The organism is Streptomyces sp. NPDC058650, assembly GCF_042717315.1.
In the GTDB taxonomy this organism is placed as follows: domain Bacteria; phylum Actinomycetota; class Actinomycetes; order Streptomycetales; family Streptomycetaceae; genus Streptomyces.
Genome location: NZ_JBHXRL010000009.1, coordinates 1 through 111388, shown reverse-complemented (window position 1 = coordinate 111388; position 111388 = coordinate 1). Strand labels below are relative to the sequence as shown.

Here is a 111388-nt window from a genome sequence, read left to right as displayed (position 1 = left end):
CGAGCGCGCGGTGGTTGACGTCCCCGACCGCGTAGAGCCAGTCGCTGCCGGTGACCCGGAGGCTGTCGTCGACGTCGAGCCAGTTGCCCGGTTCGAGGCCGACCGTCTCCAGTCCGAGGTCCTCGGTGCGCGGGGCCCGGCCGGTCGCGAAGAGCACCTCGTCGCCCTCGACGTGGTCGCCGCCCTCCAGGACCACCGTCACCGGGCCTGTGCCTCCGTCGCGTACCACCGCGGCGACCCGGGCACCCGTGCGGACGTCCGCTCCGCGCGACGCGAGGGCCGAGGCGACGCGCTCGCCGACGAACGGCTCCATGCGGGGCAGCAGGCCCCCGCCCCGTACCAGCAGCGTGACCTTCGCGCCGAGGGCCTGCCAGGCGGTGGCCATCTCGACCCCGACCACTCCCCCGCCGACCACGGTCAGCCGGGCGGGCACCCGGCCGGCGCTGGTCGCCTCACGGCTGGTCCAGGGCCTGGCCCCGGGCAGGCCGGGCAGTTCGGGGAGGACGGCGCGGCTGCCGGTGCAGACGGCGACCGCGTGCCGGGCGGTGAGGACGTGCTCGTCGCCCTCGGGTCCGGCGACGGCGACCCGGCGGGGTCCGGCGAGGCGGCCGTGGCCGCGGAAGACCCGTACCCCGATCGAATCCAGCCAGTCGACCTGGCCGTCGTCCTTCCAGTGCCCGACGACGGTGTCCCGGTGGCGGAAGACCTCCAGGGCGTCGAGCGGGCCGTAGACCGACTCGCGCAGGCCGGCGACCTTACGGGCGTCGGAACGGGCGAGCGCGGGGCGCAGGAGGGCCTTGCTGGGCATGCACGCCCAGTACGAGCACTCGCCGCCGATCAGCTCGCTCTCGACGATCGCGGCCGTGAGCCCGGCCGCCCGCACCCGGTCGACGACGTTCTCGCCGACCGGTCCCGCCCCGAGGACCACCACGTCGTACGCGCTCTCTTCCACCGTTCGTGTCATGATCCCAGTCTGCTGGCAGGGCTCCGGAATAGCGCGGCTCGATACGCCGTTGTGCCGGTCGAGTCCCCAGGGGACCGTGAGGACACCGCCAGGAGACCCCGAAAGGTAGGCAGCATGAGCACCGTAGAGCTCACCAAGGACAACTTCGACGAGATCGTCAGCGGGAACGAGTTCGTCCTGATCGACTTCTGGGCTTCGTGGTGCGGTCCCTGCCGTCAGTTCGGTCCGGTCTACGAGGCCGCGTCGGAGCGGCACCAGGACCTGGTCTTCGCGAAGGTGGACACCGAGGCGCAGCAGGAGCTGGCCGCCGCGTTCGAGATCCGCTCGATCCCGACGCTGATGATCGTGCGGGACAACGTGGCCGTGTTCGCGCAGCCGGGTGCGCTGCCGGAGGCCGCGCTCGAGGACGTCATCGGGCAGGCCCGCCAGCTGGACATGGACGAGGTCCGCAAGTCGGTCGAGGCCTCGCAGAAGCAGTGACAACGTGATGCTGTGATGCTGTGATGCTGTGACGTCGTGACGTCGTGCCGAGAGGGGTACGGGAGAGCCTCCCGTACCCCTCTCGCGTACGCGTCCGTGCTCAGCGCTCCAGGACCAGTGCGAGGCCCTGGCCGACGCCGATGCAGAGCGCCGCGAGGCCCGTGCCCGAGCCGGCCGCGGCGAGCTGGTGGGCCACGGATCCGGCGAGACGGGCGCCCGAGGCGCCCAGCGGGTGGCCGATGGCGACCGCGCCGCCGCGCGGGTTCACGATCTCCGGGTCGAGTTCCGGCCATTCGGCGAGGCAGCCGAGCGCCTGTGCCGCGAAGGCCTCGTTGAGCTCGAAGGTCGTCAGGTCGGCGAAGGAGCGACCCGCCTTCTCCAGCGCCCGCCGGACCGCCGCCACCGGGCCGAGGCCGAAGAGCTGGGGCTCGATGCCGGTGACCGCCGACGTGACGATGCGGGCGAGCGGCTCGCGGCCCGTCGCGCGCAGCCCCTCCTCGTCCACGAGGAGCAGGGCCGCCGCGCCGTCGTTGAGCGGCGAGCAGTTGCCCGCCGTGACGGTGCCGCCCGTGGGGCGGAAGGAGGGCTTGAGCTTGGCGAGCGCCTCCAGGGACGTGGTGTCGCGGATGCACTCGTCCCGGGCGAGGTCCACTCCCGCGTACGGGACGACCTCGTCGTCGTACAGCCCCTTCGCCCACGCCTCGGCGGCCTTGCGGTGGCTGGTGAGCGCGAAGGCGTCCTGCCGGTCGCGGGTGAGGCCGTGCTTGTCGGCGACGAGCTCCGCGCCCTCGCCGAGGGAGACCGTCCACTCGGCCGGCATGCGGGGGTTGGTCATGCGCCAGCCGAGGGTCGTCGAGTGGAGCTGCTGGTGACCGGCGGGGAAGGCCCGCTCGGGCTTCTGCAGGACCCACGGGGCGCGGGACATGGACTCGACGCCGCCGGCGATGGCGACCGACGCGTCGCCCAGCGCGATCGCGCGGGCCGCCTGGATGACGGCCTCCATGCCGGAGCCGCAGAGGCGGTTGACGGTGACGCCGGGGACGGAGACGGGCAGTCCGGCGAGCAGGACGGCCATCCTGGCCACGTCGCGGTTGTCCTCGCCCGCGCCGTTGGCGTCGCCGAAGTAGACGTCGTCGACGCGGGCCGGGTCGAGCGCGGGCGTGCGGTCGACGAGGGCCCGCACCACATGGGCGGCGAGGTCGTCGGGGCGCACCCCGGCGAGCGCGCCTCCGAACTTCCCGATCGGTGTGCGGACGGCGTCGACGATGTAGACGTCGCGGATGCTCATCGGTTCTCTCCCACGTGACCTTCGGAACGACTCTGTTCGCCTGGTGAGGAGACGTGCGTCTCCGGGCGTGCGCCGCCGAGTCTGTGCCCGTCGCCGCGCGGTGTCAACGGGCCTCTTCAGGCCGGACCGGGGGCGGCCCGCAGGGGAGAGTGCCAGGTCAGCCGCGGGCAGAACACGGGTCGGCCGCAGGCGGTGCGCCACGCCCGGCCACGGGCAGAGCACGGGTCGGCCGCAGGCGGTGCGCCACGCGCGGCCACGGGGAGAGCACGGGTCGGCCGCATAGCGCCACGCCCGGCCGCGCGGAGACCGCCAGCCCGGCCGTGGGGAGAACACAGGTCGGCCGCAGGCAGTACGCCACGCCCGGCCACGGGGAGCGCGCCGGGTCAGCCGCGCGCCGCCGGGCGGACGAGGGCCGTGAGTCCGTAGTCGATTTCACGGCCGTCGACGAGCAGGGCCTCGACCGTCCGCGTCTCCGGGTCGACGTCGGCGACGATGCCGTGCCCCTCGTAGATCGGATAGCCGGAGGCGCCGTGCCGCCCGGTGGCCTCGACGACGGCCGAGCGGACGGCGCTGTCCTCCACGGACGCGCCGCCGCGGTCCTCGACGTGCTCGGGCACCAGCAGGATCTCGAAGCGCTTCGGAACTGTGCTCATGTCCCGACGCTAAGCGCTCAGCTGGACTCGCGCCGGACGACCCGCGACTCCAGCAGGCGGCGGGGCCGCGGCGGGACGTCCTCGTCCCGCACGGCGCGGTCGACCAGCTCGGCCAGCTCCCGGCCGAGGACCATGTCGATGTGGACGGTGCTCAGCCGCGGCCGCAGCAGCCGGCCGAGCAGCAGGTCGTCGGCGCCGACGACGGCCGTCTCGTCCGGGACGGAGATCCCGGCCTCCTGGAGCGCCCGCATCAGGAGCATCGCGTACTCGTCGTTGTAGGCGAACACGCCGTCGAGCCCGAGCTCGCGCCAGCGTCCGGCCAGCTCCTCGGCCGACTCCTCGTCGTACCGCAGGGGCAGGGGCACGACGGTGGCACCGGTGCCCTCGGCCGCGCGCCGCGCACCGTCGAGGCGGGGCTGCGAGAACATCCCGAGGCCCGGTTCCTCCGGGACGACGACGCCGATCCGGCGCCGGCCGCTCTCGACCAGGTGGGCGGTGGCGACCTCGCCGACCCGGCCCTGGTCCATGACCAGGGAGTGGGTGCCCTCGACCTGCTGGGTGCCGAGTGTGATCACCGCGCGGGCCCCGGAGCGCTTGAGGAGCTCGACCGCCTGCTCCGTGAGCTCGACCTCGCCGAGCGAGACCACGGCGACCGGCCGCAGCTCGGCCCAGGCCCGGGCCGCCTCGTCGGACTTCAGGCCGACGCTGCCGTACTGCACGACCGTGTAGTCGAGGCGCCGCAGCTCCCACTGGAGATCGCTGAAGAACTGGCTGTAGAGCGGGCCCACGGGGATGTGGGCGCTCGGCAGCAGCACCATCCGGCTGTGTCCGGCGCGCAGGCTGCGGGCCGCCGCGTGGGGTACGTACCCCAGCTCCTCGGCCGCCTCGCGCACCCGCTGTCGAGTGGGCTCGCTGATCCGGACGGCCGAGGTGTTGTTCAGCACGTACGAGACGGTTGCCCGGGAGACGCCCGCGAGGCGCGCGACGTCCGCACTGGTGGGGACCGCGCGCCCGGCGGGGCGTTCGGGGGACTGTTCGGTTGAGTGGCTCATCGCTCCGGCATCTTTCCAGAACGATCCGGCACAGGGTCTGGCGGATGGCCTGATTCGGGTGCTACACAGTGCCCACACGTGTCACTGACACGTGTAACTCCCTCGCGTTCCATCCGCTCCTCGCCCCCTCATCGGGCGATCTCTCCCAGGAGGGCAATGTGGCCCTTTCCTCCCCCGGAACCGGCTCCGGCACCGGAACCGGCTCCGGCCCCGACGCCGCCACGGCCGGCCCCGACTCCCCCGCGGCCGGCCGGCCGACGCGGGGCCTGCTGCCCCTGCTCCTCGCCGGCAACTCGGCGATGTACGCCTTGTACATCGGCGTCGGCGGCATGCTCCTCGCGCTCCAGGTCGAGTCCATCGACCCCGCGAACAAGGTGGCGAACTTCGGCCTCGTCGCCGGGATATCCGCGATCTTCGCCACCGTCTTCAACCCGGTCGCGGGCGCGCTCTCGGACCGGTCAGGACGGCGCAACCCGTGGATCCTCGGCGGCGGCCTGCTCGCCCTCCCGGTGATGCTGCTCCTCGGCAGCGTCCACACGATCCTGCTGGTCACGATCGCCTGGTGCCTCGGCCAGGCGGTCATGAACATCTACCAGGCGGCCATCACCTCCGTGGTGCCCGACCGGGTCCCGACGGCCGCGCGCGGGAAGGCCTCGGCGGCCGTCGGCCTCGGCCTGCCGATCGGCTCGACCGTCGGCGCCCTCATCGGCGCGGCCTACTCCGACGACTACCGGACCGGCTACCTCGTCTTCGGCGCGATCGTCGCCGGCACGGCCGTGCTGTTCAGCACCTGTGCCCGCGAGGAGCGCATGCCCCCGAAGGCGCCGCTGCCGGTCAAGCACCAGATCGCGGCCTTCGGCAGCGCCCTCAAGGACCATGACTTCCGCTGGGCGTTCATCGGCCGGGCCCTGCTGGTCCTCGGTTACTTCGCGGTGGCCGGATTCCAGCTGTACATCCTCAAGGACCACACCGAGCTGCCCGCCGGGCTGAAGCCCGAGGAGGCCGTGGCCGTCCTCATGCCGCTCAACGCGGTCGCCATGGTGGTCTCCACCGTGCTCGGCGGCTGGCTGTCCGACCGGTACGACCGCCGCAAGCTCTTCGTGGGCGCCTCGGCGGCACTGGCCGCCGTCGCGCTGGTCATCCCGGCCGTCTCGACGAGCTGGACCGCGATGCTCGCCTTCTCGGTCGTCAACGGCCTCGGCTTCGGCTGCTACATGGCCGTCGACACCGCGCTGGTGACCATGGTGCTGCCCAAGGCCGAGGACGCGGCCCGGGACATGGGCGTCCTCAACGTCGCCAACGCCGGCCCGCAGATCATCGCCCCTTTCGTGGCCTCGCTCATCGTCTCGCTGAGTGGCGGATACACGACCCTCTTCCTGGTCGCGGCCGTACTGTCGGTGCTCGGCGCGCTCGCCGTGCGCCCCATCCGCAGCGTGCGCTGACCGGCCGGTCGGCGCCCGCCCGGGGGTGTCCTGCGGATCAGGGCCCGCCGATGTCCTGGTCCGCGGGTCACCCCCGTACCCGTCGCACCGCTCAGAGAGGCAGAACCGTGCGCCTGCACACCACCGCGTGGGGATCCGGTGACCGGATCGCCCTGCTCGTCCACGGCCTCATGGCCGACCACCGCACCTGGCGGCGGGTCGGACCGGCCCTCGCCTCGCGGGGCTACCGGGTGATCGCCGTGGACCTGCGGGGGCACGGGGCGAGTGCCCGGGCGGCGGGACCCGAGGCGTACCGGCCGGAGGACTACGCCGACGACCTCGTCGAGAACCTCCCGGGCGGAGCCGAGCTGGCCGTCGGGCACTCGCTCGGCGGGCTCGCCCTCGTACGGGCCGTGGAACGCCTCGCACCCGCCCGCGCGGTGTACGCGGATCCTGCCTGGCACCTCAGGCGCGGTCCCGACGGGTACGTGCCGGAGCTCTTCGTCCGGGGCAAGTCCCTTTCCCGGGACCTGGTGAAGGGGTTCAACCCGCGCTGGTCGGACGACGACCTCGACACCGAGATGGAGTCGGTACGCGTCTGGGACGAGCGGTCGGCGTACGGTCTGGTCGGCGTCACCGGTACGGACATGTGGCCGGTCCGGCCCACGGTCCCCTCCCTCGTCACGCTCGCCGATCCGAGCCCGCTGATCTCCGCCGACGACGCCAGGATGCTGGAGGGGCGCGGCTTCACCCTGCGGACGGTCGCGGGCGCCGGGCACACGATCCACCGGGACGACTTCGACGGGTTCATGTCCGCGCTGGGCGACTGGATCTGACGTACCGTTCACCTATGGACGAAGCCTCGATGGACTCCTCGATGGTCGGACTGCCGGGCCGGGTGACCGGCACGGTCGGGCCCGGTCTCGTCGGCGAGGTGATCGTCCGGATCCGGGGCGGCGCCGAGCACTTCCTCGCCTATCCGGCCTCGCCGAAGGAACGGATCGAGACCGGGACGGTCGTGATGGTCATGGAACATCTCCCTCCACGCACCGTCTATGTCACAGCCGCGTACGACAGTTGACCGAACCGTTGAGTGGCGCGCATCACAGGCGCACACTCCCTTCACCGGGTCCGCACGGCTCCGGTGAAGGGGGAACTGCCCATGGGCATCGGCATTGTGGCGGGCGTCGTCGTCGGCGCCTTCGCTCTTCTGATCGTCGTGTTCAAGATGATGTGGCGCGTCGCGGAGCCCAACGAGGCGCTGATCATCTCCGGTTCCAACCACAAGAACGAGGGCCTCGGCGCGGGGATGGGGTTCCGGATCGTCACCGGTCGCGGCACCCTCGTGATGCCCGGCGTCCAGGCGGTGCGCAAACTCTCGCTCGATCTCAACGAGACGCAGCTGTCCGTCGAGTGCGTCACCCACCAGGGCATTCCGCTCAAGGTCCGCGGTGTGGTGATCTTCAAGGTCGGTGACGACTTCGTGTCGATCGCCAACGCCGCGCGCCGCTTCCTCGACCAGCAGAAGCTGATGTCGGAGCGGGTGCACATCGTCTTCGCCGGTCATCTCCGCGCCATCGTCGGCGGGTTGACCGTGGAGGACATGATCCGTGACCGGGAGAAGCTGACCGGGCAGGCCCGTTCGGCCTGTGGCACGGAGATGGAGAAGCTCGGCCTGATCGTCGACTCGCTGCAGATCCACGAGATCGAGGACCCGACCGGGTACATCAAGAACCTGGCCGCCCCGCACGCCGCCGCCGTCCAGCGGGACGCGCGGATCGCGCAGGCGGAGGCGAACCGGCGGGCGACCGAGGCCGAGCAGATGGCCGCGGCGCGCATGTCGGAGGCGACCCGCGACAGCGAGATCCTCCAGGCGGGCTACCAGGCCGAGCGGGACCAGGCCTCGGCCACGGCCCGACAGGCCGGCCCGCTCGCCGACGCGGCCTCGCGCCAGGAGGTCGTGGTCCAGGAGACCCGGGTGGCCGAGCTGGAGGGCCACCGCAAGGAGCAGCAGCTCCAGGCGGAGGTCCGCAAGCCGGCCGACGCCATGGCGTACGAGACCCGGACGCTGGCCATGGCCGAGCGTGACGCCCGGATCTCGGCGGCCGAGGCCGACGCGAAGGAGACCGAGCTGGCGAGTGCGGCCAAGGCGACGGCTACCCGGCTCACCGGTGAGGCGGAAGCGGCGGCGGCGCACGCGAAGGGGCTCGCGGTCGCCGAGGCGACCCGGGCGAAGGGCCTGGCGGAGGCCGAGTCGATCAAGGCGCGTGCGGCGGCGCTCGCCGAGAACCAGGAGGCCGTCGTCGCCCAGCAGCTGGCCGAAAGGTGGCCGGAGATCGTGTCCGCCGGCGCGTCGGCCTTCGGGAACGTCGACCAGATGGTGCTGCTGAACGGCGCCGACGGGATGGCGGATGTCTTCGCCAAGGCGCTGACCATGGGCGGGACCGGTCTCGGTCTGGCCCGGCAGCTGCTCGCCACGATGAACCCGGGGGCGCCGGAACGGCTGGGCGGGGTGCCGCCGGCTCCCCGATCGGAGGAGAGCGTGGAGATCACGGTCGGCGACGGGGAGTAACGAGAACCGCCCGACGCGACGGGCCCGGTGCCGTGATGGCGCCGGGCCCGTTCGTGCGATCCCCTGGCCTCTGTACCGGCCTGGCCTCAGTTGTGGCCGAACTTCCGTTCCTTGCGGTGGGACGCGTGCTCCACGAGGGGCATCTGTGGCTCTCTCGTGGGCGTCGCCACGGTCTTCTCCTTCGCGGCCGTCTCCGTGCGGTGCTCATGACCGCCGGTACGGGCACCTCGGTTCGTCCGGGTCTGTTTCTTGCCCACGATCGCGCCTCCCATGAAGAGGTCTCGGACTTGGTCCGTATCCCCTCAGCCTCGCATGGAGGCGCGAAAGCCGCATTTCAGCAGATCCGCACGTCAGACGGGCCTGTCGAAGACCCGGGCGGTGGTGGGCGTCGTGGCCGGGGGCGCGCAGCAGCGTGGAGGGGAGGCCCGGCAGAGGGATTTTCCGAGGTTTCCGCCTGGTCGGGAAGTTTCGGGCCAACAGGGGCACAGGGGGCGCGTGCGGCCCGCGCAGGGCGCTCTTGCACGCGGGTCGGCGGTGGCTTTAGGTGGAAGCAGCGGCTTCCGGGGCCGGCCTTACAGGGCCCGTCCCGTGGATCAGGAGGTGCACGGATGGCAGCGAGCGGCACACCGCGTGGCGGCCCCCCTCTCACCGAGGCGGAGGCGGAGAACCTGCTGCGCGGCATCTGTTTCAAGACAGGCCCACCCCGCACGGTGGGGGCCGAGCTGGAGTGGCTCGTCCATGATCTGCGCGACCCCCGGCTGCCGGTCCGGCCGCCGAGACTGGCCGCCGCGCTCGACACCGTACGATCCCTGCCGCTGGTCTCGGCGCTCACCTTCGAGCCGGGCGGTCAGCTGGAGCTCAGTTCGCGTCCGGCGGGCTCGCTGATGGAGTGTCTCGACTCGCTCGCCGCCGATCTGCGCGCGGTACGGGGAGCGCTCGGACCGCTCGGTCTCACCCTGAGCGGCTACGGGGTGGACCCCTGGCACGCGCCGCGCGGGCGGGTGCTGCACGAGCCGCGGTACGACGCCATGGAGATCGTGCTCGACCGTACGGGACCGGCAGGGCGGGCGATGATGTGCGACTCGGCCTCCGTGCAGGTCTGTCTCGACGCCGGGCTCGACGAGCCGGGTCCGCTCGGCTACCACCGGCGCTGGCGGCTCGCCCACCTCCTCGGCGCGGTGCTCGTGGCGGTCTTCGCCAACTCCCCGCAGCACGGCGGCCGTCGGACCGGCTGGCGCTCGACGCGCCAGGCACTGTGGACGGAGCTCGACCCGCGGCGGGCCCTCGCGCCCCGGGCGGACGGGAAGCCCCGCGACGAGTGGACCGCGCACGTCCTGGACACGCCGGTGATGTGCGTACGGGCCGCCGAGGGGCCGTGGGCGGTGCCGGAGGGGCTGACCTTCCGCGAGTGGCTGCGCACCGGCGCCCCCCGCCCCGCCGACCTCGACGATCTGCGCTACCACCTGACGACGCTCTTCCCGCCGGTCCGGCCGCGCGGCCATCTGGAACTGCGGATGATCGACGCGCAGCCCGGCCCGGACGGCTGGCTGGTGCCGGTGGCCGTGACGACGGCCGCCTTCGAGGACCCCGAGGCGGCGGAGACCGTGTACCGGGCGGTCGAACCCCTCGCGGAGCAGGCCGGTCCGGGTCCGGCGCCGCGCAATCCGCTGTGGCTCGCGGCGGCGCGCGACGGCCTCGCCGATCCCGGACTGCACGCCGCCGCCCGCGCCGTCTTTGAGGCCGCCGTCGAGGCGCTACCGCGGATCGGGGCGAGCGAGGAGGTGCTGCGGGCCGTCGTCGCCTTCCAGGAGCGGTACGTGATCCCCGGGAGCTGTCCGGCCGACGAGCTTCAGGTGGTGGCGTCATGACCGGGACCCGACAGAGCGCCGGGATCGATCCGGAGGTGCTGCGCGCACGGGCCCTGGACGCGCTGACCGTCGCGCGGGAGCGCACGGCCCTCCTCACCTCCTGCGTCGAGGACGGTGAACTCACCGCCCAGCACTCGCCTTTGATGTCACCACTGGTCTGGGACCTGGCGCACATCGGCAACCAGGAGGAGCAGTGGCTGTGGCGGGCCGTCGCGGGGCGGGACGCCCTGCGACCGGAGATCGACTCCCTCTACGACGCCTTCGAGCATCCGCGCGCCGCCCGCCCCTCACTGCCCCTGCTCGCACCCGGCGAGGCCCGCGCCTACGCGGCGGACGTCCGCCTGCGGATCCTCGGCGTGCTGGAGAGCGCCCCGCTGGAGGGACGGCCGCTGCTCGACGACGGTTTCGCGTTCGGCATGATCGCCCAGCACGAACAGCAGCACGACGAGACGATGCTGATCACCCATCAGTTGCGCAGGGGCGCCACGGCGCTGACCGCTCCCCCGCCACCGGCCGCCGGGTCCGGTCCGCTGCCCGCCGAAGTCCTCGTCCCCGGCGGCCCGTTCACCATGGGAACCTCGGACGAGCCATGGGCCCTCGACAACGAACGCCCGGCCCACGCCCGGGTCGTTCCGGCCTTCTTCGTCGACACCACCCCCGTCACGAACGGCGCCTATCTGGCCTTCATGGCGGACGGCGGGTACACGGACCGGCGCTGGTGGCGGCCCGAGGGCTGGGCGCAGATCCGGGCGCACGACATCGGGGCGCCACTGTTCTGGCGCCGGGACGGCGGGCAGTGGCTGCGCCGCCGCTTCGGGGTGACCGAACCCGTACCGGCGGACGAGCCGGTCCTGCACGTGAGCTGGTACGAGGCGGACGCGTACGCGCGCTGGGCCGGACGGAGGCTTCCCACCGAGGCCGAGTGGGAGAAGGCCGCCCGGTACGACCCGGTCTCGGGGCGCTCGCGCCGCTATCCGTGGGGCGACGCCGATCCCGGTCCCGAGCACGCGAACCTCGGGCAGCGGCACCTGCGGCCGGCCGCCGCCGGAAGCTACCCGGAGGGTGCTTCGCCGCACGGCGTACGGCAGTTGATCGGCGACGTGTGGGAGTGGACGGCGAGCGACTTCCTGCCGTACCCGGGCTTCACGGCCTTCCCGTACAAGGAGTACTCGGAGGTGTTCTTCGGACCGGAGCACAAGGTGCTGCGGGGCGGGTCGTTCGCGGTGGACCCGGTCGCCTGCCGGGGCACCTTCCGCAACTGGGACCTGCCGGTGCGGCGCCAGATCTTCTCCGGCTTCCGCACGGCGCGGACCGCGGAGCTCGACTGATGTGCCGTCATCTCGCGTACGTGGGCGAGCCGGTGGCACTGGGAGAGCTGCTGGTCCGGCCGGAGCACGCCCTGCTGCGCCAGTCCTGGGAACCGCGTACCCAGACGAGCGGTGTCGTGAACGCCGACGGATTCGGGGTGGGCTGGTACGCGGAGGGGGATCCGGCGCCCGCGCGGTACCGGCGCGCGGGGCCGATCTGGGGCGACCTCTCCTTCGCGGACCTCGCCCGGGTGATCCGCTCCGGGGCGCTGCTCGCGGCGGTTCGGGGCGCCACGCTGCCCGGCGCCGACGGGGAGGCCGCGGCGACTCCGTTCACCGCGGGGCCCTGGCTGTTCAGCCACAACGGCGCCGTCCAGGGCTGGCCCGGCTCCCTGGCCGAGACGGCCGGCACGCTCCCGGCCGACGCGCTGCTGCGCCTGGAGGCGCGCACCGACTCGGCGCTGTTGTGGGCGCTCGTGCTGCACCGGCTGCGGGCCGGGGACGCGCCGGGCACGGCCCTGGCCGACACCGTGCGGGAGGCCGCCGCCGCGGCCCCCGGTTCCTCGCTGAACCTGCTGCTCACCGACGGCACCACCATTGCCGCGACGACCTGGGGGAACAGCCTCTGGTACCTGACCGGCCCCGACCGCGTGGTCGTGGCCTCCGAACCGTACGACGACGATCCGCGGTGGCGCGAGGTCCCCGAGCACACGCTCGTGACCGCCGACCGCGGCGATGTCACCCTCACCCCGCTCAAGGAGCCGTCCGCGTGAGTCCGTTCCAGCTGACCCGTACCCTCGCCCCCGACGCCGCGGGCGCCGATCTGCGCGCCGACGTCATCCACGGGCTGTCCCGCTCCCCCAAGGCGCTGCCGCCGAAGTGGTTCTACGACGCCCGGGGCAGCGAGCTGTTCGAGGAGATCACCCGGCTGCCCGAGTACTACCCGACGCGGGCGGAGCGGGAGATCCTGATCGCGCGGGCGCCGGAGATCGCCGCCGCCACCGGGGCCAGGACCCTGGTCGAGCTGGGCTCCGGTTCCTCCGAGAAGACGCGGTTCCTGATCGACGCGCTCCTTCCCGGTCTGGACGCCTACGTGCCGGTGGACGTGAGCGAGTCCGCGCTGACCGGGGCGGCCGAGTCGCTGCTCGCCGACCGGCCGGAGCTGCGGGTGCACGCGCTGGTCGCCGACTTCACCCGGGGGCTCGCGCTGCCGGGGACGCCCGGTCCGCGTCTGGTGGCCTTCCTCGGGGGCACGATCGGCAATCTGCTCCCCGAGGAGCGGCGGACGTTCCTGCGCTCGGTCCGGTCGATGCTCACGCCAGGCGACGCCCTGCTGCTCGGCACGGATCTGGTGAAGGACGAGAAGACGCTCGTCGCCGCCTACGACGACGCGGCCGGGGTGACGGCGGCGTTCAACAAGAACGTGCTGTCCGTGATCGACCGGGAGCTCGGCGCCGACGCGGATCCGGACGACTTCGAGCACGTGGCCGTCTGGGACAGGGACCGGGAGTGGATCGAGATGCGGCTGCGCGCGCGGCACGCGCTCACGGTGAAGATCCCGGAGCTGGATCTCGTGGTGCCGTTCGCGGCGGGCGAGGAGGTACGGACGGAGGTGTCGGCGAAGTTCCGTCAGGCGGGAGTGCGGGCCGAGCTGGCGGAGGCGGGGCTCGACCTGTCCCGCTGGTGGACGGACGACGAGGGCAGGTTCGCGCTGTCGCTCGCGACGGCACGCTGAGCGACGACGCGGGATCCGAGGGCGCGCGCTGTGTGGGCGCGCGGCGTGAGGACCCGCGATACGAGGACGCGCGGCTTGAGGACGCGCGGCTTGAGGACGTACGGCTTGAGGACGTACGGCTTGGGGGCGTGGGGCTTGAGGACGTACGGATCGGGAACGTGCGGTGTGAGGACGTGCGGCGTGGCAGCGGCCTCCGTCACGGCCCGCTGCGCCGCGGCGGCCAGGGATCTCCGGTCCGGGAAGCGCGTACCCGATAGCGGATCCAGTATCCGTACGTCGGCGGTGACTCCGCGTGTGGTGACGAGCCGCCACAAGGAGGCGCCCAGGGGGTCGTCGCCCACGTACGCGGCGGCTCCGGTGGGCCGGTAGTCGATCCGTACGGGCTGGACGTCGGCCCCGCCGTCCAGCGCGGCCTGGAAGGCGGCGGGCCGGAAACGGCCTCCGGCCCGGCCGCACCAGGTCGACCCCTCGGGGAAGACGATCACCCGGCCGCCGCCGGCGAGCACGGCGGCCATCGCGCGCACGGTGCCGGGCAGGGCCCCGAGCCGGTCGCGGTCGATGAAGAGGGTCCCGCCGAGCGCGGCGAGCGTGCCGAGGACCGGCCAGCGGCGGACCTCGGCCTTGGCGACCATCCGGCCGGGGAGGACGGCCGCGAGGAGCGGGATGTCCAGCCAGGAGACGTGGTTGGCGACGACGAGGAGCGGACCCTCGAACGGGGCGGCGACGCCGTCGAAGCGGACCCGCACGCCGAAGGCGCGGACCACGGCCCGTACCCAGTACCGGACGAGGGCGAGCCGCACCGGCGCCGGCAGGAGCCCGGCGGCCGGCATGCACAGGATGCCGAGGAGGACCGCGCCGATCCCGGCGGCCAGCCGCACCGCGGCGAGGGCGGCGCCTGCCGCGCGGGCCCCGCGGCAGGCGCCCGGGTCCGGGTGGGCGGCGCAGCGGCCCGGGGTGCAGGGCGCCGTGGGGAGCCACGGCGAGGGTGCCGTGGTCCCGTTCACTGGGCGGGGGCGAGCGACAGGAAGTGGTTGAGGTAGCGCGGGTTGGTGCGACGCAGGGAGAGCAGGACGTACAGGTCGGCCACGCCGAAGTCGGGGTCGTGGGCGGGGGCGCCGCAGACCCAGGCGCCGAGGCGGAGGTAGCCGCGCAGCAGCGGCGGGAGTTCGGTGCGGCCTTCGGGGCGGGCGATGCCGTCGGAGTTCCAGAGCTTGTGCGGGGTGACCCAGTACTCCTCGGGGGCGAGGTGCTTGGCCTTGACGGTGTCCCAGGTGGAGGCGGCGAGGGTGCCGCCGTCGGTGAGGGGGACCGAGCAGCAGCCGGCGAGCCAGTTGTGGCCGGTCCGGGTCATGTAGCGGGCGAGGCCCGCCCAGATGAGGGAGATGACGGCGCCGTTGCGGTGGGCGGGGTGGACGCAGGACCGGCCGACCTCCACGAGGTCGTGGCGGACGGGGGCGAGCCGGGTGAGGTCGAACTCGCTCTCGGAGTAGAGGCGTCCGGCCACGGCGGCCCGCTCGGGCGGCAGGATCCGGTAGGTGCCGACGACGTCGCCGGTGGCCTCGTCCCGTACGAGCAGGTGGTCGCAGTACGCGTCGAAGGCGTCGGAGTCGAGGCCGGGCTCGGGGCCGTCGAGCAGGGCGCCGAGTTCGCCGGCGAAGACCTGGTGGCGCAGCCGCTGGGCGGCCCGTACGTCCTCCTGGTCCCGGGCGAGGCCGACCACGTACCGAGGTGTGGGCGACTGGGGCCCGGCCTGGGGCTGGGCGGGGACGGACCCGGTCCCGGCGGGGACGGACCCGGTCCCCGGCCCGAGGGGAAGGGCCTGGGCTCCGGCGGGGACGGCGAGCGTGGGCGACGGTGCGGTCATGTCGGGCTCCTCCGGCGGACGGAAGGTGAAGGGGCGGAACCGGGCCGCGTGAGCGGTGGCCCGGCTCCTTACTTCTTCCGTCACCGGCTGGATTCGACATGACCGTCCGGGGGCTCGCGGATGTGCGAACGCTGAATGCTATTCGGCGAGGGTGTCCGAGATCTCCGCCGAGGCCTTCGCGGCGGCCTGCGCCGGGTCCTCGCCCTGGAGGACGGCCGTCATGTACGGCTTGATGGGGTTGTCGGCCTCGACATTGGCCCACTGCGGGGAGTTGGGGGTCGCGCGGCCGCGTGCGGCGGCCGCCGCCATGACGGCGGTCGCCTCCTGGCCGGAGACGACGGAGGCGAGGCCCTTCTTGTTGGGCACGTACCCCATGGTCCGGGCGAGTTCGGTCTGCCACTTCTCGCCGGCGAGCGCCTTCACGACGTCGAGGGCGGCGCCGCGCTGGGGCGCGTTCTCCGGGATGATGAGGTCGGAGCCGCCGGTGAAGACGGCGCCGGGCCGGCCGGCCTTCTTGCCGGGTATCGCGAAGAAGCCGAGCTTGTCCTTGAGGTCCGGGTTCGCCTTCAGGATCGGCGCGACGGCGCTGGTCGTGGCGATGATCTGGGCGACGTCGCCCTTGGCGAAGACGTCGGCCTGCGGCGGGTTCTGCTCGTCGGCGTTCTTGGGGCCGGCGCCGAGGGACTGGAGGTCCTTGTAGAAGGCCATGCCGCGCAGGGCCGCGGGGCTGCCGAGGGCGCCGGTCCACTCGCCGCCCTTGTCGACGGCGAGTTCGCCGCCCTCCTCCCAGATGAAACCGGAGAGGGTGTACCAGTCCTGGCCCGCGAGGTAGATGCCCTGGGAGCCGCCGCGGTTGAGCTTCTCGGTGTCGGCGAGCCACTCGGCGCGGGTGGTCGGCGGCTTGTCGATCCCCGCGTCCCGGAACAGGTCCTTGTTGTAGATGACGATGCGGTTGGCCGCGTACCAGGGAATGCCGTACTGGGAGCCGCCGATGCTGCCCGGCTGGGCGAGACCGGGCAGCCAGTCCTCGCTGCCGAGGTCGCGGACGGACTCGAGGGTGAGGTCGTAGAGCTTCTCGGTGTCGGCGTACTGGGCGACCTGGGTATTGCCGACCTCGATCACGTCGGGTCCGCCGGAGCCCTTGACGGCCTCGGTGACCTTCTTCCCGATGCCGGTCCAGTCCTGGATGGTGATCTTGAGGTCGACGCCGTCGTGCTCCTCCTCGTAGGCCTCGGTGAAACGCGTGAGGAAGTCCTCGCTGGCACTGTCCCGCATGAGCCAGATGGTGACGGTCTTCGTCTGGCCCCCGCCCGGCAACATCCCGCAACCGGCGAGCGCGAGCGCGGTGGCGGCTGCCAACGGACAGGCGAGATGGCGGTTCTTCACGTAGGTCACCTTCTGCGGTTCTGCACAGGTTCGTGCGGCATTGGGGGCTGACCCGACGTGGGGGGAGCGAACGGGGTGTTCGCGCGGGTATGTGGCCTGGATTCTGGTCTGGACCAACGAAGTGGTCAAGTCCTTGACCATCTCGTTTCAGCCTCCGGACGGATGATCCGGATCCTTACCTTCGGTAATCGACCGCACGCCGTACGGAGGCCGTCCTGTCGCGCGCCGCCGCGGCCTGGGGCACGGTGGAGGGACGCACCGAGAGGAGTTCGGCCCCCATGTCGAATCACACCTACCGCGTCACCGAGATCGTCGGGACGTCCACCGAAGGCGTCGACGAAGCCATCCGCAACGGCATCAGCCGCGCCGCGCAGACGCTGCGGGGCCTCGACTGGTTCGAGGTCACGCAGGTCCGCGGCCATATCGTCGAAGGCGCGATCGAGCACTACCAGGTGGGGCTGAAGGTCGGCTTCCGCCTGGAGGACGAGAGCTGACGGACGGCGAAGGAGCGACGCCCGACGAGCGTCCGAGGACGGGCGGCCGAGGCGCCGGGCTGCCTAGGACGGGCTGCTGAGGCACCGGCAGCCGAGGTCGGGCTGCCGAGGCGCCGGGTGTCCGAGGACGGGCCCGAGACACCGGGCGGCCGAGGACGGGCCCGAGACACCGGGCTACCGAGGCCGGGTGCCGAGGCACCGGGCGGCCGAGGCCGGGCCCGAGACACCGGGCTACCGAGGCCGGGCTGCCGAGGCACCAGGCAGCCGAGGCCGGGCCCGAGACACCGGGCTACCGAGGCCGGGCTGCCGAGGCGCCGGGCGGCCGGGGCCGAGGACGGGCGCGGCCGAGGCGCCGGGCTGCCGCGAGGATCAGGTCCGGCCCTCCTTCTCCTGGGCGTCCGTCAGCACCTCCGACGGGATCGCCCAGTGGGCGCGCACGACGCGGAACCCGGCCACCTCCGCCGCGTCGCAGACCAGCGCGTCGTCGTCGACGAGCATCCTGATCTCGCGGTCGGCGCCGAGCCGCCGCAGGACCTCCACCTTGGTCACCCTGGCCGGCCGGAAGTCCCGGTTTCCCCGCATGTGGATCCGGCCCTCCGGCAGCCCCTGCGCCGCCAGCCAGGCCACGGTGGACCGCCGGCAGCGCTCCGGCCGCCCGGTCAGATAGACCACCTCACACTCCTCGGCCGCTTTCCGGCACAGCTCGACGCCCTCCGCCAGCGGCGGATCGTCGGACGCCGCCGCGAAGAAGCCGCTCCAGTCCTTGGGCCGCCGCTCCAGGAAGTGCTGGCGGTGGGCGGTGGCGGAGAGGGTGTTGTCCAGGTCGAAGACGGCCAGTGGCCGGGTGTCGCGCGTCACGGCCCCAGCGTAGGAGCAGGCGTACGCACCCGCCTCACGCTTTCCCGCCCGCGCCCGTCCGCCCGGACGCCCCGCCCGGCTGCGGCCGCAGGGAAAACGCCCTCACCGTGGACCCCGCGCAAGGAAACCCTCCCTCCGCAGGTCAGACCTCTTCCACGAATCGCGAGGGAATCCCTGCGGGGTGCCGCCGGGCATCGTGTCCCTGATCAGCTGGTTTCCGTCAATGCCGCGCGCGCGGTGGTGAGGATCTCCTCGGAGAGCGGGGAGTCCTTGGTGGCCCGGGCCAGGACGAGTGCGCCGACCATGGTGCACAGTCGCGTGATGCCGTCCCGGCCCCCCTCGGTGGCGAGCCACTCGGCGAAGTCACTCACTCCCTCGGTGTAGACGCGGTGGGCCTCGCGATCGCCGGGTGTGCGCGCCATATCGGTGGCGAGTGCGGCGGCGGGGCACCCGCCCGCCGCGCTGTCGCGGTGCTCGATGGAGAGATAGGTGTCGATCAGTTCCCGCTGGGCGGCGTCGCGCTGCCCTGCGTGCTGCTCGAGTCCGTCGTTCCGAAGCCGGGCGAGTTCGCCGAACGCGTGGGCGGTGGCTTCGTCGACGAGCGCCTCTTTGGAGGCGAACTGCTTGTAGAAGCCCCCGTGGGTCAGGCCGGACGCCTTCATGAGGTCGGCGACGCTGACGTGGGTGCCCTGCTCCCGGAACAGCCGGGAGGCCGTCTCCACGACCCGCCGGCGGTTCTCCTCCGCTTGCGCCTGCGATACGCGGCCCATCAGCCACCTCCCGATTGAATGTCGTTTGACATCTATCATAGACCAGAGGTTAGATTGCAACCATCATCTAACGAGCGGGGTCTCTCGACGCCCGCAACACTGGGAGTAGCCATGGAACTGAAGGACGCGGTCGCGGTCGTCACCGGCGCCAACCGGGGGCTCGGGCGCCAGCTGGCCGCCCAGCTCGTGGAGCGCGGAGCGACGGTGTACGCGGCGGCCCGCCGCCCCGAGACGGTGGACCTGCCCGGAGTCATTCCGCTGCGACTGGACGTGACGGACGAGGAGTCGATCCGGGCCGCGGCCCGCACCGCGGCCGACGCGACGCTGCTGGTGAACAACGCATCTCCACCGCCACGCCCCTGATCACGGGCGGCCTGGACGCGGTACGCCTGGAGATGGAGACGAACTTCTTCGGTCCGCTCGCCGTGACGAGGGCTTTCGCCCCCGTCATCGAGGGCAACGGTGGCGGCGCCGTGCTCAACGTCCTGTCGGTCCTGTCCTGGCTGCACCCGGCCGAGCTCGGGTCCTACGCCGCGGCCAAGGCCGCGGCATGGGCGCTGACCGACGCGGCCCGGGAGGAACTGGCGCCCCGCGGCATCACCGTCTCGGCGCTGCACGTCGGCTACATGGACACCGACATGGCCGCAAGCGTTCCCGCCGACCAGAAGGCCGACCCCGCCGATGTCGCCGCACAGGCCCTGCACGGCATCGAGACGGGACTTCCCGAGATCCTCGCCGACGAGACCACCCGGTACGTCAAGCAGAGCCTGGCCGCTGCACCGAACGCGGCGTGAGGCACGTCCCGCCCCCTTCCCCTGCCGGCCCCGGCTGGTACGGGGCCCGAGCCGGACGAGGCACGCCGCGTACTCGGCCGATTCCGGCGAGGTGCCCCGAAGAACCGAAGTAAGTGCCACAAGGTGTCTCGTACTGGGAGAAGCCCAGGAGGGACAGGGATCCCGCCCCCCGCGGACGGGCAACGGAGGTGACGATGAAGACCTTCATGATCGAGCGGTACGGCGACAAGGCCGGTGTGCGCGCCGCCGAGATGCCCGACCCGCAGGTGGGCGCCGACGACGTCCTGGTCCGGATCCACGCGGCGAGCGTCAACCCGCTGGACCTCAAGATCCGCGACGGGGACCTCAAGGCGATCCTGCCGTACGGTCTCCCGCTCATCCTGGGCAACGACCTCGCCGGGACGGTGGTGGAGGTCGGATCGGCCGTCACACGGTTCGCGGTGGGCGACGAGGTCTACGCCCGGCCCGACAAGGACCGCATCGGCACGTTCGCCGAACTCATCGCCGTCCACCAGGACGACGTGGCGATCAAACCGGCCACCCTCACCATGGAGGAAGCCGCGTCACTTCCCCCCTGGTCGCCCTCACCTCCTGGCAAGCCCTGGTCGAACGAGCGCATGTGCAGCCAGGCCAGAAGGTCCTGATCCACGCGGGCTCCGGCGGCCTGGGCACCATCGCCATCCAGCTGGCGAAGGCGCTGGGCGCGCACGTGGCCGCCACCGCGAGTACGGCCAAGGTCGACCTGGTGAGGGAACTCGGCGCGGACATCGTCGTCGACATCCGTCCCGTCGTACCGAGTCTTCCCGTTCGATCAGACCCGGGAAGCCATGGAGCACGTCGAGAAGGGCCGCGCCAAGGCCGGCAAGGTCGTCGTCACGATGACCTGAGAGAAGGGTCATGAGGGCACCGCGGAGTTCCCCCGTCCCCGCGCCGTCCGGCAGATGACCTCGTGTGGGAGAAGCCGGCCACCTCAGCCAACCGGAAGTACCACCGGGCGGCGGGGGGACCTGCACGCGGTCATCGACCAGGTCATCGCGGAGCAGGTGGGTTCACCAACCGCCTCGGCGATGACAAGCACGATCCGGCAGGGAGGGAGCGACGGTGTCCGTCGCGACGGAACCCGGGCGGTGGGAGCGTGGCGGCCCTCATCTTCGCCGTTTCAGGGCATGTGCCACGCGGGGCAGCTCCTCGTGAAGGAGACGGCCGGCCAGCGCACCGCCGAAGACGACGACGCCGACCCCGACCAGCCAGGACTGGATGACCAGGACGGTTCCGATCGGGCCGTAGGTGACGGCGCTCGATGCGATCAGCGGTGAGAACACGAGCCGGGAGAAGACGCGGAGGCAGAGCAGCCCGGCCATGGTGGTCACCGCCCCGGGCAGCAGCGCGGTCCAGGGGACCCGGCCGCCGAGCAGCATCCGCTGGGACCACCAGAAGAACAGGCTGCCGACCAGCACCGTCACCAGTCCCCGGGCCGGGGCCGCGTGCCACAGCGGTGTGATCGCGGACAGGAAGAGGACTCCGATGAGGACGGCGAGCCACACCACGTGCCGCCACCTGGCCCACCAGCGGGCCGGGGGCAGATCCCAGACCTTCTCGTAGCCGCTCTGCACCGTCGCCCCGAACGACACCCCGAACACGGCGAGCACCGCGAGGCCGAACGCCGTCGTGGTCCGCAACGTCTGGCCCGGAAGTGCGAACAGCCCCTCGATGTCCTCCCTGGCGGCCTCCGATACGCCGAGTCCGTCCCCCAGCCACTGCGCGAACCCCCGCCCGCTCGCCGGATCCGCCGCGGACACGACGATCAGCAGCGGCACCAGGGTCAGGAAACCGAGCGCCGCGAAGCCCAGCGAACGCTGCCACAGTTCGAGATCGCTGATCTGAACCCACCGTCGCCCGGCCCGCAGGCGGCGGATCTCGCGGCGCAGCCGTCCGACCGGGGACGAACGGCCCGCGGCGGTGCGGGACGAGCTCCCCCTTCTAGGACGCATGTGGGCGAGTCCCCGAGCCCTGCCCCTCGGTCGGCCGCTCCGCCGGATCCCCGTGCTCAGCGGCTTTGCGCCAGCGGGCTTCGCAGAACGAGTACAGGCCGAACAGCACGAGGCCCACAGCGGCGGCGATCAGCAGGGCCGGCCCTGCGGGGGTTTCGGCGAACGAACGCAACGTCTCATCCAGGCCCTTGGCCTCGCTGGGGTCGAACCGCACCGCGGCCAGCAGGACGAACAGGCCGGCCGCCGCCGCGATCACTCCGCACGCCGCGCTGCCGACGGTTCCCAGCACCGCGACGACCCGCCGCGTCGCCGGGCTCATCTCGCCCGTCCGCAAATTCTTCTCGAACTTCCGCATCAGGCCGCTCACCAGTATCACCACGCCCACGATGACCAGGACGGCTCCGAACACGCCGACGAGTACCCGCCCGCCCGGCCATTCCAGCACCCTCGCGGTGTACTCCTTCGACGCCTCGTCGCCGGGGCGGGTGCCGGGGGAACCGCCGACCAGCGCCGTCTGCACGACGCCGACACAGATCACCGCGTAGAACACGGCCATGCCCAAGGAGCCCAGACGCCGGCTCCACTTGTCACCGCCCTCCACCGTCTGTCCGAACGCCGCCTCGGCAAGCCGCCACAGCGCCATCGCCGCCAGCCCCACCACGAGCGCCCACAGCAAAGCCTGGCCGAACGGCTGCTCGCCGAGGGTCCCCACCGCGCCGGACCGGTCGGCCTCCTGGCCGCTGTCGCCGCCGAGGCCGATCCGCACTGCCAGAAGCCCCACCAGTACGTAGATCACTCCCCGGGCGCAGAGCCCGACCCTGGACGCGAGTTCCACCGCGCGGCTGTCGGCCACACGCCTCCCCCGGGACTTCGGCGGGGCGGCGACGTCCTTCCTGATCTCCATCCCTGACACCTCCGTCTGCAGGAACAAGCCGAACAGCGCACCCGGGGCCGGGACGGGCGCCGTGGTCGTTGAGAGCGCGGGAAGGACGGCAGGTCCGTGGGGTGTTGTCGAGCGTGGCGCGATCCCCAGGTCTGTTCTCTGTCCTTCCACGGTAGGACTGTCCCGCCCCGGAAGTCACCGCCAAGGGCGGACCTACCCTGGAAGCAGGGATGTCGACGGCACGACGTACCGGCTCTCCGCCGGCGTACGGCGACGGGGCTGATGCAGCGTTCGACCACGTTGCGGGCCTTGTAAGCTCGCACGCGGTTGGCCTTCCGGTCCGCCCGCTCCGGGATCACCGCACGGATGCCCCTGCGCCCTCGCAGGAATGACGGATCGCTCGGGACGAGTACGCCGTGTCCGCGATGACCGCGACGCCGAGCGACGACAGCCCGGCGCGATGACCGTGTCGGGATACGGACCTGACGAGCGAAGGGTGTGGCGGGTGGGCGAAGGTGCGGGCATCACTTCGGCGCGGGAGGCGGCGAACGACGAGCTGGTGCTCGCGTTCGGACGGCTGCAGGGGGCCGCGGGGCGGCTGGAGTACCTGCTCGGCGGTGCCATCGAGGAGGAGTTCGGGATCAGCCACCTGATGTACGAGGTGCTGCTGATCGTGGGCCGGGCGGGCGGTCCGGGCATGCCGATGCGGGCGATCGCACAGGAGCGGGTCCTGACCACGGGCGGGATGACCCGCCTGGTGGACCGGATGGAGGCGGCCGGTCTGGTGGTGCGTGCCGACGACCCCGCGGACCGCAGGGGCAAACTGGTGCGGCTCACCGGGCGGGGTGAGGACATCGTGGTGCGGGCCAGTCGGCTGCACGTGGAGAACGTCCGCCGCTACTTCCTGGCGCCACTGCCCGAGGAGGCACGGGAGCAGTTCATGGAGTGCCTGCACATCCTGTCCCACTCGGCGCGCGACGCCCTGCCCCGCCTGCGCTAGGGACGGAAGCCCCGCGGGAAGGGGGCCCTTCACCATGCGGGAATACCTGACGCGGCAGATACTGTTGAAGCAGGTACATCGCTTCGGTGCGGAGCGACTCCCTCTGCGAAGGCCTTCCCATGAAACTCGTCCACGTCTTCGACGCCTACTGCGGCTGGTCCTATGGCTTCGCCCCCACCCTGGCCGAGGTCACCCGGCGTCACCCGGAGCTGCCCGTCGAGGTCGTCTCGGGCGGCTTGTTCACCGGGGAGCGGGCCGTGCCGATCCGCGAGTTCGGTTACGTCCAGGGCGCCAACGCCAAGATCAGCGAGCTGACCGGTGTCGGGTTCGGGGCCGGGTACGAGCGGCTGATCGCCGACGGCTCGTTCGTCATGGACTCCCTGGACGCCGCCCGGGGCATGGCGGTGCTGCGGCGGGCGGCCCCGGAGCGGGTGGTGGAACTGGCCATGGCCGTGCAGGCCGCGTTCTACCAGGACGGCCTGAGCCTGTCCGACGCCGACACCTTCACCCGGATCGCCGCGGCAGCCGGCCTGGACACGCGGGCAGCCGGTGCCGCGCTCACCGCACCGACTGCCTCGCTCGCGGCCGAGGCCGACTTCCGGCGGGCGGCAGCCTTGGGCGTGCAGGGCTACCCGACCCTCCTGGCCCAGGACGGCGACCGCACGGCGGTACTTGCCGTCGGCCACGCCGGTCCCGACAGGATCGACGCACTCCTGGCGCAGTTCGGCGCCGCCCGCACCCGATCGGCTGCGTCCGGCCGCTGAATCCTCGCCGACACACCGGCACGGTCGGCGTCTTCCCACCGCGGCGGCGCGAACCTGAACCTCACACGACCAGCTGACCGCCCCTCACCCCCCTTTCCATCGATCCCAGCAAAGGACACGACGATGAGCACGCTCGACTTCAAGGTCATCGACCTGGACTTCCCCGTCGGCTCGAAGAACAAGACCGCCACCCTCATCACCGGCAAGAAGGAGGCGTTCCTGATCGACACGGGGTTCACCCGTGCGGACGGTCACCGGCTGGTCGCCGAGATCCTCGACTCCGGCAAGAACCTCACCACGGTGTTCGTCAGCCACGCCGACCCGGACTACTACTGGGGCGCCGAGGTCGTCGCCGACGCGTTCCCCGAGGCCCGGCTCGTCGCCACCCCGCTGGTGATCGAGCACATCAAGGCCACGTACGAAGCCAAGCTCAAGGCGTGGGAGCCGGTCGGCGTCAACCGCCCCACCCGCCTGGTCGAGTTGACCCCGCTGACCGGCGACATCACCGTCGAAGGCCACGTCTTCCAGCTCAAGGGCGGCCACCCCGGCCTGCCCGACCGCCACTACCTGTGGCAGGCCGAGCACCGGGCGATCGTCGCCGGGGTCCTGCTCTTCCAGAACGAGCACGTCTGGGTCGCCGACACCGGCAAGCCCCAGGACCGCGCCGTGTGGATCGAGCTGCTGGACGAGATGACGGCCCTCGACCCCGCCTTCGCCGTCCCCGGCCACCGGCTGCCCACCGCCGCCGCCCTCGACGCGAGCCCGATCGCCTACACCCGCGACTACCTCACCGCCTTCGAGGACGAGCTGGCCAAGGCCGACAGCGGCGAGGCCCTGACGAACGCGCTGGTCGCCCGCTACCCCGAGTCCGGCATGCTCATCGCGGCCCAGCTCGGCGCGAAGGTCGCCAAGGGCGAGATGACCTGGGGCTGACCCACCCCGACCACAGGCCGGCCCCGGGCGCCCCGACCAGGCCCCGGGCCCGGGCGGACCGCGCCCGCCGAGCACCGCCTGGAACGCCTGGAACGCCTGGAACCCTGGAACGCCTGGAACGCCTGGAACGCCTTCACGGTCATCCTCGCCGAAGCCGGGCGCCTGGTCGTCGTCACCCTGCTGATCGGCTTCTTCCTCGCCTATCCCACACGCAGCCGCCGGCCGCCGCTCTCCCTCGCCGTCGCCCCGCCAGCACCCCGACCCCACCGGAGAAAGGCCGTGCCCCATGCATGAGACCACCGACTTCCCCACCTCCGCCGCCCCCGCCGACGTGGTGCGCCGCCAGTACATCGCCTCCGCCAACGGCGACCTCGAAGCCCTGCGGGCCACGCTGGCCGACGACGTGGAATGGACCGAGATGGCAGGCTTCCCGCTGGCCGGCACCTACCGCACCCCCACCGGCGTCACCTCCGCCGTCATGGAACAGCTCGGCAAGGACTGGGACGACTGGGCCGCCCACGACGACACGTACGTCGTCGACGGTGAGAACGTCGTCGTCCTCGCCCGCTACACCGCCACCAACAAGGCCACCGGCAAGGACCTCGACGCACGCGTCGCCCACCACTTCATCGTCCGCGGCGGCCGCATCGTCCGCTTCGAGCAGTTCGTCGACACCGCCCTGGTCCGCGACGCCATGCACCCCGGCGCATAGCCGCACCGACCCAGTTCCTCCCCGATACCGCGCTGCCACAGCACCCGTCGGACGCCACGGCACACCGTTGATCACCTGCCAGGCCCTCCCGGCCACCGGCTGCCATGCCCCCGGCAGACCCGACCACCCGCCATAACTGTACCTTTCGAAAGGTACAGTTATCAGGGTCGGTTGTGTTGATGAAGAGGTGCGCGGAATGGTCCCGAGTACGCGGCGGCGTTGGCTGCTGCTGACGGTTGTCAGTGCGGGGCTTCTGCTCATCACGCTGGACAACTCGATCCTGTACGCGGCACTGCCGACGCTGGTGAAGGAACTCGGTGCGAGCAGTTCCGAAGGCCTGTGGATCATCAACGCCTATCCGGTGGTGATGGCCGGGCTGCTGCTGGGCAGCGGCACTCTGGGGGACCGGGTGGGGCACCGGAGGATGTTCCTGATCGGCCTGGTGGTCTTCGGCGCCGCCTCGCTCGCCGCCGCGTTCTCGCCGACTCCGGAGTCCCTGATCGCGGCTCGGGCATTCCTGGCCGTCGGCGCGGCGGCGATGATGCCCGCGACGCTCGCCCTGATCCGCATCACGTTCGAGGACGAGCGCGAGCGCAACATGGCCATCGCCATCTGGGGAACTCTGGCTATCGTGGGCAGCGCACTGGGCCCGATCGTCAGCGGACTTCTGTTGCAGAGCTTCTGGTGGGGGTCGGTGTTCCTCGTCAACGTCCCCGTCGTCATCGTGGCCTTGGTCGCCACGCTGGTCCTCGCGCCGCCCAACGACGCGGACTCCACCAAGCGGTGGGACCTGGCCTCGTCGCTTCTCGCGCTCGTCGCCCTGGTCGGCCTCGTGATCGCGATCAAGGAAACCGCCAAGACGGAACCCGCGCCCCTGTTCATCGGTGCCGCCGTCCTCGCCGCCGTCCTCGGCGGGTGGGCGTTCGCTCGGAGGCAGCGTCGTCTTCCCTATCCCTTGCTGGACTTCGCGATCTTCCGCAACCGGGCCTTCGTCGCCGGAGTCCTGGCCGCCGGGTTCGCCATGTTCGCCATCGCCGGTGTCCAGCTGATCACCACACAGCGGTTCCAGCTCGTGGAGGGCTTCACCCCGCTACGCGCCGGACTCCTGGTCGCCGCCGTCGCCGTGGGGGCACTCCCGACAGCCGTGGCCGGCGGCGCCAGCCTGCACCGGGTCGGCCTGCTGCCCATCGTCGCCGGTGGTCTGGCCCTCAGTACGGTCGGCTCCGTGCTGATCCTGCTGAACTTCGACACCAGCATGGGACTGCTCATCACCGGACTGCTCATCACGGGCGCCGGCCTCGGAGCGGCCATGTCCGTCGCCTCCAGCGCGATCATGGGCAATGTCCCGGCCCGCCGCGCGGGCATGGCCTCCTCCGTGGAGGAGGTTTCCTACGAGTTCGGCAGCCTCATCGCGGTCGCGCTGCTCGGCAGCCTCCTGACCGCCGTCTACACCGCGACCATCGACCTGCCACCCGGAGCCCCGGACTCCGCACGCGACAGCCTCGACAGCGCGCTCGCACTGGCGGGAGACGACCCCTCGTTGGTCACCGCCGCGTCCCACGCCTTCGACGGCGCCTATCTCACCGTCATGATCGTGGTCACCACCGTCATCGCCGCCGGCGCGGTCGTCACCGGCCTCCTCCTGCGCCACCACGGCCCCGGATCGACCCTGTCCGCCCCCACACACCACTGACACCCCACCCCGGGAGCCCCCATGCGGACCAGCAAGCGAACCCAGATCCTCGAAGCGGCCACCCGCGTCGTAGAGCGCGAAGGCGTCAAGAGCGTCACCTTCGACTCCGTCGCCGCCGAGGCCGGCCTGACCAAGGGCGGGCTCCTCTACCACTTCGCTTCCCGCGACGACCTCGTCCAGGCCATCCACCAGCACCTCGCCGACCGATGGGAGGCGCAGATGAACGCGGCGGCGGGAAAACCGGCCCACGAGGCAACGCCCTCAGAGCGGCTTACCGCCTACACCCGCGTCGCCACCCAGAGCTCCACACGGGCCGAGCTCCTCTTCATGCTCGAAGGCTCCACTCATCCCGGACACGCGGCACCGTGGGACGCGGTCCTGGAACGATGGGCCCCGCCCCTGACCCTCACCGACGCCGACGACCCGGACGCGCTTGACCAATTCATCGCCCGCCTGGCCGCCGACGGCCTGTGGCTGTACGAATCCCTCACCGCCGAACGGCTGCCCACCCAACTGCGCCGCGCCGTCGCCGAACGCATCGCCGGCACCCTCAACCACGACGACACCTGAGCCCGCACGGCCCGCGATCTCCCGACCGCTGGACCTCTCTCGACCGGCAGAACAGCGAACGGACTGTGGACCACCCGTTCCACAGTGCCGACAACGCCCGTCAGCGGGCCTGGGGACAACCAGTCGGGGCGCGCGAGGAGCCGCGCGCCTTGACTTCAGTGCCCCCAGTTCCGCCGACGGTGTGCGAAAAGGTCAGGCGAGGTTGATGTTCTCCGCCTGGGGGCCCTTCTGGCCCTGGGTGACGTCGAACGTCACGGTCTGGCCCTCCTGGAGCTCACGGAAGCCCGAGGAGTTGATGGCGGAGTAGTGGGCGAAGACGTCCGGGCCGCCGCCGTCCTGGGCGATGAAGCCGAAGCCCTTCTCCGCGTTGAACCACTTCACAGTTCCCGTAGCCATGTCTCATGCCTTCCAGTCGATGAACGCCTCCCGCTCCATGCGGAAGGCGGAGGTGATCGCCCTGGTTCCTGCGGCACAGCACAGCAAAAAGCCCACGCCGGAGGCATGGGCAGAGGGAACTTCCGAACCACGACAGCTAACGAGGACGGTACACGTCCGCACACCCTGTCACCAGAGGGACTCCTCCAAGTGTGAGCGGGTCCGCCACGGGGATGCGGCGGCGGCCTCCATCGGCCTGCCTTGGTCGACGCGCTGTGTCCGCAGACCCTACCTGGCTGCTGTCGGGGGTGCGGGGGTCGCGGTCGCCTGACCGGAGACCACCTCGCCATCAGGGCAAACAGGGAACAGTGGCTAATATCGACGCATGCGTGACAGGCCCCACGATCCGTACGTCCGTGTCCGCGGCGCCCGCGAGCACAACCTCGCCGGGGTCGACGTCGACATCCCGCGCGACGCGCTCGTCGCCTTCACCGGGGTATCCGGTTCGGGCAAGTCGTCGCTCGCCTTCGGGACGATCTACGCGGAGGCGCAGCGGCGCTACTTCGAATCGGTCGCGCCGTACGCGCGGCGGCTGATCCATCAGGTGGGGGCGCCCGCGGTCCGCGAGATCAGCGGGCTGCCCCCGGCGGTCTCCCTGGAGCAGCGCCGGTCCTCGCCGAACGCCCGCTCCTCGGTCGGTACGGTGACGACGCTCTCCAACTCGTTGCGGATGCTGTTCTCGCGGGCCGGCCGCTACCCGGAGGGTGCGGCGCGGCTCGACTCCGACGCCTTCTCCCCCAACACGGCGACAGGCGCGTGCCCTTCGTGTCACGGCATCGGCCGGATCCACGAGACGAGCGAGGAACTCCTCGTCCCCGATCGGGCTCTGTCGATCCGACAGGGCGCCATCGCCGCCTGGCCGGGCGCCTGGCAAGGGAAGAACCTGCGGGACGTCCTGGACACCCTCGGGTACGACGTCGACCGGCCGTGGCACGAGCTGGCCGCGAAGGACCGGGAGTGGATCCTCTTCACCGAGGAGCAGCCGGTGGTCACGGTGCACCCGGTGCGGGAGGCGGGTCGCATCCAACGCCCTTATCAGGGCACGTACATGAGTGCCCGACGGTACGTTCTGCGGACGTTCGCGGACTCGAAGAGCACGACGCTGCGGGCGAAGGCGGAGCGGTTCCTGTCGAGTGCGCCCTGTCCGGTGTGCGACGGCAGCCGGCTGCGCCCGGAGGCCCTCGCGGTGACCTTCGCGGGGCGGACGATCGCCGAGCTGGCCGCGCTGCCGCTGACGGTCCTGGCCGGGCTCCTGTCGGCGACGCCGACGGACGGTGCGGAGTCGGCGCGCGTCCTCACCGAGGACCTCGTCGCCCGGATCGCGACGGTCACCGAGCTCGGTCTCGGCTACCTCAGTCTGGACCGTGCGACGCCCACGCTCTCCAGCGGGGAGCTCCAGCGGCTGCGGCTCGCCACCCAGCTGCGGGCGGGGCTCTTCGGTGTCGTGTACGTGCTCGACGAGCCGTCCGCCGGTCTGCACCCGGTCGACACCGAGGCGCTCCTCGTGGTCCTCGACCGGCTGAAGGCGGCCGGGAACTCGGTCTTCGTCGTCGAGCACCATCTCGACGTCGTGCGCCACGCCGACTGGCTCGTCGACGTCGGGCCGCGTGCCGGGGTGCACGGCGGGCACGTCCTGCACAGCGGTCCGCCGGAGGAACTGGCGGCCGTCGAGGCGTCCGCGACCCGGCGTTTCCTCTTCGACCGGCGACCGGCGCCCGCGCGGACGGTGCGCGCTCCGTCGGGCTGGCTGCGTACGGGGCCGGTGACCCGGCACAATCTGCGGGCGGTCGACGCGGCCTTCCCGCTGGGTGTCCTCACCGCCGTGACGGGTGTGTCGGGTTCGGGCAAGTCGACCCTCGTCGGCGCGCTGACCGAGGAGCTGCCCGGGGTGGGGCGTCTGGTGACGGTGGACCAGCGCCCGATCGGGCGGACTCCGCGCTCCAACCTCGCCACGTACACGGGCCTGTTCGACGTCGTGCGGAAGCTGTTCACCGAGACGGAGGAGGCGCAGGCGCTCGGCTACAAGGCGGGCCGCTTCTCCTTCAACGTCTCCGGCGGGCGCTGCGAGACGTGCCAGGGCGAGGGTTTCGTCTCGGTGGAGCTCCTCTTCCTGCCGAGCACCTACGCGCCGTGCCCCGACTGCCACGGCGCCCGGTACAACCCCGAGACGCTCCGGGTGCGGTTGCGCGGGCTCACCATCGCCGAAGTCCTGGACCTCACCGTCGAGTCGGCGGCGGAGTTCTTCGACGACGTCCCGGCCGCCGCCCGGAGCCTGCGGACCCTGCTGGACGTGGGCCTCGGCTATCTGCGGCTCGGGCAGCCGGCGACGGAGCTGTCCGGCGGCGAGGCCCAGCGCATCAAGCTCGCCTCCGAGCTTCAGCGTCCGCGCCGCTCCGCCACGCTGTACGTGCTGGACGAGCCGACGACGGGGCTGCATCCGGCGGATGTCGAGGTCCTGATGCGTCAGCTCCACGGCCTCGTGGACGCGGGCCACTCCGTGATCGTCGTCGAGCACGACATGGACGTGGTCGCCACCGCCGACTGGGTCCTCGACCTGGGCCCGGGCGGTGGCGACGAGGGCGGCCGGGTGGTGGCGGCCGGAGCGCCGGCCGAGGTGGCCGCCTCCCCCGTGAGCCGGACGGCCCCGTATCTGGCCCGGGCACTCGCCGACTGACCCGGTACGTTCTCGCCCGACCGGCCGGGCGCCGGAGGCAGCGGCTACCCCTTCACCTTCCTCCGTGCCCGCAGCCACTCCCTGTTCATCGCCGCGATCGACGGCAGCGGGATCCCCTTCGGGCACGCCGTCGCGCACTCGCCCGTCAGCGTGCAGCCGCCGAAGCCCTCCGCGTCCATCCGGGCCACCATGTCGAGGACCCTGGTCTCGCGTTCCGGGGAGCCCTGCGGGAGGACGTTCAGGTGGTTGATCTTCGCCGAGGTGAAGAGCATCGCCGAGCCGTTGGGGCAGGCCGCCACACAGGCGCCGCAGCCGATGCACTCCGCGTGCTCGAAGGCGGAGTCCGCGTCGGCCTTCGGGACGGGGGTCGCGTGGGCCTCGGGCGCCGAGCCCGTGGGGGCGCTGATGTAGCCGCCGGACTGGATGACGCGGTCGAAGGCGGAGCGGTCGACCACCAGGTCCTTGACGACGGGGAAGGCCGCCGCACGCCAGGGCTCGATGTCGATCGTGTCGCCGTCGTGGAAGGAGCGCATGTGGAGCTGGCAGGTGGTGGTGCGCTCGGGGCCGTGCGCGTCGCCGTTGATGACGAGGCTGCACGCGCCGCAGATGCCCTCGCGGCAGTCGTGGTCGAAGGCGACGGGGTCCTCGCCACGCAGGATGAGGTCCTCGTTGAGGGTGTCGAGCATCTCCAGGAACGACATGTCCGCGGAGATGCCGTCGACGTCGTAGGTGGACATGGCGCCGGGGGCGTCGGCGTTCCGCTGGCGCCAGACGCGCAGGGTGAGCCTCATGCGTAACTCCGCTGGGTGGGGTGGACGTACTCGAAGGTGAGGTCCTCCTTGTGGAGGACGGGGGAGGTGCCCGGCGCCGTGCCGTGCTCTCCTGGGGGGCGGCCCCCGGGCCCCCGGAACTCCCAGGCCGCCACGTACGCGAACTCCTCGTCGCGGCGGGCCGCTTCGCCGTCCGGCGTCTGGGACTCCTCGCGGAAGTGGCCGCCGCAGGACTCCGCCCGGTGGAGCGCGTCGAGGCACATCAGCTCGGCCAGTTCCAGGTAGTCGACGATGCGGTTCGCCTTCTCCAGGGACTGGTTGAACTCCTGGCCGGTGCCGGGGACCTTGATCCGGCGCCAGAACTCCTCCCGGATCTCGGGGATCCGGGCGAGGGCCTTGCGCAGGCCCTCCTCCGTCCGGGCCATGCCGCAGAACTCCCACATGAGTTCGCCGAGTTCGCGGTGGAAGGAGTCGGGGGTGCGGTCGCCGTCGACGGAGAGGAGGAGGTTCAGTCGGTCCTCGGTCTCGGCGAGGACGTCGCGTACCGCCGGGTGGTCGTCGGTGACCGGCTCGGTGTGCGGGTGGCGGGCGAGGTAGTCGTTGATGGTGGCGGGGAGGACGAAGTAGCCGTCGGCGAGGCCCTGCATGAGGGCGGAGGCGCCGAGCCGGTTGGCCCCGTGGTCGGAGAAGTTGGCCTCGCCGATCGCGAAGAGGCCGGGGACGGTGGTCTGGAGGTCGTAGTCGACCCAGAGTCCGCCCATCGTGTAGTGCACGGCGGGGTAGATCCGCATGGGGACCTCGTACGGGTTCTCCGCGGTGATCCGCGCGTACATGTCGAAGAGGTTGCCGTACTTCTCCTCGACGGCCCTGCGGCCGAGCCGCCGGATCGCGTCGGCGAAGTCGAGGTAGACGCCCTGGCCGCCGGGGCCGACGCCGCGACCCTCGTCGCAGACGTTCTTCGCGGCGCGCGAGGCGATGTCGCGGGGGACGAGGTTGCCGAAGGAGGGGTAGATCCGCTCCAGGTAGTAGTCGCGCTCGTCCTCGGGGATGTCGGCCGCCGGCCGTCGGTCCCCGTGAGCCTTCGGGACCCAGATGCGGCCGTCGTTGCGGAGGGACTCGCTCATCAGGGTCAGCTTGGACTGGTGGTCGCCGGTGCGCGGGACGCAGGTCGGGTGGATCTGGGTGAAGCAGGGGTTGGCGAAGTACGCGCCGCGCCGGTGGGCCCGCCAGACGGCGGTGGCGTTGGAGTTCATCGCGTTGGTGGACAGGTAGAAGACGTTTCCGTAGCCGCCGCTGGCGAGGACGACCGCGTCGGCGTAGTGGGTGGAGACCTCGCCCGTGATGAGGTCGCGGGCGACGATGCCGCGGGCCCGGCCGTCGACGACGATCAGGTCGAGCATCTCCGTACGGGCGTGCATCTCGACGTTGCCGGCGGCGATCTGCCGGGACAGCGCCTGGTAGGCGCCGAGCAGGAGTTGCTGGCCGGTCTGGCCGCGGGCGTAGAAGGTGCGGGAGACCTGGACGCCGCCGAAGGAGCGGGTGTCGAGGAGTCCGCCGTACTCGCGGGCGAAGGGCACGCCCTGGGCGACGCACTGGTCGATGATCTCGACGGAGATCTGGGCGAGGCGGTGCACGTTGGACTCGCGGGCGCGGAAGTCGCCGCCCTTGACGGTGTCGTAGAAGAGGCGGTGGATCGAGTCGCCGTCGTTGCGGTAGTTCTTGGCGGCGTTAATGCCGCCCTGGGCGGCGATCGAATGGGCGCGGCGCGGGGAGTCCTGGAAGCAGAACTGGACGACGTGGTAGCCCTGTTCGGCGAGGGTGGCACCGGCGGAGCCACCGGCGAGGCCGGTGCCGACGACGATGATCCGGTGCTTCCGGCGGTTCGCGGGGTTGACCAGCCTGGCCTGGAAGCGGCGGGTGTCCCAGCGTTCGGCGATGGGGCCTGCCGGGGCGGTGGTGTCGGCGAGCGGCTCGCCGACGCGGAAGTCGAGGTAGGTCATTCAGCTCACCAATCCGGTCATGACGGCGACGGGTACGGAGACGAAGCCCGCGGTCAGGACGAGCGCGAGGGTGTCGGCCGTGGCCCTGAGGAGGCGCTCGCGGCGGGCGTTGCCGACGCCCAGGGTCTGGGCGGCGCTCCAGAAGCCGTGGCGGACGTGGAGGCCGACGGCGAGCATGGCGACGATGTAGATGACGTTGCCGTACCAGGTGGAGAAGGTGTCGACGACGTTCTGGTAGGGCTTGCCCTCCTCGAAGCCGCCGGGGTGGACGGTGCCGGTGGTGAGGTCGAGGACGTGCCAGACGATGAAGAGGGCGAGGATGATCCCGCCCCAGCGCATGGTGCGGGTGGCGTACGAGGCGCGCTTGCGGCGGTGGACGTACGCGGTGGGGCGGGCCTTCACGTCGCGCCGGCTGAGCTGGTACGCGGAGACGGCGTGGGCGCCGACGGCGGCGAGGAGCACGATCCGGACGAGCCAGAGGGCCCACTCGTGGTGCAGGACGGGGGCTCCCATCACCCGCAGCCAGTGGCCGTAGGCGTTGAACTCCTCGGGGCCGAAGAAGACCTTCAGGTTGCCGGCGACATGGGCGACGAGATAGCCGAGCATGAGCAGCCCGCTGACGGCCATGACCGTCTTCTTGCCGAGGGTCGATGACAGGAATCCGCGTGACGGTGTGGGGGACGGCGGGCGGCCCGTCGTCCGGTCCCTCGTGGGTGCCAGAGCCATGTCCACGACGCTAGGGCCGAACGACCCGAGAGGTCCAAGACATGGTCCGGCTGATCTCGATAGGCGTCTCCTATCCAGGTCCCCTACGCTGGGGGCATGCAGTTCCAGCAGCTCCTCTACTTCGTCGCCGTGGCCGAGACCCGTCACTTCACGCGGGCGGCCGAGCGCGTCCACGTCTCACAGCCCTCGCTCTCCCAGCAGATCAAGGCCCTGGAAGGGGAGTTGGGCGCGGAGCTGTTCAGCCGGGCCAGGGGGAACATCGCGCTCACGGACGCGGGCGAGGCGCTGCTGCCACTCGCGCGCCGGATCCTCGCCGACACCGAGACGGCCCGGCTGGAGGTGCAGGAGCTGGCGCAGCTCAAGCGGGGCCGGGTGCGGCTCGGCGCGACGCCGAGCCTGTGCACGGGGCTCCTTCCGGACGTGCTGCGCGCCTTCCACGACCTGCACCCGGGGATCGAGCTGCTCATCGAGGAGGGCGGCTCGCACGATCTCGTACGGGAGCTGGCGCGCGGGGCGCTCGACCTGGCCCTGGTGGTGCTGCCGCTGCCGTCCCCGTCGCCGGCGCTGACGACGGTCGAGCTGCTGCGGGAGGACCTGGTGGTGGTCTCCTCCGCCTCGGCTCCGGCGCCGGGGCGTCCGGTGCGGATCGAGGACCTGCGGGACCAGCCGCTCGTGATGTTCCGGCACGGCTACGACCTGCGGGAACTGACCGTGGCGGCCTGCCGGGCGGAGGGCTTCGAGCCGACGTTCACCGTCGAGGGCGGGGAGCTGGACGCGGTGCTCGGTTTCGTCCGGGCGGGGCTCGGGCTCGCCGTCGTCCCGGCGATGGTCGCGGCGCGGGCGGGCCGCGACCTGCGGGTGACGGCGCTCGCCCGGCCGGGCCTGCGCCGCACCATCGCCCTGGCCCACCGCAGCGACGTGGCGCCGCCCCGGGCGGCACGGGAGCTCCAGCGGATACTGCTCGCCTCGCGCAGGGGCGGCCCGGACCTGGCAGGAGCCACGGTCTGAGGCGCGAGGGGTGGAGGCCGGAACCACGGCCTGGGGCGCGACGGGCCGAGGCCGGAACCACGGTCTGAGGCAGCAGAGTCCGAGGCCCCGAAATCCGCGTGCGACAGGCAGCGCGCGGCTGCGAGCATGCGTCCATGGTCCACGCTCTCGAACACCTGGTCGTCCGGCACACCCTGCGTCTCCCCTGCCCCACCGGTCCGGCCGGAGACGGGGCCGCCGCCGTTCGCAGGTTCGACGCGGCCCTGATGACCGCCGGGTTCACGCTCTCGACCGAGCTGATCGAGCGCCTGTCGGGATGCGCGGAGCCGACCGTCGTCGACACCGCCGTCCGGACCCTGGCCACGGTCCGCGAACTCGTCGGCGACCACGTGCGGCACAACGTCTACTTCGTCGACTTCCCGGCCAACGTGCCGGACACGCTCGACTTCTGGACGGCGTGCGTGATCGAGGCGCTCGACGACGTCGACGCCCGCGCCGGAGTGCTCGACCAGCTGCGCGCGGGCGTCCTCGACCTGCTGACCCTCCCCTCGTACGGCCGATACCGCCACACGTACGAGGAGATGCTCGCCGTGCACGACGAGCTGATCGCGGCGGCCGGTGACCGGCTGACGGTGCTGCACCTGGGCGCGGAAGGGGACGCCGAGGTCAGCGGGCTCTACCTGGCCCTGGCCGGCAGCACGACCCCGCTCGGCGACGAGCATCTGCGTGATCTGGCCCTGCTCGCCGAGCACTGCGCGGACGGCCCCCAGCCCGAGACGATCACCGTCCGGGAGAACCGCGCCGTGGTCAACCGCGCCCGGCTGCGGGCGGGCGCCGCCCCGCTGCTCGACACCGTGACGGATGTCCTGCGGCTGGCCTGCGCCCTCGCGGAGGGCGATGTCACCCTGCGCGAGCCCACCCGATTCCGCGCTCTGTCCCGCCCCTACCGCCGCCGTCTGCTCGCGGGGCTCGACGCGGTCGTGGCGGCGTCCCCGGCCAAGCTCGCGGACGTGTCCGCGCACGCGGAGGCGTGGAAGCGGCTCGGGGAGCGGCTGCACCCCCACGAGTACCCGCACTTTCCGCACGCCGCCGAGGTGTTCGCCGTGGCCCGGGGCGAGCGGAAGGCACCGTCGGTCGACAGCCGTGTGGAGGAGATGCTCGGGCGGGGTGATGTCACGGCCGCTGCCGAGCTGCTGGCCTCGGCGGCCCCGGGGCGCCTGTTCCGCGCCCTGGACCGGCTCCTTCGCGGCGCGGCGGAGGGCAAGGAGCGGGACGCCGTCCTCGCGGCCGCGGAGCGGGTCGCGCCTGAGGTGTCGGGCCGGGTCGTCCTGTCGGTGCGCGAGCACGTCCAGAATCGCGTGGGCGGGAGTCACGGGCGCCGCGTGTTCGTGAACCGGGAGGGCAAGGCCTGGGTCACCGCCGACACGCGCCCGCCGCTGGCGGACGCCGTCCGCGAGCGGCTCGTCGAGGTGCTCGACGCGGAGACCCGGCGCCGGCTTCCGGTCCCCGGACAGCTCCTGATCGACCCCGAAGTCCTCGACGTGGCGCTGCCGTTGAGCGGCCGGGCGGCCTCGGCGGGGTTCGGCGTCCTGCCGCGCGGCTCCGTCTCACCGGTCGAGGGCGAGCTGCTGCGCTTCTTCACGTACTGGAGGGAGGCCGGGCGCACCACGGACCACGATCTGTCGGCGCTCGTCCTGGACGAGAACTACGCGACGGTCACCTGGCTTTCGTACACGGCGCTCACCGACGTCGAGGGCAGTCACTCCGGTGACATCACCCAAGCGCCGGACGGGGCATCGGAGTTCATCGATCTGCGGCTCGGCGCGGTGCGCGGCACCTTCATCGTTCCGCAGGTGCACGTCTTCTCGGGCGAGGACTTCGACGAGGCGGCGGAGTGCTTCTTCGGCTTCATGCTGCGCGAGTCCGCGCAGCGGGGCCGGCCGTTCGAGCCGCGTACCGTCCGGATGAAGTCGGACCTGCGGGGGCCCGGCCGGGCCGCGCTGCCGCTCGCGTTCCGGCGGGACGACGAGGGCCGCTGGCACGCGCACTGGCTGCATCTGTACCTGCGGGGGCGGCCGTCGGCGAACCGGGTCGAGGAGCACCGGGTGTCGATCGCGCTCCTGCTGCGCGGTCTGCTCGGCCGAACTCCCCTGACGGTTCGCCATCTGGTGGCGTTGATGGAGGAGTCGGGGGCGCCGACGACACTCTGGGACGGTCGTACGCTGCCGGACGCCCCGGTCACGTACATCGGCCTGGAGCGCCCGGACGGCCTGGCGCCGGGCTCGCGTGTGGTCACCCCGGAAAATCTGCGCGACCTGCTGCCCGCCTGAGTGTTACGGTCGTTCCGGGGCGAGGCCATGGAGAGGCTTCCTTCTACCCACTCCTTGAATAGTCTCTCCGCTTTCCTCCCCCATACCTCTTCCCGGCCTCCCCGCTCCGCGCGGGGAGGCCGGATTCGTACGCTCGGGTCTCAGACCGCGTCCGCCAGGAGCAGCGAGTGGATGCGGTCCGGGGCTCCGGGGCGGGCGTAGTACCAGCCCTGGGCGGTGTCGCAGCCGAGTTCGCGGAGCTGGCGGGCCTGGGCGCCGGTCTCCACGCCCTCGACCGTGACGGCGAGCTCCAGGCTGTGGGCCAGGGAGACGATGCCCTCGACGATCTTGAGGTCGACCGGGTCCACCGGGTGCTGCTGCATGCCCCGGGTGAAGGACCGGTCGAGCTTCAGGACGCTCACCGGCAGACGGCGCAGGTTGGCGAGGTTCGAGTAGCCGGTGCCGAAGTCGTCGAGCGCGATGTCCACGCCCATCTCGGCGAGCTGCCGCAGCGGCTTCAGCAGGTCCTCGTCGGCGCCGATCAGCGCCGACTCGGTCACCTCCAGGCAGAGCGCGCCCGGTTCGAGCCCCGACCGTTCCAGGACGTCGACGGTGTCGGCGACCAGCCGCGGGTGGTGCAGCTGGGTCGGGGACAGGTTGACGTTGATACGCAGCGGGCCGCCGTCGGAGTGCCGGGTCTGCCAGAAGCGGGCCTGGCGCACGGCCTCCTGGAGCACCCAGCGGCCGAGCGGCACGATGAGGCCGGTGTCCTCGGCGAGCGGGATGAACCGGTCGGGGCCGAGCACCCCGTGCTGCGGGTGGCACCAGCGGACCAGCGCCTCGGCGCCGTGCACGCTGCCGTCGCCGAGGTGGACGAGCGGCTGGTACTCGATGAAGAACTCGCCGCGCTCCAGGGCCGTGGGCAGCGCCGTCGTCAGGCTGTGCCGGGTGATGGCGCGGGCGTCGGCCTCGGGGTCGGCGAGCTCGAAGCGGTTGCCGCCCGCGGACTTGGCCCGGTACATGGTGATGTCGGCGCTGCGCAGCACCTCGGCCGGGGTCCGCTCCCCCGCCGGTCCCTCGACCACGCCGAGGCTGCCGCGGACAGTCAGTTCGCGGCCGTCGATGCGCAGGGGGGTGGAGAGGGCGCCGAGGATGCGGTCGGCGAGTTCGGTGACGTCCTGTTCGCCGGCGCAGCCGGTGGTGAGGGCGACGAACTCGTCCCCGCCGAGCCGGGCCACCATCTCGCCCGAGCCGGTGACGCAGCTCTGCAGCCGGTCGGCGACCTCGACGAGCAGCCGGTCGCCGGTGGAGTGGCCGAGGCTGTCGTTGATGACCTTGAAGCCGTCGAGGTCGAGGTAGCAGAGGCCGAAGCGGGAGTTCTCGCCGGAAACGAGCGCCTTCTCCAGGCGTTCGAAGAAAAGGGTCCGGTTCGGCAGGCCGGTGAGCGCGTCGTGGGTGGCCTCGTACCGCAGGCGCAGGTGGAGCAGCCGCCGTTCGGTGGTGTCCTCCATCAGGGCGAGCTGGTACTGGGGCCGTCCCTCGGCGTCGCGGAGGAGCGAGACGGTGAGGTTGGTCCAGAGAACCGTTCCGTCACCGCGGTAGTAGGGCTTCTCCACCCGGTAGGACTCCCGCTCGCCGCGGACGAGCTCCTCGTACAGCTTCCAGACGTGCGGGCCGTCCTCGGGGTGGGCCCACTCGCTGACGTTCCGGCTGCGCACCTGGCCCTCCATCCCGCCGAACATGCGGGTGAGGGTCTCGTTGACCTCCAGGACGTTGCCGTCGAGGTCGGCGATGCCGATGCCGACGGCGGCTCCGTCGAAGACCGCGCGGAAGCGGCTCTCGGTGGCGTGGAGGGCGATCTCGGCGGCGCTGCGGGCGGCGAGCGCGGAGCGGGCGATCGCCTCCTGTTCGGCGCGGGTCCGCTCGCGCAGGGCCTGCGCGTAGCCGGCGGCCATGGCGTGCTGGAGCCGGGCGCAGCGGGCACGGAGCTCCTCGGCCGGGAGGTCCGACTCCGTACCGCAGTACAGCACCAGGTACGAGTCGACCACGCCGAGGCTGCGGCCGAGCGCGTCGGGGTCGGTGCAGTGGGCGGCGACGAGGGCCGCGCCGGCGCGCTGGGCGGGGGCCGTGTCGAAGGGCCGGGCGTGCAGCGCGTCGCACAGGGTGCGGGCCAGCGGCAGCAGGTGCCCCTCGAACTCGGCGCGGGTCAGCGAGGTGGCCGTCACCGGGAAGATCGCGCGGCTCCAGATGGTGACGAACCGCCTGAGTCTGTCCTCCGGACCGTCCGCCTCGGCGACGGTACCGGTGGGCTGCGACGGGACCTTCACGCCTTGCGCCCCACCCCTGCGAAGCCGGAGAAGGCGTAGGGATCCTCCTCCTCGACCGGACTGTCCGGTCGCCAGGCGGGCATCGGGACCAGCCCGGGCTCGACCAGCTGGGTGCCCGCGAAGAAGCGGGTGATCTCCTCGCCCGACCGCATCACCAGGGGGTTGCGGATGTTCCGGTAGACGCCGACGGTGCCGCCGGCCTGCTCCTCGGTGAGCGGGATGCCCTCGTACGAGGCGTGGGTGACGACGAGGAGGCTGCCGGGCGCGAGGGCGTCGATCAGCTCGGCGACGGCCTCGTAGGGCCGGTCCTCGTCCTCCAGGAAGTGGAGGACGGCGACGAGGAGCAGGGCCACCGGCCGGTCCAGGTCGATGAGTCGGGACACCTCGGGGCTGCGCAGGATGTCGGCCGGCTTGCGCAGGTCGGCGGCGACGACCGAGGCTGCCTCGTCCCCCTCCAGGACGGCGCGGCTGTGGGCGACGGCGACCGGGTCGTGGTCGACGTAGACGACCCGCGCGGCGGGGTCCGCGGCCCGGGCGACCTCGTGCACGTTGCCGAAGGTGGGTATGCCGGAGCCGATGTCGAGGAACTGGGTGACGTCGTTGTCAACGGCGTGGCGGACGGCGCGCCGCATGAAGGCACGGTTCGCCTGCATGATCTTGGGCAGGCCAGGCATGAACTCCATGGCCTTGCGCGCCGCTTCCCGGTCCACTTCGAAATTGTGCGAGCCGCCCAGATAGAAGTCGTACATACGGGACACGCTCGGCACCGAAATGTCGATACCCGGCGGAGCCCAGGCGGGACGCTCCATCAATGTCTCCAACAAGTCGCCATGGGGGATGCGGCCATGTGTTCGCGGCCGGTGTTCGAGGTGAGGCTACTGACCGCCCGCCGGGAGAGCGAGTAGAAACGGAAATTCGCGGTCCGTTCTTGGTCACACGTCATAGGCACATGCTCATGGAGCGCAGATTTCACGCCTTCAGGTCGTGCAAATTCACGTGCATATGAGTGTGCGTCGACTCCCCGGCCGCCCTCAGCCGCACCCTACGGGGGCGCATGCCCTTGGCGCACCTCGGTCGTTGCCTCCGACGACGAGCCGTCGACGACGCGGGGTGCCGTGCCGTCCGACGCCCATGACAGGGCGACAACCGGACAGTTCTCGCACCGGAGCCCCGAGGGACTCCCCCGGAGTTCCGGTGAAGTCCTGACGGGACCCTGACTAAGTCAGGTCGGAGGACGGCCGAAGCGGAGCGGAGCCCCGGCGGCGAATCACACGGCTCGGCGGTACCCGGGCATTCCGCCGAATCCGCCTCCGGATCGGCGAAACGTCAAACCACGCGTCGTGAGAACCCCTCCATCCGGCGAATCCCCGCCGTTTCCGCCCCGGTTCGCCGCGTCTGTGATCAAGCTCGACGGCGTGTCTCTGTACGGATCACCCCTCGCGCGGTCGCTGGCGGCCCTCGGACTCGTGTGGCTGCTCGCCACACCCGTCCCCGCCGCCGCCGACTCCTGCGCCTACGCCACGACCGGCCCCGACGGTTCGCACACCTCGGTGGCGGTCATCGGGCCGGGCGCGTGCTCACCCACCCCCGCTCCACCGCCGCCTCCGCCGCCCACGACGTCCGTGCCCCGGCCCACGACGCCGAAGCCGCAGCCCCAGCCCCAGCCCCCGACCGTCCCGGCGCCACCCCCGCCTCCCGTACGGACGACGACGCCGCCGCCTCCCCCGGTGACCACCCCCGCACCGCGCCCGGAGCCCGCCTCCCCCGCACCGGCCACCCCGGTCCCACCGGAGCGCACTCCGGCGCCCACGCCGCCGTCGTCACCTCCCACCCCCGCGCCCGCCCCCGCGCCCGCGCCCGCGCCCACCGCGGGGCCCCGGCCCCCGGCCCAGGGGCCCGTCGCCCTCCCGCACTACCGCCGCACCGCGCGGCCCCAGCCGAAGGGCGGCACGTCCGTCGTCACGATGACGCTGGTGATCATCGCTCCCGCAGTGCTCGCGACCGCGATCCTGCGCCCCCGCTCCCGCTGAGCTCCGCCGGAGGTTCACCCATGTCCGAATGGCTCGTACTCACCCTCGCGATGGCCGCCGCCGTCGCCGTCGTCCTGACCATCGTCGTCATCAACCACCGTCGTATCCCGGAGGACGACGACCCCAGCGAGACCCCCGACGTCATCGAGTACATGACGATGATGATCGGCGTGATCTACGCGATCGTCCTCGGTCTCGCCATCGCCGGCGTCTGGGAGGCCCGGGGCGCCGCACAGGAGACCGTGCGGCAGGAGGCCCAGGCGATGCACGAGATCTCGGCCCGCGTCGAGGTCTACCCCCTGGACGTCCGCACCGAAATCCGCGCCGATGTCGACGCGTACGTCGCGTACGTGGTCGACAAGGAGTGGACGTACATGTCCGATGAAGGCGAGCTGAGCGAGGAGGGCACCGCGCTCCTGGAGAAGGTGCGCCGGAGCGTCACCGACTACCAGCCCGCCAACGACTTCGAGGGCCAGGCCTACCAGCCGCTGGTCGACCAGGTCGCCGCGGCCGACGACGCCCGGGGCGCACGCGGGCAGAGCGCGGGGGCGACGATGCCGGGGGTGGTCTGGTTCGGCCTGATCATCGGCGCCCTGGTCACCGTCGGCCTGATCTTCACGCTCCAGATCCGCAGGACGGGACGGGAGTTGCTGCTCGCCGGGCTCTTCAGCGTGCTGATCGCGTTCCTGTTGTTCCTCATCTGGGACTTCGACGCGCCGTTCGGCCGGGGCATCTCCGCCACCGCCACGCCGTTCACCGATCTGTTCCCGCAGGTCACAGGGTGAGCCCAGGCGTCCGATTGGGCCGCACGAGGGACAAGGGTGCCCCATTCGCACGCCTGGGATCGCGGCTGTGGTAGTGCGCTCCTAGCGTTTCGGGCATCGAGGTGCACGCAGGCCCTTCGCGGAAATCCCGTTTCGCGGCTGCCCCTCGGAACCCGGAGGATTCACCATGCGCGCGATACGTGCCGCGACCACTGCCCTGCTGGGGGCGGCCGCCCTCGCCCTGGCCGCCCCCGCCACCGTCGCCTTCGCGGCGGAGGGTGCCCCCGCCACCAATCCGCGGGCACCGGGAGCCAAGGCACCGGGCGACTTCGTCGTGTCGCCGTCGGTCGTCGCCCCGGGCGGCCGGGTGACGCTGAGCGCCCCCGGCTGCGCCAGTACGGCGACGGCCTCGGCCGGCATCTTCGACACCGTCACCATCGCACCGAACTCGGCGGCGACCGCCGTCGTGGACTGGGACGCCCGGCGTGGTGCGGTGTACACGGTGTCCTTCAACTGCACCGGTGGTGTGCAGGACACCGTGGATCTGACGATCAGCGGTACGCCCACGGCCACCCCGACCATCAGCTCCACGCTGCTCACTCCCCCGCGCGGGGTCCAGGGCGGTCTCGGCGGCTCGGTGGACGAGGTGGACGGGGGAATGCTCGCGGCCGGCACGGCTCTGGTGCTGGCCGCCGCGACCGGTGTCGTGTACGTGGTCCGTCGCCGCTCCGGCGACTCCCGCCGCCACTGAACGGGGAGCGGGGGCGGGGCGTCTGCGGACGCCCGTCGCCCCCGGGTCCTGGCACGGACTCGGGGGCGACGGGCACAGCAGGCCGACCGGGAGGTTCGGCCGGTCAGACTCCCGCGCCGGTCATACGGCGACGGCGGACGATGAAGAGTCCACCGCCGAGCGCGGCGGCGGCGACCAGGCTGCCGCCGATGGCCATCTCGGTGGAGCTGGGAGCCAGCGAACCGCCCAGACCGCCCTGCGCACCGCGGCCCGCGAGGACGCGGAACGGATGCGTGACGATCCGGGAGCTGTCGCTGCACTTCACGGCCAGGTTGTAGCTGCCCGGGGTGGCGTTGTTGTGGACACGGGCGATGGCGCTGGAGAGCCCGTTGGAGTTGACGGAGAGGTTGGTCTCCGGGAAGGCGTTGGACGTGACCGTGCCGCCGTGGCCGCAACCCTTGGCGGTGATCGTGATCGTCGACCCCGCGTGGACGTCGAACGGGTTGACCTGAACGTTGCTCGGCCCGTTGGTGGCGGCGGCGAGAGGGGCAGCGAGCCCGACCGCCGCGAACGCGGTGGCGGCCACCGCCAGAGTGCGTGCAGCACGCATGGTTGAACCTCCAGTGGAAGACGCCCCAAAGCGGTGCTCCGGGAAATTCGACGAGTACGCCTTCCATGACGAACCATCACAAGTCGGGGCGAGCCGTGCACGTCGGCACTGGTCCACCCCAGTGAGGCGACACGCCCGGAATTCGCCCCGTGCACCGGTCGGAACCGCAGGTCACAGCGGTCCGGGGTGCTTATCTGACGAATACTCGGATGGTCCAGCCCCATGTCACCCGGCTGTCCCCACGGGGAGGCGGGCGACCCCACGGGGAGGCGGGCGACCCCTCGGCGCGCGTCCGGCACTCCGCGCTCGCCGATCTCCAGGCCGGTCTCCGGGCCGCTCTCCCCCGCCCTGCACCCGTCCGGCGGCGGCCCCCACCCGTTCGCCGCGTCCGGGGCGACGGCCCCTCCCGCCGCCCTTACCGTTCTGACGACGCCACGAAGGGAGAACCATGCCCCCGAAGGACTTCCGCGTCTTCGAGCGCAGGAGACGCCAACCCTGGGGCGTCCTGGCCCTCGCCATGCTGTCCGGACTCGCCATGATGCGCAACGGGGTCGACGTCGCCCTCGGGCCGCCCCAACCCGCCGCGGCCGCACGGCCCGTGGCGCGGCCGGTCGTCCCGCCGCCGGCCGAGGAGACCGCCGGTCTGGAGCCGCTGCCCTTCGCGCCGGCCTCCCGGATCAAGATCCCCGCGATCCGGGTCGCCGCGCCGATCATGGACGTGGGCCTGGACGCGGACGGCTGGGTGGCGGCGCCGCCCCCGCAGGACGCCAACCTCGCCGGGTGGTACCAGAACGGCATCTCCCCCGGGCAGCGCGGGACTTCGGTCGTCGTCGGCCACGTCGACAACGAGCGGGGCCCGGCGGTCTTCTACGGCCTGGGTTCACTGGAGAAGGGCCAGCACGTCGAGGTCGAGCGGTACGACGGCCGGGTCGCGGTCTTCGAGATCTACGGGGTCGAGGTCTACTCCAAGAACGACTTCCCCGGCGTGCAGGTCTACGCGGACACCGGGCACCCCGAACTCCGGGTGATCACCTGCGGAGGCGGCTACACACGGGCGCGCGGCTATGACGGGAACGTCGTCGTGTACGCCCGCATGGTCGGCTCCCGCTGACGGTCACGACACGGCGAAGGGCCCCGGCACCCACAGTGCCGGGGCCTTCTCGTACGACCGCCGTCAGCGCCTCGGCACGGTGATGTGGTAGCCGGCGTCGAGGAGTTCGGGCAGATAGCGGCGGAGCGCGACCACGCTCTGGGAGCGGTCGCCGCCCGCGTCGTGGGAGAGGACGACGGCGCCGGGGGCGGCGCCGTCGATGACGCGGCGGACGATCGTGCCCGTGCCCGGCTCCTTCCAGTCGAGGGTGTCGACCGTCCAGGCGAGCGGCTCCATCCCCAGCTCGGCGCCGATCTCGAAGGAGTGCCGGTTCCAGGCTCCGTAGGGGGCGCGGTACCAGAGCGGGGCGGCACCGAGGGTCCGCTCGACGACCTCGCTGGTGGAGCCGAGCTCGTCACGGATCAGGGAGGGCCGGAGCTTGGGGATGAGGGGGTGGGACCACGAGTGATTGCCGACGACGTGCCCGTCGGCGGCCATCTCCCGCAGCAGGTCCGGGTTCTCGACGGCCATCTCGCCGCATACGAAGAACATCGCCCGGCAGTCGTACCGGCGCAGGGTCTCCAGGATGGCGGGGGTGTAGCGGGGGTCGGGGCCGTCGTCGAAGGACAGCACCATCGAGCGGCCGACCCCGGACATGCTGAGGAAGGGCCGCTGCCGCACCGGCGGCACCGCGCGCCGGAAGGCCGGGGGCGCGTACGCGGTCATCGGCTGGAGCCGGTACGAGGACGGGCGCAGCCGGGCCGCCCGCGCGGCCTGCGGACCGGCGGCCGGCCCCGCCGCGGGTCCCGCGCCCGGTGCGCCCTGGGGTGCGGGGGCGGCGCCCGTGGGCCGCTCGGGCGCGGCGAGCCGGTCCGCCGCGAGGTATCCGACGGTGGCCGTGGCGCCGAGCGCCGCGGCGAGGCGCAGCACCGCCCGACGCCCACTGGGCATCTGATCCTTTTTCATGACCAATGGTTCGTACGGGCGAGGGTCCAGCCGGCTCATCGACACCGGCCCCCTGTCCGAAAACACCCGATGAGCCGATAGCCTCACCGTCGTGCCGTGACCGGCCCCCGTACCGGAGAACGTCCTACTTCCCCATGGTCAGGCCGTCCTTGTCCGCTCCCCTGCTGAGCACGACCTGCCGGATCGTCTCGCGGATCGAGGAGTGGCGCGGGTCGCCGTCACCCGCCGCGCCGAGGTTGACGACCCGGCCTCGGCCGGTGTCGAACCACTGCGGGACGAACTCGGCCTTGGTGACCTCCCAGCGCGCTCCGGGCTCCTTGGGCGGGGCGAAGGTGAAGCGGCCCAGAGTGCCCTGGTTGCCCCGGGGGTCGAAGGCGCCCTCGTGGTTGATCATGTCCCCGGCGATCTGGTCGCCCATCCCGTAGACGATCCAGGTGCCGTTGACCTTCTCGTACGCCTGGGGAACATGGGCATGCGTGCCGATGATCAAATCGATGTCGGGGCGGCCGTCGCTCGTGGAGGCGGTGAGCGCGCGGCCGAGGGAGAGCTGCCGTTCGTCGGCGTCGGTCTGCCACTCGGTGCCCCAGTGGACGCTGACCACGACGACGTCGGCGCCGGCCGCGCGGGCCGCGCGCGCGTCGGCGATCACCTTGCGCTCGTCGAGCAGCTGGACCGCCCAGGGCTGCCCCTCGGGCAGCGGGTACCCGTTGGTGTCGTAGGTGTAGGCGAGCTGCGCGACCGTGGCGCCGCCCGCCGTCATCAGCGTGGGCCGCGCCGCCTCCTCGGCGGTACGGGCGGAGCCGGCGTGCCGGATCCCGGCCGCGTCCAGGGCGTCCAGGGTGCGGCGGAGCCCGGCCGCGCCGTCGTCGAGCGTGTGGTTGGACGCGGTGGAACAGGAGTCGTACCCGGTGGCCTTGAGGGCGGTGGCGACCTCGGGCGGCGACTTGAAGGCGGGGTAGCCGGTGTAGGGGCCGCCCTCCTTCCCGTACACGGTCTCCATGTGGCAGATGGCCAGGTCGGCGGGGGAGACGACGCTCTTGACCCCCGAGAGCATGGGACCGAAGTCGTAGCCGTCGCCGCCGGCGTCCTGGGCCGCGCGACGGATGATGGAGTCGTGCGGGAGGACGTCACCGGAGGCGACGAGGGTGAATCCGGCGGGTGCGGAGGCTCCGCCCGGGGCGGCGGACGGCGCGGCGGGCGGTGCCGCGGTCCGACCGGTGGCGGGCTGCCCGGCCGTCAGCCCGGGGGCAGGGGCGCCGCCGCCCGGGGCACTGCCTTCGGTGCAGCCGGTGGCCGCAGCGACGAGGAGGGCGGCGACCGCCATCGCCGCCGGTCTGGTGCGTGAGGTCATCTACGGCACTCCGCTCAGCTCTTGCTATGAACACCTGTTCTGAAGAATTGATCGCGCAGGAAAGCCGCAGTCAAGGGTCAAGGCCGTACAAGCACACGAACCCCGCTGAAACGGACGCAACAGCTCCGCCTGACCGTTCGCCGTACCATTCGCCGCTCTGTGCGACCGTTCGTCGCAGACCGATGTCCCTTCCCTGTCACTCCTCTTCCGGATGCGTTCGTATACCGCCGGGACGACGAGCCGAGGGAGAGGCGGGGAGCATGACGACGGCGACGACCGACGAACGGAACCTGGAGCAGTTGCAGCGGGACCACGGCCCGGCACTGCTCTCCTTCCTGCTCGGGCTGACCTACGGCGACCGGCAGCGCGCCGAGGACCTCGCCCAGGAGACCCTCGTACGGGCCTGGCTCCACCCCGAGGCCTTCGAAGGGCCCTACGAGTCCATGCGGCCCTGGCTCTTCACCGTGGCCCGCCGACTGGCCATCGACGCGCGCCGCTCGCGCCTCGCCCGGCCCGCCGAGATCGGCGACGGCGTCCTCGCGGTGACGCCCGACCCGGCCGACGCCACCGCCTCCGCCGAGGCCGCGCTCGACGTACGGGCCGCCGTCCGCGAACTGAGCCCCGAGCACCGGGAGGTGCTCGTCCGCATCTATTTCCACGGTCTGACCGTCAACGAGGCCGCCGTGGACCTCGGCATCCCCGCCGGGACCGTCAAATCCCGCTCGCACTACGCCCTGCGGCAGCTCGGCCGGTCCCTGCCCGGCTACCGTCCGCACCGCGCGGGCGTTGCCCGGCCGCGCGCCGCGGCCCCACAATGACGCCGTGACGACTCCCGACGCCGTGGCTCTGACGCCCACCGCCGCCGAAAAGATCCTCGCCGACAACTTCGCCCCCTGGGTGCTCGACCTGGGACTCACCATCGAATCCGTCGCCTCCGTCGACGGATCCGGGGCCGTGCTCCGGCTCCCCTGGTCCGACCGGCTCGCCCGGGAGGGCGGCGGCCTCTGCGGCCAGGCCCTGATGGCCGCGGCCGACACGGCGACGGTCATCGCGGTCGCCGCGGCACGCGGCGGCTTCGTCCCGATGACCACCGTCCAGCAGTCCATCACCTTCCAGCGGGCGGTCGTCGGCAGCGACGTCCTGGTGCGGGCCCGGCTCACCAAGACGGGCAAGCGGATGGCCTTCGCCGACATCACGATGACGGCCGACGGCACGGACGAGACCGCCGCCCACGCGACCGCCGTGTACGCGCTCCTCGGCTGATCCGGCCACGGCTCCCCGCCGCTCCCGCCCCGTACGCCACGCCTGGCAACACGCGCCCCACCGGCACCTATCCGGCCGGAAAACGTATCCGAAACCACACGGGCGAGTTGAGCAAAGCGGGACCCGCGGAGGCCCTTCACGGTGGAGGCTCTCCCCCGGGCCCCCGACATCCGGGCCCCTCGCGTACGGGTCCCTGACGTACGGGTCCTCATGTCCGGGAGAAGAAGGTGGGAGCGTTGCTGCCCGAGAGCACGAACGGCACCGGCGGCACGAGTGGCGGCGGACTCGCCGTCCCGATGGCCTGGCTGTGCGCCGAGTTCCAGGCCGACGAGGTGCTGCGGGCCGCCGCGCTCGTGGCGCCCGGCTCGCTGGAGTACCGGGCCGGCCTCCAGGCCCTGGCCCTCACCGTCCACCTGTCGGAGGCCCCGAACCCCGTACCGGTCGAGGCGTTGCTGCGCCACACGGCGTACGACCGGCCCTGGCCGTCCTGGGTCGAGGAGCGGCTCGCCGGGCGCCTCGCCGCGGAGGGGGACGGGCCCGACCTGGCCCTCGCCCGCACCGCCTGGCGCGGCCTGCGCGACACCTGGGTGCGTGCCGCCGATCTGGACGGCCCGTCGGCCGACGAGGCCGGCTCGGCGGCGGACGCTCCCGGATCACCGGTGGACGAGAAGGTCCAGGTGTGGCTGCCCGCCTGGAAGCTGGGCCTGCCGCTCGCCCATCTGTCCCTCTACCTACGCTGAACGGTGCACGCCGGGCCGGTACTTGGGAATGCGTACCGTCACCTTCATGCCCGCGCCGACACCGGTCTCGATGACGAGACCGTGCTCCGCCCCGTACACCTGCCGCAGCCGCTCGTCCACATTGGACAGACCGATGCCGGACCCCGCCGGGTGTTCCCCGCGCAGGACGGCCCGCAGCAGCTCCGGGTCCATGCCGACGCCGTCGTCCTCGACGGTCACCACGGCCTCGGCGCCCGCGTCCCGGGCGGCGATCGTCACCCGGCAGCCCCGCTCCCGCTCCTGGAGGCCGTGCTTGACGGCGTTCTCCACGAGGGGCTGGAGGCAGAGGAAGGGCAGGGTCACCGGCAGCACCTCCGGGGCGATCTGCAGCGTCACCTTCAGCCGGTTCCCGAAGCGCGCTCCCGCGAGGGCCAAGTACTGCTCGATGGAGCGCAGTTCGTCGGCGAGCTGGGCGAAGTCGCCGTGTCTGCGGAAGGAGTACCGGGTGAAGTCGGCGAACTCCAGGAGGAGTTCCCTGGCCCGCTCGGGGTCCGTGCGGACGAACGATGCTATGGCGGCGAGGGAGTTGAAGATGAAGTGCGGGGAGATCTGCGCGCGCAGCGCCCTGATCTCGGCCTCCACGATCCTGGTCCGCGAGCGGTCTAGCTCGGCCAGCTCCAGCTGGACGGAGACCCAGCGGGCCACCTCGGTCGCGGCCCGCACCAGGACGGCCGACTCGCGTGAGCCGTAGGCGACGAGCGCGCCGAGGACCCCGTCCTCGCCGGTGAGCGGGGCGATCACCGCCCAGCGCAGGGGGCACGCCGGGTCGTCGCAGTCGGTGTGCGCGGACCGGCTGCGGCCCGTGTCGAGGGTGTCGGCGGCCAGCGCGGGGACGTGTGCCCGGTGGTGGTCCTCGCCAGGACCGTCCCAGGCGAGGACCGCGCCCCGGTCGGTGAGGCAGAGCGCCTCGGTGCCGAGCAGCGAGCGCAGCGTGCTCGCCGCCTTGCGGGCGGTCTCCTCGGTGAGCCCGGCGCGCAGCGGCGGCGCGGCGAGCGAGGCCGTGTGCAGGGTGTGGAAGGTGGCCCGTTCGACGGGGGTGCCGAGGTCGGGGTCGGCGGTGCGGCCCCCGCGCCGTGCGGCGAACCGCCCGAGGACGAAGCCCACCGCGAGCAGCACCGCCCCGGCGGCGGCCGCCGCGGCGAGCGCGATGCCGGTCATCGGCGTACCTCCTGGGAGGGGACGGAGCCGGTGAACTCCTCCGGCAGGTGGAGCCGGGCGAGGAGCGCCGGGGTGCTCGGCGGGATCCGGCCGGGGGTCGCGAGCGAGACGAGGACCATCGTCAGGAAGCCGAGGGGGACCGACCAGACGGCGGGCCAGGCCATCAGGGTGTGCGGCCAGCCCTCGGGCGCGAGCCCGGCCCGGGTCGCCATCACGGCCGCGAGGGCCGAGCCGCCGCCGAGCAGGAGCCCGGCCATCGCCCCGGGCGGGGTGAGCCGCCGCCACCAGATGCCGAGGACGAGCAGCGGACAGAAGGAGGAGGCGGAGACCGCGAACGCGAGGCCGACGGCGTCGGCGACCGGCACCTTGGAGGCGACCACGCCGACGCCGAGGGGGACGGCGGTGGCCAGCAGGGTCCCGAGGCGGAAGTGGCGTACGCCCCGGGAAGGCAGCACGTCTTGGGTGAGGACACCGGCGACGGACATGGTGAGCCCGGAGGCGGTGGAGAGGAAGGCGGCGAACGCCCCGCCCGCCAGGAGCGCGCCGAGGAGGTCGCCGGCGACTCCGCCGAGGATCCGCTCGGGCAGGACGAGCACGGCTGCGTCGGCGGAACCCGTGAGGGCCAGCTCGGGGGCGTAGATCCGGCCGAGGGCTCCGTAGAGCGGCGGCAGCAGGTAGAAGGCGCCGACGAGACCGAGGACGACGAGCGTGGTCCGGCGGGCCGCGCGGCCGTGGGGGCTCGTGTAGAAGCGGACGGCGACGTGCGGCAGGCCCATGGTCCCGAGGAAGGTCGCGAGGATCAGCCCGTACGTGGCGTACAGCTGGTGTCCGTCGTGTCCCCCGGCGAGCGGCTGCGACCACCCGAGGGGGTCGGTGCCGCCGGCGGCCCTCCCCCGGCCTTCGGCCGGGGGGACCCCCATCTCGCTGCGCTCGGGCAGGACCGCGCCCGGGGCGAAGGCGAGTTCGGTGCCCGCCAGGACGTGGTGGGTGCCGGGCGCGAGGGTGACGGTCCGGTGCTCGTACGGGACGGCGTCGACGCGGCCGGTCACGGTGAGGGTGAGCGGGGCGTCGAGGCGGATCCGTACCGTGTCGGCGACGCGGACGACGGTGTGCTCGCGGAGGACGGCGGGGGCGTCGAAGCGGGCGCGGGGCGCGCCGTCCCCGTACCAGGCGGCGAGGAGGAAGAGGGCGGGGACGAGCAGGGCGGTCAGTTTCAGCCAGTACTGGAAGGCCTGGACGAAGGTGATGCTGCGCATGCCTCCGGCGGCGACGGTGCCGGTGACGACGAGGGCGACGAGCAGCCCGCCGACCCAGTCGGGGGCGCCGGTGAGGATCTCCAGGGTGAGCCCGGCGCCCTGGAGCTGCGGCAGCAGGTAGAGCCAGCCGATGCCGACGACGAAGAGGCTGGCGAGGCGGCGGGCCTGCGGGGATTCGAGGCGGGCCTCGGCGAAGTCGGAGAGGGTGTACGCGCCGGAGCGGCGCAGCGGGGCGGCGACGAGCACGAGCAGGACGAGGTATCCGGCGGTGTAGCCGACGGGGTACCAGAGCATCGCGGGGCCCTGGACGAGGACGAGTCCGGCGATGCCGAGGAAGGAGGCGGCGGAGAGGTACTCGCCGCTGATGGCGGCGGCGTTGAGGCCCGGCCGGACGGTCCGCGAGGCGACGTAGAAGTCGGAGGTGGTGCGGGAGATCCGCAGGCCGAGGGCGCCGATGAGGACGGTCGCGAGGACGACGGCGGTGACGGCCGCGACGGCGTAGGTCTGGTTCACGCGGGGTGCTTCACCGCATTGGTCGCGGCATCGGTCACCGTTCCGCGCATCGCTTCGGTCACCGTTCCACCCACCGCATCGGTCACCGTTCCGCCCACCGTTCCGCTCACCGTTCGACGAGGCCGGTGAAGTCGCGCTCGTTGCGCTCGGCGCGGCGGACGTACCAGTGGGCTATGCCCCAGACCACGGGGTACACCCCGGCGCCGAGCGCGGCCCAGACGAGGGCTTCGGGCGCGGGCAGCGCGAGCACCAGGGGCAGCGAGCCGACGAGCAGGGCGAGCGCGCCGAGGGCGGTGAGCGCGGCGCGCAGCTGGCTGCGCATCAGAGAGCGGACGTAGGTGTGCCCGAGGGTGGTCTGCTCGTCGATCTCGGAGCGGGCCGGGGCGTGCGCGGGGGGCCGCCGGGCGGGTCCGGGGACGGCGCCGGCGCCGTGGGCGGAGGCGTACGTGACGGTCTCGCGCCGGGGTCTGCGCGGCGGGTGGTGGTCGGACATCGGCGTCCGCTCCGGCATCTCTCGGCGGCTGCCCGGACGGGCAGGCGGGCCGTGGGGCCCGGGACGCGTGGAGTCTACGCAGCACTCCCCGGCCACGACAGTCCCGCGGGTGATCAGCCCCCGGCCCGGCGCATCAGCAGGTCACGGAGGTGGCGGGCGTGCCGGCGGCTGACGGCGAGGTCGGTGTCGCCGAGCCGTACCGAGGTGGCGCCTCCGTCGAGGCGGAGTTCGTCGATGCGGTCCAGGGCCACGAGATGGCTGCGGTGGATGCGGACGAAGCCCCGGGCGGCCCACCGCTCTTCGAGGGTGGAGAGCGGGATGCGGACGAGATGGCTGCCGTGGTCGGTGTGGAGGCGGGCGTAGTCGCCGTGGGCCTCCACGTACGCGATGTCGTCGACGGAGACGAAGCGGGTGACCCCGCCGAGTTCGACGGGGACCTGCTCGGGCGCGGAGGGCCCGGAGGTCACGGCCGGGGCGGTGGCGTGGACCAGGTCGTGGACGCGCCGGACGGCCTCGGCGAGACGTTCGCGGCGGACGGGCTTGAGGACGTAGTCGACCGCCTTGAGGTCGAAGGCCTGGAGGGCGAACCCCTCGTGGGCGGTGACGAAGACGACGAGCGGCGGGCGGGCGAAGCCGGCGAGCAGCCGGGCGACGTCGAGTCCGGTGAGACCGGGCATGTGGATGTCGAGGAAGACGACGTCGATGCCGTCGTCCCCGTCGGGCCCGGTCTCCAGCGCGCGCCCGATCCTGCGCAGGGCGGCGGTCGCGTCGCCCGCGCCCTCGGCGGTGTGCACCCGGGGGTCGGCGCGGAGCAGGTAGAGCAGCTCCCCGAGGGCGGGCTCCTCGTCGTCGACGGCCAGTACGCGCAGCATGCGGCGGAGTGTAGTGCGATGCCCCGCGCGGCTATTTGAGCAGCTTCGACATCCGCCGATCGGCGAGCGGTTTGCCGCCGGTCTGACAGGTGGGGCAGTACTGGAGGGAGGAGTCGTGGAAGGAGACCTCGCGGATGGTGTCGCCGCAGACCGTGCAGGGCTCTCCCGTGCGGCCGTGGACGCGCAGGCCGCTCTTCTTCTCGGCCTTGAGCTTGCCCGCGGCGAGACCGTGGGAGCGCTCGACGGCCTCGCGGAGGGTGGTCCGCATCGCCGTCCAGAGGGCGGTGGTCTCCTCCGGGGTGAGGTTCTGGGTGGGTTTGAAGGGCGACATCCTCGCGGCGTGGAGGATCTCGTCGCTGTAGGCGTTGCCGATGCCCGCGATGAGACTCTGGTCCCGCAGGGCGCCCTTGATCTGCCGCCGTTCGCCCGCGAGCAGGGCGGCGAAGGCCTCGGGGCCGAACTCCTCGGCGAGCGGGTCGGGGCCGAGCCGGGCGACGCCCGGCACCTCCTGCGGGTCGTGGACCAGGTGGACGGCGAGGCGTTTGGTGGTGCCGGCCTCGGTGAGGTCGAAGCCGTCGCCTCCGGTGAGCGCGGTACGCAGGGCCAGCGGGCCCTTGCCGGGCTTCGGCGGCCCGGAGGGCAGCGGGTCCTGCCAGCGGAGCCAGCCCGCGCGGGCCAGGTGGATCAGGAGGTGGAGTTCGCCCGCCGCGCCGGTGGTGGTGAGGTCGAGGAACTTCCCGTGCCGGCCGACCGCGGTGACCTCGGCGCCCTCGACGGCGGTGAGGGGCGGGTCGTACGTCTTGAGGACGCTGATGGCGACGGGGAGGACGCGGGCGATCTCCTTGCCCACCAGATGTGCGTCGAGGAACTCGCGCAGCGCTTCCACCTCGGGCAGTTCGGGCATGGCTCCACCCTGCCGCAGGGTCGGCGGGGCCGCGCGCCGGGACGCCTTAGGCTGTGTGACGTGCGCGTACTGCTCGTCGAGGACGACGAAGACCTCCGGTTCGGGGTGGCCGCCGCTCTGCGGGCCGCCGGGCTCGCCGTCGACGAAGCGGCCGACCTGCCCGGGGCCGACGAGGCCCTGTTCGTCACCGCGTACGACTGCGCGGTCTTCGACCGGATGCTGCCGTCGGGGGACGCCGCCGCCTACGTCGACGAGCTGCGGCGCGGCGGCCGCGGCGTGCCCGTTCTGTTCCTCACCGCGCGCGACACCGTCGCGGACCGGGTGGAGGGCTTCGCGAGCGGCGGCGACGACTACCTCGTCAAGCCGTTCGCCGTGCCCGAGCTGGTCGCCCGGGTGCGCAGCCTGTGCCGCCGCTCCGCCGTCGTACGCCCGCCGGTGCACCGCGTCGGCGACCTGGAGGTCGACACCGCCCGCCGGCACGTCCGCCGGGCCGGCGTGCTGCTCTCCCTCACCACCCGGGAGTTCGCCGTCCTTGAGGTCCTCGCGGCCCGCGCCGACCAGGCGGTCTCCCGCGCCGAGCTGATCGAGAGCTGCTGGGACGAGATGGCCGAGCCGCAGTCCAACGTCCTGGAGGTGCTCGTCTCCCAGCTCCGCCGCAAGCTCGGGGTCCCGCCGCTGATCCACACCGTGCGCGGTGTCGGCTACCGGCTCGCGCCCGACGACGCCCGGTGAGGCCCCTGCTCCCCCGCCGGACGCGGACGCTCACGCCGACCGCGCGGGTGCTGCGGCTGCGCCGGCGGATCAGCCTGCTGTTCGCGCTGACCAGCGCGGTGGGGCTGATCGCGATGGCCGTGCTCGCCGTCCGGAGCGACAGTGCCCGCTGGCGGGAGCAGCTCGACCACGCGATGGACGCGGACGCCAGCTGGGCCCTCGGTCTCCTGGAGACCGACGAGAGCGGGCAGCTGGCCACGGACGTCCTGGCGGACACGGTGAACACCGGCTGCCCGCCGCTGACCGTGCTCCTCGTGACCGGCGACGACCGCGACGGCCCGGATGACGTCGGCGGCCCGGACGACGTCGGCGAGCCGGACGGCCCGGGCGACGTCGGCGGCCCGGGCGACCCAGATGACCTGACCGTCCAGCACGCGCCGCCCGCGCCGTGCCTGTCGGTGAGTCCCGGGGTGGTCCTGGAGGCCGGGCGTGCGGCAGTGCGGACCGGGGAGGCGCGGGGCTTCGACCGGCGTGCGACGGACGGCGCACCGGTACGGGTGTTCGCGTTGCCCTTCTCCGCGCAGGAAGCGGCGGAGGACGAGGGCCCGCAGGGCGTCCTGGTGACGACGGCCGACGCGACGGCCCAGCGGGACGACCACCGGCGGCTCGTGTGGATGGTGGCGGGCGGTTGCGCGGTGCTCGTGCTGCTGTCCGCCGCCGTCGGGCACGTGCTGTCGGGGCGGGCGGTCCGGCCGGCGCTCTCCGCGCTGGGCCAGCAGGAGGCGTTCCTCGCGGACGCGGCGCACGATCTGCGGACCCCGGCCGCCTCGCTCCGGACGCTCGCGGAGACGGCGCTGCGCGGCGAGACGGACAGCACGGACGTGCACCGGCGCACGCTGCGCCTGGCGGAGGGCATGGGCCGGCTGGTCGACGGGCTGCTCACCCGCGCCCGGCTCATGTCCGGTACGGCGACGGTGGCACGGCAGCCGCTGCGTCTGGACCAGTTGGTGGAGGCAGTCGTCCAGGAAGCCGCCGAGGCGCCCACGGAGGGCCACCGCGTCCGGATCGAGGCCGAGGACACGATCGTCGTCGCCGATCCGGATCTCGTACGCCGGGCGGTGGGGAACCTGCTGGGAAACGCGCTCGCGCACGGTCACGCGCCGGGCCTTCCGGCGGACGTCCTGATCACGGTGACCCGGGACGGCACGCTGACGGTCGAGGACGCGGGTCCCGGCCTGCCGCCGGAGGTCGCGGACGCCCTGTTCGAGCGGTTCCGCAGCGGATCCGGATCCACCGGCCTCGGCCTGTCCATCGCCTCCTGGGTCGCCCACGCCCACGGAGGCACGCTCACGGCGGGGCGCGGGGAACGCGGCGGTGCCAGGTTCGTGCTGCGGCTACCCGGGCCGGGCTGAGCCGCCCCTCAGCAAATCCTCAGCATCCGCGCGTGATCCTTCCCTGGACCGACCACCCATGGGAGTACGCCGTGATCACCGCCCCCACCCGCCGCCGGGCCCTCGTCCTCGCCCTCGCCGTCCTCGGCGCCACGTCGCTGGCGGCCTGTACGGCCGGAACGTCCTCGGACGGGAACCGGCCGGGGACCTCGGCCGCCCCCGCCGACCCCGCCGCCCGCCCCGACCTGCGGCGCTTCTACGGCCAGAAGCTCGACTGGCGGCCCTGCGGCGACCACCGGTGCGCCTCGCTCACCGTCCCGAGGGACTACTCCCGCCCCGGCAACGGCAAGACCTTCGTCCTGCCGGTGGCGAAGGCCGTCACCGCGATCCCGGGGAAGCGTGTCGGATCGCTCGTGCTCAACCCCGGTGGCCCGGGCGAGCAGGGGGTGCGGCTGGTCAGGGACGGCGTCGCCGACGACCTCGGCCGGGGCGTGCGCGAGCGGTTCGACATCGTGTCCTTCGACCCGCGCGGAGTCGGCGGGAGCAAGCCGGCCCTGACCTGCACGACCGCCCGCTCGGCGGAACCGGCCGCAGGCGAGGAGGAGTCCCCGGGCGAGGTCGCCGACGTGCCGCTCCACCCCCGGACCGCCTCCGAGCGCGCCGACGCCCTCGCGAGCGCCCGGGCCACGGCCGCCGACTGCCGGGCCGCCAGCGGTCCGCTGCTCCCCCATGTCGGAACGGACGACGCCGCCCGTGACCTGGACGTGCTGCGGGCGGCCCTCGGCGAGCGACGGCTCACGTACGTCGGCTGGTCGTACGGTACGAGCCTGGGCACCTCGTACGCCGAGCAGTTCCCGCGCCGCGTACGGGCCATGGTCCTGGACGGGGCCGTCGACCCGTCGCTCGACTGGCGGCAGCGCGTGCTCAGCCAGTCCACCGGGTTCAGGAAGGCGGTGGAGGAGTACGCCGACTCCTGCGCCGACGCGGTCGGCGACGCCTGCCCGGGCGCGACGCCCGAGGAGATACGGGCCCTGATCGACCGGCTCCTGGAGCGGACCGAGCGCGAGCCGCTGCCGGTCGACGACTCCGCGTACGGTCTCGACGCCCCGGCCCTGGTCTCGGTGCTCAGTCTGTCCATGTACACACCGGAGGCGCAGTGGAAGCAGCTGTCCGAGGCGCTGGTCGCGGCGGACGGCGGGGACGGAACGAGCCTGGCGGCCCTGGCGGCGGGGGAGGAAGAGCCTGCGGACCCCGACGCGGACGCCTCTGATGCGTCCTCTGATGAGTCCTCGGACGAGGGCTCGGAGGGCTCCTCGGAAGCCGCCGTCTCCGAGGGTCCCGCGGCGGGCGAGCCGTCCGGCTTGCCCGAGGACAACGCCGACGCCGCCCTGATCGCGATCAACTGCCTCGACGTCCCCCACCCGCGCGACGCCCAGGCCTACTGGGACGCCCTCGCCCCCGCGGAGAAGGCCGCGGGTGCCTACGGCACCACCGGCGTGATCAACGAACTGGTCTGCAAGGACCTGCCGGCCGGTCCCCAGCGCCCGCACCGGGTGACGGCCAAGGGCGTTCCGCCGGTGCTCGTCGTGGGGACGGCGGGTGACCCGGCCACGCCGTACGGCGAGGCCGTGAGCCTGGCGCGCCAGTTCCCCGGCGGGATGCTGCTGTCGTTCGACGCCCCCGGCCACACCGGCTACGGCCGCAGCACCTGCGTCGACAGGAAGGTCGAGGCGTACCTGATCTCCCTCACGAAGGTGCGCCCCGGCACGACGTGCACGACGTGACGGAAGGATCCCCACGTCTACGGGGCGTCCGGCGGGTCAAGCAGGTCGAGTTCGGCGGTGAACGCGGCGGCGAGCGCGTCGAGGTCGGGGACCGCCTCGCCGTCGGCGACGAGACCGATGTGGACCCGGCCCCCGTAGGGGGACATCGCGACGGCGAGGGACTGGCCGCGGGCGAGCGGCGCCATGGGGAAGAGCGCGCGCAGCGGGGCGCCGCCGAGCGAGAGCGCGGAGCGGGGCAGTGGCACCTGCGTGACGAGGAGGTCGAAGAGGAGCCGGGCGGCGCCGGAGGCGAAGGGCGCGCCGAAGCGGTGGGCGAGCGGGGGGAGCCGGTCGGCCAGGAGGGCCACGGCGCCCGCGCCCCGGAAGGGGCCGGCGGCCTTGTTCCGGTCCATCGCGTGCCGTACGGCGGCGAGTCGGGCCGCCGGGTCGGGTTCGGTGACCGGCAGGTCGAGGAGGTAGCCGGACAGGCTGTTCCCGGGGCCGGGTGCGGCCCCGGGGCGGCGTCGCGAGACGGGGACGAGGGCCCGGGGGTCGGCGCCGGGGAGCGGCAGGCCGCGCCCGTCGAACCAGCGGCGCAGGGCTCCGGCGGCGACCGCGAGGAGGACGTCGTTGGCGGTGCCGCCCGTGGTGCGGCGGATCCGGTGGACGCGGTCGAGGGACAGGGTCGCGGTCGCGAGCCGGCGCGTACCGCTGGATTCGGCGGCGAGAGCGGCGGCGGGGCCGTCGAGGCGGCCGGCGCGGACGACGGAGGCGCCGACGACCGAGGCACCGACCTCGACGGCCCTTCCGAGGTCGCCGAGCCGGTCCCGGGCGAGGTCGAGGAGACGGCCGGGTCCGGGGAGCCACGAGCGCGGGGGGACGGGGCGGGGGCGGCGTGCGGGGCGGCGGCCGGCGGCGATCTCGTCGAAGATCCCGGCGCCGATGGCGACGGCCCGCATGCCGTCGGCGAGGGCGTGGTGGAGCTTGACGAGGACGGCGAAGGAGCCGTCGGCGGCGCCGGTGAGCAGGTACATCTCCCAGGGCGGCAGGCCGCGCTCGACGGGGCGTTCCATGAGTTCGGCGGCGAGCCGGGTGGTCTCGGCGGGGAAGTCGGCGCCGGGGAGGGTGATCTCGCGGACGTGGTGGCGTACGTCGAAGTCCGGGTCGGCGCTCCAGGCGGCGCCGCCGACGGGGAGCAGGACGTCGCGCACGCGCATCCGGAGCCTGGGGACGGCGGCGGCGCGGCGGGCGAGCAGTTCCAGGACGTCCACCGGCGGCTCGTGGCCCGGAGCGGCGGGGACGGGTCCGAAGTGGACGAGGGCCCCGAGGTGGAGGGGGTGGGTGGGGGATTCCAGGTGCCAGAAGGCCAGATCCAGAGGTGCCAGTAGTTCGGGTGCCGGTAGCTCGGGTGCCGGTGGCTCGGATGCTGGTAGGTCGGGTGCCGGTGGGTCGGGTGCCAGTAGCTCGCTGCTCACGGGTGTCCTCACGTCCTGCGCGGAGAGGCGGGAGAGCGCAGTCAATCGCGTACCGACAGTTACGGTCAAGTACGATCAGTTCACGCTCAGTTAACAGGTGTCAATTCGCCACGGTGAACTCACACCAGACACACTTGCCACCGCCCCGCGACTCGACGCCCCACGTGTCGGAGATCTGTTCGACCAGGAGCAGTCCCCGTCCGGAGACGCCCGCCTCCCCCGCCTCGCGGCGCCGGGGCAGCGCGCTGGACCGGTCCTCGACCTCCACGCGCATCCGCCGCTCGGGCCCGCTCAGCACCCGCAGGGTCACGATCGCACCGCCGTCGGTGTGCATCAGCGCGTTGGTCATCAGCTCGTCGGCGGCCAGCTCGATCTCGTCGGCGCGCTCCCCCGCGCCCCAGGCCCGTACCGCGGCCCTGATCATGTGCCGGGCCGAGCTGAGCGCCTCCGGGTCGCTCTGGGCCACGTGCTGCTGGAACCGGCCGGCCCCGGGGGGAGCGAAGGCGGCCTCACGGCGCAGCAGCAGGATCGCCACGTCGTCCTCGCCGCCGCGGTCGGCGACCACGTCGCACAGGTGGTCGGCGAGCTGCTGGAGGTCGGCGGGACCGCGCCGGACGAGGGACGTCAGCCACTGGAAGCCCTCGTCGAGGTCGGAGCCCGGCTTCTCCACAAGACCGTCGGTGTAGAGCATCAGGCTCTGCCCGGGGTCGAGTTCCAGAGCGGTCACGGGGTAGTCGAGCCGGCCGAACTCCGCGGAGAGCCCGAGCGGCAGCCCGCCCTCCACCGGGAGCCTGCGGCAGCTGCCGTCGATCTCCCTGACCAGCGGGTCGACATGGCCGGCGCGGACGATCTGGACGACCCCGGTGCCGAGGTCGACCTCGGCGTAGGTGCAGGTGGCGAAGCGTTCCGTGTCGAGCTCGTGCAGGAAGACCGAGGCCCTGGCCATGACGGTGGCCGGAGGGTGCCCCTCGGCGGCGTACGCGCGCAGCACGATCCGCAGCTGGCCCATGACGGCGGCCGCGTGGGTGTCATGGCCCTGGACGTCGCCGATGACGGCGCCGACCCGTCCCCCGGGGAGCGGGATGATGTCGTACCAGTCGCCGCCGATGTCCCGGCCGAGGCGGGCCGAGCGGTAGCGGACGGCCGTCTGCGCGCCGGGCACCTCGGGGATCCGGCGGGGCAGCATCGCCTGCTGGAGCCCTTCGGCGAGGTCGTGCTCCTGCTCGTACAGCATCGCCCGCTGGAGGCTCTGGGCGATGCTGCTGCCGAGGGCGACGAGCAGCGTCCGCTCGTCCTCGCTGAAGCCGGTCTTGTCGCTGTAGAGCAGGCCGAGCGCGCCGATGGGCCGGGCCTGGGCGATGAGCGGCAGATAGGCGGCGGCGGTGATGCCGAGTCCGCTGATGTGCGGCCAGAGCACCGGGAAGGAGTCGGCGAAGTCACGGGCCGAGTCGATGAACCGGGGCCGCAGGGTCCGGATCACCTCGCTCATCGGGTACGGCTCGTCCACCCGGGTGAAGCGGGTGCCCGGCACGAAGGCGCCGTCGGGCCCCTCGGCGACCAGATGGATGCGGCCGGCGTCGAGGAGGCCCATGACGAGGCTGGCGGCGCCGAAGTGTTCGAGGGCGTGCGAGTCGTTGAGCAGGTCGATGACGTCCTGCACGGTCCGGGCGTAGGCGAGGGCGGCCGTCGTGCCCTCGACGACACCGGCGCGCTGCCGGCGCCCCTCGTCGAGGCCGAGCCGGGCCGCGGACTCGGTCAGCTCGTGGGTGGCGTCACGGAGGATGCCCACGATGCGCACCGGACGGCCCGTGTGGTCGCGCTCGACGAGGCCCTGGGTGTGGGTCCACTGATGGCTGCCGTCGCGGCGCCGGATACGGAAGTACGCGCCGTACTCGTCGCTGCCTTCCTTGAGCGCCTGGGCCACCAGCGTGTCGAGCCGGCGGCCCTCGTCGGGCAGGACGCGGGGGCCGAGGCTCTCGGGCCGGTCGTCGTACTCCGCGCGGTCCAGGTCGAAGACCCCGAGGGCGGCGTCGTCCATGATCATCGTCCCGGTGAGCAGGTCCCAGTCGAAACCGCCCATCCGGAAGACCGAGCCGTAGTCGTGCAGGATCCGCGCTCCGGCGCGGGGCTGCTCCGCCGGCGCTGGTTCCGCCGGCTCCCCCGGCTCGCCCGGCTCCCTCGGCTCCCCCGGCCCATGGCGGAGCCGCTCGGCCGCCTCCCCGCCCGCTCTGCCCGCGTTCATGGGGCCACGCTAGGCGCAGCCCCGCCCCTGCGCACCACGAAGATCCCTTTCACCTCGCGGCCCTCTCATCCCTCGAAGGTCTCGGGCTGCTCCTGCTCCGTGTCGGGCGGGAAGAGCCCCTCGGGCGGCAGCTCCCCCTCGGGGACATCGGGCGGGTAGACGGGCGGCTCGGCGGACGGGTCGGCGAACGGGTCGCTGTAGGGATCCTCGTACGGGTCGGGGGCCGGCTCCTCGTACGGGTCGGCGTACGGGTCGGCGTACGGGTCGGAGTACGGGTCGGAGTACGGGTCGGTAGACGGCTCGGTAGACGGGTCCGCGTACGGATCGGCGGGCGGCTCCTCGTACGGGTCGGGGTTCGCGGGAGCGGGGCCCGTCGGATCCGGCGAGGAGGGAGTGGCCGCGTCGGGACGGGAGGGGTCGGGTGTCACGGGGGCCGGGGTCGTTGGGGCCGGGGTCGTGGGGGCCGGTGTCATGGGGGCCGGTGTCACGGGGTCGGGGGTCGCGGGGGCCGGTGCGACGGTCCCGGTCAGGTGACACTCGTCCGGGTCGCAGTCCGGCTCGACGGCGGGCTTCCGGTCCTCGGCCCCATCACTGCCGGTCCGCCGCTCGATCCAGCTGCTGTCCGCGGCGTTCACGATGACGAGGCTGGTCACGACGGTGGTGGTCGGCCGGACGGCGATCACGTGCTCCGGGTCGAAGCCGTCCCAGGGCTCGCCCTGATGGACACCTCCCTGGGCCGCGACCGGGCTGCGGAGCGGGTTGCCGCAGGCGCAGCGGACGCGCGGGGTGCCGTACTGGTCGACGAGGACCGCCGTACCGGACTGGAGGACGGACTGGAAGGCGGTGGCGCGGCCGCCGCGGTAGCCGTGGTTGGTGACCCTGGTGTCGGCGCGCAGGACGACCGGGGTCAGCCCGCGCAGCCAGCCGGAGACGTTCGTCTCGGGGATGCCTGCGGCCTCGGCGAAGGCGCGCGTCCTCCCGTGGTCGGCGGAGAGGAGGGAGACCTGCTGCTCGACGTCGCAGCTGGCCTCCGACCGGGTACCGCCGTAGAGGCCGGGGGTGGAGCCGGTGATCTCGCGGACCGGCTGGACGGAGGCGGCGTCCGGGTCCCGTTCCGGGGCGACCGTCCGGCCGGTGATCCTGGCGCTGGACGCGGTGAAGGGGTCGGGGCCCCGCGCGGCGAGCGGCTGGAGGTGGACGTCCTGGGCGGTGGCTGCCGCGGGCTGCTCGCCGTGACTGCCGCCCTGTTCCTCGGAGGAGCAGCCGGCGACGAGGAGAGCCGAGGCGAGCGTCGCGGTGATCGCGGTGGGGGTTCGCCGCGTCCGGCGCAGAGGTGTGCGCACCTGGTACTCCCACTTTCTCTCTCCGGGGCCCGGCGCCCGGTTCCGGCCTGTCCCCCATGTCTGTCGCAGCGCACGGGCCCCCGCAAGCGGAGGAAGGCCGACCGGGTCGGCCGACACCCGGCCGGACGAACACCCCACTTGAACGCGTTCAAGAAAGGCCCTACGCTCAACATGCCAGTTGAACACGTTCAAGTCGGGGGGTGTCTCGTGACCGCGCTGTCGATCCTGGTGAACCCGGTCGTGATGATCGGCATGTTCTGGGTCGTACCGACGGGGCTCGCGCTCCTGGACGGGCCCAGACCACCGGGCCTGGACCCGCTCCGGCGCGCCTGGCCGTTGCTCGCCGCCCCCGGAGCGCTGGCCCTGTGGCTGCCCCGCTCCGGATTCTCGGCCGGGCTCGCCGCCGTCTACGCCCTCGCCACGGTGACACTCGCGCTCCAGGCCCCGGCCCGCCTCATGCTGACCCGCTCCCTGCGGCCCAGGGAGATCGCCGTGCTCACCGCACTGGCCGCCCCCTCCGTCGCCGGTCTGGCGCTCGTCGCCGAACGGGCCTCGTACCCGCTCTTCGGCTTCGACCTGGACCTCCTCGCGCTGACCGTCCCGCACTTCCACTTCGCGGGCTTCGCCGCCGCCCTGGTCGCCGGTCTCGTCTGCCGCGCCGACGACGGCCCCACCGCCCGCTTCGCCGCGCTCAGCGTGCCGGCGGGCACGCTGCTGGTCCTGGTCGGCTACTTCGTCGACGACTGGGCCGAGCTCGCCGGGGCCGTCGTCCTCACGGCCGGCATGGCGGGGGTCGCCGTCCTGACCCTGCGGGAACGCCGCGAACTCGCGACCGGCCGGCTCACGCGCGCGCTGCTCGCCGTCTCGGCCCTGGTCCTCGTCGTCACCATGCTGCTCGCCCTGAGCTGGGCCCTCGGCGAGGCCACCGGCCTGCCCCACCTCAGCCTGACGTGGATGGCCGCGACGCACGGCCTGGGCAACGCCCTGGGCTTCGCCGTCTGCGCCCTCCTCGCCCGGCGCCGCCTCCAGACGGACCGGGCAGCGACACCGTCACCGCCGTCACCGCCGCCCCTCCCCACCCCGGCCCACCCGTCCCCCCCGTCCCACCCGTTTCGCCCGTCCCGCCCGCACCACTCGGCCCACCCGGCCAGCTCGGCCCACCCGCGAACGGAGCTCCCGGCATGACCCGCCTCACGAACAGCCACTCCCGCACCGCCCGCCCCCGCCCGAGCCTCACCTACCGCGAGGTCGGCGCCACCCGCTCCCCTGAGGACCTCCCCGAGGGCTACCACCACCTGCGGCACAGCACGGTCGTCGGCTACGGCCGCGCCGCCTTCGAGGCCGCAGGCACCGCCGTCACCACCTGGCGGACGCACCGCGCCTCCGGGGCGTCCGTCCGCAGCGGGGCCGTCCGCGCCGAGCCCGGCGTCCGTCTGGAGGTGTCGGCGAGCGTCGGCCGCCTCCGTGTCGGCGTCCCCTGCGAAGTGATCTGGACGGCATACGAGGAGCACCGCACCGGCTTCGCCTACGGCACCCTCACCGGCCACCTGGAGCAGGGCGAGGAGTCCTTCGTCGTCGAACTGGCCCCCGACGGCACGGTCCGGTTCACGGTCACCGCGTTCAGCCGGCCCGCCGCCTGGTACACCCGGCTCGCCGGCCCTCTGGTCCCCCTCCTCCAGCGGGCGTACGCCCGGCACCTCGGCCGGACGCTCCGGCGCCTCGTCAGGGGGTGATCCCGGGCCGATACTGGAAGGGATGGAGTGGTTCACCGCGCCCGACCTCTGGCTGAGCCGGATCGCGTTCCAGCGGGGCCTCGCCGGGCTGTACTGCGTGGCGTTCCTGTCGGCCGCCCTCCAGTTCAGGGCGCTGATCGGCGAGCGCGGCATGCTCCCCGTACCGGAGTACCTGCGCGTGACCCGGCCACGCCGCACTCCCTCGCTCTTCCACTGGCGCTACTCCGACCGGCTGTTCGCCGCCGTCGCGTGGACCGGGGCCGCGATCGCCCTGGCCCTCGTGGCGGGCGCCGGTGACGCGGTGCCGCTGCCGGTGTCGATGCTCCTCTGGTTCGTGCTCTGGGCCCTGTACCTGTCGATCGTGAACGTGGGCCAGACCTGGTACGCCTTCGGTTGGGAGTCGCTGCTCCTGGAGACCGGGTTCCTCGCGGTCTTCCTCGGCAACGACGACACGGCACCGCCTGTCCTCGTCCTCTTCCTGCTGCGCTGGCTGCTCTTCCGGGTCGAGTTCGGCGCCGGTCTCATCAAGATCCGGGGCGACCGCTGCTGGCGGAACCTCACCTGTCTCTACCACCACCACGAGACACAGCCGATGCCCGGCCCGCTGAGCTGGTTCTTCCACCACCTGCCGCGCCCGCTGCACCGGGTCGAGGTCGCGGCCAACCACGTCGTCCAGCTGTTCGTGCCGTTCCTGCTCTTCACCCCGCAGCCGGTGGCCACGGTCGCCGCCTGCCTCATGATCGCGACGCAGCTGTGGCTGGTGCTCTCCGGGAACTTCGCCTGGCTGAACTGGCTCACCATCGTGCTCGCCGTCTCGGTCGTGGACGCCTCCGCGCTCACCGGTGAGCACCCGCGGCCGGACCCGCCGCTCTGGTACGTGGTGGTGGTCGTCGCGGTGACCGCCTTCGTCCTGTTCCGGAGCTACCGCCCGGTGCGCAACCTGCTCTCCCGCAACCAGGCGATGAACCGCTCGTACGACCCGTTCCACCTGGTCAACACGTACGGCGCGTTCGGCACGGTCGGCCGGGTACGGGACGAGATCGTCGTCGAGGGCACCGACGATCCGGCACCGCACGCGGGCACGGTGTGGCGGGAGTACGGCTTCCGGGGCAAGCCCGGCGATCCCCGGCGGCTGCCGCGCCAGTTCGCCCCGTACCACCTCCGCCTGGACTGGCTGATGTGGTTCGCCGCGCTCTCCCCCGGGTACGCGCGCGAGTGGTTCGGGCCCTTCGTGGAGCGGCTGCTCGACGGCGACCGCGACACGCTGCGGCTGCTCGCCCACAATCCGTTCCCCGACGCACCGCCGACGCACGTCCGCGCCCGGCTGTACCGGTACCGGTACACGACCTGGCGCGAGCTGCGCGAGACCGGGGCTTGGTGGCACCGCACGCTGCTGCGGGAATACCTGCCGCCGATCCGGCTCAGGTAGGGACGTACTCGGGCAAGGACGTACCGCTGCCCCCGGCCGGAAGGGGACGGGGGCAGCGGAGTGAAGCAAGGGTTACGTCAGGGCACCGGATCGGTCGATGACTCGGTCGATGACTCAGTCGATGCCGGGCAGGATGTGGGGCTCCGCGAGGTCGTCCTCGTAGCCCGCCAGCCGGATCGGGGCCGCGTGGGCCCACACTTCGAGGCTTCCGAGCTCGCCGTTCCGGCGGGGCCGGTCCTGGGTCTCGGCCGGTCTCGGTTCCTGCTTCGTCAGTTCGGGTGTCACCGCGCACTCCTTTGTGTCGCGTACCAATGGGGCCTTGGTGCCGTCGGTCGCGGTGGCGCCGTTCATCGGGCGGGACCGCGGCCTTGGTGGCAGGCCAGTCCCCGGACCAGCCGTGAGGATGGTGTGTCTCCTCGGTGGCCGACCGTGGACATCAGAGTAACCAAATGAGCGCATCCGCGCTCTACCGGGCTCAGAAGTGTGATGCGATCGAGTGAATGAAGCCGAAAGAGCGCTCTACCAGCAGGTAGAGCGCTCTTTCCAGGTTGTGTTCCCGGGGTGCTCGGTGGCCCAGGGTTCCCGGTGGCCCAGGGTTGCCCGGGTTCCCGAGGTTCCGGGCCGCGGATCCGCCGCTTACCAGTTGGCCGGGGCGTAGTCCTTCAGGAAGCAGCCGTAGAGGTCCTCGCCGGCCTCGCCGCGCACGACCGGGTCGTAGACGCGGGCCGCGCCGTCAACCAGGTCGAGCGGGGCGTGGAAGCCCTCCTCGGCGAGGCGCAGCTTGTCGAAGTGCGGACGCTCGTCGGTGATCCAGCCGGTGTCGACCGAGGTCATGAGAATGCCGTCGGTCTCGAACATCTCCTGGCCGCTGGTTCGCGTCACCATGTTCATCGCGGCCTTCGCGGCGTTGGTGTTCGGGTGCCCGGCGCCCTTGTAGCCGCGACTGAAGACACCCTCCATCGCCGAGACGTTGACGACGTAGGCGCGCCCGCTGGCCGCCTTCTTGGCGGCGTCGGCCATCGCCGGACGCAGCTTGCTGATCAGGATGAACGGCGCCGTGTAGTTGCACAGCTGGGTTTCGAGGAGCTCCACAGGGGAGATCTGCTCGATGCTCTGCACCCAGGTGTTGCTCTCGACGACGTCCGGCACCAGGCCGCCCGCGTCGATGGCGGTGCCGTCGAGGTGCCGGGCGATGCTGGCGTTCCCCGCGACCAGGGCGAGGTCGGCGACCTGCTGCGCCTCCAGACCGCTGACACCGACGGGCAGCGCGGCGGCCGTCCCGAGCTCACCGACCGCACCGGAGTTGAAGGCGCCGATGACGTGGTGGGCCGGGAGCTCGCCCGCGGGCAGCGGGGCGCTCTCGCCGTCGACCAGGGCGGCGTAGGCGGAGGGCAGACGGCGCACGGTCTGCGTCGCGTTGTTGATGAGGATGTCCAGCGGCCCGGCCTCGGCCATCTGGTCGGCGAGGGCCACGGCCTGGGCCGGGTCGCGCAGGTCGATGCCGACGACCTCCAGGCGGTGCATCCACTCCGCGGAGTCGTCCATGGCCTTGAAGCGGCGGATGGCGTCCTTGGGGAAGCGCGTGGTGATGGTCGTGTGGGCGCCGTCACGGAGCAGCCGCAGCGCGATGTACATGCCGATCTTGGCCCGGCCGCCGGTGAGCAGCGCGCGCTTGCCGGTGAGGTCGGCACTGGCGTCGCGCTTGGCGCGGTTCAGCGCCGCGCACGGCTGGCAGAGCTGGTGGTAGAAGTAGTCGACCTCGACGAACCGCGTCTTGCAGACGTAGCAGGAGCGCGGACGCTGGAGTATCCCGGCGATCCTGCCCTCTTCCGTGACCGAGGAGGGCAGGATGCCCTCGGTCTCGTCGTCGATGCGCTGCGCGGAGCCGGTGGCCGTGGCCTCGGTGACCGCCTTGTCGTTGGCGGTCTTGGCGGCCCTGCGCTCCTGGCGGCGGCGCTGCTTCACGGTCCGGTAGATGCCGGCGGTGGCGCGCCGGACGACGATCGCGTCCGGGTGGTCGACGTCCAGCTTGTCGAGCTCGTCGAGGACGCTCAGGCAGACGGCCAGGCGCTCGGGGTCGACGCCCGGCCCGCAGTCCTGGTTTTCTTCGGTCACCGTCATGGCCTTCGGGTTCCTCGTTCGCTCGTACGTCGTCGTCGCCGCCGCTCGCGGGCGCTCGAATAGGCAACTTTACGGAGCGGGGGGCCGCCCCTCCAAACCCGTTCGGGGAGCGTGGTCGAAGACACAGTCCCCGCAGAGGCCGCCGCCGGGGCAGCGGTAGTAGAGGCAGCAGCTGGCGCGGCGCAGCCGGGGGCCCCGTACCGTACCGGCGAGGTCGGGGTGGTCGAGGAGCCCGGAGACGAGGGCGGCGGCCCGCTCGGCGACCTCCGGCCGGCCCTGCGCACGGGCCCAGCGGGTGAGCTCGCGAAGGGCGCCTGCGAGGGCGGAGCCCGCGTTTCCCCAGAGCAGCCGGGGCGAGATCCGGCCGTCGCGGCGCAGCGCCGCGTGCAGCGGGACGAGGTGGGCCTCCTGGACGGCCGCGCGGAGGGCGTCGACGGTGGCGGGCCGGGTCGCGGAGCCGGACCACCACAGGTCGTCGGGAGAGGTCAGCGCCCCGTCCCAGTGCAGCTCGCCGGGGGCGAGGTCGGGGAAGGCGCCGTACAGCGCGGCCGGTCCGAGCGCGGTCGACCAGAGCCTGGCCGCGAGCCCGAGGTGGGCGACCGAGGCTCCGACCCGCCGCTCGGGAGCGCGGAGCCGGGCGGTGACCCGGTCCACGCGCGCGGTGAGGGGGCCGTCCTCCCCCGCGTACAGCAGGGCGAGGGGGCGGTGCGCCCCTCCGGTCTCCGGTGCGGTGGTCCGCAGCGCGAAGAACCCGCCGACCGCTCCTCCCCCAGCCTCCGGCCGGGGGTACCCCCGTCTCGCTCCGCTCGCCACGCCATCCAGCTCGGGTTCCACGCGCCTGCCCCCACGTCCCTCGGTCCTGCGGCGAAGACTTCCGTACCGCCATGATTCTTCCGCACCGGCAGCGGGCGCCGGAAAGATCCCGTTCCACCCCTTCCGACCTGCGCGGGTGTACATCTCCGGTCGTACGCGCGGGCCGCGTACTGCGACGGCGGTAGCCGCCAAGACGTTCCCTGGTACGACGCCGAAATCGCCCGGAAGAGAGATCGTGGAGGGTATGAGCCCCCTCCTGCTGTCCGTGCTCCTGTCCCTGGTCTCGGCGGTCGCCTACGCGGCAGCGGCGATCGTGCAGGAGCGGGTCGCGGCCTCCGCCGCCGGTCCGCGCTACGCGCCGTTGCGCAGCCCTGCGTGGTGGGTGTCCGTCCTGCTCAACGGTCTCGGCGCGACCCTGCACGTGATCGCCCTCGCGTTCGGCCCGCTCAGCCTGGTCCAGCCGCTGGGCGCGCTCACGATCGTGTTCGCGCTGCCCATGGCGGCCCTCTTCGTCGGCCGCCGGGTCGGGCGGCGGGCCTGGCGCGGCGCCCTCATGGCGACGGTCGGCCTCGCCGGCCTGCTGAGCCTCACGAACGGCTCCGACGCGCAGTCGCTCGCCGACGGGGAGCGGTGGCTGCTCGCGGCCGGCACGTCCGCCGTGGTGGCCGTCCTGTTCACGGTGGCGCACCTGGTGGGCCGGTCCGTGCTGCGCAGCGTGATCCTGGCCGCCGCGGCCGGCGTCTCCTTCGGCATGGCCTCGGTCTTCACCAAGTCCGTGGCCGAGGAATGGACCTCCGGCGCCCCGCTCGCCGAGTGGACCGGGCTGCTCGTCCTGTCGGCGCTCGCCGTGACCGGGCTGCTCCTCTCGCAGGCCTCGTACCGGGGCGCGGGGCTCGCCGCCCCGCTCGCCACGGTCACCGTGGTGAACCCGGTGGTCGCGGCGGCCGTGGGCCTCACGCTCTTCGGCGAGAGCTTCCGTTACGGCACGGCGGGCACCGTCGCCGCGCTGATCTGCGGCGCGGTCGCGGCGGGCGGCCTGGTCCAGCTCACCCTGGACCGCATGACGGTCCCGCCGGAGGCCCTGTCGGTGTCAGATCCGGCCGGGGAAGCCCGGCCGGCGCGCCCGTCGGAGTCATCGGAGTCATCGAAGTCATCAGCGTCACAGGTGTCACCGGCGTCACCGGCGTCAGATCGAGACGCCCCGCGCCCTGAGGTAGGCCAGCGGGTCGATGTCGGAGCCGTACCCGGGACCCGTCCGTACCTCGAAGTGGAGATGCGGTCCCGAGCTGTTGCCGGTCGACCCTGAGCGTCCGATGCGCTGACCTCCCTGGACCCGCTGGCCCTCGCGGACGGTGAGGGCGGAGAGGTGCGCGTACTGGCTGTAGCGGCCGTCGTCGTGGCGCAGGACGACCTGGTAGCCGTACGCACCGCCCCACCCCGCGGAGACGACCCGGGCATCGGCGACGGCCTTGACCGAGGTGCCGGTGGGGACGGGGAAGTCGACGCCGGTGTGGTAGCCGCTGGACCAGGAGGAGCCGCGGGTGCCGTAGCGGGTGCCGATGCCGGCGGCGATGGGAGCGGAGTAGCGGTCCTCGTCCGGCGCGGCGGCCGGACGGGGCTTGGCCGCGGGCCGGCTGACGGGTTTCGTCTTCGCCTTCGGCTTCGGCTTCGCGGAGGGCTTGGCGGCGGGAGTGGCCCGGGGGGCCGGGGCCTTGGTGGATGGCGCCTTCGTGGCCGGGGGCTTGGCGGAGGCGGCCTTGACCGGAGGGGTGGCCTTCACCGGAGGAGCAGCCTTCACGGGTGGGGCGGCCTTCGCCGGTGGGGAGGCCTTCACAGGAGGAGCAGCCTTCACGGGTGGGGGTGTCACGGCCCGCTGAGGTGTCTTCGTCTCCGCCGGCTTCCTGGGGGCGGCGATGCGCAGGGTCAGCCGCTGGCCGGGGTGGATCAGGTCGGGGTCGTCGCCGACCACCGGCCGGTTCGACTCGTACAGCCCCTTCCAGCCGCCCTGGACCCGCTCCTCGCGGGCGATCTTCGAGAGGGAGTCGCCGGTCGCGACCGTGTACATCTCGCGGATGGTGGGCACGGCGGTCGGACCGGCGCGCCGGGTGACCTGCTCGGGTAAGGCGCGCTGCCCGGGCAGGGACGTGGTCCTCGGCGCGTTGCCCCCTGCGGTGTCAGGCGCCTCGCCGCCCCGGGCGAGGCCGGCGCGCGGCCCGCACGAGGGCCATGCGCCGGGCCCCTGTCCCTTGAGGACGCGCTCGGCGATCACGATCTGCTGGTCCTTGGAGGCCAGGTCGGCACGCGGGGCGTAGTGCGTGCCGCCGTAGCTCTCCCAGGTGGACTGGCTGAACTGGAGTCCGCCGAAGTAGCCGTTTCCGGTGTTGATGCGCCAATTGGAGGAGGACTCGCAGGCCGCGACCTTCTCCCAGACATCCAGCGAGGCGGCCTGTACGGCTCCCGCACCGATCAGCGGCAGCGCCATTCCGGCGCCTCCCGCGGTGAAGGTGAGCGAGGCACGGTTGATCCGGCTCGGCTGGTGACGGCGGTGACGTCCGCGTACGCCCATGGGCCCCCCTTGGAACACAGCGACAGCCGTCCAAGTTAGGGGTGGCGCACGCTCCGTGACAAGGGGCGGCGCGGAACATCAAGCGCCTTCCGTCACCTTCCTGTTGACGGCGGGCGGAGTCCCGCAGGGCCAGGCTGGGGCTGAGGCTCGGGTTCCGGTACGGGTCCGCCGGGCTGGGGCACCGGGCTGGGCACGGGGTCGGGCGGCACCGGTACGGGGTTGGGCGGGGGTACCGGCGGCGGGGTGGGCACCGGGGGCGGGACGGGTGAGGGCTGCGGATCGGGCACGGGCTGTGTCATCACGGACCTCTCGGTGGTCGGGATCCTCCCTCCCCAGGGTGACCCGGCGGACGGACTCGCGCCCGCCGGATCCCCTCCTTCGGGTCACCAGAGGCCAGGGGTGGCCTTGAGCTGGAGCTTCGCGGCGCGGACGACGTCCGCCGGGGGGACGGGGGCCTCGTCCGGGTGGCGTTCGGCCCACTTGGCGGCGTACGGGCAGAGCGGCACGACGGGCACGCCCTCTCCGGCGGCGATGGTGTAGAACTCGCGCACCAACGCTCCGGCGATGCCCTTCCCCTCGTGCCCGTCCTCGACGACGGTGTGGACCGCCACCAGGGAGTGAGGGTCGGCGTCGAGGACGAAGTAGACGATCACACCGACGAAGGTGTCCTCCTCGAACGCCTCCAGGCGCCCGTTCGTCCGGTCGTCGCGGATCTTCAGCTCGGCCATGCGGCGGCTCTCCCTCGGCTCAGATCTGTACGGGCACGGCGTGCGGGGCGCGGACCGTGTCGCTCCCGGGAACGGGCGCGGAGGCGTCCTCCCCGAGCTCCACGATGCGGTTGTCGGCGTCGACGTGCACGACGCGTGGGGTGAACGCCCGCGCCTCGGCGTCCTCGACCTGCGCGTAACTGATGAGGATCACGAGGTCGCCGGGGTGCACGAGGTGCGCGGCGGCGCCGTTGATCCCGATGACACCGGAGCCGCGCTCACCCTCGATGACATAGGTCTCCAGCCGGGCCCCGTTGTCGATGTCGACGATGTGCACGAGCTCGCCGGGCAGCAGATCGGCCGCCTCCATCAAGGCGGCATCGACGGTGACGGACCCGACGTAGTGCAGATCGGCCTGGGTCACGGTCGCACGGTGGATCTTGGACTTGAACAGAGTGCGCAGCACTGTGGACTCCTCTAAGACGGCTCCCTGCCTGCTTTGTGCAGGTCAAGGGCGGTCTCGAGCTTACACCGACACCCCCGCCCGATGTTTGTGAGGAACATCGCTCCGGTCAGGCTGGACGGCTTCCCACCTGGGCTTTCCCTTAGCGCCGGCGTCTGTTGGGACGACCGTCCCGGAACGCCCGGGGACTCATGCTGACCGGATGCTGACTTACCTGATGAACCATCATGTATACGGGAGACCCCTCTGCACACGCGGACGACGTACGCCCGCCCACCACCGACCTGTCGGGCACGGCATCGCTCCGGTTCACGGAACACGGCTCCTTCGGCCATCAGCCGGTCGACGCTCGGCCGCCTCGGAAGCCAGCTCGCTGTCTGCCACCCGCCCGAGGCCCCTCGGCAGCGCGGAACTCGCGAGCGAGGCGGGGCCAAGGCGCCGACGCCGGCCCGCCCAGGCCAAAGCCCAGGTCACGCGCCTCTGCGCACTTGCGTGCGCCGCTCCTCCCTTCCGTACGTTCCAGCCGATGGCGAACCGCCCGCGCACACCGTGAAGGAGACCTGTTGAAGCCGACCGAGGAAGTACTCCAGGACCTGACTCAGCCCTCGAACGTCTCCGTGCACTCCGATGACGCGCTCGTCGGAAAGGTGAAGGCCGCCATCGCGGAGGACGACGAGAAGCGGAAGGAGAACGAGGACGAGCCGCTCCGCCGGAAGCCCGCCCTCGTCCCGATCCTGCCGACAGAGCTGCCCCGGCAGTTCGAAGTGACCCTCTGGGACGTGCTCCACACCCTCGCCCGGGCCACCGCTCTGTCGTGGCGTGGTGCGGGCTGGGGGGCGCGGGAAGCAGCCAGCAGGAGTCTCCTCGGTAGGCGACCCGCAGTGGATTCCTCCGTGGCCTGATGCCCGAGCCGGCTTCGAGCCTCGCCAGCTCGGGTTGGCCGCACAGACCTGGTGGTCAGTCGTCCTCGCTCTCCGTCAGGTGCTCCCTGAGTCGTTCCAGCGTCTCCCCTGAGAAGGCCGGAGCCTGTTGCAACCAGTGATCAACCCACTCCGCCGCCGCCATCACACCTGGTCCACAAGATGATGCTGGAGCACTATCAGTGGACAGCAACCTGCTGGTCAGTTACTCGCCGAAGAAGCCCGGCTTCTTCCAGGGTCAGAGAAAGAGGCGCCTGAGCCGGGATTTCACCCAGCAGGCGCCTCTCCCCGGGCCCCTTCCTCGAAGGGAGCCTGAGCACGGGACGGCGAACAGACACTCCCTACCCACGGAAGGAGAGGGGCCGGCGGGCGATTCTCCCGCCGGCCACGCGCACGAGCATCGACCGACCCAGGGCCTTTCGCGCCGGTCATGTGGTCGTACTCGTCATGTGCGGGATGGGTCAGCGGCGTAGCTTCAGGCGGTGTACCCCGCCGTCGACCGCGCCGACGTAGAGCGTACGGCCGTCGGGGGCGGCGGCCAGCTTGGTGGTGTCGGTGTTCTGCAGACCGCTCGAGATGTTCTCCCAGGTGAGGCCGTTGTCGGTGCTGCGCAGTACGCCCCGGCCGCCCTGGACGAGTCCGGACGCGGTCGAGCGGGCGGTGGCCGCGTAGAGCGCTCCGTTCACCCGCAGCAGGTCCGAGACGTGGACCGCGAGCGGGGCGGTGTCGGCGGTGCGGAAGGTCCTGCCGTCATCGGTGCTGACCCGGACGGACGATCCGCCGACGACCAGGCGTCGGCCGTCCATCACGATCGCGGAGACGGGGCCCTCGGCGACCTTGGTCTTGGTGACGCCGCCGTCGTCCGAGCGGTAGAGGCCCGAGGCGTTGCCCAGCCAGAGGCGCCGCGGGTCGCGCGGGTCACCGGCCATGGCATCGAAGGACCTCTCGTGGAAGAGGTTCTTCCACGTCCTGCCGCCGTCGGAGGTCGAGAAGAGTCCGTCGCCGAAGATGCTCCTGAAGCTGATCGCCACCCGGTCCGGGTCGGCCGGGTGGACCAGGAGCGAGGTCGGTATCTCCGACGACGTGCCCTTCACCTGCCAGGTCCGGCCGGCGTCGCCGCTGCGGGAGACCTCGAAGAGGCCGGTCGCGGTGCGCCGGACCTGCCACACCACCTTGGTGTCCTCGGGCGAGACGGCGATGTGCGAGGTGAGACGACCGGTCATGCCCTCCGCCCCGGACTGGCCCCACTCGGGGCCGGCGACGGGCATGGTGGTGCGGTAGGTGCCGCTCACCGTTCCGGCGAGCAGCTGGTCCCCGCCGACCGCGAGGGCGAGGGTGGTCAGGCCCTGGACGCCGATCCTCCGGTATCCGGTGCCGTCGGCCGAGCCGCGGTACAGGCCGTCCTGTTCGCTGGACACCGTCACCGAGCCGTCGGCCCAGCGGTCGTAGTCCATCGCGATGGCCGCCTTCGAGGGCGCGGGCACGGGCTTCCAGGTCTTGCCATGGTCGCGGCTCACCTGCCCGGCGCCGAACAGCGCGCGCAGGTACACGTCGCCGCCGGAGGCGGACAGTCCGTTGCCGCCCTGCGCCAGGGGCAGCAGGGTGGACCAGGTGCGGCCCTTGTCGTAGGAGCCGCGGACGCCCGTACCAGGGACGTACGCCGCCACCACGGTGGAGTCGGCCGCCATGCCGCGGATGGTGTTCACCGGCTCGTCGAGGACGAGGTGCGCCGTACCAGGGTCGCCCTTGCCGACTCCGTCGATGCGCCAGACGCTGTCGAAGGTCGCCAAGTACAGGGTGTCGCCGGTGAGGGTGGCGTCGCGGACGTCGGTCACGCCGGTGGGGTACGTCGCCCAGCTGTCGCCCGCGTCCGTGCTGACCAGCAGTGTGCCGTCGACGATCGCGGCGAGGGTACGGGTCTGCTCGTCGGCGACGAACTCGTCGATGTGCGCGTCGGGCACGTCGAGCTTGCGCCAGGTGCGGCCGTTGTCATCCGTACGCAGGATCGTGCCCCGGCGGGTCGGGTCGGCGGCCGTGTTCACGGCGTACCACCAGCGATCGGGGCGGTGGGCGTCGACCACGACCGCTCCGGTGCCGTTGCCGTCGGCGATCGGCAGCCTGCCCACCTGGCGCCAGTTGACGCCGCCGTCGGTGGTCAGCCAGGGGGCGGCCTTCCGGAACTGGGTCACGACGGCCTGCTTGGGCCGGGCGGGCGAGAGCGCGACGTGACCGGCCTCGCTGTTCGGGCCGATGGGCTCCCAGCGGTCGCCGCGGCTGCGGGCGGGGGTGACCTCGAAGGCGCTGGTTCCGGTGATCCGCCGGCCGTCGGTGGTCGTGGCCCGCACGGCCAACCGGTAGGCGCCGGCCGCCTTCCCGGTCACGTCGGCCTGGTAGTACCCGGCGCCGTTCATGGTAGTGGGCAGTGTGAAGGCCTTGCCGTGCGGTGGCGTGACCCTGATCTCCGGCGGCGCGTTCAGGGCGGCCGGGGCGGCGATGTGCACGGTGGAGCGGCCGTCGCTCGGGTCGGGGGACGCCTGGACGACCAAGTGCCGGACGACAAGCAGGTACGGCACCCGGAGGGCCGGGCCGTGCGCGGGGGTGGCCGTGATCCGGCCGCTGATCTCCGTGTCGGTGGCCGGGCGGTCGGCCCGCAGGGTCACGGTGACGGTTGCCGACCCCCCGGCAGGGACGGTCACCCGCGACGGAGACACGGCGGTGGGGCCGGTACTGCCGAGGGTGACGGCCAGCGGCTTCTCGCCGGGGTTGGCCAGACGTACCTTCGCGGTGCCGCCGACGGTCCGGTCCGCCAGGTCGGCGAGGCCGAACGATACGCTCGTCGGGAAGGCGGTGAGGGTGGCCGACGCCGCGGCGGCCACGTCGAGCCGTCCGTTGCCCTGGACGGTGGGGCCCGTGCCGGCGAGCTCCTTCGCGGTGCCGACCAGTGCGGACCTGATCCCGTCGGGGTCCTGGTCCGGGCGCAGTTGGCGCAGCAGGGCGGCGGCTCCGGCGACGTGCGGGCTCGCCATCGAGGTGCCCGACATGCGGTAGACACCGGGCTCGTACATCGAGGTGGGGATCGCGGAGCGGATCTCCACACCGGGTGCGACCAGGTCGGGTTTGAGTCCGAAGGCGGTGCCGGGTCCGCGCGACGAGAACGAGGCGATCTCGTCGGTGGAGTCGGTGCCGCGCAGGGTGACGGACACCTCTCCGGCGGCCAGTTCACGGCTCAGCTGGGCGTACTGGGTCGTGTCGATGCCCATGACGACCAGGCGGTCCATGCGCAACGAGTCACCGGAGGCGGCGGTCCGGGTGAGGTCGGGGCGGGCGGGGGTCTCCCGGGCCTCGACCGTTCCCGGGGCGGCGGCGAGCACGGGGCCGTCGTGGGCCGGGAGGCCGCCGAGCACGGCGAGCGCGCCGCGTTTCTCGGCTTCGCGTGCCCAGTCGATGTCGCTCTGGCTCAGGACGTCCGTGCTGGGGGCGACGAGCATGTCGGCCCGCAGGATCTTGCCTCGTACGTCACCGACCCGCTGCCAGTCCTCCACGGTGCCCGCGCCGACATCCACGAGCGGCGCGGTGACCGGATTCCGGGGCGGGTTCGCGGACAGGACGCCCCGGTACGTCTGGATGAGTTCGGGCTCCTTGCCCGCCAGGTACGCGCTGGGGATCCGCAGCCCGCTGGTGGAGGCGCCGACCGCGATGACGCCCTCGGCCGCCGCCGGTGTGCTGATGGTGCCGCTGCCGGGTCCGGCGTTGCCCGCCGCCGCGACGACGACCACTCCGGCCCGCACGGCGGCGGTCGCCGCGCGGCCCAGCGGGTCGGTGCCGTCACCGGGGCCGCCGAGGCTCATGTTGATGACGTCGGCCCGGTGGGGGTTGCTCGGATCGGCCGCGGCCTCGATGCCGGCGATGATGTCGGAGGTGTAGCCGCTGCCGTCGGCGCCGGTGACCTTGTAGGCGAGCAGGCGCGCGTCGGGCGCCATGCCGGTGACGCCTCCCTCCTTGGCCGCCTTGCCCGCGATGATGCCCGCGACGTGGGTGCCGTGGCCGTTGTCGTCCATCGGGTCGTCGTCGCCGTTGGCGAAGTCGAAGCCGCCGACGACCTTGTGGCCCTCGCCGAAGCCGCCGCCCAGGTCGGGGTGGCCGTAGTCCACGCCGCTGTCCAGGACCGCCACGACGGTGCCCTTGCCGGTGGCCTTCACCCCGGCCGGGTCCTCGCGCTTCCAGACGTCGGGTGCGCCGGTCAGCGGGATGCTGATGTCCGTGCGCACCTGTACCCGGGTGTCGGGCCGGACGGCGATGACGCCCGGCAGCGCGGCCAGCCGTGCCCTCTCGGAGGCGGGCACCGTCATCGCCACGGCGTTGACGAGCAGCCCGAGTCCGCGGGGTGCGGCGGGGTGCAGTCCGGCTTGCCGTGCCGTCCTGACGAAGGCGTCCTGCCGTACCGCCAGGGCCCGTCGGGCGTCACCGACGGCGGAGGTGGCGCCGGCGGCCAGGGATGTGAGCGAGCCGCCGGGGGCGGCTGCCACGGCGGCGTCTCCGGACAGCTCGACGATGACCCGCTGGTTCGAGTCGGGTGACTTCGCGGTCGCGGTGCCGGGTGTCGCGGTGAGCGTCCCGGCCAGCGCGACGGTGGTGACCGTGGCAGCCACCAGACGTCGGCTTCTTCGTGGGTTCTTGGCCATGGGAAGAAGTCCTAGCGCCGAAGTCACTCTCCGTACAACGGATCTTGACGGCCCATTGCTGCCCCTGGCACAAGTGGGCCAGGATCCGCATATGACGAGCGACCTCACCGCGGCAGGCATCGATCCGTTCGACGAGAGCGTCTACCGGGCCGTGTTGACCCGGCGTACGGCGGCGCCTGCCGAGCTCGCCGCCGACCTCGGCTGCTCCCCCCTCCGCGCCGCCAGGGCGCTGGACCGGCTGCACGACCACGGCCTGGTCGGGCGGCTCGCGGGGGTCCGCCGCCGGTACGCGGCGATCGAGCCGGGAGCCGCGGTCGAGTCCCTGATACGGAACAGAACAGCGGAGTTGGACCGGGTCCGTTCGGCGGCGGGCGAGCTGTCCCGCCTCTTCGCCGCGGCCCAGGCCGGCACCGCCGGGGAGGACGAGGTGGAGATCGCCACCGGCCGCGAGGCGCTCGGCCGCTGGTTCGTCCGCCTCCAGCAGGAAGCGCGCGAGGACGTCATGACACTGGACCGGCCGCCGTACGCACTGACCACCTCCAACCCGGTGGAGAGCACGGCGCTGGGGCGCGGCGTGCGCTACCGCGCGGTCTACGCCCCCGAAGCGCTGGAGTGGCCGGGGGTGCTCGAGGACATCCGCGGACTCGTACGCCGTGGCGAGCAGGCCCGGGTGATGCCGGGCCTGCGAATCAAACTGGCCATCGCGGACCGCCGGCTGGCGCTGATGCCGCTCTCCCTGGACCTCGACGGCGTGCGCGCTGCGGTCATCCGCCCCTCCACGCTGCTGGACGCCCTCACCGACTACTGGGAACTGTGCTGGAAACAGGCCCTGCCGCTCGACGCCCCCGCCGAGGACCCGCTCGGCGAGGAGGATCGTCTGGTGCTCACCCTGCTGGTCAGCGGCCTCAAGGACGAGGCCATAGCCCGCCAGCTGGGCTGGTCGGTCCGCACCATGCGTCGGCGCATGAGCCGCCTCCACGAACTTCTGGGCTCGGTGAACCGCTTCCAGGCCGGCGTCGTCGCGGCACGCCGGGGCTGGATCTGACCCGCCGCCGGGCCAGGGCCGACGAGGACCTGGCGGTGATGCCGCCCACGGCCATGAGCGCTTGGGAGGCACCCGGACCGTTCCCGGACCAACTCCCTCCAAGAAACGAAACATACGACCAATCGCACTGGTCAGTGCGGGTTCATCGGCTGTACCACCAGCAGACGAAGAACCTGTTGCTCCCGGAAACGGCGCAATCAGGCTGCTTCCCAGAGGCCGGCGTCCAGGATCCGGGCGGTCTTGGTGATGTTGCCCGGTACCAGGTGCCGGTAGGTACGGTACGTCTCCTCGATGGACTTGTGCCCCATCCACTCCGCCACATCGGTGATGGGGATGCCGCTACCGAGAGCGTTCGAGGCGAAGTAGTGGCGGAAGCCGTACATCCCGACGCCCTCCTCCGGCGGAAGGTCTGCGAAAAGCTTCTTCACCCGGCGCCGCTCCATGCCCTCGGTGAAGTAGCCGCCCGGGCCACGCAGCAGGGAGCCCTCCGACGTGGCGCCGTGCTTCTCCTCGTACCGCTCGATCGCCTCCCGGACCGATCGCGGCAGGGGCACTTCCCGGAATCCCCCGTCTTGCGGTGCTTCAGCTTCGCCGGTTTCAGCGTGTTGGAGTGGATCTGCTCGCGCACCCGGTACACGTCCCGCGCTACGACGTTGTTGATGTTCACCGCCCGCGCCTCGCCATTGCGCAGGCCGCACCCCGTCATCATGACGATCTCCAGCGCGAGATCCTCGTCGGCGACCAGCAGCGCCTTCTTCACGTAGGCGAGGGGTGGGATAGCAACCTGCTCACGCACGTATTCCGGTTCCTGGACTCCCTTCACCGGATCGTCTGCCATGGCCCCCTTGGCGTAGGCGTCCCGAAGGATGGTCTTCAGGACCCGGAATATTTTCACCTGATTTCCCCGGCCGACCCCGTCGCTCTCCATCTCGTCCAGGAACCGCTCGACCACCATCGACGTGACCGAGTTCAGCTTCCTCGATCCCAGACGCGGCACGATGTGCACGTTGATCGAACTGTCGACGTGCCAGCCGGTGGAGTAGTCCGTCACCCTGCGCTGCCGGGGCCGCCACTGCTTCGCATACTCCACGATCGTCAGCTGACCCAGTTCACGGCGGGCCGCTGCCACCGAGGGCGCTGTGGTCTTCTTCTCCGCGTACAGCTGCGTGAGGCGTTCGATGGCGTCGTCCTGCGTTCCGTACCCGGATTCTTCCCGCTGCTTGCCGAGCGCGTCCCGGAAACGGATCGAGTACGGATGGGGGCAGCGGGTGGGCTTCGCGCAATCGCAGTCCTTGAAGAAGGACCCCCTGCCGCGGGCGAGGTGTCGGGCCATGTACGCACCATCCGTTCCAGCCCAAGAACCGTGCTCAGGCGCCGCACTGCAGGTCGAAGGTCAGCAAGCGGGGACACGTCCCGGGACGCATGCTGACCAGTTGCTGACTTGAGGGGGGCACCTGATGCCCCTGACCTGCGGCGACGCCAAATAGTCAGATCTTGGACTTGAACAGAGTGCGCAGCATGCAGGACTCCTCTGAGACAGCTCCCTGCCTGCTTTCTGCAGGTCAAGGGCGGCCCCGACTTTACACCGACACCCCCGTCCCATGTTTGTGAGGAACATCGCTCCGGCCGGGCGATACGGGTTCCCCACCTGGGCTTTCGCGCCGTCACCGACACCTGTTCGGGCAATCCTCCGGGAACACCCGAGGGCCCGTGTTGACCGAATGCTGATTTACCTGATGAGCCATCAGACGCGAGGGAGATCCACACACGGACGACGTGCGTCCACGCACCACCGACCTGTCGGGCACCGATATCCCTCTGGTTCATGGAACACGGCCCCTTCGGCCATCAGCCGATCGACAGCCCCGGAAGTCGGCTCGCTACCGGCCGCCCGCCCGAGGCCCCTCGGCAGCGCGGAACTCGCGAGCGAGGCGGGGCCAAGGCGCCGACGCCGCCCCGCCCGGGCCGAAGCCAAGGTCACGCGCCCCTGCGCACTTGCGTGCGCCTCTCCTCCCTTCCGTACGGTCCAGCCCGATGGCGAACCACTGGGGCGCGCTCAAGTACACCCAGGCCCTGGCGGGCGGTCGCCACTCCTTCCTCGGCCTCACCGACGAGGGCCACCGCATCGCGGACCACTACAAGTCGCTGCAGTCCGGCGAACTCGGCATCGGCTTCGCGCTCACGCTCACCGAGCACATGCTGGGTAGCCGCTTCCCCGACCACGCGGTGACGATCGTCCCCGCCGACACGGCGTTACGCGCGGGGTGGGCCCTCACCACCAGGGACAAGGGCGAGAAGGTGAAATACCGCTACCGCCCCCAGTACTTTGCCGAGGTTTGGCGGCCGGAAGAGCCGTCCCTCGTCATCCCCCTCGCATGCAAGGGCAATCACAGCGACGCCGCCACCTCCGCCGAGCAGTTGGCCTCCGCCTCGGCCCACGCCGAAGCGGTCCACATCGGCGCGTGGAACGAGACCCCCAGCCTGCTGTTCAGCACGCAGCTCCCGACGGACGGCGGCACGATGACCGTCCACGCCCTCCAGGCACTCGGCAGCGGAGGTCGGCTGTCCCCGGCGGAAGGCCGTGAGCCGAACCTGAACGCCCCACCGTTCCAGTCGAACGTGATGCCTGACATCCACCCGCCGACCGAGGGCCTGGTGGCACCGGAACCCGTACGGGGCTGCCACGTGCAGGCGAAGGAATACGCCTGGTTCCAGGAGTCACTGGCCCACACCACGGCGGCCGGGCTCATGGCCTTCACGGGATCCGGCCACGCCACGGCCCGGCACCTGACCGATCGGCAGGGCCGCAAACGGTTCACCGGCCTCGAGCACGCGGCCAGCATGAGCATCCAGGACGCCGCCCACACTCTCTTCGGCAACGAGTACGTCGGTACCGATCACGTCTTCCGTCTGAACGGCCCTCGCGTCGAGGCGTTCTCCGGCGTGGACGCGGAGGTCTTCCGTCTGCTCGCCCGGGGCGACGTCGAGGAGTACCGCGCCCTCGTCCACGCGAGCCGCCACGTCCGCCCCCGCCTCACCTTCGACAAGGATTGGGGCGGCCCCGTCTCCGTCCACTCCGACGGCTCGGTCCTCGCCCTGCGGCTGCTGCCGGGGCAGGACGAGGAGCCGCCTCCGGGCTCCCCGCGCTGACCTCGGAAGGCTGCAGGGACCGGCTCATCTCAGAGCCGGTCCCTGCGGCAGGACGACGTACACGCCGGCTCAGAGCGACGCCTCGACTCCGAGGCTTCCGGCGCCGATGGCTCCCCTCAGCACGTGGGCGATCTCCTCGGGCTTGAGGTCGATGCCGTCGAGCCCCTCCAAGGTCAGCGGGACCTCCTCCAGCGCGTACTCGCCGCGGCCTTCGGCACTGAACTCGGGACCGGTGCGGTCGTCGAAGGACCAGGTCGCGATGCGGGCGAGGTAGAAGAGCTGGCGCTCGTCGTCGGTCTCCATCGTGTGGAGGAGGCGGACGATATTGGCCTTTCCCGCGATCTCCTCGTGGATCTCCCGGTGGAGGGCGGCCTCCCGGGACTCGTCGTCGGGTTCGACGCCGCCGCCGGGCAGGACCCAGTACTCGGGGATGCCGGGCCTGGTGCGGCGGATGACCAGCATCGTGTCGTCGGCGGTGACGAGGACGGCTCGGACTCGTTCGATCATTTCGGTTCGTCTCCTTGCTTGTTGACGGTCTCAGTGGAGCAGCCGGCCGCCGTCGACGTGGACGAACTGCCCCGTGATGAACGAGGCGGAGGGGCCCACGAGGAACGCCGCCAGGGCCGCGACGTCCTCGGGCCGGCCACGGCGCGGGACGCACTGGCGCTTGATCTGGTCCTCCGGCCGCGCACGGTGCCGGGCGGGGAGGGCGTTCGGTTCATCAGCTGCAGGAGGTGTCCCATTTACATACAAGCGCGCGAGGTGCGTCCAGGTGCCGGCCTGCGGCCACGATTGCCATCCGGACGCATGGGTCCCGTCTCAGGCAACGCGGGAGCCATGCCTCCGGCGCCCTCCGCCCGATCACCGGCGTGGCGGCTGGATCTGCCGTTTCGCGGATGTCCACATAGGTCACATGATCTTCTCGGTCTTCGCCCGCGGGGAGCAGCAAGGCGGACTTCAGGAACGGCGGGCCTTACACCTCGATGCCCTGAGAGGCGCGGACGGCCACATCCTGCACGCGGCGGGGGCGCGCGTCCCGCCCAGACGTACGACATCGACCCGGCGCGGGCCGTCACCGAGGTGTGCCGCCGCGCCGGAGGGACGCTCTCGCCCGCCGAGTGGCGGACGTACCTGCCCGGCATCCCCTACCGGAAGGTGTGCTGAGCGGCGCCCGCGAGACCGGCCGGCGTGCCCGGCAGCGCGCCGAGCAGGCCGACGGCCGCGCCGGCGGCGAGGAGGACCGGCGCAGAACGCTTCGCGCCCGGGGGACGAGGGTGTGGTTCGTGGTCATGCCCGGCTTCCTCGGGGCCTCCCGGTGCCTTGCCGCCAGGTCAGGCAGGCACCGGGCGCCGGGTGCGGCGGGTGACCGCCCGGCGAGTCGCGCGGCGCCGGCCTGCCTGGTCCGGACGGAGGTCAGGGGCGGGGCGATGCCTTCGATCTCGCCGAACCGCTGTCCGTTTCCGGCGGTGTGGGGTGGCCCCGCTGGGATTCGCCGCGTTCTCCGCCGATGAGATGCGGACGCCGTCCCCTCCGGGCAGAGTGGGGAAGGACCTGTTCGTACCGAGGTGGTCCCCTGTGGTCCCGCGTGCTGGAGACGGGACGGAGTGATGCGAGGATTGTCGTGACGTCGGAGTGATCGATGTTCCGCAGACGGCCGGCCGACAACAGCGAGGACCTTCTGGTCCGGCTCGGGACGCTGACCGCCAGGGCGCGGGACTTGGCCGAGACGCAGCGTTCCCGTGTCGAGCTCGCCGTGGCCCTGCAGCGCGACATGCTGCCCTCGGACCTGCCCAGTTTTCCGGGCGCCCGGCTGGCCGTCCGCTATGAGCCCGCCAACCACGGGCTCAACGTCGGCGGTGACTGGTACGACGCCTTCTCCCTGCCCGGCGGGCAGATCGGCATGTCCATCGGAGACGTGCAGGGGCACAACATCGAGGCCGCCGCCTTCATGGGACAGGTCCGCGTGGCACTGCGCGCGCTGGCCTCCGTCAGCGGAGACCCGGGAGAGCTGCTCGGTCGCACCAACGACCTGCTGATCTCTCTGGGCGCCGACCTCTTCGCCACCTGCACCTTCCTGCGGCTCGACCCCGCTGCCGGCACCCTGGAGTGCGCCCGGGCCGGTCACATCCCCTACATCTGGGCCACCACCGACGGCCGCTCCGGTATCGACGACAGCGAGGGCGGGCCTCCGCTCGGTGTGCTCCGCGGCGTCGACTACCCGGCCACGCGCCACCGGCTCACCGCCGACGGTGTCTTCGTCCTCCTGACCGACGGGGTGGTGGAGGGGCCCTCGCTCCACGTCGACGAGGGTCTGGACCGGGTGACGCGGCTCGCCGGGATCACCGCCGTCGCCGGGCTGGACGTCGACGCGCTCGCCACCGCCGTCATGAAGCTGGCGGCCACGGTGGGGCACGAGGACGACGCGGCCGTCCTGGTCGTCGGCCATGACGGCGGTCCGGCCAGGTCGGCGGCCGAGGAGTGAGGGGAGGGGGCTCTCCTCGGGCCGGGTCGGTCCTCGGAGCGGCCTGGGCCCGTGCCGTACGGCGGCGCCCGACACGCAGGGGTCCTTGCCCGGTCGTGGCGGCCCGGCCGGTGTCTGATGGCTGACGTGTTGGACACTCGGCAGTTCCGGCCCTCTACGGAGGCGGCTCTGATGTCGCTGGCCGTGACGGTTTGCTACTTCGCGGCCGGACGACTCGGCCTGATGGGCCGCCTCGTCGTCGAAGGCGTGGTGGTCACCCCCATCTGGCCGCCCACCGGCGTCGCCGTCGCCGCCCTGCTGCTGTTCGGCGCGCGGGTCTGGCCTGGGATCGCCCTCGGCTCCTTCCTCGTCATCGCTTCCCTCACCGCTCCGGGGCCCACCACAGTGGTCACCGTGGTGAGCAACACCGTCGCGCCGCTCTGCGCCTTCCTGCTGCTGAGACGGGCCGGCTTCCGGCTCGACATGGCGCGGCTGCGGGACGGACTCTCCCTGGTCTTCCTCGGCGGGTTCGGCGCCATGCTGATCAGCGCGACCGCGGGGGTCGGACTACAGGTGGCGAAGGGCTCCCTGGACAAGAGCGAGTTCTGGCCCGTCTGGCTGGCCTGGTGGGTGGGCGACACGATGGGGGTGCTGCTCGTCGCCCCGCTCCTGCTCGTCCTCGCGGGGCCGGCCGGACGGTTCCGGGTACGGCGCTGGAAGGAGGCGGCCTTTCTGGGGCTGACGACCCTCGTCCTCATGCCCATGGCCGTGCTCAGCCCGATGAGCATGCTCTTCCTCGTCTTCCCCCTGCTGATCTGGGCAGCGCTCCGCTTCCAGCTCGCCGGAAGCATGCTGTGCGCGCTCTTCGCCTCCGTGCTCACCACCTTCGAGGCGACCTCCGGGCGGGGCGCGTTCCTCCACCTGACGGACGTCGAGATCATGGCCAAGCTCCAAGCGTTCAACGGTTCCGCCGCCCTGACCGCCCTGCTTCTCGCCTCCGTCATCACCGAGCAGCGTGCGACCCGCCGGTCGGTGCGCCGCGCCTGCCAGGAACTGGCGGAGGTCCTGGAGCACCTCGCGGCGGGCGAGCCCTCACCGGGTCCACCCGGCACCGCCGAGAGCCGGGCAGCCCCACCCAGCGGGCACCGGGATCCGTGACACCTGCGCCGGAGCCGACGCAGGAATCAGGAGCCGTACAACGCCTGCAAGGCATGGGAACTGTCCGGCGCCCACGAGCTGGTGCGTGTTTGCGGTCGGAGACGAGACCGGCGATGGCCCGGTAGGCGTCGGACAGAACTTCGCGCCGGTGGGTCCAGCGGGTCAGCTGTTTCCAGCGTTTGTGGTCGGCGAGCGCGTGCTCGACGGTGACGCGTTTCGATGAGTGGTTGTGCCGGGCCTCTTCTCTGGCTGCGTGCACGTGCGACAAAGCGATCTTGTTCGTTTCCTGGGTGGCGTGACGGCCTGTCCGGGGTGGTCGCGTCAGAGACCGAGGCATCCGTCGTCCAGAAGCACTTCCACCTCCGAGAAGTGCTGGAAGCAGACGGCGACGCCTTCGTTGCGTGCGGCGGTCGCATGGTGCAGATGGATCAGCGTGGCTGTCAGCCGGTCGATGAACACCAACTGGTGCCGGGCCCGGCTCCTGCGGCCCGCTTCCTGGCTCCGCCTCTGCCGCCTGCCCCCAACTCGCCCAAGAAGCGCTCGACGACGATCGGCGTGACCGAGTTCAGCTTTCGTGATCCGAGGCGGGGAACAACGTGCGCATTGATCGAGCTGTCGACGTGCTCGCCCGTGGAGTACTCCGTCCTCTTGCCTTGCCGGGGCCGCCACTGCTTCGCGCATTCCTCGACCGTCTGCCGGCCCAGCTCACGGCGGGCTTCGGCGACGGATGGCGCCGTGCTCTCCTTCTCCGCGTGGATCGCCGTAAGGCGCTCGATCGCGTCGTCCTGCGTGTCGTACCCGGACTCCTCGCGCTGCTTGCCGAGCACGTCCCTGAAGCGAATCGTGTACGGATGCGGGCAGCGGGTGGGCTTGATGCAGTCACATTCCTTGAAGAAGGAGCGTTTTTGCAGGTCAAGGGCTGTTTCCTTACCCTATTACGAGTCGCATTCCTGACGCATCATCAGGTGGCGATGGGAGGGCTTCGCCCGCTCAGCCGGCCGCCATCGCGATGACTCGGTAAGCCTACGCAGCGCTCACCCCTGGGCCTCCGTGATCACCGTCACTTCGACGGACTGGCGGGCGTCCGGTCGATCAGCCTCTCTTCGCCCCGGTACGCGAGCCATCGACACATACGCGATCACCTGGGTCCCTGCGCGAGCCCGGGTCGCCGCGCCGGCGGCGGTCCTCGGTCCCGTCCGTCGTGCTCATCCGTCGTGGTGGTGCGACTTCTCCGGCAGGCCTGCCTCGCGCCGCTCCTCGTCGCTCCACGCCCGCGTGTCGCGCGGCCTGACGTACGGTTCCCGGTCCGGCGGCATGCCGCCGGCCACCGCGCGCCGGCGCAGCAGCTCGGCGTCGAACTCCAGGCCCAGCAGCACGGCCAGGTTGCTGATCCACAGCCAGACGAGGAAGACGACGACGCCGGCCATGGTGCCGTAGACCCGGTTGTACGAGGCGAACTCGGAGACGTACACCGCGAAGCCCGCCGAGGCCGCCATCCAGATCAGCAGGGCGAGCACGCTGCCCGGGGTGATCCAGCGCCATCCACGGCCCTTGGCGTTCGGGCTCGCCCAGTACAGCAGGGCGATCATCACCACGGCGAGCAGGAGCAGGGCGGGCCACTTGGCCACCGACCAGACCGTCAGGGCGCGGTCGCCGACGCCCAGCGTCTCTCCGGTCCGGCGTGCCACGTCACCGCTGACCATGAGCATCAGGGCGCCCGCGGCGGCCATCAGCATGAGTGCCGCCGTCATGCCGAGCCGGATCGGCAGCAACTTCCACACGGGGCGGCCCTCGGGGACGTCGTGGACGCGGTTCGCGGCGCGCATGAAGGCGCCGACGTAGCCGGACGAGGACCACAGCGCCACCAGGAGTCCGACCACGGCCATGACGGCGCCGGGGCCGATGTTGCCGCTCAGGGCCGCCGGCGCCTGTTCCAGGACGTCGCGGGCCGGTCCCGGCGCCAGCTCCCGCAGGCTCTCCATCACCCCGTCGGTGGTCCGCTGCCCGCTGATCCCGAGCAGCGAGACCAGGGCGAGAAGTCCGGGGAAGAGCGACAGGACGCCGTAGTACGTCAGCGCCGCCGCCCGGTCCATGAGCTCGTCGTCCGTGAACTCGCGCACCGACCCCTTCAGGACCGCGAACCAGGAGGCCCTGGGGAGGTCGGCGGGCGAATCGGGGGCGCGCTCCTCGACGCCGGGGCCTGGCCCGGGGCCCTCGGCGTCGGACGGGTCGGGGGGCGGGGTCCGGGACTCCGGAGCCCGCCGTTCGGGGAAGTTCCGTTCGGCCATGCCCCGGCGGGTGCCCCCCTCGGCCGGTCCCCCGGATCCCGCCGTCCCGGCTGTCATGGCGAGGTACGGGCCGGGCGCCGGCGCTGCCACCAGTGGGGGCGGGGGCGCGGGTGCACGGCCCGGCCCAGCCGCCGGCCGACGGTCAGGTAGCCGAGCAGCGCTCCCGTCGTGTTGAGGAGGACGTCGTCGATGTCGAAGGCGCGGCCCGTGACGAGCGCCCCCTGCACCAGCTCCACGAGCAGCATGGTGGCCGCGGTGAGGAGCGCGACGCGGAGGAAGCCGCGTGCCTTGCGGGACAGCAGCGGCAGCAGGATCCCGAAGGGGACGCCTAGGAGGATGTTGCCCCCGAGCTGCTTGACGGTGTCCACGAAAGCGGGCCGGCCGAGGTAGGCCTCGATCGAGCGCCCGGGCGTCAGGTTGCTGTGGGTGAGGGGCACGGAGGCCGGCGAGGCCTCCAGCGTCAGCCGGGCCAGGACCACGGCGAACGCCACCATGCCCGCGAGGGCCGTGAGGGCGACGAGCGTCCGCACGAACCGACCCGGGCCGCGCCGGACCGGGACCGCGGCCTGGGGCGCCGCGGTGTCCGGCTCCTTCCGCTCCGGGCTCCCTCCGGCCGGCGCCACGCCGCCCGCACCCTCCGCGTCTCCCCCGTCGTCCCCGTCCCCTCCGGCGGGCGCACCGCCCCGCCCCTTCGACGCTCTCCGACCGAACATGAGCCGTCTCCTCCCCTTGGTGTCCTCGTGCGAACGGATCCCACGTACCCCCTCCAGGGGCCCGCATGCCCTGCGGTCCCCGGGGCGCTCACCTCCGAACCACCCTCCCCTCGGGCCCCAACAGAGCGTGTTTCGAACGGAGTTGGGTGTGAGAGTGGCGGACTCGGGCATCCGGCCCGCATGGGAGAAGAGACCGAGAACAGACCCGCGCCGGCCAGCCGTTCGTGGAAGCGCCCCGGAGGGAGGTGGCGCCTCGCCGTCGTCGTCCTGCTCGCGCTCGCCGTCGCCCTCATGCTGATCGGCCAGTTCCTCCGGATCCCCGGCATGGACGTCTTCGGGACGGACGTGAAGGACCGCTCCGGCCCCGCCGTCCTGAAGTCCGTCCAGGACCTGAGCCGGTACGAGGGTGCGGCGGGGACCTACCAGGTGGTGGTCGACCTGGAGCACGACGCGCGGTTCCTGCCGGACGCCGTCCGCGGCACCCGCACCCTGTTCGTGGCGAGCGGCAGCGTCGCCTCCTACGTCGAGTTCGGCCGCCTCGGGGACGACGCCGTGACCGTCGACGCCGACCGGACCGAGGCCACCCTCCGGCTGCCGCACGCCCGGCTGGCCGACCCGGCTCTCGATCCGGAGCGGTCGTACGCCGTGTCGAAGCAACGCGGTCTGCTCGACCGGATCGGCGACCTCTTCTCGGACAACCCCGCGAGCGAGCAGGCCGTCCACGTCCTCGCCGCCCAGCGCATCGGCGACGCGGCCCGCGAGTCCGACCTGACGTCCCGGGCGGAACGGAACACCGCCGCGATGCTGCGGGAACTGCTGCGGGGCCTGGGCTTCAAGCGGGTGACCGTGACCTTCGTCTGAGCGGGATCCGCCGGGCCGGAGGGCGTTCCGCGGGGCGGGGCGCCCTCCGACCCGACCGCGCCGTCCGGGTGATGTGTCGGCTGTCACGCTCGTGTCGGTCCGCCGACGGGGCAAGGGGCCTCTATGAGCACTCACGACGACGACCGGAACGGCCCCGGCCCCGCCGCCCCGGACGCCACCACGGCCGAGGCCCTCGGTTCGCTGTCCAAGGCCCTGGAGACCGTGGAGCGCACCGCGGTCCCGGCCCTGGCCGGCGGCCACGAACACCGCTTCGAGGCCCGGCTCCAGAGGGAGCGCCGCACTCCCGGCCACTCCGGCCGCGCCCCGGCCGAAGGAGCCGACGCATGAGCGACGCCGAGGACCCCGCCGACGACCTGTTGGCCGGGCTGAGCGTGGACACCAGCCAGCCGGAGCAGCCCGTCCTGTTGGACGCGCAGGGGGGACCCATCCGGACCTGGCGCGAGAACTACCCCTACGACCGAAAGGTCCGCCGCCAGGAGTACGAACGGACCAAGCGGGTCCTGCAGATCGAGCTGCTGAAGCTGCAGCGCTGGGTCAAGGAGACGGGGGCCCGGCTGGTCGTGATCTGCGAGGGGCGGGACGCCGCGGGCAAGGGCGGCACGATCCAGCGCTTCACGGAGCGGCTGAACCCCCGTGGGGCGCGGATCGTCGCTTTGGACAAGCCGACCGAGCGGGAGGCGGGACAGTGGTACTTCCAGCGGTACGTCCCGCACCTGCCGGCGCGCGGCGAGATCGTGTTCTTCGACCGTTCCTGGCACAACCGCGCGGGTGTCGAGAAGGTCATGGGCTTCTGCACGGAGGAGGAGCATGCGCTCTTCCTCCGGCAGTGCCCTGCCTTCGAGTCGATGCTGGTCGAGGACGGCATCATCCTGGTCAAGTTCTGGTTCTCGGTCTCCCGCGCGGAGCAGCGCACCCGGTTCGCGATCCGGCAGGTGGACCCCGTCCGCCAGTGGAAGCTGTCGCCGACGGATCTGGCCTCGCTGGACCTGTGGGACGCGTACACCGCCGCGAAGATCGAGATGCTCCGTGCGACCGACACCGCCGACGCGCCGTGGACGGTCGTCAAGAGCAACGACAAGCGCCGGGCGCGGCTGGAGGCGATGCGCTATCTGCTGTGGCGGATCGACTACGCCAGCAAGGACGCCGAGACCGTGGGCCGGCCCGATCCCCTGATCGTGGGCGCCGCCGACACCCTCCTGGAACCGGGAGAGGAGCCGTCGGCGCTCTCCCCCACGCCGCTGGCCGGCCCTCCGGTGGGCCGGGGCCAGCACCCGCCCGCATGAGAACGGCTCCAGGGTTCTCGCGCCCGACGCGTGTCGAGTGCGAGAACCCTGGAGCCGTGCGGGCCGGCCGGATCAGCCGGCGCTGGTGCCCAGCAGGCCCACGCGCAGGCGCTTCACGGTGCGCGCGAGCAGCCGCGAGACGTGCATCTGCGAGCAGCCCAGCTGTTCACCGATCTGAGCCTGGGTCAGTTCCTCGACGAACCGCAGGTGGATGATCCGGCGGTCGCGCTCGTCGAGGTCGGCGATGAGCGGGGCCAGCGAGTGGAAGTCCTCCACCAGCGCCATGGCGGGGTCCTCGCTGCCGATGAAGTCGGCCAGCGAGGCGTCGCTGTCCTCGTCCTCGCCGCTGAGGGCGGCGTCCAGCGACGAGGAGTTGTAGCCGTTGGAGGCCAGCCGCGCCTCGGTGACCTCCTCCTCGGTGAGGCTCATCAGGTCGGCCAGCTCCTTGACCGTCGGCATCCGGCCGAGGCGGGTGCTGAGTTCCTCGGTCGCCTTGGCCAGCTCCACCCGCGCCTCCTGGAGCCGGCGGGGTACGTGCACCGCCCAGGAGGTGTCCCGGAAGAACCGCTTGATCTCGCCGACGATGTAGGGGACGGCGAAGGTGGTGAACTCGACCTCCCGCGACAGCTCGAACCGGTCGATCGCCTTGATCAGGCCGATCATGCCGACCTGGACGATGTCCTCCATCTCGTCGGCGCGGTGGCGGAACCGTCCGGCGGCGTAGCGGACCAGGCTCATGTTCATCTCGATGAGGGTGTTGCGCGCGTACTGGTACTCGTGCGTCCCCTCCTCCAGCGTCGCGAGCTCCTGGAAGAAGACCTTCGACAGGGCCCTCGCGTCCTTGGGCGCGACCGCCAACGTGTCCGGGATCTGCGGCAGCGTCCCCGCTCCGGACTGGACTCCCGTGGTCGACATCGTGGTGATCGTCACACCTTTCCCCTTTCACGTGTATCCCTCATCGGGATGCGTGGCCCTGAGGCTGCTCGCATACCCGGACTTCGCACGTCCACACCCACCAACTCCTCGCGTGTTATCGGTCGGTTCCTTTCTCCCGGTCGATGGGCAGACGGAACCTCAAACTGGTCGTCCGAAGGAGAGTCATGACACGGGATCCCTCGATGAGGGCCGTCGGCTGGGCGCGGTCGCTGCCGATAGGCAGCAGCGTGAAGACGGCCCGGGACTGGACGCGCGAACACCTGGCGGCGCTCGGCTGGGACCGTACCGCCCCCGGCGTGGCGGACTCCGTCGTGCTGACGGTCTCCGAACTCGTCACCAACGCCCATGTGCACGCCCACAGCGACGCGCAGCTGATCCTCACCTGGGACGAGGAGTGCCTGCACGTCACCGTGCACGACGCCTCGCCGCTGGTGCCCGAGCAGCGCAGCCCGGACGACGGCGCGCTGGGTGGGCGCGGACTGCTCCTGGTCGACGCGCTCGCCGACGACGTGCGGACCCGCCTCTGTCCGCGGGGCAAGGACGTGACGGCCTGTTTCCGCCCGGCCGCCCCTGGCCATCCCGGCTGAGGGAGCCGCTCCACGGGCCCCGTACGCGGACGGGTGTCATCCCCGTACGGCGGTCCGGCGCACCGCACTTCAGCGCCTCAGGGACGCGAGCAGCGGTCCCCAGTCGATGTGGCGTTCCTCCGTGCCCTGCGGCACCAGGACGAAGGTGTCGCGCACGAAGCGGCCGAGTGCCTCCTGCTCGCCCCTGACGACGGCGCGCTGTCCCGCCTGCCCGAGCCGCAGGAGGAGTCCGCCGTCGGGGGCGGGACGGAGCCGGACCTCGCCGTCGCCGGTGGGCTGGAGCGATCCGGCGAGGATCATCTCGCGGTCGACGCGCCACACCACCGGGTCCTCGCCGAGGAGGTGGAAGGCGATGCTCAGGGCGTGGGGGTCGCGGGAGTCGTAGCCGACAGTGGTGTCGATCCGGACCGCCACGTTCGGGGTGAGCAGTTCCATGGCCATGGGCTGGGTGAGGACGCGCGGTGCGGGGAGCGGCGCGACGGGGTGCTGGGGCATGGGGTCCTCCGGCTGAGGGGCTGTCAGCGAGCGGGTGCGGTGTCCGCTTGACCCGTCCCGTCGCTGTTACACCTCGTGCCGCCGTGGCGGATGTGCCGATGGTGTCACGATCGCGTGAAGGTTGTGAAAGGCCGTCAGGGACCCGGCGGGACGAGGGCCTCGCGGTCGGCGAGGAGGACGGAGACCACGAGGTCCTCCGGCGACAGTTCCTCTGTCGCGCGGGCCGTTCCGTCCAGGACCCTCATGCAGCGGCGCCTGCCGGACGATCTGCTCCAGGAGCACGCGGTGTCCCCCGCTCCCCCTGTCCGACGTCGACCGAGAACACCCTCGACTTCCTCCGTGTGCGACTCCTGATGCACGTTCCCAGCCTGGGGAGCGGCGTGGACGTCACTGTCCCTTCCGCGTTCCCCGGCCCTCCGGATTCATGACGGGGGAAGGCGTTTCGGCGTGGGGTTCGCGGTCAGTCGGATCCTCGAACGCGGTCCGCTCCGGGAAGGGTTCCGTCGTGCCGGTCACGCTGGTCCTGGTGTTCTGTGTCGGTGTGGCGATGGCGTGGTGGAGCGTCGCGCCCGTCCCCCGCGGTCCGCGGCGAGGGCCCCGGTGATGCCCCTGAACGGTCCCGCCCGGGTTTCACGGACGGACGAACGGTCAGGCGAACGGGGACACGAATCCCTACTCCTATGCCAGGAGACTCACATGGACATCTGGCGTGCAGCCGCGGCCTGCCAAGAGGTCGACCCCGATCTGTTCTTCCCGGTGGGGACCGGCTCCCCCGCCCTCGCCCAGGCGGAGGAGGCCAAGAGGGTCTGCCGGCGCTGCCCGGTACGCGAACCGTGTCTGCGCTCGGCCTTGGCGCAGCCGCACCCGCCGTCGGGCGTGTGGGGCGGCCTGACCGAGGCCGAGCGGCATTCGCTGGAACGTCGGGCCCGCCGCCGGGCGGACGACCGCCGGTGACCGGCCGCCGGATCACGGCCCCCCGGCGTCCCCGGGGGGCCGTGGTGCGCCCGGCGGGCCGGTGCGTCGGCGCGGCGTCAGCCCGATCGCCGGTCCGGCGGGTTCGCCGTGGCGGCGTACTCCGGCAGGAGGGAGAGGCGGGCGCGGACCCGCTTCCCCTCCGGGGCGGGCTCCACGGTCAGGCTCTCGCAGACGGCGACGACGATCTCGACGCCGTGCTGACCGATGCGGCGGGGGTCGTGTCCGCGGAGCACGGGGGCGGCGGCCTCCTGGTCGAAGACCGAGATCTCCAGGATGTCGCGGCCCAGTTCGAGGAGGAGCCGGCAGGGGCCGGCCGTGTGCCGGATCGCGTTGGTGACCAGTTCGCTGACCACCAGCTGCGCGAGCTCGACGCGCTCCTCACCGACCGGTCCGGGCAGCACGCTCGGGGCGGCCGCGAGGAACTCGGCCGTGAAGGCGCGGGCGGAGGCGATCGCCCCGCCGCGGGAGGCGTCGCCGTAGACGGCACCCGCGGTCAGCAGGTGCTCCGGGACCGCGCGCTCCGCGGTGATCGCGTCCGTCATGGCGCTGGTACTCCCCTCGTCCTGGGTCGGCGGCTGGGCTCCTCGTACCCGCCTTTCCCCTCTTCATGGTTCCCCCACCGCCCGCAACACGGATCACACTCCCGCCGACAGCCCGTCAAGGGGACGCCGGCGCGGTCGGCGTGTCCCCCCGTGCCGTCGCTCGCCCGGGGTCCCGGCCTCGTGGCCGAGCCAGTCGAGACAGAGTACGAGGACGGCGTCCGGCGCGCCACGGGGTGTCCCGCGCAGCGCCCGTATGACGGCCCGGGGGACGTCCGCGCCCTTCCGGCGGCGTGCGCCGGTGAGGGCGCGGGCGACGGGCCCGTCCGGCGCCTCGTGCCCGTCGCCGGCCGTCTGCTCTCCGGTGCCGTGGGCGACGAAGACCAGCCGGTCGCCGCGCAGGAGGCGCAGGCGCTGGGGTGCGTAGACGGTGTCCTCGAACATGCCCAGGGGCAGTTGGCGGTCCAGTTCGATGCGCTCGGTCACGGTGGAGCGGACACGCCAGAGCGTCGGCGACCCGGCGTCCACCACCTCGGCCTCGCCGGTGGTCAGGTCGAGCCGGAGCAGCAGGGCGGAGAGCGCGTGCTCGCCGCGGTACTGCCCGTAGAGCGCCTGGTCGGTGAGGCTGGCCTGGGTCACCAGGTCCAGCCCGGCCCGCCGGGCGTTGCGGATCGCCGTCAGGGCGAGGGTGCTCGCCAGGGCGGCCGGGGTGCCGGGGCCGGCGCCGTCGGCGACGGCGATCACCAGGTCCCGCTCGGTGGCGCTCCAGTCCAGGAGGTGTCCTCCGGAGGTGTAGGCGGGCTCCCAGTGGGCGTGGAGGTCGAAGGCCGGTCCGGCGCAGGCCCGGCCCGGCAGGGTGTCCCACTGCATCTCCCCCGCGACGCTGAGGGCGTGCGTCCTGCGGGTGCGGCGGTACAGGTCGGTGTGTCGGTCGGCGACGCGCAGGGCGTGCCCGAGGGTCTCGGCGACCCGGGCGAGGCTCGCGGTCGTCTCCGGGGTGGACCGGTCCGCGGGCAGGACGACGACCAGGACGCCGAACCGGTCGCCGCGGACCGTGACGGGCAGGTAAACGGTCGCCGTGGGCCCGACATCACGGAAAAGATATGGTTGCTGGATGCGGAAGACGCGGCCGGCGGGGCCCGCGTCCACGGGCGCGTGCGGCATCCCGGCAGGTGTCTGGACGGGCTCCACGGCGCACAGGGTCGTGAATCCGTAGTCGACGAGCAGCAGGTCGGCGGAGGTCGCGGCGTACAGGTGCGCGAGACTGGTACGGAGGGAGTCCAGGAGGAGGTGTGGTGCCGCCCCGCGCAGTGCGCCTTCCACTGTCACGTGTCGATCCACCGGATCCGTACCGCCTTCTGGAGAGTTGTGGAGATGACCGGTCCGTCGCAAGGCCGCTGCCCCCGGCCCGGGACGTCCGAGGAGGGTCGGCAGGCATGAACAGCAACCCCGCCCCGCCGCCGCGGGAACCGCAGCGGACGGCCGAGTCCGCCCGGGAGCTCATCGAGCTGCTGGAGGTGCTGTGGGAGCGCGGCCGGGACATGGTGTCGTCGACACCCGTCTCGGCGAGTCAGCTGCGCGTGCTGTACAGCCTCGACCGCGAGGAGGGCATCAGCCTGCGCACCCTGGGCGAGCTGCTCGGCTCCGCACCGCCCTCGGTGAGCCGCATGTGCGACCGGCTGGAGGCGCTGGGCTTCGTGCAGCGGCTGCCCAGCCCCGTGAGCCGTCGGCAGCTGGAGCTGCACCTGACCGTGCATGGCAAGGCGTATCTGCGGGACCTCCGAGCCCAGCGCGAGGAAGCCCTGCTCGCGGTCATCGCGGGCATGTCGCCGACGAGCCGCAAGGCGCTGCTGCGGGGGCTCACCGGTTTCCACGAGGCCGTGGGAGGGGGCGGAGCGGTCGCCTCGTCACCCGCCCGCACGCCGCTGAAGGACGTCAGTTCGGCCTGATCCCCGCGCGACGCCGGCTCCGGCCGGGCGCACACCCCATGTCCTCATTGCCACCTCTGGTCGTCCTTGACGGCGTTCTTCCGGGCACCCGTCAGGTATTGCCCCAAGGATACAGTTGTCATACGGCAACTGTTGACACGGTGCCGTGCCAGTCGAGGCAGACGACCAGGGCGTCGTCCTCCAGCGGGCTGCCGCCGTGGTGGACGGCGAGCTCCCGGAGCACCGCCTGCGGCACGTGCGTGGGCGGCAGCAGCCGCGTCCCCCGCAGCGCGCGGGCCAGCGCCCGGTCCTCGTAGCTCTCCCCCGCGGGCGAGACGGCCGCGTACACGCCGTCGCTGCCGAACAGCAGCCGGTCGCCCGGCCGCACCGCGAACCGCTCGGGCACGTACGTGGTGTCCTCGAACATGCCGAGGGGCAGCTGCGCCTCGAAGCCGACGGGCTCCACCGCCTGCCCCCGCTGCCGCCACATACGGGGCGATCCGGCGTCCACGGCCTCCACCTCGCCCGTGGCCAGGTCGAAGCAGAGCAGCAGCACCGACACGAAGGCCTCGCCCCGGTACTGGGCGTACACGGCCTGGTCCGCCAGCGCGGCCTGGTCCGCCAGCGGGAGGCCGGCCCGGCGGGCGTTGCGGAGCGCGTTGATCGCGAGGTTCGTCAGCAGGGCGGCCTCGATGCCCTCCCCCATACCGTTGGTGACCGTGAGGGTCAGCCGGCCGTCCGAGACCGACCAGTCGTAGTTGTCGCCGAAGATGGCGTAGGCGGGCTCCAGATGGGCGGCGAGGGCGAACTCGGGACGGGCGCAGGAACGGCCGGGCAGCAGCTGCCACTGCATCTCCGCCGCGAGCGTGAGCCGCGTCGCACGCCGTGCCAGGACGTACAGGTCCGTGTCACGCTCCGCCACCAGGATCTCGTGGCCGAGCGCCTCGCAGACCTGGGCGATCCCCGGCAGCAGCGGCCTGAGGTCGGCCTCCAGGGGCAGCTCGGCCGTCAGCACCCCCAGCCGGTCCCCGCGGACGGTGACGGGCAGGTGGAGCCGGAACGCCCCGGGCTCCCGGACCACGTGCGGCTCCTGGGCGCCGAAGGCGCGCCCCTGGGGACTGTCGTGGATCGACACCGACGGATCCGCCCCGGAGACGATCCCGACGAGCTGGAGCGTCCGCAATCCGTAGTCGGCCAGGCGGAGTTCCACCCGCAGCACCCCGCAGTGCTCCCTCAGGGCGTCCTCGACGACCCCCACGAGCCGGTGCGGAGCCGCCCGACGGAGCGCTTGCTCGATCTCGGCGATCTCGTGCACGGTCCTCCTCTTCCTCTTTCCTGGGCCCGGTCCCGTGCACGGGACCGGGCCACCCGTCCGCTATCTCGCGCCGCCGGCCGCGGCCAGCGCGTCCGCCACGCCGTCGTGCGGCGGGATCATCGTCGTCACGCCGGTGATCTCCAGGATGCGGCGCACGGCCGGGGTCGGCCCGGCGAGATACAGGTCGCCGCCGGTCTCCCGCGCCCTGTTGACCGCCCTGATCAGGACGTTCAGCCCCGAGGAGTCCATGAAACCGAGGGCGGACAGGTCCAGCACGAGACGGCGCCGCCCCTGGCCGAACTGTTCCGTCAGAAGGTCCTCCAGCCGGCCGGCCGTCTCCATGTCCAGCTCACCCTCCACGGTCAGCACCGCCGTGCGGTCGTCGCGGATCTCGACGTCGACATCGAGGTTCGGTTCTCGCTCGGACATGTTCCCTGCTTTCCATGGGGGGTGGGGCCGGCCTTGGGGCGGACGGACGGGGTCATGACACCTGGACACCGACCACGCACGTGTCGTCGTCCGTGTCCGACTTGGTGCGCGCCAGCAGCTGGTCCAGCCGGCTTTCGAGGCTGTCGGACGGCTGCCGGGCGACGGTGAGCAGCTGGGCGACGGAATCCTGGACGGCGGTGTCCCGCCGCTCGACGAGCCCGTCGGTGTACATCAGCACCGTGTCGCCGGGTTCGAGCCGCAGCTCCGCCTCCTCGTACTCGACCTCCGCGAGGGCCCCCAGCAGCAGCCCGCGCAGGAGCGGCAGGTCGAGCGCCTCGTCCCCGCGGACCAGCACCGGCGGGAGGTGTCCCGCGCGGGCCCAGCGCAGCGTGCGGCTCCCGGGGTCGTAGATGCCGCACACGGCGGTGGCCGTCACATGGGCGGTGAGGTGGTGGGCGACGCTGTTGAGCCAGGACAGCAGCTGCCCCGGGCCCGCCCCCGTGACGGCGAGGCCGCGGAGGGCGTTGCGCAGCACCACCATGCCGGTGGCGGCCTCCACGCCGTGGCCGGCGACGTCCCCGACGCACAGGAGCACCTTCTTGGACGGCAGCACGACCGCGTCGTACCAGTCGCCGCCGACCAGGGACTCGGACTCGGCGGGACGGTAGCGCACGGCGACGTCGAGTCCCGGCGCGTCGAGCGGCGGCTTGACCGGCGGCATGATGGCGTGCTGGAGCTGGAGGGTGAGCCGGTTGCGTTCCTCGGCCGCCTCCTCCGTCGCCGCCAGCCGGTCGCGGGTGGCCGTGAGGGCGACCTCGGTCCAGTGCTGCGCCGAGATGTCCTGGTAGGCGCCCCGGACGGCCTGGAGACCGCCGTCGGTGCCCAGGGCGGGTTCGGCGGTCACCCGGATGTGCCGCGTGACGCCGTCGTGGCGGAGCATGCGGAAGGCGGTGGAGCCCACCCGCCGCTGGTACAGCACCTTCTGGAGGAAGCGGCGGATGGTGCCGGCGTCGTCGGGGTGGGCGTGGGCGGCGAGGTCGCGCAGGGCGATCGGCGGCTCCGTCGGCCTGCGGCCGAAGAGCTCGTACAGCTGGCCGTGCCAGGTGATGTCCCCGGAGACGACGTCCTCCTCGAAGGCGCCGACCCGGCCGAGGCGCTGGGCGTGCTGGAGGAGGCTGGCGAGACGTGCCGACTCGTCCTCGACGCGCCAGATGAGCAGGACGCTCGCGCCGTACCGGCTGATGCTGATGTCGGCGAGCGAGGCGAGCGGCACCTGGTCCACCAGGGCCGTGAGCCGGGCCCGGCGGGCGCGGAACGGCTCCCCCGTGGCGTAGACCCGCTCGATCCGTTCGAAGAGTTCGCTGCCGCCCGCCGTCGCCGGGTACGCCTCCAGGAGCAGGGCCCCGTCGACGGAGCCGCGGGGCCGTCCGGCCGGATCCCGGAAGTGCGCGTTGGCGTGCCGGATGCGGAAGTCGACGAGCTCCCCCGCCTCGTCCAGGTGGGGGGTGAGGACGAGGGCGGGGTCGTAGAGCCCGTCCGAGAGTTCGGCCAGCGCCGGCGCCCCGTCCCCGCCGGGGACCGGGAAGCCGCCGGGGACGGGGAAGCCCCCGGGGGACGCCTCGGGCAGCGCCTCCAGGGTGTGGGCACAGAGCTCGGCGAGGGCCTCGATCTGGCGCTCCACGGCCTGCGGCAGGGGGCCGAGCGGACGGGCCCAGCAGATCTCCAGGACGCCGTGGATGCGGCCGCCGGTCCCGGCGGGGACGACGACCCGGCCGCCGTCGGGATGGTGCGCGCGGCCGATCGAGGGGATGCCCGCGGCCGCCAGGGAGGCGTACCGGACGGTGCGGCGCCCGATGAGCGCCTGGCGGGCCGCGGTGGTCACCCCCGGCGGCACGTAGTGCCAGCGGGCCGCCTCGTCGAGGCCGAAGCCGGCGTGACCGCACAGGCTCAGCGAGGTGTCCGGGCCGGTGGTCCAGATCGCCACGGCGACGGCCCCCAGGGGTTCGAGGGCGTGCCGGAGGAGCGACTCGGCGACGGCCTGGGTGTCGCCGGCGCTGAGCGCCGCGCTCTCCGCCGTGCGCAGCCGCACGGCGACCGAGGGGGCGGCGGGGGCGGCGGGGGCGGCAGGGGCGGCAGGGGCGGCGGCGGGCTCGCCGACGGCCGTCCGCACGAACTCGTCCGCCGCCTCGGCCATCCGGTCCCGGGCCGCCTGGTTGATGATGTCCGCGGCCAGCTCCAGCCGCGACAGTCCGGCCCGGTCGGCGAGCTCCGTGAGCTGGCGGGCCGCCTGGGCGGGGCCGCAGCCCAGGCGCTCGACGATGACCCCCTTGGCGAGTTCGATCAGGGCACGGCCCTCGGCCGCCGCGTGCGCGGCGCGCACCTCGCCGCGCAGCCGTTCCACCGTGGCGGCCAGCCGGCCGTCGGCGGGGTACGGGACGGCGGTGCCGGGGGTCGGGGGCGCGGCGGCGCCTGGCTCGGGGAGGTCGGCGGACGCGTCTCCGTCCGGGAAGCGGGGGCCACTCACGTCGGCGACTCCTCGGTCGGGGCGGCCCCGGGGCCGCCGTGCGGACGGGGCCGGGGTGCGCCGGTCCGGCGCTCCGGGGCCGGGCGGGGAGCGCGGGGCGGTCCCGCGGGGACGGTCACGTGGCCGCCCCGCCGTCGAGCCAGCGGCTGACGCAGGCGATGAGTTCGTCGGCGTCGACGGGCTTGGTGACGTAGTCGCTGGCCCCGGACGCGAGGCTCTTCTCCCGGTCGCCGGGCATGGCCTTCGCGGTGACGGCGATCACGGGCAGGTCCGCGTACTGCGGCAGCTCCCTGATCCGCGCGGTCGCCGTGTAGCCGTCCATCTCCGGCATCATCACGTCCATCAGGACGAGGGCGACGGCCGGGTTCGCCAGGAGCGCCTCGATCCCCTTCCGCCCGTTCTCGGCGTGCAGCACGGTGATGCCGTGCAGCTCCAGGATGCCGCTGAGGGCGTACAGGTTGCGGGCGTCGTCGTCGACGGCGAGGACGGTCCTGCCGCGCAGGGTGGTGTCGATGGCCTGGGGCGCGGGCGCCCAGTGGTCGCCGCGCACCAGGGGCACGACGTCGCCGGGCTGCTCCGCGGACAGGTGGAGGGCGATCCGCTCGCGCAGCTCGTCGAGGCTGGAGAGGAGTTCCAGCGGGCGGCGGCGGGCGAGGTCCTGGAGGGCGCCCTCCTCGTCGGCGGGGAGCCGGCGGTTGTTGTGGGCGAGGACGGGGACGGTGCGCAGCGCCTCGTCGCCGTCCATGGCGTCCAGGAAGCGCAGGGCGTCGCCGTCCGCCATGTCGACGTCGAGCACGACGCAGTGGAACGGCTGGGTGGCGAGCGCGGAGGCGGCCTCCTGGGGGCCGACGACCGCGATCAGTTCGATGTCCGCCCGGCCCGTGTGCCCGCCGTCGGCTGCGAGTTGGGTGACCGCGTTCTCGGCGACGACGGCGAGGAGCCCGCGCGGACGCTCCTCGATCACGAGGAGGCGCCGGGTCGGCCGGGCGGCCGGGGCGCCGGGCAGCGCGAGCGCGCGGCCCCGATCCGGGGCCGGGACGGTGAGCGCCGCCGAGGGGTCCGCCGGCGGGGTGGAGGGGTCGGGCTGCTCGGTGAAGTCGGTGCGGGTGACGGGGAGGTAGAGGGTGAAGGTGCTGCCCTCGCCGGGCACGCTCGTGACGGTGAGGGCGCCGCCGAGCAGATGCGCGATCTCGCGGCTGATGGAGAGGCCCAGGCCGGTGCCGCCGTACTTGCGGTTGGTCGTCCCGTCGGCCTGCTGGAAGGCGCCGAAGATGGCCTCCAGGTTCTCGGGGGCGATGCCGATGCCGGTGTCGGCGACGCGGAAGGCGACGACGGGGCCGCCGCGGTGCACGGACACGGGCAGCTCGCCGTCCGAGGCCGGTTCGATGCGCAGCTCGACGCTGCCGTGCTCGGTGAACTTGACGGCGTTCGACAGCAGGTTGCGCAGCACCTGCCGGAGCCGCGTGTCGTCGGTGACGAGGTCGACGGGAACGCCGGCGGCCGTGGAGACCGCGAAGGCGAGGCTCTTCTGCGAGGTGAGGGGGCGGAACGTGGCCTCGACGTAGTCGAGGAGCCTGCGCAGGGGCACGCGCTCCGGGTTGAGGTCCATCTTCCCGGCCTCCACCTTGGAGAGGTCGAGAATGTCGTTGATCAGCTGGAGCAGGTCGGATCCGGCCGAGTGGATGATGCCGGCGTACTCGACCTGCTTGGCCGTGAGGTTGCGGGTCGGGTTCTGGGCCAGCAGCTGGGCCAGGATCAGCAGGCTGTTGAGCGGGGTGCGCAGTTCGTGGCTCATGTTGGCCAGGAACTCCGACTTGTACGTGGAGGCCAGGGCGAGCTGCTGGGCACGGTCCTCCAGCTCCTGCCGGGCCTGCTCGATCTGGAGGTTCTTGGCCTCGATGTCGCGGTTCTGCGTGGCGAGCAGGGCCGCCTTCTCCTCCAGTTCGGCGTTGGAGCGCTGGAGTTCCTCCTGCCGCACCTGGAGTTCCTCGGTGCGCGACCGGAGTTCGCCGGCCAGGCGCTGGGACTCGTCCAGGAGTTCGTCGGTGCGGGCGTTGGCGACGATGGTGCTCAGGTTGACGCCGACGGTCTCCATGAGCTGTTCCAGGAAGTCCCGGTGCACGGAGGTGAAGGGGCTGAAGGACATCAGCTCGATGACGCCGAGCACCTGCTCCTCGACGACGACCGGCAGCACCACGAGGCTGCCCCGGGACGTGCTGCCGAGACCCGAGGAGATCGTGACGTAGTCGGCGGGGACGTTCTCGGCGGCGATGGTGCGGAGGCTGCGGGCGGCCTGTCCGACGAGCGACTCGCCCAGCCGGAAGCGGACCCGGTCCTGGTCGCCGGCGGGGCGTCCGTAGGAGCCGACGAGGCCCAGCTCGACGCCGTCGGCGCCCTCTTCGGCGAGGTAGAACGCACCGTACTGGGCGGCCACGAGCGGGGTCAGCTCGTCCATGACGAGTTCGGCGACGACGGCCAGGTCGCGGTGGCCCTGCATCAGCGCGGACATCCGGGCCAGACTGGACTTGAGCCAGTCCTGCTCCTGGTTGGCCCGCGTGGTCTCGCGCAGCGAGCCGACCATGGCGTTGATGTTGTCCTTGAGTTCGGCCACCTCGCCCGACGCCTCGACGGTGATCGAGCGGGTGAGGTCGCCCTCGGCGACGGCGCTCGCGACCTCCGCGATGGCGCGAACCTGGCGGGTGAGGTTGCCCGCCAGCTCGTTGACGTTCTCGGTCAGCCGCTTCCAGGTACCGGAAACCCCCTCGACCTCGGCCTGGCCGCCGAGCCGGCCCTCGCTGCCGACCTCACGGGCCACGCGGGTCACCTCGGCCGCGAACGAGGACAGCTGGTCGACCATCGTGTTGATGGTCGTCTTCAGCTCCAGGATCTCGCCCCGGGCGTCGACGTCGATCTTCTTCGACAGGTCGCCGTTGGCGACGGCGGTCGTGACCTGGGCGATGTTCCGGACCTGTCCGGTCAGGTTGTTCGCCATGGAGTTGACGTTGTCGGTGAGGTCCTTCCAGGTGCCGGCCACGTTCGGCACCCTGGCCTGGCCGCCGAGCCGGCCCTCGGTGCCGACCTCGCGGGCGACCCGGGTCACCTCGTCGGCGAAGGCGGACAGGGTGTCCACCATGGTGTTGATGGTGTCGGCGAGGGCGGCGACCTCGCCCTTGGCCTCCACGGTGATCCGGCGGGAGAGGTCGCCGCGGGCCACGGCGGTGGCGACCTGGGCGATCGAGCGCACCTGCCCGGTGAGGTTGGAGGCCATCACGTTGACGTTGTCGGTCAGGTCCTTCCAGGTGCCCGAGGCGCCCCGGACGGTGGCCTGGCCGCCGAGGTTGCCCTCGGTGCCGACCTCGCGGGCGACCCGGGTCACCTCGTCGGCGAAGGCCGAGAGCTGGTCGACCATCGTGTTGATGGTCGTCTTCAGCTCCAGGATCTCGCCCCGGGCGTCCACGTCGACCTTCTTCGACAGGTCGCCGCCCGCGACGGCGGTGGCGACGTGGGCGATCGCCCGCACCTGCGCGGTGAGGTTCCCCGCCATCGAGTTGACGGAGTCGGTCAGGTCGCGCCAGGTACCGGAGACGCCCTTCACGTCGGCCTGTCCCCCGAGGATGCCCTCGGTGCCCACGTCACGGGCCATGCGCGTGACCTCGTCGGCGAAGGCCGAGAGCTGGTCGACCATCGTGTTGATGGTGTTCTTCAGCTCCAGGATCTCGCCGCGGGCGTCCACGTCGATCTTCTGGGAGAGGTCGCCCTTGGCGACGGCCGTCGCCACATGGGCGATGTCACGGACCTGGGTGGTGAGGTTGCCGGCCATCGCGTTCACCGAGTCGGTCAGGTCGGCCCAGGTGCCGGAGACACCGGGCACGGCGGCCTGCCCGCCGAGCGTCCCTTCCGTGCCGACCTCGCGCGCCACCCGCGTCACCTCGGAGGTGAACAGGGACAGCTGGTCGACCATCCCGTTGAACACCCGGGAGATCTCGCCCATCAGCCCGTCCGCCTCGTCGGGCAGACGGGTGCCGAAGTCGCCGTCCCGCACGGCCGTGAGCCCGGCCAGCAGCTGACGGAGTTCAGGTTCGACCACCGCGGCCGGTCCGGGGTGCTCCCGGCCGGAGGAGCCCCTGGTCGTCGTCTCAGACATGCCCCATCCTCGTTCCCCACCAAGCTTGCGCACACGGACCGTACGGCCCACGCCGCGCGCCGGACGTCCGCTCCCCCGGGTCGCCTCCGGCTGCCGCGATCGTTGCCGTACGGCAATCATGACGACACTACCCCTCCGTGATCGACAAGAGGAGGCCGGTGCCGGGTCATCCGGCCGGAACCCGTCCTCTCCGGCCCCGGGCGGGGGGCCTAGGATGCCGCGGCCGGGGTACACGCGCGTCGAACCGGGCGGTCCCCCGCCCCGTCGACGAGGGGAGCAGTACGTGCTGATGGCCCACCCCGCGGTCCTGCGCAATCTCATCGAGCAGTACGAGACGCTCAAGGTGCTCCAGGCCGAGAACGGCGGCGAAGAAGTACGGCGGCGCATGGACGACCTCGCCTACACGCTGTGCGTCTCCACCGGTACGGGTGACGTGGACGCGGCGCTGATCGCGGCCCGCCATCGCCTGCCGGGCGCGCGCCCCGAGGACGACTCGGTGCTGAGCGCCTGAGCACACGGCCGAGCCCGGCACTCTCCGACGGAGGTGCCGGGCTCGGTCACGCCACGGGCGGGCGCGCGCCGCGGGGCCGCCTACCAGCGGTACCAGCGGCCCGTGCCGCCCTTCGGCCGGGCCACGAAGCCCAGCAGCCACAGGACGAGCACGATGACGGCGATCCACCAGAGCGCCTTGACGGCGAAGCCGGCGCCGAAGAGGAGCAGGACGAGCAGCAGTACGAGAAGCAGGGGGACCATGCGGATCGACCTCCGTAAGGACGGTGACGGAAAGGGAGAGGGACGGCCGGACGGCGTACACGCGCGCACCGGCCTCCTAGGGGGCGGGAAGCGCCGCCCGCTCAGCCGCGGCGTTCGAGGAACAGGGCCACCGGGCCGAGGCCGCTCCGCGCGGCCAGGCGCCCGGCCCTGCGCCCCCACCCGTACGCGAGGGCGAGCGCGGCCGCCGTGCCGACGGCGGCACCAGCCGTCACGGTCCGGTGCGCACGCGCGGCGGCCCACAGGTCGCTCCCGGCGCCGCGCGCCCCGTACACGGCCGCGCGGGCCTTCTCGGCGAGCGGCGCGGGCAGGACTCCCGGCTCCCCGAGAGCGGCCGGCTCGTACCCCTCGTCCACGTCGGGGTCGTCCACCCGCGTCAGCTCGGGGTAGTCCGGCACGACGTAGGGGCCGGTCCAGGGGAACTGGTTCCGTTCGCTGTTCTCCGAAGCACTCATGGGCACCGTCTCGCCGGACTCCCGCACGCTAAACCTGGTCGACCCGGGCCCGCCGGTCCCGCCCCGCCCGTTCCCCTCGCGCGCGCTTGACCGCGCCGGTCCGGGACAGACGGCCGTCCATGGTGACGTCACTGCTCGTGGTCTGCCCCGTCCTCGCCGCGCTCACCACCGGCCTCGCGGCCGTCCTGGTGTCCCCGTGGTGGTGGTGCGCGGCCGGACCCGCCCTGCTGCTCGCCGCGGTCGCGTCGTACGACGTCGTCCAGCGGCGCCACTCGATCCTGCGCAACTACCCGCTCCTCGGGCACCTGCGGTTCGCGATGGAGGCGATCCGCCCCGAGGTGCAGCAGTACTTCGTCGAGGGGAACGTCGACGGCGTGCCCTTCGACCGGGACACCCGGTCCATCGTGTACGAGCGGGCGAAGGGGACGGACGCCGAGGACCCCTTCGGCACCGAGCTGGAGCTGGACCGGACCGGCACCGAGTACCTGGTCCCCTCCATGGCCCCGCGCCCGGTGCCGGACGAGCCGCCCCGGGTCCGGATCGGCGGCCCCGACTGCGCCCGGCCCTACGAGATGGCCCTGCTCAACGTGTCGGCGATGAGCTTCGGCTCCCTGTCGGCCCGGGCGATCCGCGCCCTGAACGAGGGCGCCCGGCGCGGTGGCTTCGCCCACGACACCGGCGAGGGCGGGATATCGGAGCACCACCTCGCCCCCGGCGGCGACCTCGTCTGGGAGATCGGGACCGGGTACTTCGGCTGCCGTGCCGATGACGGCGGCTTCGACCCGCGGCGGTTCGCCGAGAAGGCCGCGCTCGACCAGGTCGCCTGCGTCCTGCTGAAGATCAGCCAGGGCGCGAAGCCCGGCATCGGCGGCGTACTGCCCGGCTCCAAGGTCGGCCGGGAGATCGCCGCCGTCCGCGGCGTCCCCGAGGGCCGCACGGTGATCTCCCCGCCGTACCACCGTGTCTACCGGACCCCCCGGGAGCTGGTGCGCTTCCTCGGCCGGATGCGGGAGCTCTCCGGCGGCAAGCCGGTCGGCTTCAAGCTGTGCGTGGGCGCGCGCCGCGACTTCCTCGCCGTCTGCAAGGCGATGCTGGAGGAGGACCTCACGCCCGACTTCATCGTCGTCGACGGGGCGGAGGGCGGCACGGGCGCCGCCCCGCTGGAGTTCGCGGACACCGTCGGCCTGCCCCTCACCGAGGGCCTGACCACGGTGCACCGGGCCCTCGTCGGCACGGGGCTGCGCGACCGGATCCGGATCGGCGCCTCCGGCAAGATCGCCACCGGCAGCGACATCGTCAAGCGGCTGATCCAGGGCGCCGACTACACCAACTCCGCCCGGGCCATGATGTTCGCCCTCGGGTGCATCCAGGCCCAGCGTTGCCACACCAACACCTGTCCCGTCGGGGTCGCCACCCAGGACCGCCGGCGCGCCCGCGCCCTCGACGTCCAGGACAAGGCGGAGCGGGTCCGGCGCTTCCAGGAGGCGACCGTCCGGAGCGCCCTCGCACTCATGGCCGCCATGGGCGCCGACGGCCCCCGGGAGCTGGGGCCCGGCATGCTGCTGCGCCGGGTCGGACCGGACGCCGTACGGTCCCACGCCGAGCTGTACGAACCGCTCGAACCCGGTCTGCTCCTGTCGCCCGCATCAGTTCCGGACACGTGGGCAGGCGACTGGAAGGCAGCTCATCCGGACCGGTTCACCCTCCGGTGAACCGGTCGACGTCCACAGTGAAGGGAGACCCCATGACTCGTACCGTCGCACAGGTGATCGTCGACGGGCTCGCGGACCTCGGTGTCGGCCGTGTCTTCGGCGTGGTCGGCGACGCGCTCAACCCGCTCACCGACGCCATCCGGACCACCGAGGGCATCGACTGGACCGGCTTCCGCCACGAGGAGGCGGCGGCCTTCGCCGCCGGAGCGCGCGCCCAGCTCTCCGGGGAACTGGCCGTCTGCATGGGCACGGTGGGACCGGGCTCGGTGCACCTGCTGAACGGACTGTACGACGCGGCCAAGAGCGGGGCGCCGGTCCTGGCGATCTGCGGCCAGGTGCCGCTGTCGGAGGTGGGCGGGGACTACTTCCAGGAGGTCGACAACGACCTCCTCTTCCGGGACGTGGCCGTGTACCGGGCGACCGTGACCTCCCCCTCCCAGATGCCCCGCATGCTGGAGTCCGCGGTGCGGGCGGCCGTGACCGGGCGGGGCGTGGCGGTGCTGACCGTCCCCGGCGACCTCGGCGACCGGGAGGTCGAGGAGGACCGGCCGACGCGGTTCGCGCTGCCGCGCCCGGCCATCACGCGTCCCGACGACCCGGCGCTCGCCGAGGCGGCCGAGGCGATCGCCCGGGGCTCGCGGGTCACCCTCCTGGTCGGGCGCGGCGCCCGGGAGGCCCGCGAGGAGGTGCTGCGCGCCGCCGAGCTGCTTTCGGCGCCGATGGTGCTGACCCTGAAGGGCAAGGAGGGCTTCGAGGGCGACAACCCGTACGAGGTCGGCCAGACCGGCCTCATCGGCAATCCGGCCGCGGCCCACGCCATGGACTCCTGCGACACGCTGATCATGCTCGGGACGGACTTCCCCTACCGGGACTGGTATCCGGAGGGCTGCCGGGTCGTGCAGATCGACACCCGCGAGGAGCACCTCGGGCGCCGCGTTCCGGTGGACGTCGGGCTCGCCGGGGACGTGGGCGCGACGCTGCGGGCTCTGCTGCCGCTGCTGGCGCCCGTCCCGTCGCGCTCCCACCTCGACGAGGCCCGCGAGCGGTACGCGGACTGGCAGAAGGGCCAGGCCGACCTCGCCGACCCCGCCCACGACAAGCGGCTGCTGGGACGGGTGCGGGCCATGTTCGACAACCGGGAGGCGGACATCCGTCCCGAGGCCCTCGCGGCGGCCGTCGACCGCCACGCCGCCGACGACGCGATCTTCACCTCGGACACCGGGATGGCCACCGTGTGGCTCTCGCGGCTCGTGCGGATGCGCGGCACCCGCCGGCTGATCGGCTCCTACAACCTCGGCTCCATGGCCAACGCCATGCCCCAGGCCATCGGGGCGCAGCTGTGGGCGCCGGACCGGCAGGTCGTGGCCTTCTGCGGCGACGGCGGCCTCGGCATGCTGCTCGGCGACCTGATGACCATCCGCTCCGAACGGCTGCCGGTGAAGCTCGTCGTCTTCGACAACCGCCGCCTCGGCATGGTCAAGCTGGAGCAGGAGCAGGCCGGGCTTCCCGAGTTCGGGACGGTACTGGACAACCCCGACTTTGCCGCGGTGGCCGAGGCGCTCGGGCTGACCGGCATCCGCGTCACCGCCCCGGGCGAGCTGGACGAGGCCGTGCGCAAGGCGCTCGCCCTCCCCGGCCCGGTCCTCCTCGACGTGCTGACCAACCCGGCGGAGGTGGCCGTGCCGGGGAAGCCGACGGTGTCGCAGGGGTGGGGCTTCGCCATCGCCAAGATCAAGGAGAACCTCCCGTCCGGTGCGCACTGAGCGGCGATGCGCCGGATTTCCATGGGTTTGTTCTCACCGATTCCGGTGAGGCGTTCTGTTGTCAGATGTGTCGCACGGAGAAGGAGTGATCCCTCGTGTCCGGTGAGCAGAAGATGAAGGCCAAGGGCGAGCAGGCCAAGGGCAAGGTCAAGGAGGCGGTCGGCCGGATGACCGACGACGAGCGTCTCGAGGCGGAAGGCCGGGCCGAACAAGCCAAGGGCGACGCGCGCGTTGCGAAGGAGAAGGCGAAGGACGCCTTCAAGCACTGATCCGACGCACGACGGACCTCGTCCGGCACGGAGAGGGGCGGGCCCCCCACCCGCGGGGCCCCCCCCCCCCGGGGGGGGCCCCCCCCCCCCCCGGGGGGGGCCGGCCCGGGACCGCCCCGGGGGGGGGGGGGGTGACCGGGGGGGGGAC

101 protein-coding genes and 4 pseudogenes (1 of these 105 cut by a window edge) are annotated in these 111388 nt (G+C 72.5%); 50 read left to right on the top strand and 55 right to left on the bottom strand.

Going from position 1 to position 111388, the window contains the following annotated elements:
• Positions 1-964, bottom strand: partial view of a dihydrolipoyl dehydrogenase family protein gene (locus tag ACFWWU_RS18330; protein ID WP_384146195.1) — the 5' portion only. Its footprint begins 479 nt before the window's first position; 964 of the gene's 1443 nt are visible here — the first part of the coding sequence; it begins with the start codon at positions 962-964; its stop codon lies beyond the left edge, outside the window.
• Positions 965-1078: 114 nt separating this feature from the next.
• On the opposite strand from ACFWWU_RS18330, the gene trxA reads away from it, so the two are divergent.
• A complete protein-coding gene (gene trxA, locus ACFWWU_RS18325) occupies positions 1079-1444 on the top strand; it encodes a thioredoxin (protein WP_384146193.1) in 366 nt (121 codons plus the stop codon).
• 100 nt (positions 1445-1544) lie between these two features.
• Here the strand turns inward: trxA and ACFWWU_RS18320 are convergent, their stop codons facing one another.
• From ACFWWU_RS18320 to ACFWWU_RS18310, 3 genes are all read right to left on the bottom strand, one after another.
• The gene (locus ACFWWU_RS18320; protein WP_384146190.1) at positions 1545-2732 is read right to left on the bottom strand and encodes a thiolase family protein; all 1188 of its coding nucleotides are present in this window, start codon (positions 2730-2732) and stop codon (positions 1545-1547) included.
• Between the two features lie 383 nt (positions 2733-3115).
• Complete coding sequence (locus ACFWWU_RS18315; RefSeq protein ID WP_384146188.1) at positions 3116-3385, bottom strand: hypothetical protein; 270 nt, start codon at positions 3383-3385, stop codon at positions 3116-3118.
• A gap of 17 nt (positions 3386-3402) precedes the next feature.
• Positions 3403-4437, bottom strand: a complete 1035-nt coding sequence (locus ACFWWU_RS18310) for a LacI family DNA-binding transcriptional regulator (protein WP_384146184.1) — start codon at positions 4435-4437, stop codon at positions 3403-3405.
• Between the two features lie 158 nt (positions 4438-4595).
• On the opposite strand from ACFWWU_RS18310, the gene ACFWWU_RS18305 reads away from it, so the two are divergent.
• From ACFWWU_RS18305 to ACFWWU_RS18290, 4 genes are all read left to right on the top strand, one after another.
• On the top strand, positions 4596-5879 hold the full coding sequence (locus ACFWWU_RS18305; protein ID WP_384146181.1) for an MFS transporter: 1284 nt from the start codon (positions 4596-4598) through the stop codon (positions 5877-5879).
• A 107-nt stretch (positions 5880-5986) separates the two neighbouring features.
• Positions 5987-6694, top strand: coding sequence for an alpha/beta fold hydrolase (locus ACFWWU_RS18300; protein WP_384146178.1), 708 nt, complete (start codon positions 5987-5989; stop codon positions 6692-6694).
• 14 nt (positions 6695-6708) lie between these two features.
• Positions 6709-6939, top strand: coding sequence for a hypothetical protein (locus ACFWWU_RS18295; RefSeq protein WP_384146174.1), 231 nt, complete (start codon positions 6709-6711; stop codon positions 6937-6939).
• A gap of 81 nt (positions 6940-7020) precedes the next feature.
• The gene (locus ACFWWU_RS18290; protein ID WP_384146171.1) at positions 7021-8430 is read left to right on the top strand and encodes a flotillin family protein; all 1410 of its coding nucleotides are present in this window, start codon (positions 7021-7023) and stop codon (positions 8428-8430) included.
• An 86-nt stretch (positions 8431-8516) separates the two neighbouring features.
• Here ACFWWU_RS18290 and ACFWWU_RS18285 read toward each other — a convergent pair whose 3' ends face one another.
• Entirely contained in the window at positions 8517-8687 is a 171-nt protein-coding gene (locus ACFWWU_RS18285) for a hypothetical protein (RefSeq protein ID WP_384146169.1), read from the bottom strand.
• 351 nt (positions 8688-9038) lie between these two features.
• On the opposite strand from ACFWWU_RS18285, the gene egtA reads away from it, so the two are divergent.
• The 4 genes from egtA to egtD are packed head-to-tail and all read left to right on the top strand — an operon-like array spanning position 9039 to position 13340.
• Complete coding sequence (egtA, locus tag ACFWWU_RS18280; RefSeq protein WP_384146166.1) at positions 9039-10298, top strand: ergothioneine biosynthesis glutamate--cysteine ligase EgtA; 1260 nt, start codon at positions 9039-9041, stop codon at positions 10296-10298.
• On the top strand, positions 10295-11626 hold the full coding sequence (gene egtB, locus ACFWWU_RS18275; RefSeq protein WP_384146163.1) for an ergothioneine biosynthesis protein EgtB: 1332 nt from the start codon (positions 10295-10297) through the stop codon (positions 11624-11626). Before egtA ends, egtB begins: the two co-directional genes overlap by 4 nt.
• Complete coding sequence (gene egtC / locus ACFWWU_RS18270; protein WP_384146160.1) at positions 11626-12378, top strand: ergothioneine biosynthesis protein EgtC; 753 nt, start codon at positions 11626-11628, stop codon at positions 12376-12378. The genes egtB and egtC overlap by 1 nt, the downstream gene beginning before the upstream one ends.
• Positions 12375-13340 carry an L-histidine N(alpha)-methyltransferase gene (gene egtD / locus ACFWWU_RS18265; protein ID WP_384146157.1) on the top strand — a complete coding sequence of 322 codons (966 nt, stop codon included), beginning with the start codon at positions 12375-12377 and terminating at the stop codon, positions 13338-13340. Before egtC ends, egtD begins: the two co-directional genes overlap by 4 nt.
• Here the strand turns inward: egtD and ACFWWU_RS18260 are convergent.
• The 3 genes from ACFWWU_RS18260 to ACFWWU_RS18250 all read right to left on the bottom strand — a co-directional run bounded on the left by ACFWWU_RS18260 (position 13235) and on the right by ACFWWU_RS18250 (position 16590).
• Positions 13235-14344: a lysophospholipid acyltransferase family protein gene (locus tag ACFWWU_RS18260; protein ID WP_384146154.1), complete on the bottom strand. Its 1110-nt coding sequence runs from the start codon at positions 14342-14344 to the stop codon at positions 13235-13237. The genes egtD and ACFWWU_RS18260 overlap by 106 nt on opposite strands.
• Positions 14341-15204 (bottom strand): GNAT family N-acetyltransferase, encoded by an 864-nt coding sequence (locus ACFWWU_RS18255; RefSeq protein ID WP_384146151.1) that lies wholly within the window; start codon positions 15202-15204, stop codon positions 14341-14343. The genes ACFWWU_RS18260 and ACFWWU_RS18255 overlap by 4 nt, the downstream gene beginning before the upstream one ends.
• Before the next feature lie 138 nt (positions 15205-15342).
• Positions 15343-16590 (bottom strand): extracellular solute-binding protein, encoded by a 1248-nt coding sequence (locus tag ACFWWU_RS18250; protein WP_384146148.1) that lies wholly within the window; start codon positions 16588-16590, stop codon positions 15343-15345.
• Between the two features lie 278 nt (positions 16591-16868).
• On the opposite strand from ACFWWU_RS18250, the gene ACFWWU_RS18245 reads away from it, so the two are divergent.
• Positions 16869-17084, top strand: a complete 216-nt coding sequence (locus tag ACFWWU_RS18245; RefSeq protein WP_384146145.1) for a dodecin — start codon at positions 16869-16871, stop codon at positions 17082-17084.
• A 369-nt stretch (positions 17085-17453) separates the two neighbouring features.
• Here ACFWWU_RS18245 and ACFWWU_RS18240 read toward each other — a convergent pair whose 3' ends face one another.
• Positions 17454-17942 carry an HAD family acid phosphatase gene (locus ACFWWU_RS18240; RefSeq protein ID WP_384146142.1) on the bottom strand — a complete coding sequence of 163 codons (489 nt, stop codon included), beginning with the start codon at positions 17940-17942 and terminating at the stop codon, positions 17454-17456.
• Between the two features lie 206 nt (positions 17943-18148).
• Entirely contained in the window at positions 18149-18712 is a 564-nt protein-coding gene (locus tag ACFWWU_RS18235) for a TetR/AcrR family transcriptional regulator (protein WP_384146139.1), read from the bottom strand.
• A gap of 111 nt (positions 18713-18823) precedes the next feature.
• Here ACFWWU_RS18235 and ACFWWU_RS18230 point away from each other — a divergent pair.
• A pseudogene (locus tag ACFWWU_RS18230) lies at positions 18824-19506 on the top strand (SDR family oxidoreductase).
• 194 nt (positions 19507-19700) lie between these two features.
• Positions 19701-20284, top strand: a pseudogene (locus ACFWWU_RS18225) (NADP-dependent oxidoreductase); the annotation flags it as partial.
• Between the two features lie 367 nt (positions 20285-20651).
• Here the strand turns inward: ACFWWU_RS18225 and ACFWWU_RS18220 are convergent.
• The 3 genes and pseudogenes from ACFWWU_RS18220 to ACFWWU_RS18210 form a co-directional block, all read right to left on the bottom strand.
• The gene (locus ACFWWU_RS18220) at positions 20652-21497 is read right to left on the bottom strand and encodes a YhjD/YihY/BrkB family envelope integrity protein (RefSeq protein WP_384146136.1); all 846 of its coding nucleotides are present in this window, start codon (positions 21495-21497) and stop codon (positions 20652-20654) included.
• Positions 21487-22401, bottom strand: a complete 915-nt coding sequence (locus ACFWWU_RS18215) for a DUF1206 domain-containing protein (protein WP_384146133.1) — start codon at positions 22399-22401, stop codon at positions 21487-21489. Before ACFWWU_RS18215 ends, ACFWWU_RS18220 begins: the two co-directional genes overlap by 11 nt.
• 257 nt (positions 22402-22658) lie before the next feature.
• Positions 22659-22813: pseudogene (locus ACFWWU_RS18210) on the bottom strand (IS5/IS1182 family transposase); the annotation flags it as partial.
• 72 nt (positions 22814-22885) lie between these two features.
• Here ACFWWU_RS18210 and ACFWWU_RS18205 point away from each other — a divergent pair.
• The 6 genes from ACFWWU_RS18205 to ACFWWU_RS18180 all read left to right on the top strand — a co-directional run bounded on the left by ACFWWU_RS18205 (position 22886) and on the right by ACFWWU_RS18180 (position 28052).
• Positions 22886-23380, top strand: a complete 495-nt coding sequence (locus ACFWWU_RS18205; protein WP_384146130.1) for a MarR family winged helix-turn-helix transcriptional regulator — start codon at positions 22886-22888, stop codon at positions 23378-23380.
• A gap of 119 nt (positions 23381-23499) precedes the next feature.
• Positions 23500-24144, top strand: coding sequence for a DsbA family protein (locus tag ACFWWU_RS18200; RefSeq protein WP_384146127.1), 645 nt, complete (start codon positions 23500-23502; stop codon positions 24142-24144).
• 123 nt (positions 24145-24267) lie between these two features.
• On the top strand, positions 24268-25077 hold the full coding sequence (locus ACFWWU_RS18195) for an MBL fold metallo-hydrolase (protein WP_384146124.1): 810 nt from the start codon (positions 24268-24270) through the stop codon (positions 25075-25077).
• Positions 25078-25363: 286 nt separating this feature from the next.
• Positions 25364-25789, top strand: a complete 426-nt coding sequence (locus ACFWWU_RS18190) for a nuclear transport factor 2 family protein (RefSeq protein ID WP_384146120.1) — start codon at positions 25364-25366, stop codon at positions 25787-25789.
• Positions 25790-25985: 196 nt separating this feature from the next.
• The gene (locus ACFWWU_RS18185; RefSeq protein ID WP_384146117.1) at positions 25986-27482 is read left to right on the top strand and encodes an MFS transporter; all 1497 of its coding nucleotides are present in this window, start codon (positions 25986-25988) and stop codon (positions 27480-27482) included.
• 21 nt (positions 27483-27503) lie between these two features.
• A complete protein-coding gene (locus ACFWWU_RS18180) occupies positions 27504-28052 on the top strand; it encodes a TetR/AcrR family transcriptional regulator (RefSeq protein WP_384146114.1) in 549 nt (182 codons plus the stop codon).
• A 192-nt stretch (positions 28053-28244) separates the two neighbouring features.
• Here ACFWWU_RS18180 and ACFWWU_RS18175 read toward each other — a convergent pair whose 3' ends face one another.
• Positions 28245-28448: a cold-shock protein gene (locus ACFWWU_RS18175; RefSeq protein WP_030325187.1), complete on the bottom strand. Its 204-nt coding sequence runs from the start codon at positions 28446-28448 to the stop codon at positions 28245-28247.
• 364 nt (positions 28449-28812) lie between these two features.
• Between ACFWWU_RS18175 and ACFWWU_RS18170 the strand changes: the two genes are divergently transcribed.
• Entirely contained in the window at positions 28813-31161 is a 2349-nt protein-coding gene (locus tag ACFWWU_RS18170; RefSeq protein WP_384146111.1) for an ATP-binding cassette domain-containing protein, read from the top strand.
• Positions 31162-31205: 44 nt separating this feature from the next.
• Here the strand turns inward: ACFWWU_RS18170 and ACFWWU_RS18165 are convergent, their stop codons facing one another.
• From ACFWWU_RS18165 to ACFWWU_RS18155, 3 genes are read right to left on the bottom strand one after another with little or no spacing between them, the layout of a single operon-like run.
• The gene (locus ACFWWU_RS18165; protein WP_384146108.1) at positions 31206-31952 is read right to left on the bottom strand and encodes a succinate dehydrogenase/fumarate reductase iron-sulfur subunit; all 747 of its coding nucleotides are present in this window, start codon (positions 31950-31952) and stop codon (positions 31206-31208) included.
• Positions 31949-33931 (bottom strand): fumarate reductase/succinate dehydrogenase flavoprotein subunit, encoded by a 1983-nt coding sequence (locus tag ACFWWU_RS18160; RefSeq protein ID WP_384146105.1) that lies wholly within the window; start codon positions 33929-33931, stop codon positions 31949-31951. The genes ACFWWU_RS18165 and ACFWWU_RS18160 overlap by 4 nt, the downstream gene beginning before the upstream one ends.
• Entirely contained in the window at positions 33932-34657 is a 726-nt protein-coding gene (locus tag ACFWWU_RS18155) for a succinate dehydrogenase (protein WP_384146102.1), read from the bottom strand.
• Positions 34658-34753: 96 nt separating this feature from the next.
• Between ACFWWU_RS18155 and ACFWWU_RS18150 the strand changes: the two genes are divergently transcribed.
• Positions 34754-35665, top strand: coding sequence for a LysR family transcriptional regulator (locus ACFWWU_RS18150; protein ID WP_384146099.1), 912 nt, complete (start codon positions 34754-34756; stop codon positions 35663-35665).
• Between the two features lie 134 nt (positions 35666-35799).
• Positions 35800-37974, top strand: coding sequence for a hypothetical protein (locus ACFWWU_RS18145; protein ID WP_384146096.1), 2175 nt, complete (start codon positions 35800-35802; stop codon positions 37972-37974).
• Positions 37975-38114: 140 nt separating this feature from the next.
• Here ACFWWU_RS18145 and ACFWWU_RS18140 read toward each other — a convergent pair whose 3' ends face one another.
• Together ACFWWU_RS18140 and ACFWWU_RS18135 are read right to left on the bottom strand one after the other, a co-directional pair.
• Positions 38115-40280, bottom strand: a complete 2166-nt coding sequence (locus ACFWWU_RS18140) for a putative bifunctional diguanylate cyclase/phosphodiesterase (protein ID WP_384146093.1) — start codon at positions 40278-40280, stop codon at positions 38115-38117.
• Positions 40277-41089 (bottom strand): SAM-dependent methyltransferase, encoded by an 813-nt coding sequence (locus tag ACFWWU_RS18135; RefSeq protein ID WP_384146089.1) that lies wholly within the window; start codon positions 41087-41089, stop codon positions 40277-40279. Before ACFWWU_RS18135 ends, ACFWWU_RS18140 begins: the two co-directional genes overlap by 4 nt.
• Before the next feature lie 606 nt (positions 41090-41695).
• On the opposite strand from ACFWWU_RS18135, the gene ACFWWU_RS18130 reads away from it, so the two are divergent.
• The 3 genes from ACFWWU_RS18130 to ACFWWU_RS18120 all read left to right on the top strand — a co-directional run bounded on the left by ACFWWU_RS18130 (position 41696) and on the right by ACFWWU_RS18120 (position 43825).
• Complete coding sequence (locus tag ACFWWU_RS18130; protein WP_384146086.1) at positions 41696-42310, top strand: hypothetical protein; 615 nt, start codon at positions 41696-41698, stop codon at positions 42308-42310.
• 20 nt (positions 42311-42330) lie between these two features.
• Entirely contained in the window at positions 42331-43095 is a 765-nt protein-coding gene (locus tag ACFWWU_RS18125; RefSeq protein WP_384146083.1) for a hypothetical protein, read from the top strand.
• Between the two features lie 166 nt (positions 43096-43261).
• A complete protein-coding gene (locus tag ACFWWU_RS18120; RefSeq protein WP_384146080.1) occupies positions 43262-43825 on the top strand; it encodes a hypothetical protein in 564 nt (187 codons plus the stop codon).
• A gap of 103 nt (positions 43826-43928) precedes the next feature.
• Here the strand turns inward: ACFWWU_RS18120 and ACFWWU_RS18115 are convergent, their stop codons facing one another.
• The gene (locus tag ACFWWU_RS18115) at positions 43929-44414 is read right to left on the bottom strand and encodes a hypothetical protein (RefSeq protein WP_384146078.1); all 486 of its coding nucleotides are present in this window, start codon (positions 44412-44414) and stop codon (positions 43929-43931) included.
• A 448-nt stretch (positions 44415-44862) separates the two neighbouring features.
• Between ACFWWU_RS18115 and ACFWWU_RS18110 the strand changes: the two genes are divergently transcribed.
• Positions 44863-45525, top strand: a complete 663-nt coding sequence (locus ACFWWU_RS18110) for a class F sortase (RefSeq protein WP_384146075.1) — start codon at positions 44863-44865, stop codon at positions 45523-45525.
• A 63-nt stretch (positions 45526-45588) separates the two neighbouring features.
• Here the strand turns inward: ACFWWU_RS18110 and ACFWWU_RS18105 are convergent, their stop codons facing one another.
• A complete protein-coding gene (locus tag ACFWWU_RS18105; protein WP_384146072.1) occupies positions 45589-46455 on the bottom strand; it encodes a polysaccharide deacetylase family protein in 867 nt (288 codons plus the stop codon).
• Positions 46456-46594: 139 nt separating this feature from the next.
• A complete protein-coding gene (locus ACFWWU_RS18100; RefSeq protein ID WP_384146069.1) occupies positions 46595-47821 on the bottom strand; it encodes a CapA family protein in 1227 nt (408 codons plus the stop codon).
• A gap of 260 nt (positions 47822-48081) precedes the next feature.
• On the opposite strand from ACFWWU_RS18100, the gene ACFWWU_RS18095 reads away from it, so the two are divergent.
• The 3 genes from ACFWWU_RS18095 to ACFWWU_RS18085 all read left to right on the top strand — a co-directional run bounded on the left by ACFWWU_RS18095 (position 48082) and on the right by ACFWWU_RS18085 (position 49824).
• Positions 48082-48639, top strand: coding sequence for a sigma-70 family RNA polymerase sigma factor (locus tag ACFWWU_RS18095; protein ID WP_384146066.1), 558 nt, complete (start codon positions 48082-48084; stop codon positions 48637-48639).
• Between the two features lie 22 nt (positions 48640-48661).
• Positions 48662-49084 (top strand): PaaI family thioesterase, encoded by a 423-nt coding sequence (locus tag ACFWWU_RS18090; protein WP_384146721.1) that lies wholly within the window; start codon positions 48662-48664, stop codon positions 49082-49084.
• 236 nt (positions 49085-49320) lie between these two features.
• Positions 49321-49824 (top strand): hypothetical protein, encoded by a 504-nt coding sequence (locus ACFWWU_RS18085; RefSeq protein WP_384146063.1) that lies wholly within the window; start codon positions 49321-49323, stop codon positions 49822-49824.
• Here the strand turns inward: ACFWWU_RS18085 and ACFWWU_RS18080 are convergent.
• The 5 genes from ACFWWU_RS18080 to ACFWWU_RS18060 all read right to left on the bottom strand — a co-directional run bounded on the left by ACFWWU_RS18080 (position 49816) and on the right by ACFWWU_RS18060 (position 55059).
• Positions 49816-51021: a sensor histidine kinase gene (locus tag ACFWWU_RS18080; RefSeq protein WP_384146060.1), complete on the bottom strand. Its 1206-nt coding sequence runs from the start codon at positions 51019-51021 to the stop codon at positions 49816-49818. The genes ACFWWU_RS18085 and ACFWWU_RS18080 overlap by 9 nt on opposite strands.
• On the bottom strand, positions 51018-52790 hold the full coding sequence (locus ACFWWU_RS18075) for a cation acetate symporter (RefSeq protein WP_384146057.1): 1773 nt from the start codon (positions 52788-52790) through the stop codon (positions 51018-51020). Before ACFWWU_RS18075 ends, ACFWWU_RS18080 begins: the two co-directional genes overlap by 4 nt.
• A 106-nt stretch (positions 52791-52896) precedes the next feature.
• Positions 52897-53283, bottom strand: coding sequence for a hypothetical protein (locus ACFWWU_RS18070; protein ID WP_384146054.1), 387 nt, complete (start codon positions 53281-53283; stop codon positions 52897-52899).
• A gap of 113 nt (positions 53284-53396) precedes the next feature.
• A complete protein-coding gene (locus tag ACFWWU_RS18065; RefSeq protein WP_384146051.1) occupies positions 53397-54155 on the bottom strand; it encodes a LytR/AlgR family response regulator transcription factor in 759 nt (252 codons plus the stop codon).
• 31 nt (positions 54156-54186) lie between these two features.
• The gene (locus ACFWWU_RS18060; RefSeq protein ID WP_384146048.1) at positions 54187-55059 is read right to left on the bottom strand and encodes an Fpg/Nei family DNA glycosylase; all 873 of its coding nucleotides are present in this window, start codon (positions 55057-55059) and stop codon (positions 54187-54189) included.
• Positions 55060-55119: 60 nt separating this feature from the next.
• On the opposite strand from ACFWWU_RS18060, the gene ACFWWU_RS18055 reads away from it, so the two are divergent.
• From ACFWWU_RS18055 to ACFWWU_RS18045, 3 genes are read left to right on the top strand one after another with little or no spacing between them, the layout of a single operon-like run.
• Positions 55120-55791 carry a response regulator transcription factor gene (locus tag ACFWWU_RS18055; protein ID WP_384146045.1) on the top strand — a complete coding sequence of 224 codons (672 nt, stop codon included), beginning with the start codon at positions 55120-55122 and terminating at the stop codon, positions 55789-55791.
• Entirely contained in the window at positions 55788-57182 is a 1395-nt protein-coding gene (locus tag ACFWWU_RS18050) for a sensor histidine kinase (protein ID WP_384146042.1), read from the top strand. The genes ACFWWU_RS18055 and ACFWWU_RS18050 overlap by 4 nt, the downstream gene beginning before the upstream one ends.
• 32 nt (positions 57183-57214) lie before the next feature.
• The gene (locus ACFWWU_RS18045; protein WP_384146040.1) at positions 57215-58945 is read left to right on the top strand and encodes an alpha/beta hydrolase; all 1731 of its coding nucleotides are present in this window, start codon (positions 57215-57217) and stop codon (positions 58943-58945) included.
• A gap of 17 nt (positions 58946-58962) precedes the next feature.
• Here ACFWWU_RS18045 and ACFWWU_RS18040 read toward each other — a convergent pair whose 3' ends face one another.
• From ACFWWU_RS18040 to ACFWWU_RS18030, 3 genes are all read right to left on the bottom strand, one after another.
• Entirely contained in the window at positions 58963-60309 is a 1347-nt protein-coding gene (locus tag ACFWWU_RS18040; RefSeq protein WP_384146718.1) for a wax ester/triacylglycerol synthase family O-acyltransferase, read from the bottom strand.
• Between the two features lie 190 nt (positions 60310-60499).
• Positions 60500-62641, bottom strand: coding sequence for a SpoIIE family protein phosphatase (locus ACFWWU_RS18035; RefSeq protein ID WP_384146037.1), 2142 nt, complete (start codon positions 62639-62641; stop codon positions 60500-60502).
• Positions 62642-62706: 65 nt separating this feature from the next.
• A complete protein-coding gene (locus ACFWWU_RS18030) occupies positions 62707-63984 on the bottom strand; it encodes a DUF6777 domain-containing protein (protein WP_384146034.1) in 1278 nt (425 codons plus the stop codon).
• A 216-nt stretch (positions 63985-64200) separates the two neighbouring features.
• On the opposite strand from ACFWWU_RS18030, the gene ACFWWU_RS18025 reads away from it, so the two are divergent.
• The 3 genes from ACFWWU_RS18025 to ACFWWU_RS18015 are packed head-to-tail and all read left to right on the top strand — an operon-like array spanning position 64201 to position 67146.
• Complete coding sequence (locus ACFWWU_RS18025) at positions 64201-65169, top strand: YndJ family protein (protein WP_384146715.1); 969 nt, start codon at positions 64201-64203, stop codon at positions 65167-65169.
• Entirely contained in the window at positions 65166-65717 is a 552-nt protein-coding gene (locus ACFWWU_RS18020) for a DUF1990 family protein (RefSeq protein WP_384146033.1), read from the top strand. The genes ACFWWU_RS18025 and ACFWWU_RS18020 overlap by 4 nt, the downstream gene beginning before the upstream one ends.
• 22 nt (positions 65718-65739) lie before the next feature.
• On the top strand, positions 65740-67146 hold the full coding sequence (locus ACFWWU_RS18015) for a lipase maturation factor family protein (RefSeq protein ID WP_384146030.1): 1407 nt from the start codon (positions 65740-65742) through the stop codon (positions 67144-67146).
• Between the two features lie 114 nt (positions 67147-67260).
• Here ACFWWU_RS18015 and ACFWWU_RS18010 read toward each other — a convergent pair whose 3' ends face one another.
• From ACFWWU_RS18010 to ACFWWU_RS18000, 3 genes are all read right to left on the bottom strand, one after another.
• A complete protein-coding gene (locus ACFWWU_RS18010; RefSeq protein WP_384146027.1) occupies positions 67261-67431 on the bottom strand; it encodes a hypothetical protein in 171 nt (56 codons plus the stop codon).
• Positions 67432-67782: 351 nt separating this feature from the next.
• Entirely contained in the window at positions 67783-69267 is a 1485-nt protein-coding gene (locus ACFWWU_RS18005) for an SDR family NAD(P)-dependent oxidoreductase (RefSeq protein ID WP_384146024.1), read from the bottom strand.
• A gap of 69 nt (positions 69268-69336) precedes the next feature.
• On the bottom strand, positions 69337-70080 hold the full coding sequence (locus ACFWWU_RS18000) for a (2Fe-2S)-binding protein (RefSeq protein WP_384146712.1): 744 nt from the start codon (positions 70078-70080) through the stop codon (positions 69337-69339).
• Between the two features lie 244 nt (positions 70081-70324).
• Here ACFWWU_RS18000 and ACFWWU_RS17995 point away from each other — a divergent pair, with 244 nt between their 5' ends.
• Complete coding sequence (locus ACFWWU_RS17995) at positions 70325-71386, top strand: DMT family transporter (RefSeq protein WP_384146021.1); 1062 nt, start codon at positions 70325-70327, stop codon at positions 71384-71386.
• Here ACFWWU_RS17995 and ACFWWU_RS17990 read toward each other — a convergent pair.
• The 3 genes from ACFWWU_RS17990 to panD form a co-directional block, all read right to left on the bottom strand.
• Positions 71267-72646 (bottom strand): transglycosylase family protein, encoded by a 1380-nt coding sequence (locus tag ACFWWU_RS17990; protein WP_384146019.1) that lies wholly within the window; start codon positions 72644-72646, stop codon positions 71267-71269. The genes ACFWWU_RS17995 and ACFWWU_RS17990 overlap by 120 nt on opposite strands.
• 383 nt (positions 72647-73029) lie before the next feature.
• On the bottom strand, positions 73030-73374 hold the full coding sequence (locus ACFWWU_RS17985) for a GNAT family N-acetyltransferase (protein ID WP_384146016.1): 345 nt from the start codon (positions 73372-73374) through the stop codon (positions 73030-73032).
• 19 nt (positions 73375-73393) lie between these two features.
• Entirely contained in the window at positions 73394-73819 is a 426-nt protein-coding gene (panD, locus tag ACFWWU_RS17980) for an aspartate 1-decarboxylase (RefSeq protein WP_384146013.1), read from the bottom strand.
• A gap of 560 nt (positions 73820-74379) precedes the next feature.
• Here panD and ACFWWU_RS17975 point away from each other — a divergent pair.
• Positions 74380-74718: a hypothetical protein gene (locus tag ACFWWU_RS17975; protein ID WP_384146011.1), complete on the top strand. Its 339-nt coding sequence runs from the start codon at positions 74380-74382 to the stop codon at positions 74716-74718.
• Positions 74719-75197: 479 nt separating this feature from the next.
• Here the strand turns inward: ACFWWU_RS17975 and ACFWWU_RS17970 are convergent, their stop codons facing one another.
• The gene (locus ACFWWU_RS17970; protein WP_384146009.1) at positions 75198-79385 is read right to left on the bottom strand and encodes a S8 family serine peptidase; all 4188 of its coding nucleotides are present in this window, start codon (positions 79383-79385) and stop codon (positions 75198-75200) included.
• 124 nt (positions 79386-79509) lie between these two features.
• Between ACFWWU_RS17970 and ACFWWU_RS17965 the strand changes: the two genes are divergently transcribed.
• On the top strand, positions 79510-80463 hold the full coding sequence (locus ACFWWU_RS17965) for a helix-turn-helix domain-containing protein (protein WP_384146006.1): 954 nt from the start codon (positions 79510-79512) through the stop codon (positions 80461-80463).
• Positions 80464-80660: 197 nt separating this feature from the next.
• Here ACFWWU_RS17965 and ACFWWU_RS17960 read toward each other — a convergent pair whose 3' ends face one another.
• Together ACFWWU_RS17960 and ACFWWU_RS17955 are read right to left on the bottom strand one after the other, a co-directional pair.
• Entirely contained in the window at positions 80661-80987 is a 327-nt protein-coding gene (locus tag ACFWWU_RS17960) for a tyrosine-type recombinase/integrase (protein ID WP_384146709.1), read from the bottom strand.
• Entirely contained in the window at positions 80888-81796 is a 909-nt protein-coding gene (locus ACFWWU_RS17955; protein WP_384146003.1) for a hypothetical protein, read from the bottom strand. The genes ACFWWU_RS17960 and ACFWWU_RS17955 overlap by 100 nt, the downstream gene beginning before the upstream one ends.
• A gap of 701 nt (positions 81797-82497) precedes the next feature.
• On the opposite strand from ACFWWU_RS17955, the gene ACFWWU_RS17950 reads away from it, so the two are divergent.
• Positions 82498-83613: a hypothetical protein gene (locus tag ACFWWU_RS17950; RefSeq protein WP_384145999.1), complete on the top strand. Its 1116-nt coding sequence runs from the start codon at positions 82498-82500 to the stop codon at positions 83611-83613.
• 69 nt (positions 83614-83682) lie between these two features.
• Here ACFWWU_RS17950 and ACFWWU_RS17945 read toward each other — a convergent pair whose 3' ends face one another.
• Together ACFWWU_RS17945 and ACFWWU_RS17940 are read right to left on the bottom strand one after the other, a co-directional pair.
• Entirely contained in the window at positions 83683-84120 is a 438-nt protein-coding gene (locus ACFWWU_RS17945; RefSeq protein WP_384145996.1) for an NUDIX domain-containing protein, read from the bottom strand.
• 30 nt (positions 84121-84150) lie between these two features.
• Positions 84151-84366, bottom strand: coding sequence for an SDR family oxidoreductase (locus ACFWWU_RS17940; protein ID WP_384145993.1), 216 nt, complete (start codon positions 84364-84366; stop codon positions 84151-84153).
• Positions 84367-85252: 886 nt separating this feature from the next.
• On the opposite strand from ACFWWU_RS17940, the gene ACFWWU_RS17935 reads away from it, so the two are divergent.
• Complete coding sequence (locus ACFWWU_RS17935) at positions 85253-86095, top strand: PP2C family protein-serine/threonine phosphatase (RefSeq protein WP_384145990.1); 843 nt, start codon at positions 85253-85255, stop codon at positions 86093-86095.
• 117 nt (positions 86096-86212) lie between these two features.
• Positions 86213-87232 carry an MASE1 domain-containing protein gene (locus ACFWWU_RS17930; protein WP_384145987.1) on the top strand — a complete coding sequence of 340 codons (1020 nt, stop codon included), beginning with the start codon at positions 86213-86215 and terminating at the stop codon, positions 87230-87232.
• Between the two features lie 91 nt (positions 87233-87323).
• Here the strand turns inward: ACFWWU_RS17930 and ACFWWU_RS17925 are convergent.
• The 4 genes and pseudogenes from ACFWWU_RS17925 to ACFWWU_RS17910 all read right to left on the bottom strand — a co-directional run.
• A pseudogene (locus ACFWWU_RS17925) lies at positions 87324-87652 on the bottom strand (hypothetical protein); the annotation flags it as partial.
• Between the two features lie 20 nt (positions 87653-87672).
• Complete coding sequence (locus tag ACFWWU_RS17920) at positions 87673-88059, bottom strand: hypothetical protein (protein WP_384145984.1); 387 nt, start codon at positions 88057-88059, stop codon at positions 87673-87675.
• Positions 88060-88437: 378 nt separating this feature from the next.
• Entirely contained in the window at positions 88438-89520 is a 1083-nt protein-coding gene (locus ACFWWU_RS17915; protein ID WP_384145981.1) for a YihY/virulence factor BrkB family protein, read from the bottom strand.
• A 53-nt stretch (positions 89521-89573) separates the two neighbouring features.
• Positions 89574-90233, bottom strand: coding sequence for a VanZ family protein (locus ACFWWU_RS17910; RefSeq protein WP_384145978.1), 660 nt, complete (start codon positions 90231-90233; stop codon positions 89574-89576).
• 180 nt (positions 90234-90413) lie between these two features.
• Here ACFWWU_RS17910 and ACFWWU_RS17905 point away from each other — a divergent pair, with 180 nt between their 5' ends.
• From ACFWWU_RS17905 to ppk2, 3 genes are all read left to right on the top strand, one after another.
• Positions 90414-91094, top strand: a complete 681-nt coding sequence (locus tag ACFWWU_RS17905; RefSeq protein ID WP_384145975.1) for a DUF4230 domain-containing protein — start codon at positions 90414-90416, stop codon at positions 91092-91094.
• Positions 91095-91217: 123 nt separating this feature from the next.
• Positions 91218-91442 (top strand): hypothetical protein, encoded by a 225-nt coding sequence (locus ACFWWU_RS17900; protein ID WP_384145972.1) that lies wholly within the window; start codon positions 91218-91220, stop codon positions 91440-91442.
• On the top strand, positions 91439-92398 hold the full coding sequence (gene ppk2 / locus ACFWWU_RS17895) for a polyphosphate kinase 2 (protein WP_384145969.1): 960 nt from the start codon (positions 91439-91441) through the stop codon (positions 92396-92398). The genes ACFWWU_RS17900 and ppk2 overlap by 4 nt, the downstream gene beginning before the upstream one ends.
• A 72-nt stretch (positions 92399-92470) precedes the next feature.
• Here the strand turns inward: ppk2 and ACFWWU_RS17890 are convergent, their stop codons facing one another.
• Positions 92471-93328, bottom strand: a complete 858-nt coding sequence (locus ACFWWU_RS17890) for an RNA polymerase sigma factor SigF (protein WP_384145966.1) — start codon at positions 93326-93328, stop codon at positions 92471-92473.
• Between the two features lie 170 nt (positions 93329-93498).
• On the opposite strand from ACFWWU_RS17890, the gene ACFWWU_RS17885 reads away from it, so the two are divergent.
• Positions 93499-93921, top strand: coding sequence for an ATP-binding protein (locus ACFWWU_RS17885; RefSeq protein WP_384145963.1), 423 nt, complete (start codon positions 93499-93501; stop codon positions 93919-93921).
• A 69-nt stretch (positions 93922-93990) separates the two neighbouring features.
• Here the strand turns inward: ACFWWU_RS17885 and ACFWWU_RS17880 are convergent, their stop codons facing one another.
• Entirely contained in the window at positions 93991-94416 is a 426-nt protein-coding gene (locus ACFWWU_RS17880; RefSeq protein ID WP_384145960.1) for an SsgA family sporulation/cell division regulator, read from the bottom strand.
• 696 nt (positions 94417-95112) lie between these two features.
• Between ACFWWU_RS17880 and ACFWWU_RS17875 the strand changes: the two genes are divergently transcribed.
• Complete coding sequence (locus tag ACFWWU_RS17875; protein ID WP_384145957.1) at positions 95113-95370, top strand: WhiB family transcriptional regulator; 258 nt, start codon at positions 95113-95115, stop codon at positions 95368-95370.
• 77 nt (positions 95371-95447) lie between these two features.
• Here ACFWWU_RS17875 and ACFWWU_RS17870 read toward each other — a convergent pair whose 3' ends face one another.
• Positions 95448-95933, bottom strand: coding sequence for an ATP-binding protein (locus ACFWWU_RS17870; protein WP_384145954.1), 486 nt, complete (start codon positions 95931-95933; stop codon positions 95448-95450).
• 93 nt (positions 95934-96026) lie between these two features.
• Positions 96027-97259 (bottom strand): PP2C family protein-serine/threonine phosphatase, encoded by a 1233-nt coding sequence (locus tag ACFWWU_RS17865; protein ID WP_384145950.1) that lies wholly within the window; start codon positions 97257-97259, stop codon positions 96027-96029.
• Between the two features lie 107 nt (positions 97260-97366).
• Between ACFWWU_RS17865 and ACFWWU_RS17860 the strand changes: the two genes are divergently transcribed.
• Entirely contained in the window at positions 97367-97879 is a 513-nt protein-coding gene (locus tag ACFWWU_RS17860; RefSeq protein WP_384145948.1) for a MarR family winged helix-turn-helix transcriptional regulator, read from the top strand.
• Between the two features lie 118 nt (positions 97880-97997).
• On the opposite strand, the gene ACFWWU_RS17855 is transcribed toward ACFWWU_RS17860, so the two are convergent.
• The 4 genes from ACFWWU_RS17855 to ACFWWU_RS17840 all read right to left on the bottom strand — a co-directional run bounded on the left by ACFWWU_RS17855 (position 97998) and on the right by ACFWWU_RS17840 (position 106270).
• Positions 97998-99173 (bottom strand): PP2C family protein-serine/threonine phosphatase, encoded by a 1176-nt coding sequence (locus ACFWWU_RS17855; protein WP_384145945.1) that lies wholly within the window; start codon positions 99171-99173, stop codon positions 97998-98000.
• 60 nt (positions 99174-99233) lie between these two features.
• A complete protein-coding gene (locus tag ACFWWU_RS17850; RefSeq protein WP_384145942.1) occupies positions 99234-99602 on the bottom strand; it encodes an STAS domain-containing protein in 369 nt (122 codons plus the stop codon).
• Between the two features lie 52 nt (positions 99603-99654).
• Complete coding sequence (locus ACFWWU_RS17845) at positions 99655-102126, bottom strand: SpoIIE family protein phosphatase (protein ID WP_384145939.1); 2472 nt, start codon at positions 102124-102126, stop codon at positions 99655-99657.
• A gap of 115 nt (positions 102127-102241) precedes the next feature.
• Entirely contained in the window at positions 102242-106270 is a 4029-nt protein-coding gene (locus ACFWWU_RS17840; RefSeq protein WP_384145936.1) for a HAMP domain-containing protein, read from the bottom strand.
• A gap of 283 nt (positions 106271-106553) precedes the next feature.
• On the opposite strand from ACFWWU_RS17840, the gene ACFWWU_RS17835 reads away from it, so the two are divergent.
• Complete coding sequence (locus ACFWWU_RS17835; protein WP_384145933.1) at positions 106554-106781, top strand: DUF5133 domain-containing protein; 228 nt, start codon at positions 106554-106556, stop codon at positions 106779-106781.
• An 80-nt stretch (positions 106782-106861) separates the two neighbouring features.
• Here ACFWWU_RS17835 and ACFWWU_RS17830 read toward each other — a convergent pair whose 3' ends face one another.
• Both ACFWWU_RS17830 and ACFWWU_RS17825 read right to left on the bottom strand, forming a co-directional pair.
• Positions 106862-107023 carry a DUF5670 family protein gene (locus ACFWWU_RS17830; protein ID WP_033211473.1) on the bottom strand — a complete coding sequence of 54 codons (162 nt, stop codon included), beginning with the start codon at positions 107021-107023 and terminating at the stop codon, positions 106862-106864.
• Positions 107024-107124: 101 nt separating this feature from the next.
• The gene (locus ACFWWU_RS17825; protein ID WP_384145930.1) at positions 107125-107496 is read right to left on the bottom strand and encodes a hypothetical protein; all 372 of its coding nucleotides are present in this window, start codon (positions 107494-107496) and stop codon (positions 107125-107127) included.
• Between the two features lie 119 nt (positions 107497-107615).
• Between ACFWWU_RS17825 and ACFWWU_RS17820 the strand changes: the two genes are divergently transcribed.
• The 3 genes from ACFWWU_RS17820 to ACFWWU_RS17810 all read left to right on the top strand — a co-directional run bounded on the left by ACFWWU_RS17820 (position 107616) and on the right by ACFWWU_RS17810 (position 111240).
• Entirely contained in the window at positions 107616-109208 is a 1593-nt protein-coding gene (locus ACFWWU_RS17820; protein ID WP_384145927.1) for an FMN-binding glutamate synthase family protein, read from the top strand.
• A 32-nt stretch (positions 109209-109240) separates the two neighbouring features.
• Complete coding sequence (locus tag ACFWWU_RS17815) at positions 109241-110971, top strand: thiamine pyrophosphate-dependent enzyme (RefSeq protein WP_384145924.1); 1731 nt, start codon at positions 109241-109243, stop codon at positions 110969-110971.
• Positions 110972-111066: 95 nt separating this feature from the next.
• Positions 111067-111240, top strand: coding sequence for a CsbD family protein (locus ACFWWU_RS17810; protein ID WP_384145921.1), 174 nt, complete (start codon positions 111067-111069; stop codon positions 111238-111240).
• Positions 111241-111388: the final 148 nt, after the last annotated feature.

Coding starts and splice junctions, on each gene's coding strand:
- ACFWWU_RS18170 (WP_384146111.1), top strand. CDS start 28,813: ATGCGTGACAGGCCCCACGATCCGTACGTCCGTGTCCGCGGCGCCCGC.
- ACFWWU_RS17870 (WP_384145954.1), bottom strand. CDS start 95,933: ATGACGGACGCGATCACCGCGGAGCGCGCGGTCCCGGAGCACCTGCTG.
- ACFWWU_RS18195 (WP_384146124.1), top strand. CDS start 24,268: ATGAGCACGCTCGACTTCAAGGTCATCGACCTGGACTTCCCCGTCGGC.
- ACFWWU_RS18200 (WP_384146127.1), top strand. CDS start 23,500: ATGAAACTCGTCCACGTCTTCGACGCCTACTGCGGCTGGTCCTATGGC.
- ACFWWU_RS18295 (WP_384146174.1), top strand. CDS start 6,709: ATGGACGAAGCCTCGATGGACTCCTCGATGGTCGGACTGCCGGGCCGG.
- ACFWWU_RS17930 (WP_384145987.1), top strand. CDS start 86,213: ATGGCTGACGTGTTGGACACTCGGCAGTTCCGGCCCTCTACGGAGGCG.
- ACFWWU_RS18175 (WP_030325187.1), bottom strand. CDS start 28,448: ATGGCTACGGGAACTGTGAAGTGGTTCAACGCGGAGAAGGGCTTCGGC.
- ACFWWU_RS17990 (WP_384146019.1), bottom strand. CDS start 72,646: ATGGGCGTACGCGGACGTCACCGCCGTCACCAGCCGAGCCGGATCAAC.
- trxA (WP_384146193.1), top strand. CDS start 1,079: ATGAGCACCGTAGAGCTCACCAAGGACAACTTCGACGAGATCGTCAGC.
- ACFWWU_RS17910 (WP_384145978.1), bottom strand. CDS start 90,233: ATGTTCGGTCGGAGAGCGTCGAAGGGGCGGGGCGGTGCGCCCGCCGGA.
- ACFWWU_RS18060 (WP_384146048.1), bottom strand. CDS start 55,059: ATGCCCGAACTGCCCGAGGTGGAAGCGCTGCGCGAGTTCCTCGACGCA.
- ACFWWU_RS17935 (WP_384145990.1), top strand. CDS start 85,253: ATGTTCCGCAGACGGCCGGCCGACAACAGCGAGGACCTTCTGGTCCGG.
- ACFWWU_RS18150 (WP_384146099.1), top strand. CDS start 34,754: ATGCAGTTCCAGCAGCTCCTCTACTTCGTCGCCGTGGCCGAGACCCGT.
- ACFWWU_RS18315 (WP_384146188.1), bottom strand. CDS start 3,385: ATGAGCACAGTTCCGAAGCGCTTCGAGATCCTGCTGGTGCCCGAGCAC.
- ACFWWU_RS18220 (WP_384146136.1), bottom strand. CDS start 21,497: ATGCGTCCTAGAAGGGGGAGCTCGTCCCGCACCGCCGCGGGCCGTTCG.
- ACFWWU_RS17995 (WP_384146021.1), top strand. CDS start 70,325: ATGAGCCCCCTCCTGCTGTCCGTGCTCCTGTCCCTGGTCTCGGCGGTC.
- ACFWWU_RS18115 (WP_384146078.1), bottom strand. CDS start 44,414: ATGCGTGCTGCACGCACTCTGGCGGTGGCCGCCACCGCGTTCGCGGCG.
- ACFWWU_RS17950 (WP_384145999.1), top strand. CDS start 82,498: ATGGCGAACCACTGGGGCGCGCTCAAGTACACCCAGGCCCTGGCGGGC.
- ACFWWU_RS18245 (WP_384146145.1), top strand. CDS start 16,869: ATGTCGAATCACACCTACCGCGTCACCGAGATCGTCGGGACGTCCACC.
- ACFWWU_RS17955 (WP_384146003.1), bottom strand. CDS start 81,796: ATGGCCCGACACCTCGCCCGCGGCAGGGGGTCCTTCTTCAAGGACTGC.
- ACFWWU_RS18015 (WP_384146030.1), top strand. CDS start 65,740: ATGGAGTGGTTCACCGCGCCCGACCTCTGGCTGAGCCGGATCGCGTTC.
- ACFWWU_RS18105 (WP_384146072.1), bottom strand. CDS start 46,455: ATGCCCAGTGGGCGTCGGGCGGTGCTGCGCCTCGCCGCGGCGCTCGGC.
- ACFWWU_RS17965 (WP_384146006.1), top strand. CDS start 79,510: ATGACGAGCGACCTCACCGCGGCAGGCATCGATCCGTTCGACGAGAGC.
- ACFWWU_RS18165 (WP_384146108.1), bottom strand. CDS start 31,952: ATGAGGCTCACCCTGCGCGTCTGGCGCCAGCGGAACGCCGACGCCCCC.
- ACFWWU_RS18035 (WP_384146037.1), bottom strand. CDS start 62,641: ATGAACGCGGGCAGAGCGGGCGGGGAGGCGGCCGAGCGGCTCCGCCAT.
- ACFWWU_RS17830 (WP_033211473.1), bottom strand. CDS start 107,023: ATGGTCCCCCTGCTTCTCGTACTGCTGCTCGTCCTGCTCCTCTTCGGC.
- ACFWWU_RS18070 (WP_384146054.1), bottom strand. CDS start 53,283: ATGTCCGACCACCACCCGCCGCGCAGACCCCGGCGCGAGACCGTCACG.
- ACFWWU_RS17840 (WP_384145936.1), bottom strand. CDS start 106,270: ATGTCTGAGACGACGACCAGGGGCTCCTCCGGCCGGGAGCACCCCGGA.
- ACFWWU_RS18005 (WP_384146024.1), bottom strand. CDS start 69,267: ATGACGGTGACCGAAGAAAACCAGGACTGCGGGCCGGGCGTCGACCCC.
- ACFWWU_RS18290 (WP_384146171.1), top strand. CDS start 7,021: ATGGGCATCGGCATTGTGGCGGGCGTCGTCGTCGGCGCCTTCGCTCTT.
- ACFWWU_RS18235 (WP_384146139.1), bottom strand. CDS start 18,712: ATGGGCCGCGTATCGCAGGCGCAAGCGGAGGAGAACCGCCGGCGGGTC.
- egtA (WP_384146166.1), top strand. CDS start 9,039: ATGGCAGCGAGCGGCACACCGCGTGGCGGCCCCCCTCTCACCGAGGCG.
- ACFWWU_RS17850 (WP_384145942.1), bottom strand. CDS start 99,602: ATGTCCGAGCGAGAACCGAACCTCGATGTCGACGTCGAGATCCGCGAC.
- egtB (WP_384146163.1), top strand. CDS start 10,295: ATGACCGGGACCCGACAGAGCGCCGGGATCGATCCGGAGGTGCTGCGC.
- ACFWWU_RS17945 (WP_384145996.1), bottom strand. CDS start 84,120: ATGATCGAACGAGTCCGAGCCGTCCTCGTCACCGCCGACGACACGATG.
- ACFWWU_RS18180 (WP_384146114.1), top strand. CDS start 27,504: ATGCGGACCAGCAAGCGAACCCAGATCCTCGAAGCGGCCACCCGCGTC.
- ACFWWU_RS18020 (WP_384146033.1), top strand. CDS start 65,166: ATGACCCGCCTCACGAACAGCCACTCCCGCACCGCCCGCCCCCGCCCG.
- ACFWWU_RS18185 (WP_384146117.1), top strand. CDS start 25,986: ATGGTCCCGAGTACGCGGCGGCGTTGGCTGCTGCTGACGGTTGTCAGT.
- ACFWWU_RS18160 (WP_384146105.1), bottom strand. CDS start 33,931: ATGACCTACCTCGACTTCCGCGTCGGCGAGCCGCTCGCCGACACCACC.
- ACFWWU_RS18145 (WP_384146096.1), top strand. CDS start 35,800: ATGGTCCACGCTCTCGAACACCTGGTCGTCCGGCACACCCTGCGTCTC.
- ACFWWU_RS17875 (WP_384145957.1), top strand. CDS start 95,113: ATGGACATCTGGCGTGCAGCCGCGGCCTGCCAAGAGGTCGACCCCGAT.
- ACFWWU_RS17900 (WP_384145972.1), top strand. CDS start 91,218: ATGAGCACTCACGACGACGACCGGAACGGCCCCGGCCCCGCCGCCCCG.
- ACFWWU_RS17820 (WP_384145927.1), top strand. CDS start 107,616: ATGGTGACGTCACTGCTCGTGGTCTGCCCCGTCCTCGCCGCGCTCACC.
- ACFWWU_RS18095 (WP_384146066.1), top strand. CDS start 48,082: ATGACGACGGCGACGACCGACGAACGGAACCTGGAGCAGTTGCAGCGG.
- ACFWWU_RS17860 (WP_384145948.1), top strand. CDS start 97,367: ATGAACAGCAACCCCGCCCCGCCGCCGCGGGAACCGCAGCGGACGGCC.
- ACFWWU_RS17915 (WP_384145981.1), bottom strand. CDS start 89,520: ATGGCCGAACGGAACTTCCCCGAACGGCGGGCTCCGGAGTCCCGGACC.
- ACFWWU_RS18310 (WP_384146184.1), bottom strand. CDS start 4,437: ATGAGCCACTCAACCGAACAGTCCCCCGAACGCCCCGCCGGGCGCGCG.
- ACFWWU_RS18125 (WP_384146083.1), top strand. CDS start 42,331: ATGTCCGAATGGCTCGTACTCACCCTCGCGATGGCCGCCGCCGTCGCC.
- ACFWWU_RS17815 (WP_384145924.1), top strand. CDS start 109,241: ATGACTCGTACCGTCGCACAGGTGATCGTCGACGGGCTCGCGGACCTC.
- ACFWWU_RS17985 (WP_384146016.1), bottom strand. CDS start 73,374: ATGGCCGAGCTGAAGATCCGCGACGACCGGACGAACGGGCGCCTGGAG.
- ACFWWU_RS18065 (WP_384146051.1), bottom strand. CDS start 54,155: ATGCTGCGCGTACTGGCCGTCGACGACGAGGAGCCCGCCCTCGGGGAG.
- ACFWWU_RS18320 (WP_384146190.1), bottom strand. CDS start 2,732: ATGAGCATCCGCGACGTCTACATCGTCGACGCCGTCCGCACACCGATC.
- ACFWWU_RS18120 (WP_384146080.1), top strand. CDS start 43,262: ATGCGCGCGATACGTGCCGCGACCACTGCCCTGCTGGGGGCGGCCGCC.
- ACFWWU_RS18110 (WP_384146075.1), top strand. CDS start 44,863: ATGCCCCCGAAGGACTTCCGCGTCTTCGAGCGCAGGAGACGCCAACCC.
- ACFWWU_RS18190 (WP_384146120.1), top strand. CDS start 25,364: ATGCATGAGACCACCGACTTCCCCACCTCCGCCGCCCCCGCCGACGTG.
- ACFWWU_RS18255 (WP_384146151.1), bottom strand. CDS start 15,204: ATGACCGCACCGTCGCCCACGCTCGCCGTCCCCGCCGGAGCCCAGGCC.
- ACFWWU_RS18100 (WP_384146069.1), bottom strand. CDS start 47,821: ATGACCTCACGCACCAGACCGGCGGCGATGGCGGTCGCCGCCCTCCTC.
- ACFWWU_RS17905 (WP_384145975.1), top strand. CDS start 90,414: ATGGGAGAAGAGACCGAGAACAGACCCGCGCCGGCCAGCCGTTCGTGG.
- ACFWWU_RS17880 (WP_384145960.1), bottom strand. CDS start 94,416: ATGCCCCAGCACCCCGTCGCGCCGCTCCCCGCACCGCGCGTCCTCACC.
- ACFWWU_RS18215 (WP_384146133.1), bottom strand. CDS start 22,401: ATGGAGATCAGGAAGGACGTCGCCGCCCCGCCGAAGTCCCGGGGGAGG.
- ACFWWU_RS17885 (WP_384145963.1), top strand. CDS start 93,499: ATGACACGGGATCCCTCGATGAGGGCCGTCGGCTGGGCGCGGTCGCTG.
- ppk2 (WP_384145969.1), top strand. CDS start 91,439: ATGAGCGACGCCGAGGACCCCGCCGACGACCTGTTGGCCGGGCTGAGC.
- ACFWWU_RS18135 (WP_384146089.1), bottom strand. CDS start 41,089: ATGGAGCGTCCCGCCTGGGCTCCGCCGGGTATCGACATTTCGGTGCCG.
- ACFWWU_RS17825 (WP_384145930.1), bottom strand. CDS start 107,496: ATGAGTGCTTCGGAGAACAGCGAACGGAACCAGTTCCCCTGGACCGGC.
- ACFWWU_RS18080 (WP_384146060.1), bottom strand. CDS start 51,021: ATGACCGGCATCGCGCTCGCCGCGGCGGCCGCCGCCGGGGCGGTGCTG.
- ACFWWU_RS18155 (WP_384146102.1), bottom strand. CDS start 34,657: ATGGCTCTGGCACCCACGAGGGACCGGACGACGGGCCGCCCGCCGTCC.
- egtC (WP_384146160.1), top strand. CDS start 11,626: ATGTGCCGTCATCTCGCGTACGTGGGCGAGCCGGTGGCACTGGGAGAG.